98 protein-coding genes, 1 tRNA gene and 2 pseudogenes are annotated in these 104,874 nt (G+C 67.8%); 48 read left to right on the top strand and 53 right to left on the bottom strand.

Annotated features, from left to right (window positions below):
* Positions 1 to 67: 67 nt before the first annotated feature.
* Positions 68 to 307, bottom strand: coding sequence for a hypothetical protein (locus B1790_RS24270; protein ID WP_079925834.1), 240 nt, complete (start codon positions 305 to 307; stop codon positions 68 to 70).
* Between the two features lie 141 nt (positions 308 to 448).
* Positions 449 to 1,279, bottom strand: a complete 831-nt coding sequence (locus tag B1790_RS24265; protein ID WP_079925833.1) for a family 16 glycosylhydrolase — start codon at positions 1,277 to 1,279, stop codon at positions 449 to 451.
* A gap of 88 nt (positions 1,280 to 1,367) precedes the next feature.
* Here B1790_RS24265 and B1790_RS24260 point away from each other — a divergent pair, with 88 nt between their 5' ends.
* Positions 1,368 to 1,748 carry a hypothetical protein gene (locus B1790_RS24260; protein WP_079925832.1) on the top strand — a complete coding sequence of 127 codons (381 nt, stop codon included), beginning with the start codon at positions 1,368 to 1,370 and terminating at the stop codon, positions 1,746 to 1,748.
* Here B1790_RS24260 and B1790_RS24255 read toward each other — a convergent pair.
* Entirely contained in the window at positions 1,706 to 2,710 is a 1,005-nt protein-coding gene (locus tag B1790_RS24255; protein ID WP_079925831.1) for an amidohydrolase family protein, read from the bottom strand. The two genes, B1790_RS24260 and B1790_RS24255, sit on opposite strands and share 43 nt — an antisense overlap.
* A 58-nt stretch (positions 2,711 to 2,768) precedes the next feature.
* On the opposite strand from B1790_RS24255, the gene B1790_RS24250 reads away from it, so the two are divergent.
* Entirely contained in the window at positions 2,769 to 4,259 is a 1,491-nt protein-coding gene (locus B1790_RS24250; protein ID WP_079925830.1) for an NAD(P)/FAD-dependent oxidoreductase, read from the top strand.
* Here B1790_RS24250 and B1790_RS24245 read toward each other — a convergent pair whose 3' ends face one another.
* A complete protein-coding gene (locus B1790_RS24245; protein ID WP_079925829.1) occupies positions 4,260 to 4,748 on the bottom strand; it encodes a Dps family protein in 489 nt (162 codons plus the stop codon).
* Positions 4,749 to 4,856: 108 nt separating this feature from the next.
* Between B1790_RS24245 and B1790_RS24240 the strand changes: the two genes are divergently transcribed.
* Together B1790_RS24240 and hutH are read left to right on the top strand one after the other, a co-directional pair.
* Positions 4,857 to 5,306: a Fur family transcriptional regulator gene (locus tag B1790_RS24240; protein ID WP_079925828.1), complete on the top strand. Its 450-nt coding sequence runs from the start codon at positions 4,857 to 4,859 to the stop codon at positions 5,304 to 5,306.
* A gap of 331 nt (positions 5,307 to 5,637) precedes the next feature.
* Positions 5,638 to 7,173 carry a histidine ammonia-lyase gene (gene hutH / locus B1790_RS24235; RefSeq protein WP_079925827.1) on the top strand — a complete coding sequence of 512 codons (1,536 nt, stop codon included), beginning with the start codon at positions 5,638 to 5,640 and terminating at the stop codon, positions 7,171 to 7,173.
* A gap of 6 nt (positions 7,174 to 7,179) precedes the next feature.
* On the opposite strand, the gene B1790_RS24230 is transcribed toward hutH, so the two are convergent.
* Positions 7,180 to 8,523: a serine/threonine-protein kinase gene (locus tag B1790_RS24230; protein WP_079925826.1), complete on the bottom strand. Its 1,344-nt coding sequence runs from the start codon at positions 8,521 to 8,523 to the stop codon at positions 7,180 to 7,182.
* Positions 8,524 to 8,575: 52 nt separating this feature from the next.
* Entirely contained in the window at positions 8,576 to 10,489 is a 1,914-nt protein-coding gene (locus B1790_RS24225) for a glycosyltransferase family 39 protein (protein ID WP_233165295.1), read from the bottom strand.
* A 145-nt stretch (positions 10,490 to 10,634) separates the two neighbouring features.
* Between B1790_RS24225 and aceA the strand changes: the two genes are divergently transcribed.
* Both aceA and B1790_RS34790 read left to right on the top strand, forming a co-directional pair.
* Positions 10,635 to 12,923, top strand: coding sequence for an isocitrate lyase ICL2 (gene aceA, locus B1790_RS24220; RefSeq protein WP_079925845.1), 2,289 nt, complete (start codon positions 10,635 to 10,637; stop codon positions 12,921 to 12,923).
* A 71-nt stretch (positions 12,924 to 12,994) separates the two neighbouring features.
* A complete protein-coding gene (locus B1790_RS34790) occupies positions 12,995 to 13,135 on the top strand; it encodes a hypothetical protein (protein WP_158083876.1) in 141 nt (46 codons plus the stop codon).
* Between the two features lies 1 nt (position 13,136).
* Here the strand turns inward: B1790_RS34790 and B1790_RS24215 are convergent, their stop codons facing one another.
* Entirely contained in the window at positions 13,137 to 13,904 is a 768-nt protein-coding gene (locus B1790_RS24215; RefSeq protein ID WP_079925824.1) for a class II aldolase/adducin family protein, read from the bottom strand.
* A 137-nt stretch (positions 13,905 to 14,041) separates the two neighbouring features.
* On the opposite strand from B1790_RS24215, the gene B1790_RS24210 reads away from it, so the two are divergent.
* The 3 genes from B1790_RS24210 to B1790_RS24200 all read left to right on the top strand — a co-directional run bounded on the left by B1790_RS24210 (position 14,042) and on the right by B1790_RS24200 (position 17,338).
* Positions 14,042 to 15,172: a GGDEF domain-containing protein gene (locus B1790_RS24210; protein ID WP_079925823.1), complete on the top strand. Its 1,131-nt coding sequence runs from the start codon at positions 14,042 to 14,044 to the stop codon at positions 15,170 to 15,172.
* A gap of 314 nt (positions 15,173 to 15,486) precedes the next feature.
* On the top strand, positions 15,487 to 16,560 hold the full coding sequence (locus B1790_RS24205) for a 3-deoxy-7-phosphoheptulonate synthase (RefSeq protein ID WP_079925822.1): 1,074 nt from the start codon (positions 15,487 to 15,489) through the stop codon (positions 16,558 to 16,560).
* A 7-nt stretch (positions 16,561 to 16,567) separates the two neighbouring features.
* The gene (locus tag B1790_RS24200; RefSeq protein WP_079925821.1) at positions 16,568 to 17,338 is read left to right on the top strand and encodes a DUF6498-containing protein; all 771 of its coding nucleotides are present in this window, start codon (positions 16,568 to 16,570) and stop codon (positions 17,336 to 17,338) included.
* On the opposite strand, the gene B1790_RS24195 is transcribed toward B1790_RS24200, so the two are convergent.
* Positions 17,328 to 17,801: a MarR family transcriptional regulator gene (locus tag B1790_RS24195; RefSeq protein ID WP_079925820.1), complete on the bottom strand. Its 474-nt coding sequence runs from the start codon at positions 17,799 to 17,801 to the stop codon at positions 17,328 to 17,330. The genes B1790_RS24200 and B1790_RS24195 overlap by 11 nt on opposite strands.
* A 198-nt stretch (positions 17,802 to 17,999) precedes the next feature.
* Between B1790_RS24195 and B1790_RS24190 the strand changes: the two genes are divergently transcribed.
* From B1790_RS24190 to B1790_RS24180, 3 genes are read left to right on the top strand one after another with little or no spacing between them, the layout of a single operon-like run.
* Complete coding sequence (locus B1790_RS24190) at positions 18,000 to 18,443, top strand: MmpS family transport accessory protein (protein WP_079925819.1); 444 nt, start codon at positions 18,000 to 18,002, stop codon at positions 18,441 to 18,443.
* On the top strand, positions 18,440 to 21,274 hold the full coding sequence (locus B1790_RS24185) for an RND family transporter (protein WP_369832417.1): 2,835 nt from the start codon (positions 18,440 to 18,442) through the stop codon (positions 21,272 to 21,274). Before B1790_RS24190 ends, B1790_RS24185 begins: the two co-directional genes overlap by 4 nt.
* Entirely contained in the window at positions 21,271 to 21,774 is a 504-nt protein-coding gene (locus B1790_RS24180) for a hypothetical protein (RefSeq protein WP_233165294.1), read from the top strand. The genes B1790_RS24185 and B1790_RS24180 overlap by 4 nt, the downstream gene beginning before the upstream one ends.
* Here B1790_RS24180 and B1790_RS24175 read toward each other — a convergent pair.
* The 3 genes from B1790_RS24175 to B1790_RS24165 form a co-directional block, all read right to left on the bottom strand.
* A complete protein-coding gene (locus B1790_RS24175; RefSeq protein ID WP_079925818.1) occupies positions 21,736 to 22,932 on the bottom strand; it encodes an acyl-CoA dehydrogenase family protein in 1,197 nt (398 codons plus the stop codon). The genes B1790_RS24180 and B1790_RS24175 overlap by 39 nt on opposite strands.
* 65 nt (positions 22,933 to 22,997) lie before the next feature.
* Positions 22,998 to 23,339 (bottom strand): hypothetical protein, encoded by a 342-nt coding sequence (locus B1790_RS24170; RefSeq protein ID WP_079925843.1) that lies wholly within the window; start codon positions 23,337 to 23,339, stop codon positions 22,998 to 23,000.
* Positions 23,340 to 23,542: 203 nt separating this feature from the next.
* On the bottom strand, positions 23,543 to 24,157 hold the full coding sequence (locus B1790_RS24165; protein WP_079925817.1) for a class I SAM-dependent methyltransferase: 615 nt from the start codon (positions 24,155 to 24,157) through the stop codon (positions 23,543 to 23,545).
* 87 nt (positions 24,158 to 24,244) lie between these two features.
* On the opposite strand from B1790_RS24165, the gene B1790_RS24160 reads away from it, so the two are divergent.
* Together B1790_RS24160 and B1790_RS24155 are read left to right on the top strand one after the other, a co-directional pair.
* Complete coding sequence (locus B1790_RS24160) at positions 24,245 to 24,760, top strand: GNAT family N-acetyltransferase (RefSeq protein WP_079925816.1); 516 nt, start codon at positions 24,245 to 24,247, stop codon at positions 24,758 to 24,760.
* The gene (locus B1790_RS24155) at positions 24,757 to 25,287 is read left to right on the top strand and encodes an HAD family hydrolase (RefSeq protein WP_198952106.1); all 531 of its coding nucleotides are present in this window, start codon (positions 24,757 to 24,759) and stop codon (positions 25,285 to 25,287) included. Before B1790_RS24160 ends, B1790_RS24155 begins: the two co-directional genes overlap by 4 nt.
* Here B1790_RS24155 and B1790_RS35085 read toward each other — a convergent pair.
* The 6 genes from B1790_RS35085 to B1790_RS24125 form a co-directional block, all read right to left on the bottom strand.
* Complete coding sequence (locus B1790_RS35085; RefSeq protein WP_198952105.1) at positions 25,284 to 25,481, bottom strand: PaaI family thioesterase; 198 nt, start codon at positions 25,479 to 25,481, stop codon at positions 25,284 to 25,286. The two genes, B1790_RS24155 and B1790_RS35085, sit on opposite strands and share 4 nt — an antisense overlap.
* A 229-nt stretch (positions 25,482 to 25,710) precedes the next feature.
* Positions 25,711 to 25,783: transfer RNA gene (locus tag B1790_RS24145), tRNA-Ala, on the bottom strand.
* 49 nt (positions 25,784 to 25,832) lie between these two features.
* Complete coding sequence (gene glpR, locus B1790_RS24140) at positions 25,833 to 26,918, bottom strand: gephyrin-like molybdotransferase receptor GlpR (RefSeq protein ID WP_079925813.1); 1,086 nt, start codon at positions 26,916 to 26,918, stop codon at positions 25,833 to 25,835.
* Between the two features lie 132 nt (positions 26,919 to 27,050).
* Complete coding sequence (locus B1790_RS24135; RefSeq protein WP_079925812.1) at positions 27,051 to 27,704, bottom strand: GNAT family N-acetyltransferase; 654 nt, start codon at positions 27,702 to 27,704, stop codon at positions 27,051 to 27,053.
* 11 nt (positions 27,705 to 27,715) lie between these two features.
* Positions 27,716 to 28,969 (bottom strand): gephyrin-like molybdotransferase Glp, encoded by a 1,254-nt coding sequence (gene glp, locus B1790_RS24130; protein WP_079925811.1) that lies wholly within the window; start codon positions 28,967 to 28,969, stop codon positions 27,716 to 27,718.
* A 38-nt stretch (positions 28,970 to 29,007) separates the two neighbouring features.
* Positions 29,008 to 29,922, bottom strand: coding sequence for a UTP--glucose-1-phosphate uridylyltransferase (locus tag B1790_RS24125; protein ID WP_079925810.1), 915 nt, complete (start codon positions 29,920 to 29,922; stop codon positions 29,008 to 29,010).
* A gap of 73 nt (positions 29,923 to 29,995) precedes the next feature.
* On the opposite strand from B1790_RS24125, the gene B1790_RS24120 reads away from it, so the two are divergent.
* The 4 genes from B1790_RS24120 (at position 29,996) to mscL (ending at position 32,333) form a co-directional block, all read left to right on the top strand.
* Positions 29,996 to 30,574, top strand: a complete 579-nt coding sequence (locus B1790_RS24120) for a 5-formyltetrahydrofolate cyclo-ligase (protein WP_079925842.1) — start codon at positions 29,996 to 29,998, stop codon at positions 30,572 to 30,574.
* A gap of 114 nt (positions 30,575 to 30,688) precedes the next feature.
* Positions 30,689 to 31,069 carry an FmdB family zinc ribbon protein gene (locus B1790_RS24115; protein ID WP_079925809.1) on the top strand — a complete coding sequence of 127 codons (381 nt, stop codon included), beginning with the start codon at positions 30,689 to 30,691 and terminating at the stop codon, positions 31,067 to 31,069.
* Between the two features lie 82 nt (positions 31,070 to 31,151).
* Positions 31,152 to 31,808 carry an SAF domain-containing protein gene (locus B1790_RS24110; protein WP_079925808.1) on the top strand — a complete coding sequence of 219 codons (657 nt, stop codon included), beginning with the start codon at positions 31,152 to 31,154 and terminating at the stop codon, positions 31,806 to 31,808.
* Positions 31,809 to 31,886: 78 nt separating this feature from the next.
* Positions 31,887 to 32,333, top strand: a complete 447-nt coding sequence (mscL, locus tag B1790_RS24105) for a large-conductance mechanosensitive channel protein MscL (protein WP_079925807.1) — start codon at positions 31,887 to 31,889, stop codon at positions 32,331 to 32,333.
* A 60-nt stretch (positions 32,334 to 32,393) separates the two neighbouring features.
* Here the strand turns inward: mscL and B1790_RS24100 are convergent, their stop codons facing one another.
* From B1790_RS24100 to rpmF, 6 genes are all read right to left on the bottom strand, one after another.
* The gene (locus B1790_RS24100; protein ID WP_079925806.1) at positions 32,394 to 33,017 is read right to left on the bottom strand and encodes an MspA family porin; all 624 of its coding nucleotides are present in this window, start codon (positions 33,015 to 33,017) and stop codon (positions 32,394 to 32,396) included.
* A gap of 696 nt (positions 33,018 to 33,713) precedes the next feature.
* Complete coding sequence (locus tag B1790_RS24095; protein WP_056559925.1) at positions 33,714 to 34,211, bottom strand: molybdenum cofactor biosynthesis protein B; 498 nt, start codon at positions 34,209 to 34,211, stop codon at positions 33,714 to 33,716.
* A 71-nt stretch (positions 34,212 to 34,282) separates the two neighbouring features.
* A complete protein-coding gene (locus B1790_RS24090) occupies positions 34,283 to 35,623 on the bottom strand; it encodes a S1C family serine protease (RefSeq protein WP_079925805.1) in 1,341 nt (446 codons plus the stop codon).
* Between the two features lie 150 nt (positions 35,624 to 35,773).
* On the bottom strand, positions 35,774 to 37,183 hold the full coding sequence (locus B1790_RS24085; protein WP_079925841.1) for a HAMP domain-containing sensor histidine kinase: 1,410 nt from the start codon (positions 37,181 to 37,183) through the stop codon (positions 35,774 to 35,776).
* A 121-nt stretch (positions 37,184 to 37,304) separates the two neighbouring features.
* Positions 37,305 to 37,991 carry a response regulator transcription factor gene (locus tag B1790_RS24080; protein ID WP_079925804.1) on the bottom strand — a complete coding sequence of 229 codons (687 nt, stop codon included), beginning with the start codon at positions 37,989 to 37,991 and terminating at the stop codon, positions 37,305 to 37,307.
* Positions 37,992 to 38,059: 68 nt separating this feature from the next.
* On the bottom strand, positions 38,060 to 38,233 hold the full coding sequence (gene rpmF, locus B1790_RS24075) for a 50S ribosomal protein L32 (RefSeq protein WP_056558563.1): 174 nt from the start codon (positions 38,231 to 38,233) through the stop codon (positions 38,060 to 38,062).
* A 211-nt stretch (positions 38,234 to 38,444) separates the two neighbouring features.
* Between rpmF and B1790_RS24070 the strand changes: the two genes are divergently transcribed.
* The 7 genes from B1790_RS24070 (at position 38,445) to B1790_RS24040 (ending at position 47,543) form a co-directional block, all read left to right on the top strand.
* Positions 38,445 to 40,157, top strand: a complete 1,713-nt coding sequence (locus B1790_RS24070) for an acyclic terpene utilization AtuA family protein (RefSeq protein WP_255407301.1) — start codon at positions 38,445 to 38,447, stop codon at positions 40,155 to 40,157.
* Positions 40,154 to 41,302 (top strand): acyl-CoA dehydrogenase family protein, encoded by a 1,149-nt coding sequence (locus tag B1790_RS24065; protein WP_079925803.1) that lies wholly within the window; start codon positions 40,154 to 40,156, stop codon positions 41,300 to 41,302. The genes B1790_RS24070 and B1790_RS24065 overlap by 4 nt, the downstream gene beginning before the upstream one ends.
* Before the next feature lie 59 nt (positions 41,303 to 41,361).
* The gene (locus tag B1790_RS24060) at positions 41,362 to 42,894 is read left to right on the top strand and encodes an acyl-CoA carboxylase subunit beta (protein ID WP_198952108.1); all 1,533 of its coding nucleotides are present in this window, start codon (positions 41,362 to 41,364) and stop codon (positions 42,892 to 42,894) included.
* Positions 42,895 to 42,982: 88 nt separating this feature from the next.
* Positions 42,983 to 44,965 (top strand): biotin carboxylase N-terminal domain-containing protein, encoded by a 1,983-nt coding sequence (locus B1790_RS24055; RefSeq protein WP_079925801.1) that lies wholly within the window; start codon positions 42,983 to 42,985, stop codon positions 44,963 to 44,965.
* Positions 44,962 to 46,119, top strand: coding sequence for an acyl-CoA dehydrogenase family protein (locus B1790_RS24050; RefSeq protein ID WP_079925800.1), 1,158 nt, complete (start codon positions 44,962 to 44,964; stop codon positions 46,117 to 46,119). Before B1790_RS24055 ends, B1790_RS24050 begins: the two co-directional genes overlap by 4 nt.
* Positions 46,119 to 46,904: an enoyl-CoA hydratase family protein gene (locus B1790_RS24045; protein WP_079925799.1), complete on the top strand. Its 786-nt coding sequence runs from the start codon at positions 46,119 to 46,121 to the stop codon at positions 46,902 to 46,904. Before B1790_RS24050 ends, B1790_RS24045 begins: the two co-directional genes overlap by 1 nt.
* Before the next feature lie 57 nt (positions 46,905 to 46,961).
* Positions 46,962 to 47,543 (top strand): DUF1707 domain-containing protein, encoded by a 582-nt coding sequence (locus B1790_RS24040; protein ID WP_079925798.1) that lies wholly within the window; start codon positions 46,962 to 46,964, stop codon positions 47,541 to 47,543.
* Positions 47,544 to 47,545: 2 nt separating this feature from the next.
* Here the strand turns inward: B1790_RS24040 and B1790_RS24035 are convergent, their stop codons facing one another.
* From B1790_RS24035 to B1790_RS23995, 9 genes are all read right to left on the bottom strand, one after another.
* The gene (locus B1790_RS24035) at positions 47,546 to 49,519 is read right to left on the bottom strand and encodes a VWA domain-containing protein (RefSeq protein ID WP_079925797.1); all 1,974 of its coding nucleotides are present in this window, start codon (positions 49,517 to 49,519) and stop codon (positions 47,546 to 47,548) included.
* A complete protein-coding gene (locus B1790_RS24030) occupies positions 49,512 to 50,894 on the bottom strand; it encodes a sigma 54-interacting transcriptional regulator (RefSeq protein WP_079925796.1) in 1,383 nt (460 codons plus the stop codon). The genes B1790_RS24035 and B1790_RS24030 overlap by 8 nt, the downstream gene beginning before the upstream one ends.
* Positions 50,895 to 50,972: 78 nt before the next feature.
* Entirely contained in the window at positions 50,973 to 52,544 is a 1,572-nt protein-coding gene (gene purH, locus B1790_RS24025) for a bifunctional phosphoribosylaminoimidazolecarboxamide formyltransferase/IMP cyclohydrolase (protein ID WP_198952107.1), read from the bottom strand.
* A gap of 8 nt (positions 52,545 to 52,552) precedes the next feature.
* Entirely contained in the window at positions 52,553 to 53,182 is a 630-nt protein-coding gene (purN, locus tag B1790_RS24020) for a phosphoribosylglycinamide formyltransferase (protein ID WP_079925794.1), read from the bottom strand.
* A gap of 10 nt (positions 53,183 to 53,192) precedes the next feature.
* Positions 53,193 to 54,647, bottom strand: coding sequence for a DUF6350 family protein (locus tag B1790_RS24015; protein WP_079925793.1), 1,455 nt, complete (start codon positions 54,645 to 54,647; stop codon positions 53,193 to 53,195).
* A gap of 61 nt (positions 54,648 to 54,708) precedes the next feature.
* Positions 54,709 to 55,614, bottom strand: a complete 906-nt coding sequence (locus B1790_RS24010) for a DUF5336 domain-containing protein (RefSeq protein WP_079925792.1) — start codon at positions 55,612 to 55,614, stop codon at positions 54,709 to 54,711.
* A 91-nt stretch (positions 55,615 to 55,705) separates the two neighbouring features.
* The gene (gene sfnG, locus B1790_RS24005; RefSeq protein WP_079925839.1) at positions 55,706 to 56,836 is read right to left on the bottom strand and encodes a dimethylsulfone monooxygenase SfnG; all 1,131 of its coding nucleotides are present in this window, start codon (positions 56,834 to 56,836) and stop codon (positions 55,706 to 55,708) included.
* Between the two features lie 56 nt (positions 56,837 to 56,892).
* Positions 56,893 to 58,065 carry a type III PLP-dependent enzyme gene (locus tag B1790_RS24000; protein WP_079925791.1) on the bottom strand — a complete coding sequence of 391 codons (1,173 nt, stop codon included), beginning with the start codon at positions 58,063 to 58,065 and terminating at the stop codon, positions 56,893 to 56,895.
* Positions 58,034 to 58,555 carry a hypothetical protein gene (locus B1790_RS23995; RefSeq protein WP_079925790.1) on the bottom strand — a complete coding sequence of 174 codons (522 nt, stop codon included), beginning with the start codon at positions 58,553 to 58,555 and terminating at the stop codon, positions 58,034 to 58,036. The genes B1790_RS24000 and B1790_RS23995 overlap by 32 nt, the downstream gene beginning before the upstream one ends.
* 121 nt (positions 58,556 to 58,676) lie before the next feature.
* Here B1790_RS23995 and B1790_RS23990 point away from each other — a divergent pair, with 121 nt between their 5' ends.
* Genes B1790_RS23990 through B1790_RS23965 form a run of 6 tightly spaced genes read left to right on the top strand, consistent with a single transcriptional unit; the run spans position 58,677 to position 63,135 of the window.
* Positions 58,677 to 59,525: an LLM class F420-dependent oxidoreductase gene (locus tag B1790_RS23990; RefSeq protein WP_079925789.1), complete on the top strand. Its 849-nt coding sequence runs from the start codon at positions 58,677 to 58,679 to the stop codon at positions 59,523 to 59,525.
* 44 nt (positions 59,526 to 59,569) lie between these two features.
* Entirely contained in the window at positions 59,570 to 59,866 is a 297-nt protein-coding gene (locus B1790_RS23985) for a hypothetical protein (protein ID WP_142271478.1), read from the top strand.
* 2 nt (positions 59,867 to 59,868) lie between these two features.
* Positions 59,869 to 61,290, top strand: a complete 1,422-nt coding sequence (locus B1790_RS23980; RefSeq protein WP_079925787.1) for a hypothetical protein — start codon at positions 59,869 to 59,871, stop codon at positions 61,288 to 61,290.
* A gap of 45 nt (positions 61,291 to 61,335) precedes the next feature.
* Positions 61,336 to 61,815 (top strand): hypothetical protein, encoded by a 480-nt coding sequence (locus B1790_RS23975; RefSeq protein WP_142271477.1) that lies wholly within the window; start codon positions 61,336 to 61,338, stop codon positions 61,813 to 61,815.
* The gene (locus B1790_RS23970; protein WP_079925785.1) at positions 61,815 to 62,303 is read left to right on the top strand and encodes a hypothetical protein; all 489 of its coding nucleotides are present in this window, start codon (positions 61,815 to 61,817) and stop codon (positions 62,301 to 62,303) included. The genes B1790_RS23975 and B1790_RS23970 overlap by 1 nt, the downstream gene beginning before the upstream one ends.
* Before the next feature lie 55 nt (positions 62,304 to 62,358).
* Positions 62,359 to 63,135, top strand: a complete 777-nt coding sequence (locus tag B1790_RS23965) for a class I SAM-dependent methyltransferase (RefSeq protein WP_079925784.1) — start codon at positions 62,359 to 62,361, stop codon at positions 63,133 to 63,135.
* Here the strand turns inward: B1790_RS23965 and B1790_RS23960 are convergent.
* The 3 genes from B1790_RS23960 to sucC all read right to left on the bottom strand — a co-directional run bounded on the left by B1790_RS23960 (position 63,113) and on the right by sucC (position 66,858).
* Positions 63,113 to 64,648 (bottom strand): acetyl-CoA acetyltransferase, encoded by a 1,536-nt coding sequence (locus B1790_RS23960; protein ID WP_079925783.1) that lies wholly within the window; start codon positions 64,646 to 64,648, stop codon positions 63,113 to 63,115. The genes B1790_RS23965 and B1790_RS23960 overlap by 23 nt on opposite strands.
* Before the next feature lie 131 nt (positions 64,649 to 64,779).
* Positions 64,780 to 65,682: a succinate--CoA ligase subunit alpha gene (gene sucD / locus B1790_RS23955; RefSeq protein WP_079925782.1), complete on the bottom strand. Its 903-nt coding sequence runs from the start codon at positions 65,680 to 65,682 to the stop codon at positions 64,780 to 64,782.
* Between the two features lie 12 nt (positions 65,683 to 65,694).
* Complete coding sequence (sucC, locus tag B1790_RS23950) at positions 65,695 to 66,858, bottom strand: ADP-forming succinate--CoA ligase subunit beta (protein WP_079925781.1); 1,164 nt, start codon at positions 66,856 to 66,858, stop codon at positions 65,695 to 65,697.
* Positions 66,859 to 67,119: 261 nt separating this feature from the next.
* Here sucC and B1790_RS23945 point away from each other — a divergent pair, with 261 nt between their 5' ends.
* Entirely contained in the window at positions 67,120 to 68,169 is a 1,050-nt protein-coding gene (locus B1790_RS23945; RefSeq protein WP_079925780.1) for a M23 family metallopeptidase, read from the top strand.
* A 3-nt stretch (positions 68,170 to 68,172) separates the two neighbouring features.
* Entirely contained in the window at positions 68,173 to 68,751 is a 579-nt protein-coding gene (locus B1790_RS23940; protein ID WP_079925779.1) for a hypothetical protein, read from the top strand.
* Positions 68,752 to 68,756: 5 nt separating this feature from the next.
* Here B1790_RS23940 and pcrA read toward each other — a convergent pair whose 3' ends face one another.
* Positions 68,757 to 71,075 carry a DNA helicase PcrA gene (pcrA, locus tag B1790_RS23935; RefSeq protein ID WP_142271476.1) on the bottom strand — a complete coding sequence of 773 codons (2,319 nt, stop codon included), beginning with the start codon at positions 71,073 to 71,075 and terminating at the stop codon, positions 68,757 to 68,759.
* A 219-nt stretch (positions 71,076 to 71,294) separates the two neighbouring features.
* Here pcrA and B1790_RS23930 point away from each other — a divergent pair, with 219 nt between their 5' ends.
* The gene (locus B1790_RS23930; RefSeq protein WP_079925778.1) at positions 71,295 to 71,606 is read left to right on the top strand and encodes a chorismate mutase; all 312 of its coding nucleotides are present in this window, start codon (positions 71,295 to 71,297) and stop codon (positions 71,604 to 71,606) included.
* A 71-nt stretch (positions 71,607 to 71,677) separates the two neighbouring features.
* On the opposite strand, the gene B1790_RS23925 is transcribed toward B1790_RS23930, so the two are convergent.
* A complete protein-coding gene (locus tag B1790_RS23925; RefSeq protein WP_079925777.1) occupies positions 71,678 to 73,126 on the bottom strand; it encodes an NAD-dependent succinate-semialdehyde dehydrogenase in 1,449 nt (482 codons plus the stop codon).
* Between the two features lie 49 nt (positions 73,127 to 73,175).
* Here B1790_RS23925 and pgi point away from each other — a divergent pair, with 49 nt between their 5' ends.
* The gene (gene pgi / locus B1790_RS23920; protein ID WP_079925776.1) at positions 73,176 to 74,843 is read left to right on the top strand and encodes a glucose-6-phosphate isomerase; all 1,668 of its coding nucleotides are present in this window, start codon (positions 73,176 to 73,178) and stop codon (positions 74,841 to 74,843) included.
* Between the two features lie 12 nt (positions 74,844 to 74,855).
* Here the strand turns inward: pgi and B1790_RS23915 are convergent, their stop codons facing one another.
* From B1790_RS23915 to B1790_RS23880, 9 genes and pseudogenes are all read right to left on the bottom strand, one after another.
* Positions 74,856 to 76,145, bottom strand: coding sequence for an NtaA/DmoA family FMN-dependent monooxygenase (locus B1790_RS23915; protein ID WP_079925775.1), 1,290 nt, complete (start codon positions 76,143 to 76,145; stop codon positions 74,856 to 74,858).
* 75 nt (positions 76,146 to 76,220) lie between these two features.
* Positions 76,221 to 76,970 carry an SDR family oxidoreductase gene (locus B1790_RS23910; protein ID WP_079925774.1) on the bottom strand — a complete coding sequence of 250 codons (750 nt, stop codon included), beginning with the start codon at positions 76,968 to 76,970 and terminating at the stop codon, positions 76,221 to 76,223.
* Between the two features lie 106 nt (positions 76,971 to 77,076).
* On the bottom strand, positions 77,077 to 77,550 hold the full coding sequence (locus B1790_RS35425) for a hypothetical protein (protein ID WP_233165296.1): 474 nt from the start codon (positions 77,548 to 77,550) through the stop codon (positions 77,077 to 77,079).
* A 141-nt stretch (positions 77,551 to 77,691) separates the two neighbouring features.
* A pseudogene (locus B1790_RS35420) lies at positions 77,692 to 77,934 on the bottom strand (DNA-formamidopyrimidine glycosylase family protein); the annotation flags it as partial.
* 9 nt (positions 77,935 to 77,943) lie between these two features.
* Positions 77,944 to 80,112 carry a xanthine dehydrogenase family protein molybdopterin-binding subunit gene (locus B1790_RS23900; protein WP_369832416.1) on the bottom strand — a complete coding sequence of 723 codons (2,169 nt, stop codon included), beginning with the start codon at positions 80,110 to 80,112 and terminating at the stop codon, positions 77,944 to 77,946.
* Complete coding sequence (locus B1790_RS23895; RefSeq protein ID WP_079925772.1) at positions 80,109 to 81,086, bottom strand: xanthine dehydrogenase family protein subunit M; 978 nt, start codon at positions 81,084 to 81,086, stop codon at positions 80,109 to 80,111. The genes B1790_RS23900 and B1790_RS23895 overlap by 4 nt, the downstream gene beginning before the upstream one ends.
* Positions 81,087 to 81,091: 5 nt before the next feature.
* Positions 81,092 to 81,661 (bottom strand): (2Fe-2S)-binding protein, encoded by a 570-nt coding sequence (locus B1790_RS23890; protein WP_079925771.1) that lies wholly within the window; start codon positions 81,659 to 81,661, stop codon positions 81,092 to 81,094.
* Positions 81,662 to 81,720: 59 nt separating this feature from the next.
* Positions 81,721 to 82,101 (bottom strand): phage holin family protein, encoded by a 381-nt coding sequence (locus B1790_RS23885; protein WP_079925770.1) that lies wholly within the window; start codon positions 82,099 to 82,101, stop codon positions 81,721 to 81,723.
* 27 nt (positions 82,102 to 82,128) lie between these two features.
* A pseudogene (locus B1790_RS23880) lies at positions 82,129 to 82,651 on the bottom strand (hypothetical protein).
* Positions 82,652 to 82,767: 116 nt separating this feature from the next.
* Here B1790_RS23880 and B1790_RS23875 point away from each other — a divergent pair.
* Entirely contained in the window at positions 82,768 to 83,985 is a 1,218-nt protein-coding gene (locus B1790_RS23875; protein WP_079925836.1) for a diiron oxygenase, read from the top strand.
* 57 nt (positions 83,986 to 84,042) lie between these two features.
* Complete coding sequence (locus B1790_RS23870; protein WP_079925769.1) at positions 84,043 to 84,921, top strand: LLM class flavin-dependent oxidoreductase; 879 nt, start codon at positions 84,043 to 84,045, stop codon at positions 84,919 to 84,921.
* Here B1790_RS23870 and B1790_RS23865 read toward each other — a convergent pair.
* Positions 84,918 to 86,075 (bottom strand): ROK family transcriptional regulator, encoded by a 1,158-nt coding sequence (locus B1790_RS23865; protein ID WP_079925768.1) that lies wholly within the window; start codon positions 86,073 to 86,075, stop codon positions 84,918 to 84,920. The genes B1790_RS23870 and B1790_RS23865 overlap by 4 nt on opposite strands.
* 100 nt (positions 86,076 to 86,175) lie before the next feature.
* Between B1790_RS23865 and B1790_RS23860 the strand changes: the two genes are divergently transcribed.
* A complete protein-coding gene (locus B1790_RS23860) occupies positions 86,176 to 87,402 on the top strand; it encodes an MFS transporter (RefSeq protein ID WP_079925767.1) in 1,227 nt (408 codons plus the stop codon).
* A 91-nt stretch (positions 87,403 to 87,493) separates the two neighbouring features.
* On the opposite strand, the gene B1790_RS23855 is transcribed toward B1790_RS23860, so the two are convergent.
* A complete protein-coding gene (locus tag B1790_RS23855; RefSeq protein ID WP_079925766.1) occupies positions 87,494 to 87,883 on the bottom strand; it encodes a DUF5709 domain-containing protein in 390 nt (129 codons plus the stop codon).
* A 50-nt stretch (positions 87,884 to 87,933) separates the two neighbouring features.
* On the opposite strand from B1790_RS23855, the gene B1790_RS23850 reads away from it, so the two are divergent.
* From B1790_RS23850 to B1790_RS23835, 4 genes are all read left to right on the top strand, one after another.
* The gene (locus B1790_RS23850; protein WP_079925765.1) at positions 87,934 to 88,611 is read left to right on the top strand and encodes a cutinase family protein; all 678 of its coding nucleotides are present in this window, start codon (positions 87,934 to 87,936) and stop codon (positions 88,609 to 88,611) included.
* 10 nt (positions 88,612 to 88,621) lie between these two features.
* The gene (locus tag B1790_RS23845; protein ID WP_079925764.1) at positions 88,622 to 89,254 is read left to right on the top strand and encodes a VOC family protein; all 633 of its coding nucleotides are present in this window, start codon (positions 88,622 to 88,624) and stop codon (positions 89,252 to 89,254) included.
* On the top strand, positions 89,251 to 89,709 hold the full coding sequence (gene rnhA / locus B1790_RS23840; RefSeq protein WP_079925763.1) for a ribonuclease HI: 459 nt from the start codon (positions 89,251 to 89,253) through the stop codon (positions 89,707 to 89,709). Before B1790_RS23845 ends, rnhA begins: the two co-directional genes overlap by 4 nt.
* A 74-nt stretch (positions 89,710 to 89,783) precedes the next feature.
* Positions 89,784 to 90,215, top strand: a complete 432-nt coding sequence (locus tag B1790_RS23835; protein ID WP_079925762.1) for a VOC family protein — start codon at positions 89,784 to 89,786, stop codon at positions 90,213 to 90,215.
* Positions 90,216 to 90,224: 9 nt separating this feature from the next.
* On the opposite strand, the gene B1790_RS23830 is transcribed toward B1790_RS23835, so the two are convergent.
* Together B1790_RS23830 and B1790_RS23825 are read right to left on the bottom strand one after the other, a co-directional pair.
* Positions 90,225 to 91,856: an NAD(P)/FAD-dependent oxidoreductase gene (locus B1790_RS23830; protein WP_079925761.1), complete on the bottom strand. Its 1,632-nt coding sequence runs from the start codon at positions 91,854 to 91,856 to the stop codon at positions 90,225 to 90,227.
* Positions 91,857 to 91,874: 18 nt separating this feature from the next.
* Entirely contained in the window at positions 91,875 to 92,819 is a 945-nt protein-coding gene (locus tag B1790_RS23825) for an alpha/beta hydrolase (RefSeq protein ID WP_079925760.1), read from the bottom strand.
* 191 nt (positions 92,820 to 93,010) lie between these two features.
* Between B1790_RS23825 and B1790_RS23820 the strand changes: the two genes are divergently transcribed.
* Positions 93,011 to 93,742: an SDR family NAD(P)-dependent oxidoreductase gene (locus B1790_RS23820; protein ID WP_079925759.1), complete on the top strand. Its 732-nt coding sequence runs from the start codon at positions 93,011 to 93,013 to the stop codon at positions 93,740 to 93,742.
* Between the two features lies 1 nt (position 93,743).
* On the opposite strand, the gene B1790_RS23815 is transcribed toward B1790_RS23820, so the two are convergent.
* Positions 93,744 to 95,474 carry a sigma-54-dependent Fis family transcriptional regulator gene (locus tag B1790_RS23815; protein ID WP_142271475.1) on the bottom strand — a complete coding sequence of 577 codons (1,731 nt, stop codon included), beginning with the start codon at positions 95,472 to 95,474 and terminating at the stop codon, positions 93,744 to 93,746.
* Positions 95,475 to 95,632: 158 nt separating this feature from the next.
* Between B1790_RS23815 and B1790_RS23810 the strand changes: the two genes are divergently transcribed.
* The 3 genes from B1790_RS23810 to B1790_RS23800 are packed head-to-tail and all read left to right on the top strand — an operon-like array spanning position 95,633 to position 99,389.
* A complete protein-coding gene (locus tag B1790_RS23810; protein WP_079925758.1) occupies positions 95,633 to 97,153 on the top strand; it encodes an NAD-dependent succinate-semialdehyde dehydrogenase in 1,521 nt (506 codons plus the stop codon).
* A complete protein-coding gene (locus B1790_RS23805; RefSeq protein ID WP_079925757.1) occupies positions 97,150 to 98,415 on the top strand; it encodes an iron-containing alcohol dehydrogenase in 1,266 nt (421 codons plus the stop codon). Before B1790_RS23810 ends, B1790_RS23805 begins: the two co-directional genes overlap by 4 nt.
* Positions 98,412 to 99,389 carry a 3-hydroxyacyl-CoA dehydrogenase gene (locus B1790_RS23800; protein ID WP_233165293.1) on the top strand — a complete coding sequence of 326 codons (978 nt, stop codon included), beginning with the start codon at positions 98,412 to 98,414 and terminating at the stop codon, positions 99,387 to 99,389. Before B1790_RS23805 ends, B1790_RS23800 begins: the two co-directional genes overlap by 4 nt.
* 220 nt (positions 99,390 to 99,609) lie before the next feature.
* Here the strand turns inward: B1790_RS23800 and B1790_RS23795 are convergent, their stop codons facing one another.
* Positions 99,610 to 100,230 (bottom strand): TetR/AcrR family transcriptional regulator, encoded by a 621-nt coding sequence (locus B1790_RS23795; protein WP_079925755.1) that lies wholly within the window; start codon positions 100,228 to 100,230, stop codon positions 99,610 to 99,612.
* 95 nt (positions 100,231 to 100,325) lie between these two features.
* Here B1790_RS23795 and B1790_RS23790 point away from each other — a divergent pair, with 95 nt between their 5' ends.
* The gene (locus B1790_RS23790) at positions 100,326 to 101,549 is read left to right on the top strand and encodes a S9 family peptidase (RefSeq protein WP_079925754.1); all 1,224 of its coding nucleotides are present in this window, start codon (positions 100,326 to 100,328) and stop codon (positions 101,547 to 101,549) included.
* Positions 101,550 to 101,757: 208 nt separating this feature from the next.
* Positions 101,758 to 102,399, top strand: coding sequence for a hypothetical protein (locus B1790_RS23785; RefSeq protein WP_079925753.1), 642 nt, complete (start codon positions 101,758 to 101,760; stop codon positions 102,397 to 102,399).
* 18 nt (positions 102,400 to 102,417) lie between these two features.
* Here the strand turns inward: B1790_RS23785 and B1790_RS23780 are convergent, their stop codons facing one another.
* Positions 102,418 to 104,685 carry an ATP-dependent DNA ligase gene (locus B1790_RS23780; RefSeq protein WP_079925752.1) on the bottom strand — a complete coding sequence of 756 codons (2,268 nt, stop codon included), beginning with the start codon at positions 104,683 to 104,685 and terminating at the stop codon, positions 102,418 to 102,420.
* Positions 104,686 to 104,874: the final 189 nt, after the last annotated feature.

Raw genomic sequence — 104,874 nt, 5'->3', positions numbered from 1 at the left:
GCGATGAATGACGACGGCCCCGGCGTACCACCGCCAGGGCCGTCGACCTACCTCGAATGCCGACAACTCAGCCGGGCAGGCCCTGCTCTTCGATCGGCAGGGGCGCGGGGCCCTTGATGCTGGGCTGTGCCATCGGGATTGGCGGCGTTCCCGGTGCGGTCGTGACGGTGCTGGTGGTGCCCGTCGACATCTCGGAGTCGGCTACTGCGCCCGGCGCGGCCTGCGCGATGGTCGCGCCGACGATGCCGAGGGTGACCATGGCGCCACCGGCGATTGCCGCGAACGTCCTTGTGCTACTGGAACTCATGGGACTGCTCCTTCTTCCAAACGTTCATTAGTCCTTCGACATAACTGACGAATGGAAGCGGGTTTTTATTCCACCACGAGCCGAACTAGCCGGGGTGACGGTGCTCACGAGGCAGTGCTTGGGAGACGCGCTGCGGGCACGTCACCAGACGCGGACCCAGTCGACGAGCATGTCCGCCGGATACGTGCCGCCGGCGGGATCTCCGCCCCCTGAGCCGGCGACCGCCAGATTCAGCATCGGGGACAGCTGGTAGCCCGGGTCGTTGAACGGCCAATCGTCCAGCGAGTTGGCCGGAACGGTGAAGTACGGCTCCATGCCCGGTGCGTAGTCGCGCCAAAAGTACATCCCGGCGTCGGTCCACGTGCAGCGCCAGACGTGCCACGCGCTGTCCACGTCGAACGGCTGGGTGGCGAACGACGTCCCGTCCAGCCGGGCGTGAACCGTCGACCCCGACGGCCAGCTGCCGTTGCCGTACCACTCGACGACGTCGATCTCACCGCCGCGAACGGGATCGTTGTTGAGCAGCCACCACGCGGGCCAGCAGCCCAGAGTCAGGCAGTCGAACTTCACCCTGGCTTCCCACGTGAGCCCGATGCCGCCGCGCCACGTGCCGGTGAGCTTGCCGCTGAAGTACTTTCCGTTCTCCTTCGTCGCGCGGATGACGAGGTTGGAGTTGCCGTCGAGGAAGACGTTGCGGCGGTCGTTGCGGTACTGCCCCATGTTCTCGGGGCGGTCCCAGAACACCGGGTTCTTGATGGTCTCGCGGGCGGTGGCGACGGTCCACTTCGACGGGTCGGGGGCCGAGCCAGCTGGTCCGTCGAACTCGTCGTGGAAGAGGAAGGCGGGGGTGGCCGTCTCCGGCGGTCCGGGTACCGGTCCTGGTACCGGCGGCGCGGCACCTGCGGTGGGTAACGGGATTGCTGCGGCCAGCAGGCCCAGCCCCGACATGAACAGAAGGTTTCGACGATCCATCTCCGGCACAGCGACACGATAGAGCCCAACTGCCCCATCGCGCGCGATCCGCGCGGGTGATTAATTCGATCGCCACCGGCAACGGTCCGTGGCACTCTCGTCCCCGACGCGCCAATCGCAGGTCTACCAGCGCCTTCTCGACGGCTCGCTGCGAGAGCAGCGCGAGCTCGCGCTCACCCTGTTCGGTCCGCGCGGCGCGCACCTGGTGGGCGACTGGCTGGACGACGAGTTCGCGAAGCTCGACGATCCGACCTGCGTCCGCCTGTTCACCGACCGCGTCGTCCAGACGTCACGCGGCGTCCTCCTCGGCGGGACCGCTTCTACGGACGCGACGTCACCAGGCCCTTCGTCGAGGTGGTCGGGCACGACTTCGACGACCTCGACGCACTCCGGGACTGCGTCCAGCGTGAATGGTCGGCGTTCCTGCTACTCCCCTGACATCCCGAGCAGCGCCTCCGCGTTTCCGTGAGCGATTGCGCCGCGCTGCTCGTCGGTGAGATCGGCCTGCTCCAGGAACTCGGAGACGTTGTCCCGCACCACGTATGGGTAGTCCTCAGAGTGGATGATCCGGTCGGCACCGATCTCGGCAACGAAGAAGTTCAGCTGGTTCTGGCTGAACATCCCGGACGGCGTCGCCCACACCTGCTCGCGGTAGTACTCACTCGGTATGCGGTCCAGGTGGTCGGTCCACCCGACGACCTCGTCGAGGCGGTCGAGCCAGCCCGCAACCAGCTCACCCCAATGTCCGCTCAGGAGCTTGAGATTGGGGTGTCTGTCCAGTGCGCCAGACAGAATGAGCCGCAGGACGTGGATGCCCGCCTCGGCGTGCCAGCCGAACGCCGGACCCGCGAACAGGAAGTGCACCGCCGCAGGCCAAGTGCCTGCGTAATACGGCGTCGAGACGGCCTTTTCGGGCATGCCGGGGTGGACGTAGATCGGCAGGTTCACGGTCTCTGCCGTCGCGAGAACCGGGTCGAATCTCGGGTCGTCGAGGAAGGCTCCCGCAATGCTTCCGTGGGTGAGCGCCCCCACGAAGCCCAGCTCCTCGACGCACCGCCGCAACTCGTCGGCCGCCTTGGCAGGATCGTAGAGCGGCAGCGTCGCGAACCCCCGGAACCGGGCCGGATGCTCCGATATCTGTTGCGCCAGAGCGTCGTTCACCGTCCGGCACAGCTCAACGGCATCCGGAAGCGCCAGGTTCCCCGGGCTGTTCGCACCATGGGAGACCACCTGGACGTCGATGCCGACGGCGTCCATGTGGGCGAGGCGTTTGCCGGCGAGCCGTTCGGCCGATTCGCGGTCGGGCATGAAGGTGCCGAGGAACTCGCCGAACCCGGCGTCTGGCGTGATCGGCCCCAACCCCGACAATTCGAGTACTCGCGCCACCGACTCCGGGTGGTGGAAGTGCTCTTCGACGGTGATGATGCGCATCGTTCCTTCTTACGCCCCGAAGCTCGTGACGGACCTGCGAGAGTGCGATGGTGTAACGATGACCGGAGACGTGGCCGTAATTGGAGCAGGCCCGGGCGGCCTCGTCGCGGCGCGGTGGCTCGCGTCGCAGGGATTCGAACCGACGATCTTGGAAAAGAACGCGGAGCTCGGCGGCCAGTGGGCGGGCCTGGCGGGCGCGAGCGGTGTGTGGCCAGGCATGCACACCAACACCAGCCGCATCCTGACCGCCTTCAGCGACCTGGAACCGCTCGGTCGCGACGTCTTCCCGGCCGGGACGGAAATCCTCGACTACCTGCAGCGGTACGCGGACGCGTTCGGCCTGTTGCCGAGGATCCGGTTCGACACCGCCGTCGACCACCTCGGTCGCGACGGCGACGGCTGGCTTCTGCGGCACGGCGGGGACGAAAGCCGATTCGACCGCGTGGTGGTGGCCAGCGGCCGGTTCCACGCCACCGCGGTTCCGCCGGTGCCGGGCCTCGGCACCTTCACCGGCGCTGCGGGCACCTCGACCACGTATCAGTACCGAGGATCGAAGTCCCTGCGCGGCAAGCGAATCTTGATCGCCGGATGCGCCGTAAGCGCACTCGAGGTGGCCGCCGAGCTCGCCCAACAGGGTGCCGCCAAGGTCGTCGTCACCCAACGGCGTCAGCGATACGTCCTGCCGAAGTACGCGGCGGGCGTACCGTCGGACCACCGAATCTTCACCCGCTACGGCGTACTCGCGAGTGAGACGCTGCCCCCCGCCGAGGTGGACCGCCAGCTCAGGGAGATCGTCGTGGAAGCGGGCGGCAGCCCGGAGCAGTACGGTGCTCCCGCCCCCGACCCGTCGCTCTTCGCCGCCGGGGTCACGCTCAGTCAGCAGTACCTTCCACTGGTCGCCGAGGGTCGAATCACGGTGCGGCCCTGGATGACGTCCGTCGCGGGCACCACGGTCACCTTCGCCGACGGATGCTCCGAGGAGTTCGACGGGATCGTGTTCGGCACCGGGTTCGATCTCAGCCTGCCGTTCCTGAGCGAAGAGATCCAGAAGCTTGTCGGCCTCGATGCTGTACACCTCGACGCCGACCGGCACACGTTCCATCCCGACCTTCCCGGTTTGGCGTTCCTGGGAATGTGGGACCAATCGGGCGGATATTTCGTGCCAATGGAGTTGCAGGCCAGGTGGATCGCGTACGCGTGGGGTGGCACCATACCGGCGCCGACAGAAGCGGACCAGCGTCGCGCGGTCCAGCTCTGCCAGTCGAGGCGCGGCCTGCCTCAGAAGAGCCGAATGAACGTGGCTGCGTTGGGTTTTGCCAGGGCGGCCGGGGTTGAGCCACGGGTGGACGACTGGCCGGAGCTGCGTCGCGCGCTGCTGTTCGGCCCACTCGCCCCCAGTCAGTTCCGGTTACACGGCCCCGACGCCCTGCCCGACGCCGCGGAGCGGTTCGCGCGCGACGCCGCCGCGTTCGGCGCCATCACCTCGAACGAGGACACCGAACGCGAACGTGCCTACTGGTCGCTGGTGCGGGCGGCGTCCGTCACCTGATCAGGAGACGTGGCGCAACTGGGCGGTGAACATCCACCGCTGCTTCTCCAACCCCTCGAGGATCGTGTGCAAGATGTCGGCGCTCGTCGGGTCCTGGTCGTCGACCTCGTCGTGGAGTGCACGAATGACGTTGACCACGCCGAGGATTCGATCGGCGATGACCGCGACCGCCCGTTCGACGCCGACCTCGCCGGCGGGAAAGGCCTCCAGCGAGGTGGTCGTGGCGACGGTGCCCGTGCGTCCGTCGGGGACGGACTCGAGGGCGCGCATGCGCTCGGCCACCGAATCGGCGTAGTCGCGGGCGGCGTCGACGAGCTCGTCGAGTTCCAGATGGGTGGACCGGAAGTTGGGGCCGACCAGCGTCCAGTGCGCCTGCTTGGCCTGGTTCTGCAACTCCAGGAGTCCGACGAGGACGGTCTGCAGGTCGGCGGCGAGTGCCGGCGAGGCGACGAATTCTCCGGCGAGAACGTCGTGGTTGGTGATGGTCATCGTTCCTCCTCCTAGGTGATCGAGCTGTCACCACCCTACGCCTTGTTTTGAGTTAATCAATACAGTGAATGACTCATCGACTTGGTTAGGTCATGCTAAGCTGGCTTCATGGACGCCACCGACGCGAACAACCGGTACAAGCAGGAGCTGCGCGGCGCGGCACTGCGGGCGACCTCGGGCCGGATGGCCGTGCTGCGCGCGCTGGAGTCCTCCCCGCACGCCACGGCGGAGACGGTGTTCGCGCTCATCTCCGGCGACCTGCCAGGTACGTCCCCGCAGGCCGTCTACATGGTGCTCAACGACCTCACCCGGGTCGGCCTCATCCGGAGGTTCGAACCGGCGGGTTCGGCAGCATTGTACGAGCGGCGCATCGGCGACAACCATCATCACCTGGTCTGCGACTCGTGCGGCATGGTGCAGGACGTCGACTGCGCGCTCGGCCAGGCACCATGCCTGACCCCCAGCGGCGACGACGGGTTCCGGGTGCGCGAGGCCGAAGTCACCTTCTGGGGTCTCTGCGAGCGTTGTCAGGCAAGCCCGGCCGACGTCACGACCTGATCGCGAGCGTGGCGACGCGGCCGTGGTCGGTGAAGGTGAAAAGAAACGTCAGAACCGCTGGGCGGCAGGGGAACTCGCCGGAGATCTCGGCACGCGCGACATGCTCGTCATGCAACACCGTCGACGCTCCCCTCGGGGGAGAGAATCACCCGAGGCATGCAGGGACGCTTGAGCATCGGCGCGTCTGGGGCCGGGTCCAACCACTCGCCATCCCGCCGACCGAGCTGGCAGTCACCGTGCACCGCGGGCCGATCGCATCGACCCCGTCAGCGAGTGCGGCTACGGTGGGCTAGCCAGACCCGTGTCCCCCGCAGAAGGAGAGTCGCCACCCATGACCGTGACCGTCGGGATAGGACCGGTCAGCTTCGGCGACGTGGTGGCAGTCGCCCGCGAGGACGCCCAGGTGGTGCTCTCCGAGGAGTCGGCCGCCGCCATCGACGCCAGCCGCGAGACGATCGAGGCGCTGGCCAACGACCCGACCCCGGTGTACGGCGTCTCGACCGGCTTCGGCGCCCTGGCGACGCGACACATTCCCAAGGAGAGCCGTACCCAGCTGCAGCGCAGCCTGATCCGCTCGCACGCAGCGGGATCCGGCCCCGAGGTCGAGCGCGAAGTCATCCGCGCCATGATGCTGCTGCGACTGTCGACGCTGGCAACTGGACGCACCGGGGTCCGCCGCGACACCGCCCAGGCCTACGCGGATCTGATCTCGACCGGGCTGACGCCGGTGGTGCACGAGTACGGCAGCCTCGGTTGCTCCGGTGACCTGGCACCGCTTGCCCACGTGGCACTTTCGGTGATGGGCGAGGGTTACGTGCGCACCCGATCCGGGGAGATCAAGCCGTCGGCGCACGCCCTGGCCGAACACGGCCTGTCCCCCGTCACCCTGGCCGAGAAGGAGGGCCTCGCCCTCATCAACGGCACCGACGGCATGCTCGGTCAACTGGTCCTGGCACTGGCCGACCTCGAACACCTGCTGCGGCTGGCCGACGTCGCGGCCGCGATGAGCGTCGAGGGCCAGCTCGGCACCGACCGCGTCTTCGCCGCCGACCTTCAGCAGCTGCGGCCCCACCCTGGCCAGGGGGCGGCCGCGGCCAACATGACCCGGCTGCTCGCGGGCTCCGGGGTCGTCGCCAGCCACCAGACCCCCGACTGCACGCGGGTCCAGGACGCCTACTCGCTGCGCTGCGCACCGCAGGTGGCGGGCGCGGCCCGAGACACCGCCGCGCATGCGCGCATGGTCGCCGAGCGTGAACTCGCCAGCGTCATCGACAATCCCGTCGTCACCCTCGACGGTCGGGTCGAGTCCAACGGCAACTTCCACGGTGCGCCCGTGGCCTACGTGCTCGACTTCCTGGCGATCGTGGTGGCCGACGTAGCCAGCATCAGCGAGCGACGCACCGACCGCTTCCTCGACGTCAACCGCAGCCACGGCCTCAACCCGTTCCTCGCCCACGACCCAGGCGTCGACAGCGGCCACATGATCGCGCAGTACACCCAGGCCGGGATCGTCTCCGAACTCAAACGACTGGCGAACCCCGCCAGCGCCGACTCGATCCCGTCGTCGGCCATGCAGGAGGACCACGTCTCCATGGGCTGGTCGGCCGCCCGCAAGTTGCGCCGCGCCGTCGACGGGCTCACCACCGTGCTGGCGATCGAAGTGCTCACCGCCGCAAGGGGTCTGGACATGCGCCGACCGTTGGCGCCGTCACCCGCCACGGGCGCGGTGATCGCCGCGTTGCGGGAACGGGTCGAAGGCCCCGGTCCGGATCGCTTCCTCGCACCGGAGATCGCCGCGGCGGTCGGGCTGGCCCGATCAGGCGCCCTGGTCCGCGCCGCCGAAGGCGTCGTCGGCCCCCTGGCCTGATACTGCTCAGGCCGGCCCGTAGAGGTTGCCGCGGCGGATGTCTTCGCGGCACTCCACGCGTGACTGACCGGTCTGCTGCACGCAGACGCGCACCTGCTCCTCGATGCCCTCCGGGTAGACCTCGTCATTGGGTCCTGGGGTGACGGTCGGGGACGGCACGACACCGGAGACGAGTGACCACATGATGGTGTTAGCCGGCGGCAGCCGGGCACAGTAGGCCTTCTGGCCCGTGTCGGAAATGCCTGCGGCACCGAGTATTTGACAGTCCGCGCCGACGAGCACCACCGGCATTGCGGGTGCCGACGCCGACGGCTGCGCGACCTTCGAACTCTGGTCGCGCGCGATGAAGATGCCCGCGACGACGCCCCCGATCAGCAGCAATCCGACGGCCACCACGGCCGCGACGCCCAGCCACCACAACCGGCCCCGCGCGCTCTTCGCGGAGGAACCCGCCGACCCGAGCCGACTGGCCAGCACCGTGTCGTCTACTCCGGAGGTGTCACCGTGCCCGTCGAGGTGCCGAGCCAACGCCTGGGCAAACTCGGTGCAGCTGTCGTAGCGGTCGGCAGGTGACTTCGCCAGCGCCTTCGACAGCACCGGCCCCAGCTCGGAGAGCTCGGGCTTGCGTTCGGCGATCGCCGGCGGCGGCGCGCTAACGTGTCGGCTGATGACCACGGCGGGATTGCGATCCAGGTACATGTGCGAACCCGTCAGCAACTCGAATGCCGTTGCGGCGAGCGAATATTGGTCGGCCCGACCGTCGAGCGTCTGGCCCATCAACTGTTCCGGCGCGGCGTAGGCCACCGTGCCGACGGCCATGTTCGTCTCGGTCAGTCCGCTCGCGTCGTCCACCCGGCGCGCAATCCCGAAGTCCGCCAGCAGTGCCCGCCAGCGGTCGGAGTCCATGTTGGCAAGGAGGATGTTCGCGGGTTTGACGTCACGGTGCAGCAGTTGGCGTTGGTGCGCGTAGTCCAGCGCGTCGGCCACCGCGCCGATGATGCGCACGACGTCGGCAGGCGGCAACCCGCTGCGGTAGTCCTTCTCCTTCAGCAGCTGCCCGGCGTCGGTGCCCTCGACGTAGTCCATAGCGATCCACAGCCGGCCCTCGTCCTCGCCGCGATCGTGGACGGCGACGACGTTCTGGTGCCACAGCGCGGCGACGTTCTGGGCCTCGCGGTTGAACCGCTCGCGGTACTCGTCGTCGCTGGAGACGGCCAACGCCATCACCTTCAACGCATCCTGACGCGGCAACCGGGGATGTTGGGCCAGGTAGACCTCGCCCATTGCGCCGGCACCCAGCAGTCGCACGATGGCGTAACCGGCGAACGTCGACCCGTCGGCGAGTGGCATGCGAGGCATCCTACTGAGGCGGCCCCGCCCCGCTACCGCAAACCGGGGTGCGTCACTCCTTGGGGGTTGAGAGGTCGTACACCGTGACGGTCCCGACGGTCGTCGGAGTGAAGTTGGCGGCCACCCAGTTGGCGATGTCGGCGTGCGCCGACCGACCGCCGAAACCACCGGGCCGGTGGTCGGCCGTGTGGGCGACGTAGTAGCCGATCCGGTGGTTGGCGACGTCCTGCTGGAACTGACCCAGGGTCGGAGTCGGGTCGCTGCCGCCGAAGCCGCCGATCGCCATCACCGCGGTGTCGGTGGCCAGCTCGAGGCTCGCCGCGGCCGACGATCGGTCGACGGCCGCCGAGAAGTCGGTGTTGGTCGCGCGCAGCATGGCGTCCAGTTGCGCGTCGTCGTCGTCTTGATCCCATCCACCGTGACGTTGCCCGTCCGCGGCGGCGGGTCCGACCATGGGCATGCCTCCGGTGTGCGGCTGGCCGAGGGTGGCGACCGAATAGGCGCCGGTCCCCAGCACGGCGCCGAGTAACCCGACTGCCAGCGCGGCGACGGCGAGGTGTCGCCCCACCCGAGGCCTGAGCGAGACGACGAGGCCGACGGCCGCGATCGCGCTCACCGCGAGGATCGTCCACCGCAGCGCGGGCAACCACTCGGCGTTGCGCCCGAGCAGCCACCAACTCCAGACCCCGGTGCCGAGGACCATTGCGACCAGTCCGCTGCGTCCAAGCCAGGAGTCACGTCGGCCCCACGCCTCACCGACGCCGAGCGCGACCATGCCGCCGACCGCTGGCACGAAGGACAGGCAGTAGTACGGGTGGACCATGCTCTTCATGTAGCTGAGCACCAGCCCGTCGACCAGCATCCAGACCCCGAACACGACGGCGCCCGCGCGGGTGAGGTCGGTGCGCGGGGCGCGCCACCGCGAGACGAGCACCAGCACCAGCGCCACCAGCGCCGCGGGCAGCAGCCAGCCGATCTCGAAACCGAACTCTCCGGTGAACAGGCGGGTCAGTCCCGGGGAGTTGGCGCCAAGCCCACCGAAGCCGCCGTGATGGCCGTGGTTGACCTCGAACGGGGTGTCCGCCGCGGCGCCCACCACCGGGTTGAGGTGAAAGCCGCTGTTGCCGTTGCCGAGAACGCGGGCGAACCCGTTGTACCCGAGGACCAGGTTCATGAAGTTGTCGTCGGTCGACCCGGCGATGTAGGGCCGTGACGACGCGGGCCACAGCAGGGTGAGGACGACGAACCACCCCGCCGAGACCAGGAAGGCTACGAGCGCGCCCAGGAGGTGCAACACCCGCCTGCCGAAGGTGGTCGGCGCGGCGATCAGGTACATCAGACCGATCGCAGGCATCACCATGATGCCTTCGAGCATCTTGGCGAGGAACGCGAATCCGAGTGCGACGCCGGCCAACGCGATCCACGTCGCACTGGCGCGCTCGAGTGCCCGCACCGCGCAGTAGACCGCGGCCGTCATCAGCAACACCATGACCGCGTCGGGGTTGTTGAAACGGAACATCAGCGCCGCTACGGGAGTCAGGGCGAAGGCGAACCCGGCGAGCAGTGCCGCGTTCGGCCCGCCGACCCGCCGGACCGCCGCGTACAACAGGGCCACCGTGGCGACGGCCATCAACGCCTCGGGGATCAACATGCTGGCGCTGCTGAAGCCGAAGATCTGCCCGGACAGGCCCATCACCCACTGCGACACCGGCGGCTTGTCGACGGTGATGAAGTTCTGGGCGTCCAGCGACCCGAACAGCAGTGCCTCCCAGTTCTTCGATCCGGCCTGCGCGGCGGCGGCGTAGAACTGGTTGCCCATCCCGTTGACGGTGATGTTCCACAGGTAGGCGACGGCGGTGAACGACAGCAGAACGCCGAAGCCGACACGGTCCCGACGTTCCCGCGGCGGCGCCGCTCCTGGCCATTCGTCACTCGCCGAGACGGGCAATTCCAATGTCGTTGTCACACTGACAGTTAGACAGGCTGACCGTCGGTGAGCCTGTGAGGTGCACCCGAAATCGCTGAGATGGGTGAATCGAAACGCCCCGCGTGGCAAGCGCCATACACTCGCACCATCACCGGCAAACATGCTCGACGAGGAGCTTGAACACATGACGATGACCGAATCGGACGTCCAGGCCAGCACATCCTTCGACGACGACCTCGCCGCGACGCAACGGTACTTCGACAGTCCACGCTTCGAGGGGATAGTCCGTCTGTACACCGCACGGCAGGTCGCCGAGCAGCGCGGCACCATCCCTACCGACTACCCGGTGGCCCGCGAGGCGGCAGGCGCGTTCTACGCCCGCCTCCGCGAACTCGCCGCCCAGCAGAAGAGCATCACCACCTTTGGCCCCTACTCGCCAGGGCAGGCCGTGACGATCAAGCGGATGGGCATCGAGGGCATCTACCTTGGCGGCTGGGCGACGTCGGCGAAGGGCTCCATCAGCGAGGACCCGGGGCCCGACCTCGCCAGCTACCCCCTGAGCCAGGTGCCCGACGAAGCCGCCGGCTTGGTGCGGGCGCTGCTCACGGCGGACCGCAACCAGCAGTACCTGCGCCTCAAGATGACCCCCCAGCAGCGGGCGGCCACGCCTGCGGTCGACTACCGGCCGTTCATCATCGCCGACGCCGACACCGGCCACGGCGGAGACCCGCACGTGCGCAATCTGATTCGTCGCTTCGTCGAGTCCGGTGTTCCCGGCTACCACATCGAAGATCAACGACCCGGCACCAAGAAGTGCGGCCACCAGGGCGGCAAGGTCCTGGTGCCGTCCGACGAGCAGATCAAGCGCCTCAACACCGCGCGCTTCCAACTCGACATCATGCGGGTGCCCGGCATCATCGTGGCGCGGACCGACGCCGAGGCGGCGAACCTGATCGACAGTCGCGCCGACGAGCGCGACCAGCCGTTCCTGCTCGGCGCCACCAACCTCAAGGTCCCGCCATACAAGGCCTGCTTCCTGGCCCTTATGCGCAGCTTCCACGCCAAGGGCGTCACCGACCTGCGCGGTCACCTGCTCTACGCACTGCCCGACGGGGAGTACGCGGCCGCCGACGCCTGGCTCGAACGCCAGGGCGTCGCCAAGCTCGTCACCGATGCGGCGGCGTCGTGGAAGAGGGGCGACGAGACCTCGGTCGACGACCTCTTCGACACCGTCGAGTCGCATTTCGTCGATGCGTGGCAAGCCGACGCGGGCCTCGAGACCTACGGCGAGGCCGTGGCCGAGATGGTGGCCTTCCGCGAGCGCGAGGGCGAGCCGGTGGCACTGACCCCCGCACAGTGGCGTGAGTTCGCCAAGACTGCGTCGCTCTACGCCGCGCGCGAGAAGGCCAGGGAACTAGGCGTCGACGTGCCGTGGGACTGCGAACGGGCCAAGACCCCGGAGGGCTACTACCAGGTGCGCGGCGGCATCCCGTACGCGATCGCAAAGTCGCTGGCGGCCGCGCCGTTCGCCGACATCCTGTGGATGGAGACCAAGACCGCCGACCTGGCCGACGCCAGGGAATTCGCCCGCGCGATCCGCGCCGTCTACCCCGACAAGATGATGGCCTACAACCTGTCTCCTTCGTTCAACTGGGACACCACCGGCATGACCGACGACGAGATGCGCGCCTTCCCCGAGGAGATCGGGAAGATGGGATTCGTCTTCAACTTCATGACCTACGGCGGCCACCAGATCGACGGCGTCGCCGCCGAGGAGTTCGCCACCGCCCTGCGGCAGGACGGGATGCTGGCGCTGGCGCGCCTGCAACGGAAGATGCGGCTCGTCGAGTCGCCGTACCGCACCCCGCAGACGCTGGTCGGCGGCCCGCGCAGCGATGCCGCGCTGGCCGCGTCGTCGGGGCGCACCGCCACCACCAAGTCGATGGGCAAGGGCTCCACGCAGCACCAACACCTGGTCCAGACCGAGGTGCCGAAGAAACTGCTGGAGGACTGGCTGGCGCTGTGGGGTGAGCACTACCAGCTCGGCGAGACGCTGCGCGTGCAGTTCCGACCGCTACGCGCGGGTGGCGAAGTGCTCGAATTGGGCATCTACGGCGACGGCGAGGACAAGCTCGCGAACGTGCTCGTCGACCCCATCAAGGATCGCAACGGCCGCAGCATCCTGACGGTGCGCGACCAGAACACCTTCGCCGAGCACCTGCGCCAGAAGCGGCTCATGACCCTGGTGCACCTTTGGCTGATCAACAGGTTCAAGGCGGACGCGGTGTACTACGTGACGCCGACGGAGGACAACGTCTACCAAACGGAGAAGATGAAGTCGCACGGCATCTTCTCGGGCGTCCACGAGGACGTCGGCGAGATCGTGGTTGCCGACGTCAACCAGCCGCGCATCGACGAGCTGTTGGCGCCGGACCGCGAGGCGCTGATGCGGTTGGTTCGCAAGGAGGACTAACTCGCCTGTTTCAAAGGGAGTTCACAGGCGGCGCTTCGGCGGTCATTACATTCCGTCGCCACGCTGGGGTCATGATCGCTTCCCTGCTTGCCGTGGTCGCCGGACTCGGCGTGATGGTCCTCGCGGAGCTGAACTGGCAGCGCGCGCTCAACTCCGCCACCGATGCCGGCCTGGTCGCCAGGCCGACCGGAGAGGTGACGCTCGTGCCCTAGGTCAGCCGGCGGGCACGTACGTCCGCTGCGCCCACTGGAATGCCTGCCACCCCGCGACCTCGTCGAACTCCTCGTGAACGCGCCCGGCCATGTCGGCGCTGATCGGGACGGCGTCGCGCGCCTTCACCTGAACCTCGGCGCAGCGCTCCATCAACATGAAGAAGCCCACCGCCGAGTCGACCGTGGCTCCGACGGTCATCAGCCCGTGGTTGCGCAGGATCACTCCGCGCGCCTCGTCGAGAGCGGCCGCGATGCGCTTGCCGCCGTCGAGCGACGCGATGCTGACTTCCTCGTCGTCGAAGATCTCGTGGTCGCCGAAGAACGCGCACGCCTCCTGGGAGATGGGCTCCAGCTTGGTGACCGTCGCCGAGAAGGGCGTGCCGTACGGGGTGTGGAAGTGCGCCGCCGAGACGACGTCGGGACGCGCCTCGTGCACGGGGGCGTGAATGTGGAATGCGGCCACGTTGATGTGCCCGCCTCCCTCGATCACGCCGTCGGGGCGGACCAGCACGAGGTCGTCGGTGGTCATCACGCGGAACGGGACGCCGTACCGGGCCAACCAAAAGCAGTCCGGCCGCTCGGGGTCACGCGCCGAGATGTGGCCGTCGCCGAGTGAGCCCCATCCCATGGCGCCAATCACCCGGTACGCCAGGGCAAGACGCCGCTTGCGGTGTTCGCGAAGTTCGACCGGATCGGCGATGTCCGGCTCGAAGGCGGAAGGGTCGAGGAAGGGGGCGGCGAAGCCGCGTTCTGTCGAAGTTTCCGTCACTCCTCCACGCTATGCCAGGCGCCGAAGACTAACCACTGATCTTGTAGTTCGATTACTGTTCCCCGCGTGCTAACTGGCCGTTCCCGTGAGTATGCCGATGGCGATTTGCCCTTCGGCCCGTCGGCGCGAGGCTGACCGTGCTGTCCGCGGTACTGCGCCGGCTCCACTCCGAGGATCGCTACTACTGGATCACCTCAATGCTGGCGGCGAGGGGCCATCAGCGCGCCACCTGCCGGCTGACCGCCCTCAACATCTTCGGCTGCGGCGCGCTGCCACTGCTGCTGATGCTCGGCGATCACGGCCCGACGGGCGCGCGCGACCGTTCGATCGCCGTCGCGGTGTTCGCGTGCTGCGTCGCCTTGTCCACGATCTGGTTGAGGTCGAGTTGGCCAACGCGCAGGTTGTCCCAGCTGTCCACTCTGATCGTCAGCGTCCTGGTGGGCGTCGCCTGTCTGATCGAACGCGATCCCGCCGTCGGACTGATGGGCGCTACCGCATTCATCGCCGTGTCTGCGTTCGCCGCCGTGTTCCATGCTGGATGGCTGTTGGCCTACACCTGGATCGTCGGGGTCGCGACACTCGTGGTGCAGTCGGTGCGCTTCGCCGGCGTGGCGCCCGAGGTCACCGTGGCGGTGGTGGTCTTGTTCGCTCTCGTCAACGCCTTCGTGGTGTTCTGCTGTCGGAGCGTTGTCCGGTTGGTGGACAACGACGTTCACTACGGCGAGCTCGAACCGTTGACCGGGCTGCTGACGCGGGACGCCTTCTCGGACCGCATCGCGACCATCGTCGCCCGCGACAGGGACGACGACCGCTTCCTGGCCATCGTGGTCGTCAGTCTGGACAGCTTCTCGCTGCTGACCGCGATGGGAGGCGAGGCGGGAGGGAATCAGGCCAGGGTGGCGATCGGCCAGCGGCTACGGGAAACGCTGCGGCGCGACGCGATCCTCGCGCACGTCGGCGATTCGGAGTACCTCGTCGCCGACACGTTCAACAGCACCGACGCCTCGGTGCTCACCGATCGACTGCAACACACCGTGCGTACCGCCCCCTACCGACTCACCGCCAGCATCGGCGCGGTCGTCACGCCGCTTGCCCCAATCGTCGGGCACCCCCCGCACGACGTCGTCGAGGAACTCATCACGGTTGCCACCTCGAACGTCTACCTCGCCCGTCGCAACGGCGGCCAGCGCACCGAGACAACCGCGAACCCCGAGCTCACCTCGCTGAGGAACGCCGACGAGTGGGACGACGACGATCTGACGGCCTAGCCGCCACACACGCCCACTGCAGAGTTCACCCCGGCCGCTTCAGCTGTCTCGACTCTGCGCGTACCGTGACCGCTTCTCGCACTTCGTCGCAGTGACCGCAGAGTCGAGGCAGGCAGGCCGGTCGACGGCCGGGGGAACGACACGGTATGGTTCGTGCCGTGAACATCGGCACGCGCAGCTATTGGCGCTTTATCTTGGCTCCGGGTGGCCCGGAGCCCAGCAGTGACCACATGGTCGCTGCTTTCGTCATTTCAGGGCACCGGATCGTCCACGGGTGAGCCCTGAGAACCACTCACAGGAAGCCCGAACACATCGTGACCATCACCAGCCCCGCCGCAGACGTCGCAGAAGCGCGCACCATCTCCGACCGTCGGATCGTGTCCTTCCGTCCCGTACCGCCGCCCGCGCAGATCCTGGCCGAACTCCCCCTGGACCGCGACGGCGCCGCGGCGGTTCAACGCCATCGCGACGAAATCACCGAGATCCTCGCCGGCCGTGACGACCGACTGCTCGTCGTCGTCGGTCCCTGCTCGGTCCACGACCCGGTGGCCGCGCTGGACTACGCGCACCGGCTGGCACCCTTGGCCGACGCCTACGCCGACCGGCTCAAGATCGTCATGCGGGTCTACTTCGAGAAGCCCCGCACCACCGTCGGATGGAAGGGCCTGATCAACGACCCCGGCATGGACGGCACCTACGACGTCGAACGAGGGTTGCGCACCGCCCGCGCACTGCTGCTCGACATCGGGGCGATCGGGCTCGCGGTGGGCTGCGAGTTCCTCGAGCCGACGAGCCCCCAATACATCGCCGACACCGTGGCGTGGGGGGCGATCGGGGCCAGGACCACCGAGTCCCAGATTCACCGCCAGTTGGCCTCCGGGCTGTCGATGCCCGTCGGATTCAAGAACGGCACCGACGGCAACGTTCAGCCAGCAGTCGACGGCGTGAGAGCCGCTGCAGCGCAACACGTCTTCTTTGGAATCGACGACCTCGGCCGCGGCGCGATCGTCGAGACCGCGGGCAATCCCGACTGCCACCTGATTCTGCGCGGTGGGTCCTCGGGCCCCAACTACGACGCCGGCTCCATCGCCGAGGCAGTCGAGGGCGTGGTCGCCGCGGGGCTACCCGGCAACGTCATGATCGACTGCTCGCACGCCAATTCGGGCAAGGATCACGTGCGCCAGGCCGTCGTCGCCGACGAGATCGCCGCCCGGATCGCCGCCGGCGAACAGGGCATCAGCGGGTTGATGCTGGAGAGCTTCCTGGTGGCCGGCGCCCAGCCCGTCAGCGGGCACCTCGTCTACGGCCAATCGGTCACCGACGCGTGCATGGACTTCACCACCACCGCCGGAGTGCTCGGACGGCTGCACGACGCGAAAGCCCAATAGCTCCACCGTGACTCGCTTCCTGTCACCGCTGATCCTCCTGGCGGTCATCGCCGTCCCGGTCGTCGGCTGGTTCGTCGGCGGCTGGGCGGGCGGTACGACGCTCGTCGTCTATTGGTTCGAGACGGTGGCCGCCTCGGTGTTCATCTGCGCGCGCATCCTCCTGCATCGTCGCTGGACACCCCGCCAGGGCCACTTCAGGTATCAGGCTGGCGGAACGACTCGGTGCGGCACGCAGCGGTCGTCCTTCCTCGCGGGCTTCGCGGTGACCACTTTCGGCTTTTGCGCCGCCCACGCCGTGTTCCTGTGCGCCATCCTGTTTCTGCTCGGCAAGGAGGACAATCGTGCACTCGCCCACGTCGACTGGCGCACAGCGGGTCTCGGCTGCCTTGTCATCCTGGGGTTCCTGACCGCGGACTTCGCGCTGGATCTGCTCAGCCTGAGGCGATGGCCGTTCTGGCGGCTCGAGCAGCTCGCCCACCGAGGATTGAGCCGGGTGGTCGTCGTCCACCTCACGCTGATCTTCGGACTGATCGGGATCGCGCTGACCGATGCCGCCGACGCATTGTTCGGCATCTTCGTCGCCCTCAAGACGCTGGCTGCACTCAGCACCGCACTGCCACAGTGGGAACCCCGGGAGGTACCGAAGTGGTTGAGCGGCATGATGAATCGCTTCCCCCGGGTCCGCCCCGACGAGAAGTTCGAGGACTCCTGGACGAAGGACCGCGAGGCGGAAGTCGCGCGCCGCGAGCGCAACGAGGGCCAGTGGGTCAGCCCGTGACGTAGACGTCGGCGTGCATGTGCAATCCGACGGCCTGCCGCATCTGCCCGAGGACCCGCACCACCACCTGAGCGGCCAGCCACAGCGCCACCTGATCGTCAGGACCGACGTCGGCCAACATGTCGGCGATCCGCTGATGGCGGACGACGGCCCGCCCGTCCCACATCCGCCTGCCTTCCTCGCCGATCGCCACCAGCGACGCGCGGCCGTCCTCGGGGTCGGCGCGTCTCTCCACCAACCCTTGACGCTCCAGGCGCTGGATCAACTGCGTCATCGCCGATTGACTGGCGCCCTCGGCCTCGGCGAGTGCCGTCACCCGCATCGGCCCTTCGCGATTCAGCCGATTCAGCGCCAGGGTGGCGCTGGCACTCAATTCGTCGCGGTCGGCCAGGTATCGCCACATCGTGTCCGCACCCATCTCGACCATCTCGGAGATGACGTCGACCCCACCGGCATGTTTCATGGTCGATTTATATCATCTAGATGATGCAGTGAGTGTTCGGCAACGCACCTGACCGCGGCTTTATTCCTCGGGATGCGAGGCGCCCTCACCAGTGGCGATTGTTTCTGTACGAACGCTGTGCGTCGCGCCGTTCGGATTGATCAATTGATCGTTCATAGGATATAAATCGTCGGTGCCAATGGGCCGAGGGGTGAACGAATGAGCCAACAATCGAAGGCCAGGACCTTCCTGGAAAGAGCCTGGCTGCCATTGGTCGCCGTCATCGCGGTCACCGTGGGCGGGGTGAGCATGTGGAAGGTGCACCAGGCGTCGGCCCCAGGACCGGTGATCACCGTCAACGGCCCGCAGGCCCCTCCGGAGTTCGTCCCCAAACAGCTCACCTACGAACTGGACGGCTCGCTCGGCGGCAGCGGCATGCTCTCCTATCTCGACGTCGACGGCCATCCCCACACGGTCAACCTCGACAGCCTGCCCTGGTCGCACACCGAGACCACCACGCTCACCGTCGTCTCGGGCAGCATCTCCGCCCAGGTCCACGGCGGCGACGTGCACTGCCGGATGTTGGTCAACGGCGTCGTCCGCGACGAACAATCCGCCACCCGCGAGGACGCCGACGTCACCTGCCGGGTGAAGTCCGCGTGAGCGCGCACCGGGCGAAACGTCCGTTCGTCGCGAGAACCGTTCGGCTCCTTGCCATTCCGATCATCGTGTTCTGGGGCCTGATAGCCGTCACGACGAACACCTTCATCCCGAAGGTGGAGGACGTCGCGGCCGAGCTTGCCGGCCCGATGATTCCGACCTACGCACCGTCGCAGGCCGCCATGCTGCACATCGGCGAGAAATTCCAGGAGTCGACCTCCACCAGCCTGACCATGGTCGTGCTCGAAGCGGACCACCCGCTGAACGACGTCGACCATCGGTACTACGACGACCTGATGCTGCGGCTGAAGAACGACCCCCAGCACGTGCAGTACGTCATGGATCTGTGGGGCAAGCCGTTCTCCGCCGCAGGCGCGCAGAGCGTCGACGGCAAGTCCACGTTCGTGCTGCTCCGACTGGCCGGCGACATCGGCCAAATTCAGGCCAACCAGTCCGTCGACGCGGTCCGCGCCATCGTCGCCGACGACACCCCACCGCCGGGTCTGAAGGCCTACGTCAGCGGCGCGGCACCGCTGGCCTCGGACACGCTGGCCATCGCCAACTCCAGTCTCAACAACATCACCATCGTCACCATCTTCCTGATCATCGCGATGCTGCTGCTGGTCTACCGCTCCCCCAGCACGGTGCTGATGCCGCTGGCCACCGTGCTGTTCGAGATGCTCATCGCCAAGGGCGTCGTCTCCACCCTCGGCCATTTCGGCGTCATCCCGCTGTCGTCGTTCGCGGTGAACATCGTGGTGGCCCTGACCCTCGGCGCCGGGACCGACTACGGAATCTTCCTGATGGGCCGCTATCAGGAGGCCCGCCAACTCGGCGAGACTCGGGAGGAGGCGTACTTCACCGCCTACCGCAGCGTGACGCCCATCATCGTCGGCTCGGGGCTGACCATCGCCGGCGCCGGATTTTGCTTGAGCTTCGCCCGCCTCGACTACTTCCACACGATGGGCCCGGCCGTCGCCATCGCCATGCTGGTGACCATTTCGGCGGCGCTGACGCTCGGTCCGGCGATCCTGACCGTCGGCAGCCTGTTTGGACTCTTCGACCCGAAGCGATTGGTCAGAGGACACCTCTACCGGCGGATCGCGGCCAGCGTGGTGCGGTGGCCGGTGCCCATCCTGGCGGCCAGTTGTGCCGTGGTCATGGTCGGGGCGCTCTTCGTGCCGACCTACCGCGTCAGCTACGACGACCGCGCGTACCAACCGACCGACGCGGCCGCCAATCAGGGCTTCGCGGCCTCGGACCGGCACTTTCCCCAGAGCAAGCTGTTCAGCGAAATGCTGATGGTCGAGTCCGACCACGACATGCGCAACTCGGCCGACTTCATCTCGCTGGACCGGGTGGCTGGCGCCCTCATCCGCGTTCCCGGCGTCGCCATGGTGCAGAGCATCACCCGACCCCTGGGCCGGCCACTCGACCGCGCCACCCTGCCCTATCTGTTCACCACCCAGGGCGGCGCGAGCGGACAACAGTTGCCCTTCAACCAACGGTCCAACGCCGACACCGACGAGCAGGCCCGGATTCAGGCGGACACCGTGGCGACGTTGAGCAAGACGATCGATCTCAACCAGAAGCTGGCCGACGATCTGCACGCCACGGTCCTCACCTTCGAGAACCTGCAAGCCGTCACCGAGGAGATCAACGCCGACATCTCCAATCTCGACGACACGTTCCGGCCGCTGAAGAGCTACTTCTACTACGAGCCACACTGTTTCGACATCCCGCTCTGCTACGCGTTCCGGTCGCTGTTCGACGGTTTGGACGGCATCGACAGCCTGCGTGAGCAGATCGGGAACGCCGTCACCGACTTTCAGGCCGTCGACGCGCTGATGCCGCAATTGGTGGCCCAGTTGAAGATTCAACGCGATCAGACGCAGATGCTGCAGTCGGTCATCGTGCAGTCCTACGGTCCGGCACATCTGCAGTCCACGCAGACCGGTCAGACGTTCGACGATCTGATCAACGTGGGCAACGACTTCGACGCGTCCCGAAGCGATTCGTTCTTCTACATGCCAAGGGAGGCCTTCGACAACGACGACGTCAAGGCCGGTATGCAGTTGATGATGTCGCCGGACGGCAAGGCCGCCCGCTTCATCGTCACCCACGAGGGCAACGCCATGGGACCCGAAGGGGTCGAACACGTGGAGAAGTTCCCCGAGGCCATTCAGATCGCGCTCAAGGAAACCTCGCTGGCCGGCGCCAAGATCTACATCGGCGGTGCGGGGTCGAACAACCTGGACATCAAGACCTACGCCGCATCGGATCTGCTGATCGTGGCGATCGCCGCGTTCATCCTGATCTTCCTCATCATGCTGTTGATCACGCGAAGTCTGATGGCCGCGTTGGTGATTCCCGGCACGGTCGCGTTCTCGTTCGCCGGCGCGTTCGGATTGTCCGTGCTGGTGTGGCAGCACCTGATCGGCTTGCACCTGCACTGGCTGGTGCTGCCGATCACGTTCATCATCCTGGTGGCCGTCGGGTCGGACTACAACCTGCTGTTGATCGCTCGCGTGAAGGAGGAGTTGGGGGCGGGATTGCACACCGGGTTGATCAGGGCGCTGGGAAGCACCGGCGGCGTGGTGACCTCGGCCGGCCTGGTGTTCGCGTTCACCATGCTGGCGATGCTGACCAGTGACCTGCGGACCATCGGCCAGGTGGGCACGACGGTCTGCATCGGTCTGCTGCTTGACACGCTGATCGTGCGGTCGTTCATCGTGCCGTGTCTGCTGCGGCTCTTCGGGCCGTGGTTCTGGTGGCCGACGCTGGTCCGGAGACGACCGCTGCGGCAGGTCTCGGATTTCGGAGTGCGGCAATGAGTTCGGTTCCGTGGGCCGTGCTGGCGACGATCGCCTTCGTGGCCGTCGTGGTGTTCGCCGCGGGGGCGTCGGTGGGCGTCGCGCGCCTGGTGCGTCGACCGACACTGCCGTTGAGCGAGCACATCGGCGCAACGCAAACCGCGTTGGCGAAGCTACGCAAGGGCGAGCCGATGACCGACGAGGAAGTGGCCCTGGCCAGACAGGCGACCTCGGATCGCGGGTCATTCCTGGCGCTGTGCATTCCGGCAGCCATCTTCAGCATCGGATGCTTCTACGTCTTCGGCAGCCTCGAGCACCTGCACGGTGCCACCCCGTCGGAGCGGACGTTTCTCGGGGTGATTCCGATGTTCACCTCGACCAACCTCTTCCTGCGAATGGCCAAGAGCGCCAGCCTCAAACGACGACTGAAGAAGCGCACCCCTCCGGCAGTCGCCGGAGGGGCTCCTCCCCTTGCGCAGGGCTCAGACCGTGGGACTGATCCGCTCGGGGAGACCCAGTAGCGCCTTGCCGAGGACCTCATAACCCACGTGGGCGTTCTGTCCCGCGTGTCGGGCAATGACGTTCGCATCGCGCCACACCTGCTGCATCGGGCTGGACTCGGCGAATCCCCCCGCGCCGTACAGGTCGGAGGCGATGTCGACCGCCTCAAGCGCCTGGGTCATGGCGTAGCCGCACTGGGCCCGGATGTGCGCTCTCGCAGCGTAATCGGGCCGAATTCCCCGAGCCGCCGCGGCATCGAGCTCGTCGACCACGTGCTCGGCGTGCAGTCGGGCGGTCTGCAACGCGAGGGTGGCTCTGGCGAGCTGGATCTGGACGCCGACCGAGTCGGCTTGCCGTTCGTAGACGGTGTGGTGCAACGGCTTGGCGTCAGCCTTTTCGGTGGCCAGGGCCAGTGCGGCCCGACCAAGGCCCAACAGGGGGCACAGAATCGACAGTGAGAGAACCGATCCCGTGTGAGGCCGGTCGTCCACCTCACCGGCGCCGTCGGCGGACCCGCCTTCGGCGATCTCGGACAAGCGGATCGTGCGATGAGCGGGAACGAACACGTCCTCGGCGGCCAAGTGATGTGAACCCGTGCCCCGCATGCCGACGGTGCGCCACGTGTCCTCCACGGTGAGCTGCGACATGGGGATCAGACACAGCAGCGCCTCCGGAGTGCCCGCGTCGTCGGGAACCAGCGCGCCCACCGCCGCCCACGTGGCGTGCGGTGAACCGGACGCATAGGGCCAGCGCCCGGTGACGAGCAGCCCACCCTCGACGCGCTCGGCAGGTGTCGGATTGATGCTACCGGCGATCCGCGCGTCGGCGTCCTCGCCGAAGACGTCCTCTCTAGCTCGTTCGGAGGCGAGCCCGACCAACCAGCCCGCCACTGCGCCGAGGCTGACCACCCAGGCAGCCGAGCCGTCGACCTCGCCGAGCGTCTCGGTCACGTTCAGCAGGGTCCGCAGATTCGCCTGCTGACCACCGAACCGTCTGGGAACCAGCAGACCGAACAGTCCCGCCTCGGTCACCGCCGCGATCACCTCGTCGGGTTGGCGGCGATGCAGGTCTCCGTACCCGGCGTGCTTGCGCAGCAGTGGCTGCAAGGCCACCGCCCGGGCCACCAGTTCTTCGGACGTCGCGCCGGGATGTACGTCGACGGAGGTGTGAACGCTCATGACAGGACCTTTCGGTGTGATTCGTGGGGGTGTGTGCTGGATCAAGTTGTGGCGCAGCGACTTCGTCACAGAGGAATGAAGTTGCGGAAGAACCAGAATCCCCAGATGCCACGTCCCCGGTCGAAGAACGGTTCTACGCGTGAGCCGCGGTAGCTGAAGGGGCGGTGATCGCGGCGTCCGTCGTCGAATCCGCGCTGATCCCACCGTCGGTCGTCGAATCTGAACCCACCCCGCCCGTCGTGGCGGCCGTCGCCACCTCGGCCCTGGCAGAAGTGCCCGAAGCACCGGTCCTGATGAAATCCGCCGCTGTCGGCCAGCGCGGTTCCAGCACCTGCCCCCAGCCCGAGGGTGGCCGCGCTCAGCGCGCCTGCGATCGCTACTCGTGCGGTGATCTTCGCCAGTTTCATGCTGCGTTCTCCTTCGACGTCCAACGTGGCCCCGCCGTAGCCGGCGGGTTGCGACGTGTCGACCGCAAGTCGTTGTCGTGCAACGTTTCCTGGTGACCGAATCGCATGAACCCAGCATGTAGGGATCTGGGCCGCGTCACGTGAAGAGAACGTGGAGAACGGATAGAGAACGCCCTCGGCTCAGCCGAGGGCGTCGTCGTGCGTCAGGGCTTGAGCCACCGCCACTGCGCCGTCAGCCAGCCCTGCGCGCCGGGAAGCCGGTCGCGCACCGCGGCGACGACGCCCGGCCACAGCAGGTCGTCGTAGTCGTCGCCCGACAGCCAGCCGCCAGCCTTGACCTTCGGCAACCACGCGTCGACGTCGGCGGCGACGCTGTCGTAGTCGTGTCGGGCGTCGAGGTGCACCCATGCCAGCGAACCGTCGACGAAGAAGTCGGCGGCCTTCGGCGAGGAGCTGATGAAGACGTGGACGTCGTCGGCGAAACCGCAGGCGATCACGTTGCGGTGCAACAGGCCTGCGAACGTCCCACCGCCGTATTCGACCGCCGGACCGTGGGCGTTCTCGTTGGCCAGACCCTCCTCGCCGCTGCCGCGGCAGGTGTCGACGCCGATGACCGTGAAGTCACGCCCCGAGGCGCGCACCACGTCGGCGAGCGAACACAGGCTGCGCCCGAGATAGGAGCCGACCTCGACGAAGGTGCTGCCCTCGCCGAACACCTCGACGGCTTCCTGCTGGCCTTCGCGCCAGTGGAACCAGCCGGGGATGTCCGACCAGTGGTTGACGTCTGCGGCAAATGGGTCCTGCGGTGGGTGGCTCACCGTGAGGCGGTTCCCCGTTCAGTGCGCCGATAACCCCGTCGGCGCTCGGGTACGTTGATCGAAGGCCGCCACGACGGCAGGAGTTCGATGACGAAGTACGCCCCGATGGCGACGTCGCTCGTCACGCACCGCCTCGACTTGCGAGCGCGCGACGAGAGCGACGCGGAGTGGAATCACGAACTGCTTGGTGAACACGACGGCGGCACCGACTTCTCAGTCGACGAGGTGCGCGCGCGGTTGGCCGAGCAACGAGTCATGGCGCTGGACAACGGTATTCGACTACTCACCGTTCGCCGTCGGTCCGACGGCGTACCCATGGGGTACTGCGGGCTCATCGTCGGCAGATGCAGTCACGACGAGCCCGAGATCGTCTACGAACTGTTGACGCGGTTCCACGGTCAGGGCTATGCCACCGAGGCTGCCCGCGCGGTGCTGGACGCGGCATTCGCCACGGGTCGCACCCGGATCTGGTCGACCGTCGGGGCGTGGAACACGCCGTCGCTGCGAGTGCTGGGAAAGATCGGCTTCCGCCGCGACCACGAGACCGTCATCGGCAATCGCGGCGCCGTCGTCTACCTCGTCTGCGACGCCGGGTCGACGTGACCAAACTCGATGCCGTGGTCTTCGACTGGCGCGGCACCTTGGTAACGACCGTGTCCGTCGCAGCGTGGACCGGCGAGGCCCTCGGCCTGCTGGGCCGAGAGCGGGACGCCGACTCGGTAGCGCACGTGCTGACCGCGATCTCGTACGCCGACGGCGAACCGAGCCGGTTGGAAGCCGACGACGTCGCCGAGACACTGCGCTGGGTGGCGGCTCAGGGCTGCGAGGTCGCCATCCTGAGCGACATCCATTTCGACCTCAGACCGGCGTTCGTCGCGGCGGATCTGGACCGCTACGTGGACGAGTACGTGCTGTCGTTCGAATGCGGTGTGCAGAAACCGGATCCGGCCATCTTCCGCGCGGCGCTCGACGCATTGGGTTCGCGCCCTGAGCGGACGTTGATGGTGGGTGATCGCGCATCGCACGACGGCGCTGCGGTCGAACTCGGGATGCCGACGCTGCTCGTCCCGCCGTTGACCCATCCGGCGCAAAGACGGCTCGACTTGGTGCGGAACCTCGTCTGCCGTTAGCCCGCAGGTCTGCTGATGTGCACCATCTGAGTGTTGTGCGCGCACAACTCGTTCGCGTCGTCGTGCACTTCCGTCCTGACCGTGGCGAGGGTTCTGCCGACCTTCAGTGGCGTCGAGGTCGCGGTTGCCGTGCCGCGCACGGGACGCAGGAAGTACGTGGTGGACTCGTGCGTGGTCGACAGGACGGCCTGCACCCGCTCGGGCGTCAGCAGCGGAAAACGAATGCCAGCGTCGCCGCGAATGGTGCGAGTGCGTAGATCTGCTCTTCGGTGATGTCCATCGTCGCGCGAGCCTAGTCGCCGGCGTGGCCGCCGAGTCAGGGACGGGACCGTCCGACGGAATCCGATATCACCGGTGATACTGGATTCGTGGAAGCATCGTGACCTGGCGGCCAGGTCAGCGTCCTGACCTGCTCAAACTGAGTGGAGCTAAGGGGAATCGAACCCCTGACCTTCTCGATGCGAACGAGACGCGCTACCAACTGCGCTATAGCCCCTTGTACCGGTAGCAGGCTACCAGTGCCGGTCCCCCGGCTAGAAATCGAGCTACTGACCCGAGGCTCGGGGCAGGTCGTACTCGCGCGCGAAGGTGGCGTAGTCGAGGTGTTCGAAGATCGGATCCTCGTCGTCGATCTCCAGGACCACCGACCCTGGCCGCCGCAGCCGCGCAGGCACGACGTCGAATTCCTGGTCCTTGGTGTTCTCCACACCGAGGTGCGACCGCATCATCCGCTGCGCCCGCCTGCGTCGCACCTGCTCCTCGATGCGCGTCTGACGCCGCAGGTAACCGAGGTAGAGGATCGTGACGGCCCCGACGGTGCCGCAGAACCACCAGAACGTCGGCGACACCACGTAGGCGGCCACCGCGGTGAGCAGCAGCAGTGCCGACATGGCCATCAACACGCGCTTGCGGAACCGGTACTTCCGCGCGCTGACGGCGGCGGCGGTCTTCGACTCGTAGCTCCGGCGGCGTTCCTGCGACTTTGATCCCGCGGCTTGGGGGGCGGAGTCCGCGGCTGCCTCGACGCCCGAGGAATCGTCGACGTATTCGTAGTCGTGGTTCGGGTCGTCCTCGGACACCGCTTCGAATTCGTCGGTCATGTCGTCGATCGTGTCGTCGGCGACGAGTTCGTCGGCGTTCTGCTCGGGCGCCTCGTCGGCCTCAGGAACACCGTCGACCTCCTGCAGGTCGTCGACCGAGAACACTGCGGTGTTGTCGCCGAAGTCCAGCGGCAGCTCCGGCTCCTCGTCGAACGCCCGTTGCGCGGATGCGCCGAGGGGCAGTGCGCCGGAGTCCTCTTCGACGACGTCGACGTCGAGGTACTCGGATTCGGCCTCCACGGTGGCGGCGGCCATCACGACGACCGCCGTGCGGGGCGCGCCGTCCTCGTCGTCGTACTCGTCGAGGTCGTCGTGCGTCGGACGCCAGTCCGGGTCGCTGTGGTGGCCGGCGGCCGGCTTGCGGCGGCGCAGCAGTCGCGCGCCGTGGCCGGAGTTCAGCACGCGCGTGGCGAGCGCGACGTCGCTGGTGCGACGCACGGTGTCTCGCTTGCTGATCAACATCGGGACCAGCACGAACAGCCAGAGCACGACGAGAGAGATCCAAAGAAGAGACTGAGGGATGCTTGGCATGACGCCTGCTCCTTTCCCCGTGAAGGTAGGTCCGTGACCAGCGCATCCGGGGACGACGCGCCGGGGCTAATTACACACCTGTAATTCACCTCTGACAAGCACATTCGCCCCATTAGCCACAACTGCAACAGATTAGGCCCAATTGGCACGCCCGGCGCGGACCAACGCCGACGTTGCCGAGCCGTTCAACTCCTCGATCGTGATGGCCACCAGCAGATGGTCCCGCCACCCGCCGTCAACCTCCAGATAGCGCTTCAGCAAGCCCTCCTCGCGGAAGTTCGCCTTCGCCAACACGGCCCGGCTCGGCGCATTCTCCGGCCGCACCGTCGCCTCGACCCGGTGCAACCCGACCGGGCCAAAGCCGTGGTCGAGACCCAGCGCCAGCGCCGCCGTCGCCACCCCGCCGCCGTTGCGCGCCTTGGCCACCCAATAGCCGATCCACGCCGAGCGCAACGCGCCGTGCGTCACGTTCCCGATCGTCAGTTGGCCGCACAACTCGCCGTCCAGCTCGATCGCGTACGGCAGCATCCGGCCCCTCCTGGCCTCCGCACGCAGTCCGGAGCAGATCGACGGCCACGACGAAATCGAGTGCCGCGCTTCCCAATCCACCTCGGCGACGGGCTCCCACGGTTCGAGGTGCGCCCGGTCGGCCAGCCGGATGCGGCTCCACACCGCGCCGTCGCGCAGCCGGACCGGACGCAGCCGCACCAGACCGGCGGGCACCCGCAGCGGCCCGACGGACTGCGGCCAGCCCGGGTGCATCGACGGCGACCGCCACAGGTTCATGATCAGGTTTCTCAGCCGCGTTGAGCCAGGAAGGCCACGTCCACGATCTCGCCGGTACGGACCTCCTCGGCCTCACTGGGGACCACGACGAGACAGTTCGCCTCCGCGAGCGTGGCCAGCAGGTGCGACGACGCACCAGGCGCCCCACCGAGCGCCTGGACGAGGTATTCGCCCGTGTCCTGATCACGCATCAACTGGCCGCGAAGGTAGCCCTTGCGGCCCGCGACCGACGTGATCGGCGACAACGTCCTGGCCTGCACGACGCGCCGTAGCGGCTGCCGTTTGCCCAGCGACATGCGGATCAGCGGCCGCACCATCACCTCGAAGACCACCAACGCGCTCACCGGATTGGCCGGCAGCAGGAAGACCGGGACGCCGTCGCGGCCCAGCTGTCCGAAGCCCTGAACCGACCCGGGGTGCATCGCGATGCGCGACACCTCCATGTCGCCGAGCTCCGAGAGCACCGCCCGCACGCTCTCCGCCGCCGTGCCTCCGACAGCGCCGGCGATCACAAGTACCTCGGCGCGGTTGATCTGCCCCTCGACGACGTCGCGCAGCGTCTTCGACTCGGTGTCGACGATGCCGACCCGGTTGACCTCGGCACCCGCGTCGCGGCCTGCCGCGGCCAGCGCATAGGAGTTGACGTCGTAGACCTGTCCGTTTCCGGGGTTGCGCGACACGTCGACCAGTTCGCCGCCGACGCTCATCACCGACAGTCGCGGCCGCGGATGCACCAGCACCCGCTCCCGGCCCACCGCGGCGAGCAACCCCACCTGCGCGGCGCCGATGATCGTTCCGGACCGCACGGCGACGTCACCCGGTTGCACGTCGTCACCGGTGCGGCGCACGTAGGCACCCGACCGGACTCCGCGCAGCACCCGCACGCGCGCGTCGCCGCCGTCGGTCCAGCGCAACGGAAGCACCGCGTCGGCCAACGTCGGCATCGGCGCACCGGTCTGCACCCGCGCGGCTTGGCGCGGCTGCAGCCTGCTCGGCGTCTTGGCGCCGGCCTCGATGAGGCCCATCACCGGGAGGCTGACCTCCCGGTCGCCGTCCTCCTCGTCACCGGCCTCCACGCCGAGAACGTCGACGCTACGTACCGCGTACCCGTCGATTGCGGCCTGATCGAACCCCGGAAGCGGGCGTTCGGTCACGACCTCCTCGGCGCACATCAATCCCTGCGCCTCCGCGATGGCCACCCGTACGGGTCTCGGCGCCACCGCCGCGGCAGCCACCTTTGCCTGCTGCTCCTCCACCGAACGCACTCAAGCGCCTTTCTCCAGTCATGGAGCCCACGCGCAAGTTAGTTGGCGCTCAGGCCCAATCGCTCGACCAACCAGCGCCGAAGCTCCGGTCCGTAGTCGTCACGCTCCAATGCAAAGTCAACCGCAGCCTTGAGGTACCCGCCGGGATTTCCCAGGTCGTGTCGAGAACCGCGGTGGACCACCACGTGAACCGGATGACCCTCGGCGATCAGCAGGGCGATCGCGTCGGTCAGCTGAATCTCGCCACCGACCCCGCGCTCGACCCGCCGCAGCGCGTCGAAGATCGCGCGGTCCAACACGTACCGACCGGCCGCGGCGTACAGCGACGGCGCGTCCTCCTTCTTCGGCTTCTCCACCATGCCCTTGACGCGCAACACGTTCGGGTTCACGGCGTCCGGGACCACCTCGACGTCGAACACGCCGTAGGCACTGATGTCCTCGGCCGGGACCTCGATGGCGCACAGCACCGATCCCCCGCGCTTGGCGCGCACCTTGGACATGATCTCCAACACGCCGGTCGGCAACACCAAGTCGTCAGGCAGCAGTACCGCCACGGCGTCCTCGTCGTCGTCAAGACTCGGCTCGACGCAGCTCACGGCGTGCCCAAGGCCAAGCGGCTCGGCCTGTACCACCGACTCGACCTTGATCAGTCCCGGCGCTCGACGCACCTTCTCCAACATCACGGTCTTGCCGCGGGCCTCGAGGGTGCCCTCGAGAATGAGGTCCTCGACGAAGTGCGCGACGACGCCGTCCTTGCCCGCGGAGGTGACGATGATGAGCCGCTCGGCACCCGCCTCGGCCGCCTCCGCGGCGACGAGTTCGATGCCGGGCGTGTCGACGACGGGCAGCAACTCCTTCGGCACCGTCTTCGTCGCAGGTAGAAAGCGTGTGCCCAAACCAGCAGCCGGAACGATCGCGGTGCGTGGGATCGGCACCAAAGCCCGTGTCGTCATCGTTCACACCATAACGTCATTGGGTCGCCGGCAACCGGGTGAGCCCGCCAGTCTGGCGTGGCATCGTGAACCGGTGTCACCAACGAAGGCCGAGATGCGCACCGCCATCCTGTCGGCCCGCCGCGCGGTCCCCGGCGACGTAAGACGTGCGGAGGCTGAGGAACTGCGTCGACGCCTGGCCGCGCTGCTGCGATCGGGTGACACCGTGTGCGCGTACGTACCCGTCGGTTCCGAGCCCGGTTCGACCGACATCCTCGACTCGCTGGTCGCGGCCGGGGTCCGCGTGCTGCTGCCCGTCGCCCGTGAGGATGACTCGGGCCAGCCACTGGCGCTGACCTGGGGTGACTACCGTGGCGAGTTGGTCGCCGCCCGCTTCGGCCTCCGCGAGCCACCCGCGCCCTACCTTCCGGCCGAGGCAATCGGCACGGCGTCGACGGTCGTCGTCCCCGCCCTGGCGGTCGACCGGGTGGGCAACCGACTCGGGAGGGGCGCCGGCTACTACGACAGGAGCCTGGCGATGGCGGATCCCTCGGCGCGGTTGATCGCGATGGTCCGCGACGACGAGGTGCTCGACCGTCTGGCGGCCGAACCGCACGACGTGCCCATGACGCATGCACTCACCCCGGGTGGCGGCCTCGTCGAACTTCGCTGACCGGCGGCGACTTCCGTCAGCGCCAATGGCGCGGGAATGGCGTGGCCCACGTAGCGGTTCTAGCACTTGGGCAGCTAGAGTGCTAACAGATTTCGTCTTTTTCCGGAGGTTTTGGTGCCGACCTATTCGTACGCTTGTACCGAGTGCGACAACCGTTTCGACGCGGTGCAGGCATTCACAGATGACGCGCTGACCGAGTGCCCGAAGTGCTCCGGCCGGTTGCGCAAGCTCTTCGGCTCGGTGGGCGTGGTGTTCAAGGGCAGCGGCTTCTACCGCAACGACAGCCGCGAAACCTCGAAGAGCACGATCAACGGCTCCAGCGGTGGCAGCGACTCCGCCAGCTCCTCGGAGAAGTCGGCCGACAAGCCTGCCGAGAAGTCGACGACGTCGACCGACAAGTCGTCGAGCTCCTCGAGTTCGGACAAGTCCAGCTCGAGTTCCAGCTCTGCCTCCTCGTCGAGCAAGCCCGCGTCCGCGCCGGCCGCCTCCAGCTAGCCGTCATCCACAGGGCCACACTTATCCACAGGGCAGAGCCCACCCCCTGCCACAACGTGGTTCGGCTGCCTAGCGTGGCCACATGGGGGAATCACTCAACGCGTCACTGACGTCGCGCCTCGTCGCGGGCATGCGACCGGACTGGACGCGCACCGCCACGGCTCGCCGCGTGACCGCGGGTGCCCTCGTCCTGTTGGCCGCCGCCGCCGCGCTGCGCCCAGATCCCACCGACGGCAGGACCGACGTCGTCGTCGCGACCCGCGACTTGGCGCCAGGCGTCGAACTGGTGGCCTCCGACGTGCGCGTCGAGTCACGTTCGGTGGCGACGATTCCCGACGGCGCCACGACCAACGGCACCGACCTGATCGGCGCCACGCTCGCCGGTCCGGCTCGCCGCGGAGAGGTGCTCACCGACGTGCGGGTGCTGGGCTCTCGCCTCGCCGACGCCACCGCTGGGCCGGACGCCCGCATCGTCCCCGTCCACCCGACCGATTCCGCGCTGTTGGATCTGGTGCGCACGGGCGACGTGGTCGACGTACTGGCCGTCTCAGAGGCCACCGACGGCACTGGTGAACAACGCTCGCGGGTGGTGGCCACGAACGCGATCGTGGTGCTGGTCTCGTCGGCGTCCAAGGACAGGGGCCGCGACGGGGTGGTGCTGGTCGCGCTACCGGTCCTGAAGGCGAACGAGGTGGCCGGAGCGTCCCTGATCCAGGCCATCACGCTGACCTTCCATTGAGTGTTCCCAGAATGGGGTTAGCGTTGCCGCACGGGTTGTGGCGTACGGGCCCGACCATTCACAGGAAGGAAGTTCCACGTGCTGAAGGGATTCAAGGAGTTTCTCTCCCGCGGCAACATCGTCGACCTGTCGGTCGCGGTGGTCATCGGTACCGCGTTCGCGGCGCTCGTCAAGACGTTCACCGACGCGATCATCACGCCGCTCACCAGCCGGATCGGGGCGAGTGGCACCGACGTCGGCATCCTGAAGGTCTCGATCGGCGGCGGCCAGGTGATCGACCTGAACCTGATCATCTCGGCGGCCATCAACTTCATCCTGGTCGCGGCGGTCGTCTACTTCCTGGTGGTGGTGCCGTACAACCGGCTCCGCAAGAAGGGTGAGGTCGAGCAGGCCCAGGACACCGAGCTGAGCCTGTTGACCGAGATCCGAAACCTTCTCAAGGACGGCGTCAGCGCCGAGACCGTCACCGGACCCGGCACCGGCCCCAGCCCGGACACCGCGAAGAACACCAGCGGCGACAGGTAGCGCACACACGAAAACAGCCCCCGGCCAGTGGCCGGGGGCTGTTCTCGTTGAACTAGGGAGTTAGTTCATGTTCCACGGTTCGCCGTACGTGGTGACGCTGTCACCCGTCGAGGCGATGAGCCGTGCGAACGGACGCAGGAGCACGCCGCCGGCAGCGCCGGTGACCGTTCCGTGAGCGTTCGAGACCGCGACGCCGCCGGAAGCACCCTTGACGTCGACCGAGAAGGTCGCGACTTCCTGGATGCCGGGGCCGTTGCCCAGGTCGGCGCTGATGGAGACACCCGGGAACAGGTTCGGGGTGATGACCTGGAGCGGGTTCGCAGGCGTCGCATCGTCGAGCAGGATGTTCGGCGTGGTGTAGCTGAAGTTGATGCCAACGCCCAGCGACCAGGGGAAGCCGATCTGGTAGCCCAGCTCCAGCGTGCCCTCGAACTCATCGGCGCCGGGGCCGGCGACGATGAACTTGGCCCGACCCGAGTGGAACCACTCGCGGGTGAGGCGGTTGCGGTCGAGCGGGAAGACACCGTTGAGGAACGTGTCCCACTGCTGAACCGTAAGGGTCCGATCCTGGCCGTCGACCAGGCTCAGCTCGTTGTCCAACCCTGCGTGAGAGGTGCCCGTGCTGGTGAGGAGCGCCGCGAACGCTGCTACCAGAGCGACCAGCACCCGACTGATTGCCTTCATGTTCTCCCTAGCTTGTCGTGACGAACCCCGCGGTCCGCCGTTTCCTGTGAGTGCCCGGCTCTACGGCTAAGCCTGACACCCCGCAAGAGGTTGATGTGAGTGGAATTAGAAATCTCACATGCTGTTCTTACGTAATGCTCATCGTTGACAGCGAGAAACATAACGGCGAGGCCCCCACCCGGCAACGCGTACGCGTCAACAGGCGCCAAAGGAGTAGGCGCCGGGGGATGTTTGCCCAATGGGCATGACCGGAGGCACGGGCTGCGTGGCGACCGGCCGCGGGCGCGGGGAAGCCGCTGACCATCGGCACATCAGAGCGGTTTGGAAGCCTGAATTTGACTACCGTCACATCCCGCGCTCGACGGAAACTGACAGCTCAGCCGTGGTGCGGAGGGACGTTGTCCCGCAACCAGTCGTCGCGTTCCGCATCTCGGCCGGAGGGGGTGTCGTCCCACTCGTCCTTGGTGGTCTCGGGTAGAGAATCACCGAAAATGTCGTTAACTGAGAGCGGCCTGCGCGGTGAATCACTAGTCACAATGACATCCCGGTGTGATGAAGATCACACATGGTCATGGGAAGTAGTTCACATTGCGGCAACACAATCCCGCGACGCCCCACCGGTAACTCCCCACACGCCGAACACCCCGCCGAGCGCTGCTCGCGGGGGTCGGTGTGTGCCAAGGAGGCCAAGGGGGCCTAGATCTCCAGGCTGGACAGCTGGCCGATGATCTGAATCGCCAGCGGTCCCAGCGTCGCCATGCCGTCGCGAACCGCACCGCGAGAACCGGCGATGTTCACGACCAGAGTGCTGCCCGAGATTCCCGCCAGCCCGCGGGAGACACCCGCGTCGACGAGCCCTGCCGACAGCCCGGACGCCCGTAGGGCCTCGGAGATGCCAAGCAACTCGCGGTCGAGGATGGTCGTGGTGGCCTCGGGCGTCACGTCGCGAGGCGTCACACCCGTGCCTCCGACCGACACGACCAGGTCGACGCCACCGATGACGGCAGTGTTGAGCGCGTTGCGAATCTCGATCTCGTCGGCCGACACGACGACGACACCGTCGACGACGAATCCGGCCTCCCCAAGCAGCTCGGTGACCACCGGACCGCTGTGGTCCTCTTCATCTCCGTGCGCAGTCCGATCGTCGACGACGACGACGAGCGCACGACCCACCAACTCACCAGGCTGTTCCATGATGGCAACCGTATATCCCGCCACCGACGCGGGCGAAGCGATCCTGAGCCCCGGGCGACCCGGCGCGACCGTCACTGCTGTGCCTTGCCGAGAGTGACGTCGACGGTCTGCGGCTTCCCCGACGTGTCTATATAGGTCAACGTGACCTTCTCACCGGGGGCTCTCGAACGCACCGCCGCGACCAATGCGTCGGCGCTGCCGATCACCCGGTCGTCGACCTTCGTGACCACCACACCGCTCGGCATGCCCGCGGCCGAGGCCGCGCCACCGGCGGTGACGTCGACGATCTTGGCTCCGTCGACGCCCGCGTCGTTGCCGACCTGGACCCCGAGCGACGCATGGGAGGCGGTGCCGTTCTGGATCAACTCGTCGGCGATGCGCTTGGCCTGGTCGACCGGAATCGCGAAGCCCAGCCCGATCGAGCCGCTCTGCGACTGGCCCGAGTCGCCGCCGAGGGTGGCGATCGCGGAGTTGACGCCGACCAGCTCGCCATTCATGTTCACCAACGCGCCACCGGAGTTGCCGGGGTTGATCGCGGCGTCGGTCTGGATGGCGTCCAGGACCGTGTTCTGGTTCTGGGCGTCGCCGCCGGCAGCCACCGGCCGGTTCAGCGCGCTGACGATGCCGGTGGTGACCGTGCCCTCCAGCCCAAGCGGTGAACCGATGGCCACGACGTCCTGGCCGACCCGAAGGTTCCCCGACGACCCGAGGGTGATCGGAGCCAAGCCCGTGGCGCCGACAGCCTGAACCACCGCGATGTCGCTGCTCGGATCGGTCCCGACGACCTTGAACGTCGTCGTCACGCCATTGGCGAAGGTCACCTTGGTCTGCACGCCGCCCGCGGGTCCACCGGGGCCGCCGTTGGCGGCCGCCACCACGTGGTTGTTGGTCAGGATGAGGCCGTCGGTCGACAGGATGATGCCCGACCCCTCCTCGGACTGCCTGCCCATGTCGGTCTCGAGCTTCACCACGCTGGGGACCACCTTCGCGGCGACCTGCTCGACCGACCCGGCGGGGAGGCTTGCCGCCGGCTCACCCGGCGTCGCTCCCGACGACGTCGAACTCCACGACGGCGTGCCCGGTTGCACCAGGGTGGCGACACCGCCGCCGATACCCGCCGACACGACGGCGATCGCCAACGCACCGACCGTCAACCGGCCTGCCCGGGAACGCCGCTGGGGCGCGGCGGCCGGGATCGGCATCATCCGCGTGGGATCCACGCGGTACGGATCATGCGGCCCCCGATGGGAATGCGTCGCCTGCGGAGGCTGGGTCGCGTAGCGCCAGTCGAACGGCTGCTGCGGGTAGCCACCGGTGCGGTGCTGGCCGGGGTACCCCGGCGCCGCGGCCTCGTGCGCGCCGGGACGATGCCCGGGCGGCGGTGGCGGCGAGTACCTCGGATCGTTTGTCATTGCGGCTGTTGGCTCTTCTTTCGAGTCGTGTGCGTCAGCGATCTGTCGTGATAACGAAAGCCGTCCCCCGACAGTGCCCCCCTGGGCTGAGAATCCACTTAGAGAACTTTCTGGACTTGCCCAGAACTCCCCGGCAGAGCCAATCCCCGATCACCCATTCTCGGGGTTGCCGGCCATCTCGTCCACCGCTCCGCCCTCGCGTGTCGCACCCGCGTTGGCGCCCTCGCCCATCAGGGGCCGGCCCGGCAGGAGCACGTAGATCGAGGTTCCCGGCGGGTCGGCCAGTGGCGTCGCGTAGTCGATGCGAAGTGTCCCACCGTGTTTGACGACGACCTGTTTGACGATCGCCAGACCGAGGCCGGAGCCGGACATCGACCGCGCCGACGTCGACCGGTAGAACCGCTCGAACACCAGCTCGCGCTCGCTCGGGGGGATTCCCGGGCCCTGATCCGACACCACCAACTCGACGTAGTTCGCGTCGACCTGGACCATCCGCACGCCGACCCGGCCACCGGGCGGGCTCCACTTCGCGGCATTGTCGAGCAGGTTGAGCACGGCCCTGGACAGGGTCGCCTCGTCGCCGTAGACCTGCCATCGAACGGTGTTCACGTCGAACTCGATGTCGTTGCGGCGCCGCCGAACTCGTTCGAGACTGCGGTCGACGACCTCGGACAGGTCGACGGGTTCGTGAATCGTGACGCCGGCGTCGTCCCTGCTGAGGTCGACGAGGTCACCCACCAGTGTGGACAGCTCCTCGATCTGGGCGATCACGTCGGTGCGCAGGCCGGCCATCTCGTCCTCGGGGATGCTCGGTGCGCCGGGTGCCATCGACGCCATCAGCAGTTCGACGTTGGTGCGCAACGACGTCAGGGGCGTACGCAGTTCGTGCCCCGCATCGGTGACGAGACGGGCCTGACGTTCCCGCGACTCGGTGAGGGCTCGCAGCATCATGTTGAACGCCTCGGTGAGCCGGGCGAGCTCGTCGCTGCCGTAGACCGGGATCGGTCGCAGGTCGTCGGTTCTCGCGACGCGCTCGGCGGCGTCGGTCAGCCGCGCGACGGGGCGCAGACCGGTTCGGGCGACGGTGCCGCCGGCGATCGCGGCGACCGCCATGCCGAGACCTCCGACGATCAGCAGGATGGTGCCGAGACGTTTGATCACCCCCGCCGTGGGACCCAGGCTCTTCGAAATCAGCAGGGAATCGCCGCTGGGCAGGTGAACGGCCAGCACTCGCTGAAAGTTGACCGTGCGCAACGACATTCGAAGGGTGCCCTGGATGACGTCCTTCTCGGGGTCGCCAAGAGGCAGCGTCTCACCCTCCTGATTGGCCGTGTAGATGCTCCGGCCCGGCATCACGAACATGGCGTTGACGTCGGAGTAGGCCGTGCCCTCGATTGCCTTGCCGGGGTCGACGGCAAGCAGGCCGCTCTCGATGAGTAGCCGCGCGCGGATCTGCAGCTGGTTGTCCATGTCGTCGTACAGGGCCCGAGACACCACCGCGTAGACGGCGAGGGCCATCAGCACCACGACCATCGCCACCATGGACATGGCGAGCAACATCACCCGCCAACGCAGGGACACCGAGCTGGCGCGATGGGTGCCGTACGTCCGCACGTCGGCCGCGCGTCGTTCGCGGGACCGCCACCAAAACGGCGATCGGACCGAACCCATCAGGGCGTCGTCACGGCGGGGTCTCGCGCAGGACGTAGCCGACGCCGCGCACGGTGTGGATGAGCCGCGGCTCCCCGTCGGCCTCGGTCTTGCGACGCAGGTAGCCGACGTAGACCTCGAGGGCGTTGCCGGAGGTCGGGAAGTCGAAGCCCCAGACCTCTTCCAGGATGCGGCTCCGGGTCAGCACCCGACGGGGATTGGCGATCAGCATCTCCAGGAGGGAGAACTCGGTGCGGGTGAGGCTGATCTGACGCTCGCCGCGGGTGACTTCCCGCGTCACCGGATCGAGGCTCAGATCGGAGAACGTCATGGCCGCGGAGTCGCCGTCGTCGGGAAGGACGCGCCGCCGCAGCAGCGCACGCATCCGCGCCAGCAGTTCTTCGAGGGCGAACGGCTTCGGCAGGTAGTCGTCGGCTCCGGCGTCGAGGCCGGCGACCCGCTCGGACACCGAATCCCGGGCCGTGAGGACCAGGATGGGTAGATCGTCGCCGGTGCTTCGGAGCCGACGGCACACTTCGAGGCCGTCGAGCCGGGGCATCATCACGTCGAGTACCAACGCGTCGGGCCGGTCGGTGGCGATCAGGTCCAGAGCTTCGAGACCGTCTTGCGCCAGGTCGACCGAGTATCCGTTGAACGCGAGGGACCGGCGCAGGGATTCGCGCACAGCGCGATCGTCGTCAACCACGAGTATGCGCACAGGCACAGTTTCAACCCAGTGTCTGAGACGGGCCTGAGAGGCGCGCCGTCAGAGCGACGACGGATGGGTCAGCGACGGTCGAGGTCGACCAGGCCCAGGCGCGCGGCCTTGAGCAGGCGACGCGGGACCTTGTGCAGCTGACCTGCAACGTTCACGTTGACCAGGCCGGTAGCCTCGGTCTTCCACTGCGACCGCCGACTACGGGTGTTCGACCGCGACATTCTCCGCTTCGGCACAGCCATGGTGGAACTTCTCCTCTTGAGATTTCTAGCTTTTGATTACGCCGTACACGCCCCAAGTCCGCTGGGGCGTCGGCAATTGCTCCTCAGGATAGCCGGACAGCCGCTCAGCCTCCAAAAACGGCCGCGCACCCCTTGACGCAGTACCGGTGGTACCGGCTAACCTACCGGCCTACCGGTTGGTTGATGCGTCGACGATGACAGGAGCTCTTGGGTGAGTCCGCAGGGCACTAGGGCACTTCGCATCGGAAACTGCTCGGGCTTCTACGGCGACCGCCACGCCGCCATGCAGGAGATGGTGACCGGCGGTGAGCTCGACTACCTCACCGGCGACTACCTCGCCGAGCTGACGATGTTGATCCTGGCCCGCGACCGCGCCAAGTCCCCGGAGCGCGGCTACGCCAAGACCTTCCTCACCCAGCTCGAGGAAAGCCTCGGCACCGCACTGGACAACGGCGTGAAGATCGTCGCCAACGCAGGCGGCCTCAACCCGGCGGGCTTGGCCGCCGCCGTCCGAACCCTCGCGGAGCGGCTCGGCCTCCCGGTGACCGTCGCGCACGTCGAGGGTGACGACCTCGTCGGCCGGCGCGCCGAGTTCGGTTTCGCCGACGACGTGCTGGCCGCCAACGCCTATCTGGGCGCCTGGGGCATCGTCGACTGCCTCAACGGCGGCGCCAACGTCGTCGTCACCGGCCGAGTCACGGACGCCTCGGTGATCGTGGGTCCCGCGGCGGCCCATTTCGGTTGGGCGCCCACCGACTACGACGCGATCGCCGGGGCCGTGGCCGCGGGGCACGTCATCGAGTGCGGCACCCAGGCCACGGGAGGCAACTTCGCCTTCTTCACCGAGGTTCCCGATCTGATGCACCCCGGTTTCCCGATCGCCGAGATCGAGGCCGACGGATCCTCGGTCATCACCAAGCACCCCGGCACCGGCGGCCTGGTCAGCGTCGACACCGTGACCGCCCAGCTGCTCTACGAGATCGGCGGCGAGCGCTACGCCAATCCCGACGCCACGCTGCGGGTCGACAGCCTTCAACTGAGCGACGACGGCCCCGACCGCGTACGGATCAGTGGCGTCCACGGCGAGGAGCCGCCGCCGACGCTCAAGGTGTCGTTGAACGCGGTCGGCGGGTTCCGCAATGCGATGACGTTCGTGTTGACCGGCCTGGACGTCGACGCGAAGGCCGACCTGGTGCGGCGCCAGCTAGAGGCCGGGTTGACGGTGCGGCCTGCCGAGTTGGAGTGGACGCTGGCGCGCACCGACCATCCCGACGCCGACACCGAGGAGTCGGCGAGCGCACTGTTGCGTTGCGTGGTCCGCGACTCCGACCCGAAGGTCGTCGGGCGTCAATTCTCCTCGGCTGCAGTCGAACTGGCACTGGCGAGCTATCCGGGCTTCACCACGACGGCTCCCCCCGGCGACGGTCAGGTGTACGGGGTGTTCACCGCCGGCTACGTCGACGCCGTCGACGTGCCGCACGTCGCGGTGCACGCCGACGGCCACCGCACGTCCATTCCGGTCGCCCCGCAGACCAGGGTCCTGGAACCCGTCGACCCGGCCCCGCTCCCGCCACCGCTGCCCGCCGGCCCGACCCGTCGGGCACCGCTCGGCCTGGTGGCCGGTGCGCGCAGCGGCGACAAGGGCGGCAACGCCAACGTAGGGGTCTGGGTACGAACCCACGAACAGTGGCGCTGGCTGGCGCACGAGCTCACCGTGGACGCCCTGCGCGAACTGCTCCCGGAGACAAGGGATCTGCCCGTCATCCGCCACCTGCTGCCCAACCTGCGTGCCGCCAACTTCGTCATCGAGGGCATCCTCGGCAAGGGGGTGGCCCATCAGGCCCGCTTCGACCCCCAGGCCAAGGGGCTCGGCGAATGGTTGCGCTCCCGCCACGTCGACCTACCGGAGGCATTCCTTTCATGAGCGTGTGGACCACCCCGGAACGCGAACAGCTCCGAAAGACGGTGCGGGCCTTCGCCGAGCGCGAGATCCTGCCCCACGCCGCCGAGTGGGAGCGCACCGGCGACATCCCGCGCCAACTGCACCGCAAGGCGGGTGACGCCGGGCTGCTCGGCGCCAGCCTGCCCGAGTCGGTCGGCGGCGAGGGCGGCGACGGTGCCGACGCGGTCGTCATCTGCGAGGAGCTGCACCAGGCTGGCGTGCCCGGCGGTGTGTTCGCCTCGCTGTTCACCTGTGGGATCGCCGTGCCGCACATGGTGGCCTCTGGCGACCAGCGCCTGATCGACACCTACGTGCGGCCCACACTGCGCGGGGACAAGATCGGCGCGCTGGCGATCACCGAGCCGGGCGGCGGCTCGGACGTCGGCCACCTGACGACGAAGGCCGTCCGCGACGGCGATGACTACGTCCTCAACGGCGCCAAGACCTACATCACCTCCGGTGTACGGGCGGACTACGTCGTGACCGCCGCGCGGACCGGTGGCCCCGGCGCAGGCGGGGTGTCGCTCATCGTCGTCGACAAGGGCACACCAGGATTCGAGGTCAGCCGCAAGCTGGAGAAGATGGGCTGGCGCTCGTCGGACACCGCCGAGCTGTCCTACACCGACGTCCGGGTGCCGGTGGCCAACCTGATCGGCGTCGAGAACACCGGCTTCCTGCAGATCGCGGGCGCGTTCGTCTCGGAGCGGGTCGGGCTGGCCGCGCAGGCGTACTCCAGCGCCCAGCGCTGCCTGGACCTGACCGTTGAGTGGTGCCGCAACCGGGAAACCTTTGGGCGACCGCTGATCTCGCGTCAGTCGGTGCAGAACACGCTCGCCGAGATGGCGCGTCGGGTCGACGTGGCGCGGGTGTACACCAGGGCGTTGGTGGAACGGCAGCTCGCGGGTGACACCAACCTGATCACCGAGGTCTGCTTCGCGAAGAACACGGCCGTCGAATCCGGCGAGTGGGTGGCCAACGCGGCCGTCCAGCTGTTCGGCGGCATGGGTTACATGGCCGAGTCCGAGGTCGAACGGCAATACCGCGACATGCGCATCCTGGGCATTGGCGGCGGGACCACCGAAATCCTCACCGGCTTGGCGGCCAAGACGCTTGGATACCAGTCGTGAGCCCACTCAAGTCACTGGTCGACGTGACGGGCGCCGCGTTCACCGACGCGGCCACCGCCATGACCGCCAAGCTGGCCGAACTCGACACCGAGCACGCCAAGGCCCTGGCCGGCGGCAGTGCCAAGTCCGTCGAGCGCCACCACGCCCGCGGCAAGCTGACACCGCGCGAGCGCGTCGAACTGCTGGTCGACGCCGACTCCCCGTTCCTGGAGCTCAGCCCGCTGGCCGCGTGGGGTAGCGACTTCCACGTCGGCGCCAGTGTGGTGACGGGCATCGGCGTTGTCGAAGGCGTCGAATGTCTGGTCGTCGCGAACGACCCCACCGTCAAGGGCGGCACCAGCAATCCGTGGACGCTGCGAAAGATCTTGCGCGCCAACCAGATCGCCCGCGAAAATCGGCTGCCCGTCATCTCCCTGGTGGAATCGGGCGGCGCTGACCTGCCGACGCAGAAGGAGGTGTTCATCCCCGGCGGCCAGATGTTCCGCGACCTGACCCGGCTGTCGGCCGCGGGCATCCCCACCATCGCGCTGGTGTTCGGCAACTCCACCGCGGGCGGCGCGTACGTCCCCGGCATGTCCGACCACGTGGTGATGATCAAGGAACGGTCGAAGGTGTTTCTCGCCGGGCCTCCCCTGGTGAAGATGGCCACCGGTGAGGAGTCCGACGACGAGTCCCTCGGTGGAGCCGAGATGCACGCCCGCACCTCGGGTTTGGCCGACTACCTGGCCAACGACGAACTCGACGCCATCCGTATCGGCCGCCGCATCGTGGCCAGGCTCAACTGGCACAAGGCCGGACCGCAACCCGGCCCGGTGACCGCGCCGCTGTTCGACGCCGAGGAGTTGATCGGCATCGTCCCCGCCGACCTTCGGGTTCCGTTCGATCCCCGCGACGTGATCGCCCGGATCGTCGACGGTTCGGAGTTCGACGAGTTCAAGCCGCTCTACGGCGGGTCGCTGGTGACGGGCTGGGCGACGCTGCACGGCTATCCGATCGGCATCCTGGCCAACGCCCGAGGGGTGTTGTTCAGCGAGGAGTCACAGAAGGCAACGCAGTTCATCCAGCTCGCCAACCGCTCTGACACACCACTGTTGTTCCTGCACAACACCACCGGCTACATGGTTGGCAAGGCGTATGAGGAAGGCGGCATGATCAAGCACGGTTCGATGATGATCAACGCGGTCTCCAACTCGACGGTGCCGCACATCTCGCTGCTGCTCGGCGCGTCCTACGGCGCAGGCCACTACGGCATGTGCGGGCGGGCCTACGATCCGCGCTTCCTCTTCGCCTGGCCCAGTGCCAAGTCGGCCGTCATGGGTGGCGCGCAGCTGGCCGGCGTCATCTCCATCGTCAGCCGCGCCGCCGCCGAAGCCCGCGGCCAGCAGGTCGACGAGGACGCCGACGCCGCCCTCCGCGCCGCGATCGAGGCGCAGATCGAAGCCGAGTCCCTGCCGATGTTCTTGTCCGGCCGCATGTTCGACGACGGTGTCATCGACCCCAGGGACACCCGCACGGTGTTGGGAATGTGTCTGTCCGCCATCGCCAACGGGCCGATCGAGGGGACGTCGAACTTCGGCGTCTTCCGGATGTGAGCGCCATGACACCCTCCACCCCCGCGATTTCGGCGCGCTCATCCGCGGTGAGCGCGGAAATTCGCGCCCAAATCGCGGGAGGAGAGCGATGATCACGCGAGTTCTGGTCGCCAACCGTGGCGAGATCGCCCGCCGCGTCTTCACCACCTGCCGCCGGCTGGGCATCGGCACGGTCGCGGTGTACACCGAGCCCGACGCCGAATCGCCACACGTCGCCGAGGCTGACGTCCGCGTGCGACTGGACGGCCGCAACGGCTACCTCGACGCCGGCCAGCTGATCGCGGCGGCGCGGGCGGCGGGCGCGGACGCCGTCCATCCCGGCTACGGATTCCTTTCCGAGAACGCCGAATTCGCCGCCGCCGTGCAGGACGCCGGGTTGACGTGGATCGGGCCGCCGGTCGCCGCGGTACGGGCGATGGGTAGCAAGATCGAGGCCAAGAAGATGATGGCCGCCGCGGGCGTTCCGGTGCTCGACGAACTGGATCCCGAGGCAGTGACCGCCGACCAGCTCCCCGTGCTCATCAAGGCCTCCGCCGGTGGTGGTGGCCGTGGCATGCGGGTGGTCCGCGAACTCGACCAGCTCGCGTCGCAGGCCGAGGCCGCCCGCCGGGAGGCGGAGTCCGCGTTCGGCGACGGAGAAGTGTTCTGCGAGCGCTACCTGGCCAGTGGTCACCACGTCGAGGTGCAAATCATGGCCGACGCGCACGGCACCGTGTGGTCGGTCGGCGAGCGGGAGTGCTCGATCCAGCGCCGCCACCAGAAGATCGTCGAGGAGGCCCCGTCGCCGCTCGTCGAACGCACCCCCGGCATGCGGGCCAAGCTGTTCACCGCGGCGCGCCTGGCAGCCGAGGCGATCGGCTACACCGGCGCGGGAACCGTCGAGTTCATGGCCTCCTCAGATGGCCCAGACTCCGGATCCTTTTACTTCCTCGAGATGAACACCCGGCTTCAGGTCGAGCACCCCGTCACCGAGGAGACCACCGGACTCGACCTGGTCGAGCTGCAATTGCTGGTCGCCGGCGGCGGCCGACTAGACGCGGAACCTCCTGGTGCGCGCGGACATTCGATCGAGGCTCGGCTCTACGCCGAGGATCCTGCCAAGGACTGGCAGCCCCAAGCCGGCCCCGTCCACCGGTTCGAGGTGCCGTCGACGGCGGCCGAGTTCACGGTGTTGGGCCGCGCCGGCGTCCGCGTCGACTCCGGCGTGGTCGACGGGTCCGCGGTGTCGGTCTTCTACGACCCCATGCTGGCCAAGGTGATCTCCTACGCCCCGACCCGCGAGCAAGCCGCGGCCATCCTTGCCGACGCGCTGGCCCGCACCCGCCTGCACGGCATCCGCACCAACCGCGACCTGCTGGTCAACGTTCTGCGGCATCCTGCGTTCCTCGACGGAGCGACCGACACCGCGTTCTTCGAGACCCACGGGCTGCCCACCCTGGCCGAACCTCTGGCCGACCCGTCGACCACCGCGCTGTCCGCACTGGCGGCCGCCCTCGCCGACGCCCACGACAATCGAAGGGCCGCAACCGTACTCGGCCGGCTACCCAGCGGGTGGCGCAACCTTGCGTCCGGCTTCCAGACCAAGCGGTATCTCGACGACGCGGGTGACGAGCACGAGGTGCGCTACCGGTTCGGCCGCGCCGGGCTGGAACTCGACGGCGCAGCCGACGCGACCGTGGTGACGGGGTCACCTGGCCGGATCGTGCTGAGCTCCAACGGAGTCGAGCGACCCTTCGACGTGGCGCGCTACGACGAGCACGTCTTCGTCGACGGTCCGCTCGGGCCCGTCCACCTGTTGGCGCTCCCCCGCTTTCCCGACCCCGACTCGGCCGTCGCCAAGGGCTCGCTGCTGGCGCCGATGCCGGGTTCGGTGACCAGAGTGGCCGCAGCCGTCGGCGACGCGGTCACCGCCGGACAGCCGCTGATCTGGCTGGAGGCCATGAAGATGGAACACACCATCGCCGCGCCCGGCGACGGCGTGCTCGCCGAACTGAACGTGACGGCCGGTCAACAAGTCGACGTCGGCGCCGTGCTCGCTCGCATCGAAAACCCCCAAGGAGATCCCGCATGAGCTTCATCGAGACCGACGAACAGCAGCAGCTGCGCAAGGCCGTTGCGGCCATGTCCGCGAGCTACGGGTCGGAGTACTACCTGGAGAAGGCCCGCGCCGGTGAGCACACCACCGAAATGTGGAGCGAAGCAGGCAAACTGGGGTTCATCGGGGTGAACCTGCCGGAAGAATACGGCGGCGGCGGTGCCGGCATGTACGAACTGTCGCTCGTCATGGAGGAGATGTCCGCCGGCGGCTGCGCGCTGCTCATGATGGTCGTCTCCCCCGCCATCAACGGCACGATCATCGCCAAGTACGGCACCGACGAACAGAAGAGGCGCTGGCTCCCCGGCATCGCCGACGGTTCGATCACCATGGCGTTCGCCATCACCGAGCCGGACGCCGGATCCAACTCGCACAGGATCACCACGACGGCCCGCCGCGACGGCGACGACTGGATCCTGTCCGGGCAGAAGGTCTACATCTCCGGCGTGGACCAGGCTCAGGCGGTGCTCGTGGTGAGTCGCACGGCCGAAGCCAAGACGGGCAACCTCAAGCCGGCGCTGTTCGTCGTCCCCACCGACACCCCCGGCATGTCGTGGACCAAGATCGACATGGAGATCGTCAGCCCGGAGAACCAGTTCCAGCTGTTCCTCGACGACGTCCGGCTGCCCGCCGACGCGCTGGTCGGCTCCGAGGACGCCGCGATCGCGCAGTTGTTCGCGGGTCTGAATCCCGAGCGCATCATGGGCGCGGCCAGCGCGGTCGGCATGGGTCGCTTCGCGATCAACAAGGCCACCGACTACGTCAAGACCCGGCAGGTGTGGAAGACGCCGATCGGCGCGCACCAGGGCATCTCACACCCGTTGGCGCAGAACCACATCGAGATCGAGCTGGCCAAGTTGATGATGCAGAAGGCCGCCACGCTCTACGACCTCGGTGACGACGGCGGAGCCGCCGAGGCGGCGAACATGGCCAAGTACGCCGCCGGTGAGGCATCGGTGCGCGCCGTCGACCAGGCCGTGCAGTCCCTCGGCGGCAACGGGTTGACCAAGGAGTACGGCATCGCCTCGGTGCTGACCGCCTCACGCCTGGCCCGCATCGCACCGGTGAGTCGGGAGATGATCCTGAACTTCGTCGCCCAGACGTCGCTCGGCCTGCCCCGGTCGTACTGATGACGACCCTCGTCGCGTACGCGAAGGACGGTGCGGTCGCGCGCCTGACGTTGGACTCACCGCACAACCGCAACACCCTGTCGACGGCCCTGGTTCAGCAGCTGCACGACGGGCTGGCGGATGCGGCGGCGGATCCGGAGGTCCGCTGCGTGGTGCTCGGCCACACCGGCGGCACGTTCTGTGCGGGCGCCGACCTCGGCGAGGCGGCCGGCCGCGACCCCGGTGACCTGGCCACCGACCGGGCCCGCGAGATGGCAGAGCTCCTTCGCGCGTTGGTCGCCTCGCCGATGCCGGTCATCGGAGCGGTGAACGGCCACGTCCGGGCCGGCGGCCTCGGCCTGATCGGCGCGTGCGACATCGTCGTCGCCGGACCGTCGAGCACCTTCGCACTGACCGAGGCGCGCATCGGCGTCGCCCCGTCGATCATCTCGTTGACGTTGCTGCCGAAGATGTCCGCCCGCGCCGCGGGGCGCTACTTCGTCACCGGAGAGAAGTTCGGGCCTGGGGAGGCGCGGGACATCGGTCTGGTCACCGTCGCAACCGACTCCGCGGAGGCCGTCGCCGCCACCGTTGACCAACTGGTGGCCGACGTCACGAAGGGGTCACCGCAGGGTTTGGCGGCGTCGAAGGCGTTGACGACGGCGTCGATCCTCGCAGGCTTCGACGCCAACGCCGCGGCGCTGACCACGCAGTCGGCAACGTTGTTCGTGTCCGAGGAAGCCCGCGAGGGCATGACGGCCTTCTTGGAGAAGCGCCCCCCAAGGTGGGTCGGCGTCACGATTTAGCTGACTTCTTCGCACCGCACCTTGCATGTCTGACCGATCGTCGTAGGCTCGACGTCGATGAGCAACGGAGCGTCGCGATACGGGTCGATGCGTGCTGCCGACACCGATCGCATTCAGGTGGCACAGCTGCTCACCGATGCCGTCGCACAGGGCCGCCTCGAGATGAGCGAGTACGAGGACCGGTTGAAGAAGGCGTACGCGGCCCAGACGTTCGACGAACTGGACCGCCTCAGCTCGGATCTGCCCGGCATCGCCACCACGGCGCCCGCGATCGGACCCGGCCAGCCCGCGCCGTCGACGTTGCTCTTGGCGATCATGAGTGGTTTCGAGCGGCGCGGTAGGTGGAACGTGCCGAAGCGACTGACGTCGGTGACGCTGTTCGGCGGCGGCGTGATCGACCTTCGCTACGCCGACTTCACCGCCGCCGACGTGGAGATCCACTCGTACTCGGTCTTCGGCGGTCAGACCATTCTGCTGCCGCCGGAAGTGAACGTCGTCGTGCGCGGCGTCGGCGTGATGGGCGCATTCGACCACCTCGCCGACGAGGGCTCCCCTGGTGCCCCCCACGTCACGATTCGCGGGTTCTCACTGTGGGGCAGCGTCGGGGTCAAGCGCAAGAAGCGCAAGGCCCAGCAGTAGCGTCAGCGCCTCCGACGCGAGCGTAGGTAGTCGCCGACGACGGCGGCACCCAGCCCGTCGAGATCCGGCTCGACGACGCGCCCCTCCACCCGGCGGGCCACCTGGTCGATGAATCGAGCCAGTCCGGGGTCGCTGCCAAGCCGAAAGATGGTCACCTGCGCGCCAAGTCGCGCGATCTCGTCGAAGCCCTTCACCGTGTGGGCGATGGTGCGCGGGTGGGGCGGGTAGTCGAAGAAGACGGATGCGCCCTCCCCGTCACGGAAGTCCTCGAGGTGCGCCGTCGGTTCGCCGTCGGTGACGATGAGGACCACCGGCTGGGCGTTGGGGTGGCGACGGAGGTGGCGCGACGCCAAGGCCAACGCGTGGTGCAGGTTGGTGCCTTGCTCGTACACGCCTTCCAACCCGGTCAGTTCGGCGGCGCTGACGGTGCGCGCGTACCGGCCGAACGCGATGATCTGCAGATCGTCGGAACGGAACCGGGTGCTGATCAGTTGGTGCAACGCCAGCGCCGTGCGCTTCATGGGCAGCCAGCGGTTCTCCATCACCATCGAGAACGACGTGTCGACGAGAAGGGCGACGGCCGACTGGGTGCGCTGCTCGGTCTCGGAGATCTCGACGTCCTCGACGGTGATCTGCATCGGCAGCTCCGCAACGCCAGTTCCCGCTTGCCGCAGCACGGCATTGGTCAACGTGCGGGTGACGTTCCATGGCTCGGTGTCGCCGAACTGCCACGGCCGGGTGGCCCCGGTCAGTTCACCGGCCGCACCGGCGCGACGGGTGTCGCGTTCACCGTGGCGTCCCGAGAGTTGTTGCGCCACATCGCGAAGAATCATCTGACCTAGCTGACGCATGGCCTTCGGTGACAGGCGCCATTGACCGTCGGCGTCACGGTCGAGGAACCCCTGGTTCATCAGCGCGCGTTCGAGTTCGGACAGTGTCCGGGCGTCGACGGCCGCCTGGTCGCCGAGCTGGCGGGCCAGCATGTCGAGGTCGACGTCGTCCATCTGTGCGCCGGCGTGGCTTTGGCTCAGTTGCTCGGCGAGCTGCTCGAGCTCCCCGATGTCGGCCAGCGCCTGCGCGCCCTCCCCCATGCCCATGGGGTTGTCGCCGTTGAACCGCTCCGACCCCTGCCAGTCCTCGCCGGGCCGCGCATTCTGCAGGTGCTGATCCAGCTTGTCGAGTGCATTCGTCAGCGACGGCGAACCAAAGGCCTGCTGCGCCAAGGCATCCAGCTCGGCACGCTGGTCGGGCGACAGGCTGTTGCGGAACCGCTGCGCGGCGGCCGCCCGCTTGGCCAGTGAGTCGAGGAGCTCGTCGATGTTCTTCGGGTTCTCCGGGAAGAACTCGCCGTGCTTGGCCATGAACTCCTGAAAGTCCTCAGGCGAATCCTGGCCGCTGGCATGCTTGTCCAACAACTCGTTGAGGTCGTCGAGCATGTCGTTGACGCGCTGCCGGTCCTCGTCGGTGGCGTTCTCCAGCGCCTCCTTCATGCCCGCGAAGCGCTGGTCGAGCATCTCGCGGCCCATCAGGTCCTTGATCTGCTCGTACTTCTGCCGCGCCTCGTCGCTGCGCCAGTCGTACTCGGAGAGCTCCTGAACGGCCTTCGCGGGCGACGACGGCAGAGCCTGCAGCTGAAGCTCGTTGAAGCGGGCGTCGTCGTCGAGCGCCCGCGCCAGTTCCTTGCGTTCGGCCAGCACGGCCTCGTCGAGCAGCTTCTTGATGTCCTGCAGCGTTCCGTCGAGATTGTTCTGCTGCAACAGTTTTCGACGCTTGCTATTGGCCTCGGCAGCCAGCCGGTCGGCGCCACGCATGTTTTGCGTGCCCCGCCGCATCAGCTCGGAGAGTGCACGTCGCGGCGAACTGCCCTCCATGACGTCCTGCCCGATCTGTTCCAGCGCCTCGCGCAGGTCGACCGGAGGAGCCAGCGGATCGGGTCCGCCGGAGTAGCGCGAATACCGCGAAATGCGCTTAACCATAGATGGTTTCGCCCTCCCCAGAGACCTTGTCGATGCGCTTGGCCAGGTACAGCGCCTCCAGAGCCAGCTCCAGGGCGGCGGCGCGTTCGCCGTCGGTCTGGGCACCAAGCCGCTCGGCGATGGCGTCGACCACCGGCAGACCCGGGAGCGCGGCGAGCACGTCCTTGGCCGACACGCGCTCACCGGTGGTCACCGGGGCGCCCTCCTCGACGGCGGTCACCAGCGGTCCGACGTCGAGTCCGCCGAGCAGCCGCTGCGCCGTGTCGGCCGTCGCGCGCCGCAGCAGGTGTTCGAGCACCGCCTGCTCGCGGCCCTCCTCGCCGGACTCGAATTCCAGCTTGCCGCGCAGCACGTCGACGATGGTGCTCAGGTCGACGACACGGGCGACGGGGTCCTGCTCGCCGAGGATCGCGGACCGGTGCGTCGCCGCGGCGGCGACGGTCTCGGCGGCGGCGATGGCGAACCGCGCCGACACCCCGGAGCGTTGGTCGATCGACTGCGATTCGCGCAGCGAGCGGGCGAACCGGGCCAGGATCTGCAGTAGGTAGTCGGGCACGGCTGCCGGCAGGTGGGACTCCTGCTTGATGACGCCCACCTCGGCCTCGAGCGCGTGCGGATAGTGGGTGCGGATCTCGGCGCCGAACCGGTCCTTGAGCGGGGTGATGATGCGACCGCGGTTGGTGTAGTCCTCGGGGTTGGCGCTGGCGACGACGAGGACGTCCAGCGGCAGTCGCAGCGTGTAGCCGCGGACCTGGATGTCGCGCTCCTCCATCACGTTGAGCATGGAGACCTGGATGCGCTCGGCGAGGTCCGGCAGCTCGTTGATCGCGACGATGCCGCGGTGCGCCCGCGGGATCAGCCCGAAGGCAATGGTCTCCGGGTCGCCGAGGCTGCGGCCCTCGGCCACCTTGATGGGGTCGATGTCGCCGACGAGGTCGGCGACGCTGGTGTCCGGGGTGGCGAGCTTCTCGGTGTAGCGCTCGCTGCGGTGCAGCCACGTGATGGGCAGGTCGTCGCCGGAGGCCGCCGCACGCCGGATCCACTCGGGTGTGATCGGCGTGTACGGGTGCTCGTGCAGCTCGGATCCCTCGATGACGGGGGTCCACTCGTCGAGCAGGTTGGTCAGCGATCGCAGCAGCCGCGTCTTGCCCTGACCACGTTCGCCGAGCAGCACGACGTCGTGTTCGGCGATCAGCGCACGCTCGAGCTGCGGGATGACGGTGTCCTCGAAGCCGAGGATGCCGGTCCACACGTCGCGGCCCTCGCCGAGCGCCGCCAGCAGGTTCTCGCGGATTTCGGCCTTCACGCCCCGCTCGCGGTGCCCAGACGCGCGCAGCTCGCCGAGGGTGCGGGGGAGATCGTTAGGTGATGTCACTACTCCACGCTACGACGGTTGGCGCCCCGAGGCACCAGGTCCGTGCTCTAAGCGAAATTACGACGCCGTGACGTGGCCCTAGTGCGCGAAGTGGCGCGCGCCGGTGAGGTACAGCGCGATGCCCGCCGAAGCGGCCGCCTCGGTGACGAGGTCGTCGCGCATCGAGCCGCCGGGGTGGACGATCGCCGTCACACCCGCCGCGGTCAGCACCTCGAGCCCGTCAGGGAAGGGGAAGAAGGCGTCCGAGGACGCCACCGCTCCCCGCACCCGGTCGCCGGCCCGTTCGACGGCCAGCCGTGCCGCGTCGACCCGGTTGACCTGGCCCATGCCGACGCCGACCGTCGCGCCGTCCTTGGCGACGACGATCGCGTTCGACTTCACCGCGCGGCAGGCACGCCAGGCGAACACCAGATCCGCGAGGGTGTCGGGATCGGCGGGGGTGCCGGTGGCCAGCGTCCAGGTGGTCGGGTCGTCGCCGGAGGCGTCCAGCGCATCGCGTTGCTGCACCAGCAGACCGCCGCTGACCTGACGGAACTCGGTGCCCCCGACCCGAGGTTCGGAGGCGACCAGCACGCGGACGTTCTTCTTGCGGGCCAGGATCTCGACCGCACCCGGTTCGTAGGCGGGCGCGATGACGACCTCGGTGAAGATGTCGGCGACCGTCTCGGCCATCTCCACGCTGACCGTCGTGTTGGCCGCGATCACACCGCCGAAGGCACTCAACGGGTCGCATTCGTGGGCCTTGCGGTGCGCATCGGCGACCGACACCGACGAGATGGCGATGCCACACGGGTTGGCGTGCTTGATGATTGCCACACACGTCTGCTCGTAGTCGAACGCGGCCCGCCACGCCGCATCGGCATCGGTGTAGTTGTTGTACGACATCTCCTTGCCGTGCAACTGCTCGGCTTGCGCCAGGCCCGGCCACGACGAGTCGTCACGGTAGAGCGCCGCCTGCTGGTGCGGGTTCTCGCCGTAACGAAGCACCGCGGCGCGCTTCCACGTCCCACCGAACCACTCCGGCGGGGTCACGTCGCCCTCCTCGGGCGCCATGATCGAACCCATCCACGTGGCGACGGCGACGTCGTATTCCGCGGTATGCCGAAACGCCAGTGACGCCAAGCGCTTCCGCTCCTCGAGGGTGAAGCCGCCGGCGCGCACCGCGGCGAGTACACCGTCGTAGCCACGCGGCTCGACGACCACTGCGACGCTGGGGTGGTTCTTGGCGGCGGCGCGCACCATCGACGGCCCGCCGATGTCGATCTGCTCGACGCACTCGTCCTCGCTGGCGCCGGACTCGACGGTCTCGGTGAAGGGGTAGAGGTTGACGACGACGAGTTCGAAGGCGGCGACACCGAGTTCGTCGAGCGCGGCGAGGTGCTCGGCCTTGCGGGTGTCGGCCAGCAGCCCGGCGTGCACCCGCGGGTGCAGGGTCTTCACGCGTCCGTCGAGCACCTCGGGGAAGCCCGTGACGTCCTCGACCGGTGTCACCGGGACACCGCTGGCGGCAATGGTTTTCGCCGTGGAGCCGGTCGACACGATGGCGACGCCCGCCTCGTGCAGACCTCGTGCCAGCTCGGCGAGGCCGGTCTTGTCGTACACGCTGATCAACGCGCGTCGAATCGCCCGCCTGCCGTCACCGGTACCCACGTCCACACTCATCCGATCAACGCCTTTCGTCCTGTCCACGTCACACCGCGAGTTGCCATCGCGGCAAGCACTTCCACCAGCAGTCGTCGCTCGACGACCTTGATCCGCTCGTGCAGAGCCGATTCGTCGTCGTCGTCGAGCACGTCGACGGCCTCCTGCGCCAAGATTGGCCCGGTGTCCATCCCCTCGTCGACGAGGTGCACCGTGCATCCGGTGACCCGCACGCCGTACGCCAACGTGTCGGGCACGGCGTGCGCGCCGGGGAACGCGGGCAGCAGCGCGGGATGGGTGTTGACGACCCGACCGGGAAAACGCGAAAGGAACTGCGGACCAAGGATCTTCATGAATCCCGCCGACACCACCAGATCGGGCTGGTGCGCAGCCGCCGCTTCGGTGATCGCGGCGTCCCATGCATCGCGGTCGGCATGGTCGCCGACGCGGGTCGTGAAGCTCGGCAACGAGGCGGCCGCGGCGATCTCGAGGGCGCGGCAGTCCCGATCGGTGCCGACGGCGACCACTCGGGCGGGGTAGTCCCCGACGGCCGCGGCGAGGATCGATTCCAGCAGCGAACCGGTGCCCGACGCCAGGACGATCAGCCGAGCCGGCGCACTGGGGGGCACGATAAGCGGGGGCTGCACGCGATGCAGCCTAATCGGAGGAACGCCGCGGCTCGTCGCTGGTGTGGTCGTCGTCGGCGAAGTAGTGCGCCTCGGGGTCGTCGTCGAAGTCGAAGACGTCCCGGGGCGCGGCCCGAACCGGCCGGGGTTCGGCTGGCTCGGCGGGCTCGGGCAGAGGCACGGGCTCGACCTCTGCCTCGGGTTCCACCTCGAGTTCCGGTTCCGGCTCGAGAACCACCTCCGGCTCGGGGTCGGGTTCCGGCTCGGTCTCCTCGGCAGTCGGCACAGGCAACGTGTCCGGCTCGGCCTCGGGCTCCGGGGCCGGCGCAGGCGCCGCCGGCATGGGCCGGGCCTTGGGTCGACGCCGGAGGCCGCCGCTCATGACGACCGTCAGGCCGCCGATCGCGACGAACCACACGAACACCGCGGGACCGAACGTGGCCTGGTCGACGCCGACGTCGCCGAAGTTGCCGAGCCGACCACCGCCGGCGTACCCGAGCAGGGCCATCACTGCGGCCCCGATGGCTGCCGCGGTCGTCAGCTTGCCCGCAGCTTCTGGCAGCGGCTCGGACCGCCGCGCGCACTGCTGACCGAGGGCCACGGCCGCCGCCGCCGCGGCGATCAGCAGCGCCACCCAGATCGGCCCCAAGGGCGGGCTCGGGACCGCAGCCAGGATGGGCAGGGCGGGCACGTCGCCACCCAGCACCGTGAAGGAGCTGAACGTCGCGAGGCCGACGTGCGCGCTGGAGCCCACGGCGACGGCCGCGGTCCCGACGATGACGTTCGGCGCGTACAGCATCGACAACAACGTCAGGCTGAACTGGCCGAAGGCCGAGTCCGTGATGCCGAACAAGGTGTCCATCGTGCCCCAGTGCACGACCATCGACCCCGCGGTGATCGCACCGGACAGCCCGAACAGCGCCAACACACCCACCGAGGCGGCCCGGAACGCCTCCGGCAGCCAGACGGGTACGTACGGCAACCTCAGCAGCCGGCCGGTCACCCTGGGGCCGACTCCGAGGAGCGCCCCGGCGAGGTGAACGGCGAGCACGCAGCCGAACGCAAGCGATGCACTGGGTGTCTGGAGTTCGATCAGCACGGAGGACGCGTCGTGAATCACGGCGAGGGCGATCGCGGCGATCAACAGCGGGCCGCCAAGCGCCGACGCCACGATCCACCGAATCACGAACCACGACGTCCCTGCCCTGGTCGCGGCTGCCGTGGTGCGGGCGGTCCCCCACACCATCGCCAGCATCGGCAGCAGCGGCATGACGCCGAGTTCTGCGCCGCCGATGGACACCGGCACCCCGTGGACGCCGAGCCACATGCTCGCGATCGCGCCGAATGCACCCGTCATGTCGCTGTTGGCGATCACCAACTGCACCAACACGACGGCCGCGATCACCGCGACTGCGATGGCCGACGGTCCGAACGCAACCCGCAAAAGGTCGCGAGCCTGACGTGTGCCGACTGGCCGGTTGTCCACTAGCTGCGTTGCTCCTCGCACGATCTCCAACGCGCGAAGGGTGTGTGCGCGCCGCTAGAGATTATGACGGTGGCGGGGTGGATTGCGGCGCAGCCTGCTGTTGTGGTTGCTGCGTTTCGAAGGACTGCGTCGGCTGAGAGCCGAGCGATCCCTGCGGTGAGCCGAAGGCGGGGAAACCCGTCGGGGGCGTTGGCGGACCGCTCTGCTGCGACCCGGCCTGCTGGCTCGGCTGGGACGGCGACTGGGCACCAGGCTGGGCGCCGAAGCCACCGGTGGACGGGCTGCTCGGGTAGCCGCCGTACGACTGCTGGGGGTAACCGCCGCGCTGGGGCGGGCCCTGCTGGTGCAGGGGGGCGCCGTGCTGAGGCTGGCCGTAGTACTGCCCGGGCGCGCCGTACTGGCCGTACGGGTTCTGCTCGTACTTCGGCTTCGGCGCGGGCGCGGAGACGACGCCGGACTCCAGCAGCAGTGCGGCCACCGCTGCGATCGCCTGGATCACCGAGAACACGATGATCAGGTACAGCGCCCATCCAAAGGACACACCCGAGGGCAGGCCCACGATCTGCGAGAGCACCAGCAGCAGTGCCAGCACCGAGAGGATGGCGACCCAGGTGTCGGACTTGCCCTGCTTGGGCAGCAGGCTGACCCCGGCAAGCAGAGCCGCGACGAGCGCGACCGCGGTTGCCAGGGTGATGCCGATCGGCGTGGTGCTTACCGAGCCGCCGATCGGGCCGAAGCCGGGAAGGTTCGGGGCGTTGATGGTGAACACCGGGCCGAAGTTGGCCAGGTAGACGAACAAGCCGAGGGCGGCGACGGCAGCGGCGAGGTACTGCGGCAGCCTGCTCGGCCCCGCGGGGGTGGCGGTCTCTTGGGTGTGACCGAACTGCTGGGTGGGCGCGCTGTACTGCCCGGCCGACGGCCCAGACGGGTAACCGGAGTTACCGGGCGGGCCCGATGGATACGACATGTTCCCCTCCTGTGATGGGCGATTCGTTCACCCACGCTAGCGCACCAAGCTATGGACCCGGCCTGGGCGCAGGCCGGGTCGCCTGCCTCGCTCAGGCCGGGAGCAGCACCGATCGGTGGCGCGAATCCTCTTCGGATTGCTCGATTTCACGCACCAACGGCAACACCTTCGCGCCGAAGTACTCGATCTCCTCCTGGAAGTGCAGGAAGCCACCGAGGATCAGATCGACGCCGCGCTTGCGGTAGGCGACGATGCGCTCGGCGACCTGCTCGGGGGTGCCGATCAGTTTCGTCCGGAAGCCGTCGTTGTACTGGACGAGGTCCTCGAAGGACGAGTCCGCCCACATCCCCTTCTTGTCGCCGGTCGAGTTTCCGGCCTGCTGGACGGCGCTGCGGAAGCCCTCGACGGCGGGCTTGTTGGCCTTCTCGACGATCTCTCGGAGGACTTCTCTTGCTTCTCTTTCTGTGTCCCTGGCGATGATGAAGCCGTTCAGGCCGACCTTGACCTCGCGGCCGACGGTGCGGGCGTGGTCGCGCACCTCCACGACCTGCTCGGTGATGCCGTCGAAGTCCTTGCCGTTGGAGAAGTACCAGTCGGAGTAGAGCCCGCCGTTGCGGCGTGCGGCGGTCGAGTTGCCGCCCTGGAAGATCTCCGGGTTGGGCCGCTCCGGGGTGTTGAGTGGCTTCGGCTTCAACGTGAAGTCGTGGATTCGGTAGAAGTCACCACGGAAGTCGACGTCGTCCTCGGTCCAGATCTTCCGGAGGACCTGCAGGAATTCGGCGCTGCGCCGGTAGCGCTCGTCGTGTTCGAGCCACGGCTCCCCCAGGTGGGTGAATTCGTCCTTGAACCACCCTGAGACGACGTTGACGGCGAATCGGCCGTTGCTCAGGTGGTCGGCGGTCGCGCCGAGCTTGGCGAGCACCGCGGGCTGCCACAGGCCGGGGTGCACGGCGGCGATCACCTTCAGCCGCTCGGTGGCCAGCAGCAGGGCCAGGCTGAAACTGGTCGATTCGTGCTGGTACTCGGCCCCGTAGCTGGCCTCGTACCGGACCTGGGACAGCGCGTACTCGAAACCGTTGTTCTCGGCGGTCTGCGCGAGCTTCTTGTTGTACTCGTAGTTCCAGTCCGTGCGCTGCTCGATGTCGCTGGTCACCAGGCCGCCGCTGACGTTGGGCACCCAGTAGGCGAACTTGACGTGGTCGGCGATGCGTTCGGTCGTCATGGTGGCCATCTCAGCCGCTGGCGCCGGCCCGGTCACGGGTAACGATCGGCCAGATTTCAACGCGCGGAGGACACCACGATCGGTGTCTCGGCGATTCCGTTGAACCGCGACGCCGTGACCGACGTGTACGCCCCCATCGTGGGACTCACCACTAAGTCCCCGACGGCCAACCTCGGCATCGGGTAGTCGGCGGCCACCACGTCGGCGCTGTCGCATGTGGGTCCGGCGAGAGTGACGGGTTCGAGCGTCGGCATCGCAACGTCGTCGCCGTCCACTTCGCTCAGCGCGAGGATCGGCGGGTGCACGTCTTCGGTCATCACGTTGGAGTAGCTGCCGTAGAGGCCGTCGTCGAGGTAGTGCCAGGTGCGCCCGGCTCGGGTGGCACTGCCGACCACGCTGCTCAGCAAGGTCATGCAGTCCGCCACGACGAACCGGCCCGGCTCCGCGAGCATCCTGAAGGGGTAGTGGTTCCCGAGCACCTCGTCGATGACGGCGCCGACCGCACCGATGGACGGCATCTCGTCCCGGTAGGAGACCGGAAACCCGCCGCCGATGTCGATGGTCGTCGCCTGCACTCCCAGGGTTCGCTCGACGTGCCTAGTCAACTCGAGCGTCGCGCGGAGGGCATCACGGTAGGGCGTCACCGACGAGCCCTGGCTGCCGACGTGATAGCTGAAGCCCGCGAACCGGACGCCCGCGGCGAGAACGTCCTTGACGAGCAGTTCCGCGTCCGTGGGATCGGTGCCGAATTTGGTCGACAGATCGGACTTGGCCGACGGGTTCGGGAACGCCAGCCGAACCAGGATCTCGATCTCGGGGTCCCTGCCGACGAACTTCTGCGCCTCGATCGGGTTGTCGACGACGAACGTGCGGATGCCTGCGGCATGGGCGTGGTCGATGTCCGCCGGCTTCTTCACGGGATGGGTGTAGATGCAGCGGGCGGCGGGCACCCCCAGACTCCCGAGGAGATCGACCTCGGCGCCGGTCGCCACGTCGAAGCCGCTGCCACTGGCCGCAAGGACCGTCAGTACCGCGGGGTGCGGAAGCGCCTTCACCGCGTAGTGCAGCCGGAAGCCGCGGAGGTGCTCGGTGAGCAGCGAGTACTGCGCGGCCACCCGGTACGGATCGAGGACCAACAGTGGGGTGCCGTACGCCGCGACCAGCTCGCGCCAGTGCCCGGCGCGACCCCGGAGCTCCCTACGCAGCTGCGACCGACGCTGCGGGTTCATGGCGCACCGCCTCGGATCGGCGAACCACCAGCAGTCCGGTGAACCGTTCGTAGCTGAAGATGGCCAGCACGTAGAAGCCGACGTCGGCGACCAGCTTGGCGAAGATCCAGCCTGCGGCCAGGCCGCCGAACAGGATCGGTCCGAAGTAGAACGCCAGCGGCCGGATGATCAGGCTGTCGATGACCTCGGCCGGGCCGAACTCGATTGCGATGCTGCGCAGCGCTCGGCCGTTCGCGACCATCCCGCGCCGAAGTCGGGACGACGACGGCTGTGCTCGGTATGCGGTGCGCACGGCCGTCGAGTACGCCGCGGCGTAGTAGCCGACGGAGGCTCCGACGGTCGCGACGACGGCTGCCGCTGCGACCGACCCGGTGGCAGCGTAGGCGATTGCCGCACCGCCCATTTCGCATGTGGTGCCGGCGATTTCGCAAGGAAGGTAGCGCCGTGCCCATTCTCGTATCTTGGTGGCGATCGAGCGGTTGGAGTTCATGTGAGGAAACTCTTGCGGCGCGCGTCCTCAGGGGCGCGAGTAGGGAACTACCCGAATCGCCGAAGGCCTTCTACGTGAGCCACCTTGCGCTCAGGGACTAGAACACGTTCTAATTCTGCCCATGGACTATGGGCTCGTTCTCTTCACCAGCGATCGCGGGATAGCTCCGGCGGCCGCGGCCAAACTCGCCGACGACCACGGCTTCCACACGTTCTACGTGCCCGAGCACACCCACATCCCGATCAAACGGGAGGCCGCGCACCCCACCACGGGAGACGAGTCGCTGCCCGACGACCGCTACATGCGCACCCTCGACCCGTGGGTCAGCCTGGCCACCGCGGCCGCCGTGACGACGAAGGTGCGGCTGTCGACAGCGGTGGCACTGCCCGTCGAGCACGATTGCATCACCCTCGCCAAGTCCATCGCCACCCTCGACCACCTCTCCGGCGGCCGCGTGAGCCTCGGTGTCGGATTCGGTTGGAACACAGACGAACTCGCCGACCACAACGTGCCGCCGGGACGGCGTCGCACCATGTTGCGCGAATACCTGGAGGCCATGCGGGCCCTGTGGACGCAGGAAGAAGCCGAATTCGACGGTGAGTTCGTCAAGTTCGGCCCGAGTTGGGCCTGGCCCAAGCCCGTTCAGTCGCACATCCCCGTCCTCGTCGGGGCCGCGGGCACCGAGAAGAACTTCAAGTGGATCGCCAAGTCGGCCGACGGCTGGATCACCACGCCACGGGACTTCGACATCGACGCGCCGGTGAAGCTGCTGCAGGACACCTGGGCCGCCGCCGACCGCGACGGTGCGCCGCAGATCGTCGCGCTCGACTTCAAGCCCGACCCCGACAAGTTGGCCCGGTGGGCCGATCTCGGCGTCACCGAAGTGCTCTTCGGGTTGCCGGACAAGTCCGAATCCGAGGTCGCCGGTTACGTGGAGAGGTTGGCTGGCAAGGTCGCTGCGCTGGTCTGATTTGGTGCGCTTCCGGCGGTACCGGGGGCAGTACCGTGGTGACCGTGACGGGTCCGCTGAAGGTCGACACCGCGGCACTGGAAGCCGTTGCGCGTGAACTGAGCGAGTTGAGCGATCAGCTGACCAGCGGCGGCGTCACCCACGAGTGGCAGCCGCCCGTGGCACAACCCAGCGGCCCGGCGGCGGTCGGCGTCACCGCGGCAGCGAACCACGTCGTCGGCGAGGCGTCGGCGAACCTCTTGCTGTTCGCCGACGACGTCGCCCGGGCTGCGCGGTACTACGCCTCGAGGGACGCCGAAGATGCCGATCAGATCGACACGACCATGCAGCCGCCGAGGTAGCGATGGTCGAGACACCCACCCGGTCGCGTGTCGAGGGGTGGTCGAGCGGACATCTTCGACAGGCTGCCATGGGCTGGCAGCGCCAAGCCGACCTCACCGACCAGACGTACACGCGGGCACAACACGCCGTCGACTCCGTGCCGTGGAGCGGTGCGGGTGCCGAGGGGGCCAGGGTCAAGCTCGCCGAGAACCTGGCCAAGGTCCGTGGCGCTCTCGCGCTGCTGGAACGGGCCGGGCGGATCGCCACGGCCGGGGCCGACGTGATCGACGCCGCCAAGCGCGCCGCGGTCGGCGCGATCCAGAACGCCGTCAGCCAGTTCTTCGAGGTCAGCGAGAACCTGTCGGTGACCGACCGCATGCCCGTATTCTTCAGTGCCGCATTGGCATTGGTACGCAAGATCGCCGCGGCACACATGCAGGCCGACATCCGCGCAAAGGCCATGATGCTCGCGCTGGCCGACGAGGACGTCGCCCGCCAACTCGACGCCGTTGCCGAGGCCATGCAGACCTTCGACCTCGAAGGCGGCCAAGGTGGAGCGCCCAAGCCGGGTGACCCGCAGATCCTGGGGGGTCCCACGCCGCTGACGCCCGACGGCACGCAGGGCGACCTGAACTCGACGATTCCCGGCACCGGAATCGAGATCAGCGGCGACGGCCGAACCAACTATCCGACACTGAACGGCGAACGCAATCCGCTCGAGGTTCCTGGTGGTCGGCCACTGCCCACCGGCACCATCGTCGGGCCCGACGGAAAGCAGTACGCGTTGTACGGCGAGGTTCCGTACAAGTTGCCGAATGGCGACCTGAATCCCGACTACGCCACGCCGGACACCACGGTCGTCGACCTGAACGACCCCTCGAAGCGCATCGGTGTCCTGCCGGGGATCTCCCAGGCCAGCGGCGTGTACGACCCGGCGACCAACCGGATGGTCATCGTCGGCAACGACGGACCCAACGACCGCACCAGACGGCTGTACATGTCCGACCCCATCGATCCCAAGAACCCCAACGGCTGGATGCAGACGCTCAAACCCCAGGGTGAGATCAAGGGGTTGCCCGGCGATCGGGAGAGTCAGATCGTCGCACTCAAGGGCGGCGGATTCATGCTCGTCGGCTCGGACAACTTCGACCCCACCGTGCCAGGGGACCAACCCATGGGCGTCGTCACGGCGTCCACGCCGGAGGGCCTGCTGACTGCGAAGGCGACTCCGTTGTTTCCGGGCCCGGGTGCCTGGCCAGGCGGCGCCCCACCATATGGCCCGACCATCGTCGACACCATCTACGACCCGGTAACCGGCAAGGAGACCGTCCAACTGCGAGTCAGCACCTGGGAGCGACCTCCGGGGTGGGTTCCAACACCTGGCCAGCCGGACATGCCGTACAACCCAAAGACCTACCAAACCAACATCACCGTCGCGCATTGACAGACTGGGGCGAACACCTTGAGCAGCAAGATCTTCTGGCCCAGTGTGATGGTCACGCTGGCCACGTTTGGCGTCCTGACGGCCCGCCCGGCCGCCGCCGATCCTCCCGGCTTCCCCGATGTGAGTCAGTTCGCCGAGACCGACCCGGGGCAGTTCGTACGCCCCTTCTCCCATGCCGAACGCTGGACGAACGGCTATCTGTTCTTTCGCACGACCGACGGAATCAGCTGCGCGATCGGCGGATCGTCATGGTGCACGGGCGACTTTCCGGGCCTTTCAGACCGACCCGGGACATGCGACAACGTGCAGAACGGCGGCGGTAATGCGGCGCAGCCGTTCGTATTCCAGTCCGAGGACGGATCGTGCGTTCCAAGTTCCGACCCGGTTCTCGGAGCCGGACAAAAGGTCACCAACGCTGCCTTCGGGATCACCTGCGTCGCGGGACAGGATCGATTGACAGCCTGCGTCGACATGCGCAACCGCCACGGCTTCGTACTGCGGCCGTCCGGCAGCTGGGTCTTCTGATGCGGGTGCACTGGATCGCCGTCGGGGCATTCACGCTCGCCGCGTGCTCGCCAACACCCAAGATCGCTTCCCCACCCTCGAATTTCCCAGATCTCAGCGCGTTCACCGCCGTCGACCCCGGCGATTACGACGACCTCGGGGACACGAATTTCCTGAGCCCGGATCAACAGATCGACTGCGTGCTCGACTGGGGTGCGCACGAATCGGTCATCTGTCACGGCTTTCCTGGCGTGCCCAATTCGATTGGGGGGTCGGGATGCCCGACGGTCCGCAAGGCGGACGAGTCGGGTGGAGACGTGCCGTACGCAATCGTCCGGTCGGCCAGCCGGTGTGTCACCGCGCGGTCGGTCAAACCGATGAACGCGGGCAGCAAGCTCGTGGGCAAGAACGCCACCTGTGTCGCCGGAAGGGACCAACTGGTCGCGTGCATCGACGCCGACCACCGACACGGCTTCGTGCTGCAGCCGTCGGGCAGCTGGGCCTTCTGACGGTCCGCAGCCGCTTGCTCAGAGGCTTCCCAGCCACAGCGGGCATCCTGGTGACATGGCAGAGCCCACCCCCGTCTTCACCGACCGTCGCCGCGCCGAGTCGTTCGGCTCGGTGGCCGACGAGTACGACCGCCATCGCCCGCGGTATCCGCAGGCGTTGATCGAGCGGCTGGTGACGGCGCCCGGCCTGACCGTTCTCGACGTGGGGGCAGGCACCGGCATCCTGTCGGCTCAACTCATGAGCGCCGGGGCCGACGTACTGGCCGTCGAACCGGACGAGCAGATGGCGGCACGGTGCCTCGCGAAGGGAATTCCGTTCGAGCGCAGCACTTTCGAACAGTGGCAGCCCCGTGACCGCACGTTCGACCTCGTCACCTTCGGGCAGTCGTTCCACTGGGTGGACCCCGACGTCGCCCTGCCGAAGCTGGCGTCGCTGCTCACCGCCGGCGGCCGGCTGGCGTTGATGTGGAACCGCATCATGCCGAGCGACTCGACACGGCGCGGACTCGAACGGATCTCCGCCGAGTACGGCGTCACCACGCCCGCGTCGACGTCGGCGAACAACGCCGAGACCGCGCTGCACGCGATGCTGCGCCGAGGCGAGTTCGCGGTCGAGCGCGTCGAGGTCGGCGAAGAGCTGCACTACTCGACCGAAGACTGGCTGAGCCTCGTCTTCACCCACTCCAACCACGTCGTGCTGGCACCGGCCGCGAAGACCGCACTACGCGAACGCCTGCGAGACGTGCTCGGCAACGAGGGGGTCAGTGCGACCAATGACGCACTGGCGCTGATCTGTACGCGATCGGATGTCACGCTAGCGTCGCGCGGTTGACCCCGTCCTCGGTCGAGGTGACGGTGATCGCGGCGCCGAGCGGGTCTCCCCCGGTCATCAACGCCACCAGATCGTCGTCCTCGGTGAGCGCCATGAACCGGCTGCCGTCCGCGGCGAGCCGCCCGATGATGACGCCCGTCGTGACCGGCCAGTCGTAGCGCACCGAGTAGGTCTCGATCGTTCCGAGTCCGTCGGCGGTGCGAGTGACCGGCACCTTCGGCAGCGCCGCGATGTCGCCCTGCAGCGCCTTGCCGCGGTCGGGCTCCCAGTCGGCGGGCGCGGTGGAGTACACCCCGGCCGAATACTTGCTCATGACACCACCATTGGCGCCGACGAGCCCGAACGTTCCCGGCCTCTCGCGCATCTCGGCGACGGTCTCGGCGATGCCGTGCAGCGAGTAGCTGTTTCCCGGCCCGCCGAAGTACGGCAGACCGCCGGTGAGCGTGAGCCCCCGCGGGTCGTCGTCGGCGAGTCCGAACTCGTCGCACACCGCGAACACCGGGAACGGAAAGCAGCTGTAGAGGTCGAACGTCGCCACGTCGTCGATCCCGATGCCGGCACCCCGAAGCGCTTCCGACACAGCTTGTTTCGCCGCGTGGCTGACACCGAGGTCGGCCCGGTCCAGCAGGTCCTGCTCGGTCTGGTCGGCGTGCCCGCGCAGGTAGACCCACTTCTCCTCTGGCACTCCGAGGCGACGGGCGGCGGCCACCGACATCACCAGCGCGGCGGCGCCCTGGTTGACGGTGTCGCGGGCCACCAGCAGTCGCGGATACGGGTCGCAGATCATCCGGTTCTCGTCGGTCACGGTCTCGATCTCGTCGACCGACCGCTCCACCGGGGACGACGAAAACGGTTTCTTGGCAGCGACTTTCGAGAAGGGCGCGAACAGCTCCGCCATCCGGCGGCGGTAATCCCCGACGTCGAGGCCCAACCGGGCACGCCGCGCGTTGTCGAGCAGTCCGTACTGCACGGGCGCGCCGGTCAGCCCGTGTGTGGCGGTGTACTCGCTCGTGTACTGCTCGAAGCCGAAGCCGCGGTCCTCGAGTTGACCGCCGACGGTCTCGCCGTGATCGGGTTTGTGGTCGCGATCGGCGAAGGTCTTCAGCGTCGAGCCGTTCTCCGAGCCGAGGATCAGCACCACCTCGTGGTCACCGGCGGCGATCGCGGCGGCGAACTCCGTCATCAGCTTCTGCGGTCCGTTGCCGCCGATCGGCTCCAGGATGGCCCGCGCCGGATCGGCGCCGACGCGCTGCGCCACCGAACGCACGTAGTTGTCCGATGCGCCAAGGGGCGGGTCGCCGAAGGGTGTGCAGATCTCGAATTGCCGCAACCCGGCGAACACCTCGACCGCCTGCGCGACGGCGGCCACGTCGGCACCGGTGTCGGCGAGGGCCGCCCGTACCGCCTCGGTGGCGAGGTCGACCGACGACATGCCGCGATAGTCGGGGGTGCCGATGCGTTCGGTGAACTGACCGACGCCGACGACGACCGGGGTATGGGGATCTACCTGCATAGTTCGTCAGGCTAACTGAAACTGGAACGTGTTCCAACTCCGCGCGCCTCGACCACCCACCCTCGCGAGCAGACGCTAAGGGCCCTCGATCACGCGGATCGAGGGCCCTTTGCGTCTGTTCGCGGAGGAACTTACAGGCTTTCGAGGATCTCCCTGGCCAGCTTGGCGGTCTCCGACGGCGTCTTGCCGACCTTGACGCCCGCGGCCTCCAGGGCCACCTTCTTGCCGTCGGCGGTACCGGCACCGTCGGAGACGATGGCGCCGGCGTGGCCCATCGTCTTGCCCTCGGGCGCGGTGAAGCCCGCGACGTAGCCGACGACCGGCTTGGAGACGTTGGCCTTGATGTAGTCGGCGGCCTTCTCCTCGGCGTCGCCGCCGATTTCGCCGATCATCACGATGACCTTGGTCTCGGGATCCTTCTCGAACGCCTCGATGGCGTCGATGTGGGTGGTGCCGATGACCGGGTCGCCGCCGATGCCGATGGCCGTCGAGAAGCCGAGATCGCGCAGCTCGTACATCATCTGGTAGGTGAGCGTGCCCGACTTCGACACCAGGCCGATCGGCCCCTTGCCGGTGATGTTGTTCGGCGTGATGCCGACCAACGACTCACCGGGGGTGATGATGCCCGGACAGTTCGGGCCGATGATCCGGGTCTTCTGACCCTTCTCGACGTTGTAGGCCCACGCATAGGCGCTGTCCTGCACCGGGATTCCCTCGGTGATGACGACCAGCAGCGGGATCTCGGCGTCGATCGCCTCGATGATCGCGTCCTTGGAGAAGGCGGGCGGCACGAAGGCGATCGACACGTCCGCGCCGGTCTCCTTCATGGCCTCGGCGACGCTGCCGAACACCGGCAGCTCCAGGTCGTTGCCGTCCTTGTCCTTGTGCGAGACGGTCGTACCGGCCTTGCGCGCGTTCACGCCGCCGACCACCTGCGTGCCCGCCTTCAGCATCAGCGCGGTGTGCTTGGTGCCCTCGCCGCCGGTGATGCCCTGGACGATGACCTTGCTGTCCTTATTCAGAAAAATCGACATATCAAGCGTCCCTTACTTGTTCGCCAGCTCGGCGGCCTTGTCGGCGCCGGCGTCCATCGTGTCGGCCTGGATCACCAGCGGATGGTTCGCCTCGGCCAGAATGCGGCGACCCTCTTCGACGTTGTTGCCGTCGAGACGGACGATCAGCGGCTTGTTGGCCTCGTCGCCGAGCTTCTTCAGCGCACCGACGATGCCGTTGGCCACCGCGTCACACGCGGTGATGCCACCGAAGACGTTGACGAACACGCTCTTGACCTGACTGTCGTTGAGGATCACGTCGAGCCCGTTGGCCATCACCTCTGCCGAGGCGCCACCACCGATGTCGAGGAAGTTGGCGGGCTTCACGCCGCCGTGCTTCTCACCGGCGTACGCGACGACGTCGAGGGTCGACATGACCAGACCCGCGCCGTTGCCGATGATGCCGACCGCACCGTCGAGCTTGACGTAGTTGAGGTCGTTCTCCTTGGCCTTGAGCTCGAGGGGGTCCGTTGCGTCCTTGTCCTCGAACTCCTCGTGGCCCGGCTGACGGAAGTCGGCGTTGGCGTCGAGGGTGACCTTGCCGTCGAGGGCGAGGATCTGATCGTCCGGCGTGCGGACGAGGGGGTTCACCTCGACCAGGGTGGCGTCTTCACCGACGAAGACATCCCACAGCTTCTGGATGGTCACCGCGGCGGCGTCCAGCACCTCGGCGGGCAGGTGGCCCTGCTCGGCGATCGAGCGGGCGAAGGCGAGGTCGACGCCCTTGACGGCGTCAACGGGGACCTTGGCGAGCCGCTCGGGCTTCGTCGCGGCCACTTCCTCGATCTCCACGCCACCTTCTACGGAGCACATGGCGAGGTACGTGCGGTTCGAGCGGTCCAGCAGGAAGGAGATGTAGTACTCCTCCGCGATGTCGCTGGCCTCGGCGACGAGCAGCTTCTTGACGACGTGACCCTTGATGTCCAGGCCGAGGATGTTCTGCGCGTGGGTGAAGGCGTCATCGGGAGTGGCCGCGTACTTGACGCCGCCGGCCTTGCCTCGACCGCCGACCTTGACCTGGGCCTTCACCATCACTGGCTTGCCGATTTCCTCGGCGATCGCCTTGGCGTCCTCAGCCGTGTCGGTTACCCGACCCGGGGTGGTTGGGACGTTGTGCTTGGCGAACAGCTCCTTCGCCTGGTATTCGAAGAGATCCATGGGCTCACCGTCTGTCTGCTTTGACTGATTGGTTGTTTACCTACGTTTCGGCCAGAATGGCTCGGAAGGAACTTTATCCACACACCCCAATGTGATCCGCACCCCGGCCCGCCCATGTGGTACATCTCACCGGGACCCTTGTAGTGATACAAGTCACAATATCCGGCGGAATATGGCCACGGGTTGCCACCAACATTGGATTTTGGTTAACGTGCCTCTGGTCTAAGTCACGGAACGGTCACGGCGCGAAGGACATTTGGGTTGGCTGAGCAAGGTTCATCACGGGCACCTCGTGAGACCTCGACGACCCACTATGACGCCACCACCACCGACATCATCCCGTTCAACGAGTTCGGCGATCTCGACGACTTGGACTTCAGCAACGCTGGCGCATTCGATCGCGAGTCACGGGTGATTCGCGCCCCCGAGCTCGACGACCTACACGACACCGACGACCTGACGCCGCTGCGGCTTGCCGTCCCCGCCCAGTTCCGTCCCCGCTCCGGTGACGAGCGCCGGTCCACCCACGCCTACCGCGACAGCTACACCGATGTCAGCGACGGCATGGAGAACACCGACGTCATCGACATGTCGAGCCGCCGCGGCCTGCACCGCAAGGTCGGCGAAGGCCACGTCAAGGCTCGGCTCGTCGCCGCCGCGATGGCTGCGGGCGCCACCGCCGCTGCCGCCTACTCGGTGGTCAACGCCTCCGACAAGGCCCCCGTCGACCAGATGGTCGCCGCGGGACCCAACGCCTTCGTCGACGGCGCCGCGATCACCGGCTCGTCGGATGGCATGCAGATCGTGACCGTCGCGCCAGTGGCCAGCGAGGCCGTACACAGCCAAGAACTCGCCAACGGTGCCGCCTTCGCCGCCGAGCGCGCCGAGCGCGAGGCGCGGCTCTCCAGGCCCATGTACGTCATGCCTGCCCGCGGGGTGTGGACGTCCGGCTTCGGGTACCGCTGGGGCGTCCTGCACGCAGGCATCGACATCGCCAACTCGATCGGAACGCCCATCGTGGCCGCCGCGGACGGCGTCGTCACCGACGCCGGGCTCACCGCCGGCTACGGCGCCTGGGTCAAGATCCGGCACTCCGACGGCACCGTCACCCTGTACGGCCACGTCAACACCTGGCTCGTCACCCCAGGCGAGCGAGTCATGGCGGGCGACCAGATCGCCACCATCGGCAACCGCGGTCAGTCCACGGGACCGCACCTGCACTTCTCGGTCCTGAAGAACGGCACCGACTTCGTCGACCCCGTGCCGTGGCTCGCCGCGAAGGGTCTGAGCCCCGGCAACTACGTCGGCTGACCGGTGACCTCCGGCGGACCCCCATCCGAGGAAACCCGCATCATCCGGCGGCAGCCAGAGGCTGCCCCACCACCATCTCCTGAGTTCTCAGAGCAGCACACCGGCATCATCCGGAGGAGCCCCACGGGCGCCTTTCCCACAGCCCCCGAGCCACAGACCAGCTTCATCCCGCAGGCCGCGCCGCCACCCCTGCCGCGTCAGCAACCGCCCGTCACCCGTCAGAGCCCTCTCGCGGCGTCTGCCACCGCGACGGTCAGCATCATCAGCGGCTGGGCGACGGCCGTCATCGCCACCTCGCTCATCAGCGGCTGGTGGGGCACCGACGAATTGTTTTGCATCGCAATAGGTTTCCTCACCGCCGTGTCGGCTGCGGCGACCATTGGAGGGCTGATCTCACTGCTGCTGCGCCAACGCATCGGCCGATTGCTGATCGTCGTCGGCTCCGTCGTCGCCCTGATGATCTTCGCAGGCCTCTTCGTCGCAGGCGCCGACCTGCCCCAGCTCGTATACGGCATCCCGATACTTCCCGTCGCCGCGATCACCCTTGCGCTGCTGCCCGCCACGGGCCGCTGGTGCCGCTGAGTCGGTTACAGCTTCTGAATCGGCGCGTGGTTGTGCATCAGCTTTACCCGACCCGCGCTGCCGAAGTCGATGAGCGACATCGCGGACTCACCCATGCCGGAGACCTCTTCCACCCGGCCAAGACCGTACTTGTCGTGCGTGACCCGATCACCGGGCTCCAGCGTGATCGCCGGCCGGTTGCGGGCACCAGACGTGCGGGCGGGCGCGGGCCGCGGCGTGCCGAATCGTCCTGCGCCACTGGCGGGTACGCCGAACGACGACTGCGGCGCCTCGACTCGACGCCAGTCGATGAGCTCCTGTGGAATCTCGCGAAGGAACCGCGATTCGGGGTTGAGCATCGGCTGACCCCATGACGACCGCACCTTCGCGCGGCTCAGGTACAACCGTTGTCTGGCGCGGGTGATGCCGACGTAGGCGAGGCGTCGCTCCTCGGACAGCTCCATCGGATCGCCCAGGGCACGCATGTGCGGGAACATGCCGTCCTCCCAGCCGGTGACGAACACCATTGGGAACTCCAGGCCCTTGGCCGTGTGCAACGTCATCATCGTCACGACGCCTGACCCCTCGTCGGGGATGCCGTCCGCGTCGGCGACCAGCGACACCCGCTCCAGGAATTGAGCCAGCACCCCGGTGTCCGGCACGTCCTCGTCCTGAAGCTCGGGATCCTCTTCGCGCAGCGCGGCGGCGTTGGCCGCGTCGATGCTGTATTCGTGTGCGACGCTGACGAGTTCGTTGAGGTTGTCGAGCCGCGCCTGGTCCTGAGGATCGTTCGACGCCTCGAGCTCGCGGCGATATCCCGTGCGTTCGAGGACGGCCTCGACGAGGTTGCCCAGCTCGTCGTCGAGCAACCCGCGCAGCTCGTCGAGCAATCCGACGAACGCGGCGATCGCCTTCTCCGAGCGCGTGTTCAGCATCGGCACCCGGCCTTCGGCAGCGGCCTGCAGGCTGTCGTTGAACGTGCCGCCGGTGTTCTCCGCGTGAACCGCGACGCACGCCTCGGCGCGGTCGCCGATCCCGCGGCGCGGCGTGTTCAGGATGCGTCGCATGCTCACGGCGTCGCCGGGGTTGTCCAACACGCGGAGGTAGGCGACGATGTCGCGAATTTCCTTACGCTCGTAGAACCGGACGCCGCCGACCACCTTGTAGGGAATGCCGGCCCTGATGAACACGTCCTCGACGGCGCGCGACGAGTTGTTGGTGCGGTAGAACACGGCGACGTCGGAGTAGTTCACGTCACCGCGAGAGGTGAGCGCCTCGACCTCCTCGGCAATGAACCGGGCCTCGTCGTGTTCGTTGTCGGCGACGTAGCCGACGATCAGCTCGCCCTCGCCGGCGTCGGTCCACAACCGCTTCTCCCGGCGTCCCGTGTTCCGGGAGATGACGGAGTTCGCGGCCGACAGGATGTTCTGCGTCGACCGGTAGTTCTGTTCCAGCAGGATCGTCGTCGCGTTCGGGTAGTCGCGCTCGAAGTCCTCGATGTTGCGGATGGTCGCCCCGCGGAAGGCGTAGATCGACTGGTCGGCGTCACCGACGACGCACAGTTCGGCGGGCGGCACGCCGTCGGCGCCCTCCTCCAGATCATGGCCGACCAGCTCGCGCACCAGCGCGTACTGCGCATGGTTGGTGTCCTGGTACTCGTCGACCAGGATGTGCCGGAAGCGTCGCCGGTAGTACTGGGCGATCTGGGGAAACGCCTGAAGTACGGCGACCGTCTCACCGATCAGGTCGTCAAAGTCGAGCGCGTTGGCGGCTCGCAGCCGGCGCTGGTACTCGGCGTAGGCCTGGGCGACGATGCGGGCGAGGTCGTCTTCACCCTCCGTCGCCTCGAAGGCCGCCTTGTCGGGGTCGATCAGTTCGTTCTTCAGGTTGGAGATCGAGTTGGCCAACAATCGCGGCGAGTACCGCTTGGTGTCGAGCCCCATGTCCTTGGCGATCATCATCAGCAGACGGCGCGAGTCGTCGGCGTCGTAGATCGAGAAGTTCGAGTTCAGCCCGGGCAGCAGCGACGCCTGGTTGCGCAGGATCCGCACACAGGTGGAGTGGAACGTCGACACCCACATTGATCTAGCCCGGGCGCCCACCAGTTCGACCACCCGCTCCCGCATCTCGGCGGCGGCCTTGTTGGTGAAGGTGATGGCAAGCACCTGCCCGACCCCCACGTCACGGGCGGCCAGCAGGTAGGCGATGCGGCGCGTGAGCACCGCCGTCTTGCCCGACCCGGCGCCCGCGACGATCAACAGGGGCGAGCCTTCGTGCAGCACTGCCTTGCGCTGCTGGGGGTTGAGCCCGTCCAGCAGCTGATCAGTCTCAGTAGCGATCGTCATGTCGGCACTCAACTTACCGCTGACCAGAGACACCCGGCGGCAACCCGTTCTTTGCGCGGACGTAGCCCTCGGTGGCACACTCGGTGCCGTGCTAAATCAGCGTGGACGATTTACGTACGGGTACCGACCTGCGGTGCCCGTGGTCTAGCTGAATCCCTTCAGCCCCGCGGTCCGCTTCTGCGATCCGGGGCTCGTCTCTTGTGTGAGGCCGGATTGCGGATGAAACCAGAACCCACACGAGACGACGAGAAAGCGGAGTCACCACCGATGAGTACCGAAACCGAACCCACGATCGACATCGACGATCTGCGCCTTGAGATCGACCGGCTCGACGCCGAGATCCTGGCCGCGGTGCAGCGCCGTGCCGAGGTGTCGCAGATGATCGGCAAGGCCAGGATGGCCTCCGGTGGCACCCGCCTCGTGCACAGTCGCGAAATGAAGGTCATCGAGCGATACAGCTCGCTAGGTCCAGAGGGCAAGGATCTGGCCATGATCCTGCTCCGCCTTGGCCGCGGCCGCCTCGGCCACTAGGACCATCCGAATGCGTTGCGGCGCAGCAGGCTTCACCGGGCCGCCCCGAGGTTCGGGGCGGCCCGTAGCCGCTAGTTGGTCAGCGCGATGTACTTGGTCTCGAGGTATTCCTCGATGCCCTCGGAGCCACCTTCGCGGCCGAACCCGGACTGCTTGACGCCACCGAACGGCGCCGCCGGGTCGGAGATGACGCCGCGGTTGACGCCCACCATGCCGGCGTCGATCGCCTCGGCCACCCGCAGCGCGCGATCCAATCCCTGCGTGTAGATGTAGGCCGCCAGCCCGTACTCGGTGTCGTTGGCCGCTGCGATGCCCTCTTCCTCGGTGTCGAAGCCGATGACGGGCGCGACGGGTCCGAAGACCTCCTCCTTGAAGATGCGCGCCTCGGCGGGCACGCCGTCCAGCACCGTCGCCGGGTAGAAGTGGCCGGCCCCTTCTGGCTTGACTCCGCCGACGGCGACGGTGGCGCCCTTGGACACGGCATCGGACACCAGGTCCTCGACCGTCGCGATCTGCTTGGCGCTGATCAGCGGCCCCAGCGTCGAGGACTCGTCCAGCCCGTTGCCCAGCTTGAACTCGCTCATCCGCTTCACCAGCTTCTCGGTGAATTCGGCGCGCACCGCGTTGGCAACGTGGAACCGGTTGGACGCCGTGCAGGCCTCGCCGCCGTTGCGCATCTTGGCCAGCAGCGCACCCTCGACGGCCGCGTCGACGTCGGCGTCGTCGAAGACGATGAACGGCGCGTTGCCGCCCAGCTCCATCGACAGCCGCAGCAGCTTGTCGGCACTCTGCTTGACCAGGGCCTTGCCGACGCCGGTCGAGCCAGTGAACGTCAGCTTGCGCAGCCTGCCGTCGTCGATCAGCGCCGTGGTGAGGTCACCGGGCTTGCTGGTCGGCAGGATCGACAGCACGCCCTTGGGCAGGCCGGCATCGTCCATCAGCTTGGCAAGCAGCAGCATCGTCAGCGGCGTCTCCTGCGCGGGCTTGACGATCATCGTGCAGCCCGCCGCCACTGCGGGGCCGATCTTGCGGGTGGCCATGGCCAGCGGAAAGTTCCACGGCGTGATGGCGAGGCACGGGCCGACGGGCGACTTGGTCACGATGATGCGACCGGTGCCCGCCGGAGCCTTGGTGTAGCGGCCACCAATGCGGACCGCCTCCTCGGAGAACCAGCGGAAGAACTCGCTGCCGTACTTCACCTCGCCCATGCTCTCGGCGAGCACCTTGCCCATCTCCAGCGTCATCAGCGTCGCGAACTCCTCGGCGCGCGCGGTGATCGCCTCGAACACCGCGCGCAGGATTTCGCCGCGCTCCCGGGGCGCCGTGGCGGCCCACTCGCCCTGCACGGCCGCTGCCGCGTCGAGCGCCGCGATGCCGTCCGCCGGGGTGGCGTCGCCGACCGCCGTCAACACCTCGTCGGTCGCCGGGTTGAGCACGTCGAAGGTCGACGATGCCGCACGCTCCTCACCACCGATCCACAGACCGGTGGGTACGGATGACAGCAGCTTTTCGATATCCATACGTCCATCATTTACACCTTCGAAAGCGGCGTCGCACTAGGGTCGAGATATGAGTGCTGAGACCGCCCGGATTCCCGACATCACCGCCACACCGGCGTGGAACGCATTGGTTCGCCATCACCAGGAGGTCGGCGAAAGGCACCTCAGGGACTTCTTCGCCGAGGACCCCGCCCGCGGTCGGGAACTGACGCTCACCGTCGGCGATTTGTACGTCGACTACAGCAAGCACCGGGTGACCAGGGAGACGCTGAGCCTGCTCGTCGACCTGGCCAAGGCGGCCGACCTCGAGGGCAAGCGTGACGCGATGTTCACGGGCGCGCACATCAACACCTCGGAGGACCGCGCGGTGCTGCACACGGCGCTGCGGCTGCCGAAGGACGCCTCGCTGACCGTCGACGGTCAGGACGTGGTCGCCGACGTGCACGAGGTCTTGGACTCGATGGGGGCGTTCACCGACAAGCTCCGCAGCGGTGAGTGGACGGGTGCCACCGGTGAACGCATCACCACCGTCGTCAACATCGGCATCGGCGGCTCGGACCTTGGCCCGGTGATGGTCTACCAGGCACTGCGCCACTACGCCGACGCCGGCATCTCGGCCCGCTTCGTCTCCAACGTCGACCCCGCCGACCTGGTCGCCAAGCTCGACGGACTCGATCCCGCCTCGACGTTGTTCATCGTCGCGTCCAAGACGTTCTCGACGTTGGAGACGTTGACCAACGCGACGGCGGCCCGCCGCTGGCTCACCGATTCGCTTGGCGATGAGGCGGTGTCGAAGCACTTCGTCGCGGTCTCAACCAACGAGAAGTTGGTCGACGAATTCGGCATCGACACGGCCAACATGTTCGGCTTCTGGGACTGGGTGGGTGGCCGCTACTCGGTGGACTCCGCGATCGGACTTTCGGTGATGGCCGTGATCGGCAAGGAGCGTTTCGCCGAGTTCCTCGCCGGCTTCCACGTCGTCGACGAGCACTTCCGCACGACGCCGCTGGAGGCGAATGCGCCTGTGCTGCTTGGCCTCATCGGCCTGTGGTACAACGACTTCTTCGACGCCCAGGCGCGCGCGGTGCTGCCGTACTCGAACGACATGGCGCGCTTCGCGGCGTACCTGCAGCAGTTGACGATGGAGTCCAACGGCAAGTCGGTGCGGGCCGACGGCAGCCCCGTTACCACCTCGACCGGCGAAATCTATTGGGGCGAGCCGGGAACCAACGGTCAGCACGCGTTCTACCAATTGCTGCATCAAGGCACCCGGCTGATCCCCGCCGACTTCATCGGGTTCTCCCAGCCCACCGACGACCTGCCGACCCGGGACGGCACCGGCAGCATGCACGACCTGCTGATGAGCAACTTCTTCGCCCAGACCAAGGTGCTGGCGTTCGGCAAGACCGCCGAGGAGATCGCCGACGAGGGCACCAAGGCCGAGGTGGTCCCCCACAAGGTGATGCCAGGCAACCGGCCGAGCACCTCGATCCTGGCGACCAAGCTGACGCCGTCTGTGGTCGGCCAGCTGGTGGCGCTCTACGAACACCAGGTGTTCACCGAGGGCGTCGTGTGGGGCATCGACTCCTTCGACCAGTGGGGTGTGGAACTAGGTAAGACGCAGGCGAATTCACTGCTTCCGGTTCTCACCGAGGACGCCGCGCCCGCCGAGCAGTCCGACAGTTCGACCGATGCGCTGGTGCGGCACTACCGCCAGGAACGCGGCCGCAGCGCCTGACACCCCTTGCGATTAGAACTCGCGGAGGTGATCCCGCAACATCGTGGTGGTGTACTCCGACCGGGCGAGACCGCGCCGCTGGAGTTCCGGGACCAGCCCGTCCGTGATCTCGGTGACGTAGCGGCGGTTCAACCGCATCACCGGACTGGTGATGAGGAAGCCGTCACCGCCGACATCCGCCATCACGTCGCCCATCTCCTCGGCCACCTCGGCAGGGGTCCCGACGAAGGGGATGTTGCTGGACATCCCACTGCCGGTGACCAATTCGCGCAGCGTCTTGTCCTTCCCGCCCGCCACGAAACTCGCAAGGGCGCCTCGCTCGCCGTTCGTCCACAGCTCGGGCAGGGGTTCGTCCAGGTCGAACTGGGCGAAGTCGATCTCGGTGATCGACGAGATTTCGGCAAGCATGTACTCGACGTAGAGCGGATCGCTGAACCACCGCTCGCGCTTGGCGAGCGCCTCGTCGTGGGTGTCCGCGACGATCGGCGACACCAGGAAGAGCACCTTGCAGTGCGCCGGATCGCGGCCGTTGGCCGCCATCCTGGCGTGGATGTCGTCGCGGTAGGCCTTCATCTCCTCGACGCCGTTGGCGGGGGTGACGATCGTGTCCGCGTGCTTGGCAGCGAGTTCACGGCCCGGCGGCGAGGCGCCGGCCTGCGCGATCGTCGGGCGGTGTTGCGGCGACGGTGCGGTGTTCAGCGGGCCGCGAGACTTGAAGTACTTACCCTCGAAGTCGACCGTGTGGACCTTCTTGTAGTTGGCGTACGTGCCCGTCATGTGGTTGCGCTCGATCGCATCGGGTTCCCACGACTCCCACAGCTTGGTCACCAACTCCAGGTACTCGGCGGCGCGCACGTAGCGCTCGTCGTGCTCCCAGAGCTTGTCCAACCCGAAGTTCTGGGCTGACCGGTCCTCGGCGGAGGTCACCACGTTCCAGCCGAACCGGCCGCGGGCGATGTGGTCGATGGTGCTGGCAAGCCGAGCCAGCAGGAACGGCGGGTAGAAGCTCGTGGACATGGTCGGAACGACGCCGAGTCGCGTGGTGGCGTTGGCCATCAGCACCGCGAGCGGCACGGGGTCGTGTTTGGGATTCACCCCGTGCTTGAGGTCGTACTCCATGGTCCCGCCGTAGGCCGTCGACACCATCAACTTGTCCTCGAGCAGGACGTAGTCGAACTTGGCGCGCTCGAGGTCGCGCGCCACCTCGACGTAGAAGTCGCCGGTGAAGTCCCTGCCACCGTCGCCCCACGTCCCGTTCCACTCGTCGGCGACGAAGTTCAGGAACCAGCCAAGATGAAACATGGCTCAAGACAAGCGGAACCGTGTTTCCCCGTCGTGTCGCACCGGTTACGCCGCCTCGCGAATCGCGAGAGGGGCCTAAGCGAAGAACTTGGTCAGCCTCGGCGGCAACACCTTCATCACCTCGACGAGCGGCCACCACGGCCAGCCCGGCACGACGGCGCGACCCTTCTCCTTCTCGATCGCGTCGACCATGGCCTTGACGCCGGTCTCGTTGTCGACCATCAACGTCGTGGTCTTCGACTTGGCCGTCATCTCGGACTCGATGTAACCGGGCTCGAGCACGGTGATCTTGATGGGTCCCGACGGGTACTCCGCGCGCAGCGATTCACCGAGCGAGCTCACGCCCGCCTTGCTGGCGGCGTAGGCGGCCTTGACCCCTGGCACGCCCTTGTTGCCGAGCACCGACGACACCAGCACCAGGTGCCCCTCGCCAGCCGCGGTGAACATCTCCAGCGCCGTCTCGATTTGCACCAGGGCCGCAACGAGGTTGGTCTCGATGGTGGCCTTGTTGGCCCACAGCTTGCCGCCACCGAGCTGGTGCCCCTTGCCGATGCCCGCGTTGACGATGACGCAGTCGACGCCACCCAGTTCGTCGCTCAGCTCGGCGAACACCTTCGGTATCGCCTCGTGGTCGTTCACGTCGAGGGCGGCGACGGCCACCGTGATGCCGGGATGCCGCGCGGTCAGTTCTGCCTTCAGCTCCTCGAGGTTGTCGGTCCGGCGCGCACACAGCGCGAGGTCACGCCCCCTGGCGGCGAACTGGCGGGCCATCCCGGCGCCGAGGCCCGAACTGGCGCCGGTGATGAGGATCCTTTGGCGAGTCATCCGCGCAGCCTAACCAACCGGTCGGTGGGAAGCATTGCCGAGTTCTGCGCCAGGGTCGTGCTGCGCCCGAATGCGCGACCAAGGCGCAGAAGTCGCGACCACCGACCTACTTGAGCAGCTTCGACATTCGCCGGTCGGCCAGGATCTTGCCGCCGGTCTGACACGTCGGGCAGTACTGAAACGACTTGTCGGTGAACGACACCTCACGCACGGTGTCACCACAAATCGGGCACGGCATACCGGTGCGCGCATGCACGCGCAGCCCAGATCGCTTCTCGCCCTTCAGGGTTGCCGCACCTTGACCGACCGATCGGGCCACCGCGTCGGTGAGCACCGAGATCATCGCGTCGTACAGATGACCGAGTTGGGGCTCGCTGAGCCTGCTCGAGGTGGCGAACGGCGAGATCTTCGCGACGTGCAGTATCTCGTCGCTGTAGGCATTTCCGATGCCTGCGATCGTCCGCTGGTCAGTGATGACGGTCTTGATGCGCCCGCTGTTGCCCTTGAGCAGGGCGGTCAAGCCGTCCAGGCTCAACGACAGCGCGTCGGGGCCAAGGCTGGCGATCTGCGGCACCTTCATCGGGTCGTCGACGAGCCAGACGGCGAGGCGCTTCTGCGTACCGGCCTCGGTGAGGTCGAAGCCGACCCCGTCACCAAGGTGGACGCGCAGCGCGATGGGGCTCTTGCCACCCGGACGCAGCGGGACAGGCGACAGCTTGTCCGACCAGCGCAGCCAGCCGGCCCGCGACAGGTGGGTGATCAGGTGCAGGTCACCGGCCTGCAGGCCCAGATACTTGCCCCACCGGTTGGCGCCGGTGACCGTCAGCCCGTGCAGCGCGGTCGGCGGCGGATCGAAGGTCTTGAGCACGGACAGGGCCGCGACGTCCACGCGCCCCACCGTCAGGCCCGTGGCGTGGCGGCGGAGGTGGTCGGCGAGCGCTTCGACCTCGGGTAGTTCCGGCACGTTTCCAGGCTAGAGCAGATTCTCCAACCGGATGGGCAGGTCGGTGACCCGCTTGCCGGTCGCGTTGAACACCGCGTTGGCGATGGCGGCGGGGACCCCCACGATGACGACCTCGCCGAGACCCTTGACCCCGATGGGGTTGGCGATGGCGTCCTCCGTGGCCAGGAAGGTGGCGTCGAGCGCCGGCACGTCGGCGTTGACCGGCACCAGATAGTCGGACATGTTCGCATTCACGACGCGACCGTCGCGGTGGTCGAGTTCGGTTGCCTCCAGCAGCGCCATGCCGATCCCGCCGACCATGCCGCCGATCGCCTGGCTGTGTGCCAGCTTCGGGTTGACCACGCGGCCCGCGTCGTAGCAGGCGGTGACGCGACGGACGCGGACCACGCCCAGCGAATCGTCAACGGCCACTTCGGCGAACACCGCCCCGTAGGCGTACATCGAGAAGCGTTCGTCGGCGGTGTCGGGCGTCCAGGTGCCGCGCGAGTCGACGCTCGGCCAGCCGCGCCGGGCCAGCAGATCCCGATAGCTCTCGCCGCGCGACGGTTCCCTGACGACGAACATGCGTCCGTCTGAGACCGCGACGTCGGCGGGCTGCATCCCGTTCAACGGCGAACCGGGGTCGACGACGGCAAGGCGAACGATCTTGTCGCGCAACGTGTTGGCCACCGTGAACACCGCCGACCCGACGCTGGCCATGGTCCGCGAACCCGAGTGCGACGGCGCAGGAGGGTAGGCGCTGTCGCCGAGGGCGAACCGGATGCGGGCGACGGGCAGGCCCAGCGCGTCGGCGGCGACCTGCGACATGGACGTGTACGTTCCTGGTCCCATGTCGCTGGTCGCGGTCTGCACGTCGGCCGTGCCGTCGGCGTTGATCCGGGCCATCGCGTCGGATTCGCTGCGGCTGGTGTGATAGCCCGCCGCAGCCATCCCGATGCCGATCAGTTGGGAGCCCTCCCGAATCGCGCCCGGGACGGGATTGCGCCGCGCCCAACCGAATTCGTCGGCACCGCGGCGCAGGCATTCGGTGAGGCGGCGGGTGGAGAACGGCAGCCCGTCGGTCTGGTCACGGTCGGGTTCGTTGCGGATCCGCAGCTCGACGGGGTCGACGCCGATGGTGTTGGCGAGGTCGTCCATCGCCGACTCCAAGGCGAACGTTCCGGTCGTGGCTCCTGGCCCGCGCATGTAGGTCGGCTGGTTGACGTCCATCGGCACCACCCGGTAGGTGGAGCGCATGTTGGGGCTGGTGTACATGAACTTCGGCGACGCGGTCAGGCCGTCCTCGTAGGAGGCGTAGCGCGCCGTCTCCGTCCGGCCCTCGTGGACGATGGCGTCGATGCGCCCCGACCGGTCGGCCCCGATTGCCATGCGCTGCCTGCTTGTCGGGCGGTAGCCGATGCCCGCGTAGGTCTGTTCCCTGGTCAGCACCAACTTGACCGGTCTGCCAAGCTGGCGGGCGGCGAACGAGGCCAGCAGCTGGTGCGGCCAGGTCTGACCCGCACTTCCGAAGGCTCCGCCGACGAACGGGGAGATCACCCGCACGTGGTCGACGGGCACGCCGTGCGCCTCGGCGTGGGCTTCCTGGGCGCCGACGATGGACTGGGTCTTGTCCCAGACCGTCAACCGGTCCCCGTCCCACTTGGCGACGGTGGCTGGCAATTCCATCGGGTTGTGGTTGTTGCGGGCGATGGCGTACTGCCGGTCGGTGACGACGGCGGCGGCCCGCAGAGCCGCCTCGGGCTGGCCGCGGGCATAGTCGGTCTGGCGTTCCCCTGGCTCCGGAATCGCAAGTGGTGCATCGATGTCCGTATTCGACGGGCCCGGCGAGTACCGCACCCGGACCAGCGCGGCACCGTGCGTGGCAGCCTCGAGGGTGTCGCCGACCACGACGGCCACCGGTTGACCGTAGAAGGCGACGCGCCGGATGTCGTAGGGCAGGGTCACGGGACGGAAGTCGGTGAGGACGCGGATGACGCCGGGTGACCGCGGGGCCTCCCCCGCGTCGACGCCCTGCACCGCACCGGATGCGACGGTGCTGCAGACGAGGACGGCGTGGAGGAAGTCCGGCACGGGATTGTCGGCGGCGTAGTGCGCCGCGCCCGTCACCTTGAGCCGTCCGTCCACCCGCGACAGTGGCGCGCCGACCACGGGATCGGTCATCCGCTGGGGGTACGTCACGGAAGACCCGCCACCGTGGCGAGCTGGCGTTCGACGACGCGTCGCACCAGATCGACCTTGAACCCGTTGTCGGACAGCGGCTTTGCGCCGTCGGCGGCGCGGGCCGCCGCGTCGCGCCACAGACCGGGCGAGACCGGGCGTCCGACGAGGGCCCGCTCGACTGCCGGGAGCCGCCAGGGCACGGTGGCGACGCCCCCGACGGCGACCTTGGCGTCGCGCACGGTGCCGCCGGCGACGTCGAGCGCCACCGCCGCGGAGGTCACCGCGAACTCGTAGGACTGCCTGTCGCGGATCTTGAGATAGCCCGACCGGGCGGTGCTCGGACCCGTCGGCACCTCGACGGCCACGATGAGCTCGCCTGGCTTGAGGTCGTGTTCCTGATCCGGTGTCGTACCGGGCTGCCGGAAGAAGTCGGCGACGGGAACGCGTCGGTCCCCGCCCGAGTCGCGGGTCACGACGACCGCGTCGAGTGCCACCAGCGCGACCGCCAGGTCCGAGGGGTGGGTGGCGACGCACTGGTCGCTGGCGCCGAGGATGGCGTGGTTGCGGTTCAGCCCGCCGGTCGCCGCGCACCCACTGCCCGGCGTGCGCCGGTTGCAGTTGGCCGACACGTCACGGAAGTACAGGCATCGCGGGCGTTGCATGAGGTTGCCGCCGATGGACGCCATGTTGCGAAGTTGCGCTGATGCGCTGAGCTCCAACGCCTCCGAGATCACGGGAAACTGGCGACGCACCCGTTGGTCGGCGGCCAGGTCGGCCATCCGCACCAGTGAGCCGATCCGCAGGGCGCGCCCGTCGAGGTCGACGCCGCGGTAGGGCAGCGCGTTGATGTCCACCACGGAGCCGGGACGCTCGACGGTCACCCGCATCAGGTCGACGAGGGTGGTTCCGCCTGCGATGTACCGGGCGCCCGAGCGGCCCGCGGCCAGCGCCGAGGATTCGTCGGCGGCCTTGGTGAAGGTGAAGGGGTACACCGGCGTCAGGCGTTCTTGGCGGCGGTCGCGACGGCGGCGACGATGTTCGTATAGGCGCCACACCGACAGATGTTGCCGCTCATCCACTCTCGAATCTCCGCGTCGGACCCGGTGTGCCCCTCGTCGATGCAGCCGAGGCCAGACATGATCTGTCCGGAGGTGCAGTAGCCGCACTGGAACGCATCGGCGTCGACGAAGGCCTGCTGCAGCGGATGGAGTCGGCCGTTGTCGGCCACGCCCTCGATGGTCTTGACGTCGGCACCGTCGTGCATGACCGCCAGTGTGAGGCAGGAGTTCACCCGCTTGTCGTCGAGCAGCACGGTGCAGGCGCCGCAGGCACCCTGGTCGCACCCCTTCTTGGTGCCGGTGAGCCCGACACGCTCCCTGAGCATGTCGAGCAACGACGTCCGCACGTCGACGTCGACGTCGCGCTCCTCGCCGTTGATTCGCATCGCCACTCTGGTGGTCTGTTGCTCGGCGGGTGGGGCGTCGTCACCGCACCCACTGAGCGCCGACGCGGCGGCAGCGGCACCACCGACGGTGATGGAGGCACCGACGAAGGTTCGGCGGTTCATCTCGGGAGCCACCGAGCCGAGCGTACGCCGTGATCTTGTTCGGTGAAGTGTGGCGGAATTCAGCCCGGAATGACCAGCGAGAGAAGCCAACTGACGACCGACAGCACGATGGCGGCCCAGATGGCCGTCCACCAGAAGTCGTCGATGTAGAGGCCCCAGTGCGTGGTGTTCTCGGTGATACGAGAGGTGATCCACAACATCAGGGCGTTGACGACGACGTGGAACAGCCCGAGGGTGACGATGTACAGCGGTAGCGAAATCAGTTGCACGATCGGCTTGACGAACGCGTTGACGAGGCCGAATATCACCGCCACCACGAAGATGATGCCGACCCTCTGCAGCGTCGAGTCACCGCCGACGAACTCGACGCCCGCGACGAACTTGGTGACGACCCACAGCGCCAGACCGGTGAGCCCGGCGCGCAACAGAAACTGAACCATGCGCGGATCCTGCCACGGCCGTGGTCGTCAGGACCGCAGCAGATAGATGTCCATGATCCAGCCGTGCCGGTTGCGCGCCTCGGCCCGGACCGCCGCAATCCGCTCGCCAACGTCGGCGACGGTGCCCTCGAGCAGCAACTCGTCGGGGGTTCCTAGGTAGGCGCCCCACCAGATCTTAGTCGTCGGCGGGCAGTCGAGGAAGGCGCAGTCGCCGTCGAGCATCACCACCGCGGTGTCGCGCGGTGAGCGCCTGAATCGCGGTGATGCCGGGGATGACGTCGTAGGTGAACTCGACGCGGGCGGCGTGCCAGTCGGCGACGACCTGGCGGTACGCGGCACCGTCGGGAGCTTCCTTGGACCGCTTCGGATCGGGCAACTCGACGAAGCGATAGCCGGGTTTGCGGATGAACCGCTCGCAAATCTCCCGCCGCAGCGACACCAGGTAGTCCTTCACGGCACCCTTGTCGGAGGCGAAGAACACGTCGACGTCGTGGGCAGTCACGTAGCCGGGATCCCCGGCGCCGATGCCGATGACGTGGATCCGGCGCATTACCGGCCCCCTTCCGAAACCTGAAGTATCCGGTACCCGGGGTATTGACATCGTGAGCGCCACGTCATTAGGTTTCCAAGCACATGGGCGCATGGTTCGCTGAAGGGACGTCAACGATGACAGCCTCCGTCAAGGCAAGTGGCGCTCCGACGCGCGAGGAGTTCTCCGAGCGTCTGCTCCGTGGCTCGGTGAAGAAGTACTACGAGCCCGTCGTGGACGTGGACTGGGACGCCCCGCTCGACCCGGACAAGTTCTTCCTGCCGCCGAAGTCGGTCTCCCTGTACGGAACTCCGTTGTGGGACGCCATGACTCGCGAACAGCAAATCGAACTGTCCCGCCAAGAGTTCGTCAACACGCTCTCGGCGGGCATCTGGTTCGAGAACATTCTCAACCAGGCGCTGCTGCGCGACCTGATGCACGCCGACCCGACCGCACGCTCGACGCACTACGCCCTCACCGAGATGGGTGACGAGACCCGTCACATGGTGATGTTCGGCAGGGCCATCGAGAAGGTCGGCGGAAAGCCGATGCGCCCGAAGCGCTACCAGCGCATGATCATCAACCTTCTGCCGCTCACCTTCCGCGGTGCGCTCCTCTGGGTGGCGGCGCTGGTCGGGGAGGAGATCTTCGACTCGCTGCAGCGCAACATGATGGACGATCCCGACTTGCAACCGGTGGTCCAGCGCATCATGCGGATTCACGTCACCGAAGAAGCTCGGCACATCCAGTTCGCCCGCGACGGGGCGCGCAAGCGTGTCGCCGAGATGCCGTGGCTCAGCCGGATGTGGGTGGCCAATCTCAACGGCGTTGGCGGGCTGTTCTTCCGGCACCTGTTCACCAACGCCGCGCAGTATCGACGGGCTGGTCTGGACGGCAAGGAGGCTCGTCGCGTCGCCCGCACCAGCCCCCACCACCACGACGTTCAGGCGCTCGGCTTCGCCCCGCTGGCCGCGTTCCTCACCGACATCGGTTTGATGGGTCCGATCGCGCGCCGGCTGTGGACCCGCACCCACTTCCTCCCGTCCACGCCGTCCGCGCGGCCAACCGACGACGTCGCCACCGCGCAGGAGCGGGAACTGTACGACGGCCCGGCCGTCCTCCGCGTCGGGGACGTCGACCACACCGTCCGGGTCCGCCTGATCGGGCACCTCGAGCCGATCGACGGCCAATACCATTGGCAGGGAGCAATTTTCGGGGAGATCGCGGACGACGTGCTCAAGCGTCCATTGGCCACGCTGACGGTGGACGGCCGGACGGCACGGGCCCGCATCACCGAACGCACGCCGCAGGGCAACTACGGAGTTGTCGGCGTCGGCACCCCGCCGTTCGCGTAGCGGCCGCTTCGGCCAACTCGCCCCGCGTCAACTAGAACGTGTTCTAGTATTCGACTCATGCGGTTCACCTATGCGGAAGCCATGACCGATCCGAAGTACCTGATCCCGTTGGCCAAGGCGGCCGACGAGGCCGGGTACCACGCCATGACCATTCCGGACAGCGTCGCCTACCCCGAGGTGTCGGACTCGAAGTATCCGTACACCGAGGACGGCAACCGCGAGTTCCTGGACGGCAAGCCGTTCGTCGAGTCGTTCGCCCTCATCGGCGCGCTGTCGGCGGTGACCACCAAGCTGCACTTCAACATCTTCGTGCTCAAGCTGCCGATCCGACCGCCTGCCCTGGTGGCCAAGCAGGCCGGCTCGCTGGCCGCGATGTTCGACAACCGCCTCGGCCTCGGCGTCGGCACCAGCCCGTGGCCCGAGGACTACGAGATCATGGGCGTGCCGTATGCCAAGCGCGGTAAGCGCATGGACGAGTGCATCGACGTCATCCGCGGCCTCACCTCCGGTGACTACTTCGAATACCACGGCGAGTTCTACGACTTCCCCGCCTTCAAGATGACGCCAGCGCCGACCAAGCCGGTGCCGATCCTCGTCGGCGGGCACGCCGACGCCGCGCTGCGACGGGCCGCTCGCAACGACGGCTGGATGCACGGCGGCGGCGACCCCGAGGAACTCGACCCGCTGTTGGCCAAGCTCAAGAAGTACCGCGAGGACGAGGAACGGATCGGGCTGGCCGACGAGTTCGCGATCCACGTCATCTCCATCGACGGTTTCACCCTCGACGGCGTGAAGCGATTGGAGGACAAGGGCGTCACCGACGTCATCGTCGGCTTCCGCATCCCCTACATCATGGGCGACGACACCGAGCCGCTCGACGACAAGATCCGCAACCTGGAGTGGTTCGCGGAGAACGTCATCGCGAAGGCCGGTTAGGCCCGGGGCGCTCCCGCCACCAGGGCGTCGACTGCCCGCGCGCCGAGCACCTCGTCGAGCACCATGACGGCGCCGCCGACGGTTCCCGATTGGTTGCCGTACGCGGCGGGAATCACCTCAAGGGTCCGGGTCGCCTGCGCAGTGGCGTTGCCGTACAACGTCTCTCGCAGTCCGGCCACGAAGATCTCGTAGGCACCCGCCATGTCGCCCGCGACGACGACGACGGCCGGGTTCAACAGGTTCACCGCGGCGGCGAGCACCTCGCCGACGTACCGTCCGCTGTCGCGGATCATCCGGCGCGCCTCGGCGTCACCTCCGTGGGCGATTTCGACGACGTCGCGCAAGTTCCGCACCGAGCGGCCCTGCTGCTGAAGGGCGTGCACGAGTGCCCAGCCACCTGCGATGGCCTCGACGCAGCCGGTGTCGCCGCAGCGGCACGGAAGGCCAACTGCCGCAGCGATCTTGGTGTGGCCGAACTCGCCTGCGGCCTGCGCGGCGCCGCGTTGCAGCACCCCGCCCGCGACGATCCCCGCCCCGAGACCGCTCGACGCCTTGATCACGAGGACGTCGTCATGGCCACGCCCCTCGACGACGGCGATCGCGTTGGAGTCGTTGTCCAAGACCACGGGGGCATTCGACAGGCTGGGCAGCTCCGCGAAGTACGGCCGCAGCTCGACGCCGTCCCAGCCGCGAAGGATCGGTGAATCGCGGCTACACCCGCGGGCGCGGTCCACCGTGCCCGGCAGGCTCAGCCCGACTCCGTACACCGGGACGCCCGGGTAGTCCTGCAACATCACGTCGAGGCGCTTGACGACGTCGGGCATCAGGTCGTCGGGGCCGAGCGCGACCTCCTGGTCGATGTCGGTGATCGCCAACACCTCACCGGCCAGGTCGCACACCGCCAGCCGGGTGCGGCTGATGCCGATGGCCGCCGACAGCACGATGCCCGCGGCGACGTCGAAGGAGAGCAGCGTCGGGGGCCTGCCACCCGTCGAGGGTGCCTGTTCCCGTTCGCGGACCAGGCCGAGAGCGCTCAGGGCCGCGATTCGCGCGGCGACCGCCGTTCGCGACAACCCGGTGACCTGGCCGATTTCCGTGCGGGTGATGTCTCTGCGATCCCTGATCAGTGCGAAGACATCGCCCACGGTGGCCATCACCCGATTTAACCCCAGAGGCGTAAGCTGCGCCACTTTTGTGTCTTGAAATACAAAAGTCGGTTTGATGAAAGGCATAAGTGCGGCTACCGTTGGCCGGGTGACACGTTCTCTCGACCGACCGTCCGTACCCATGTCCGTGGTGTCACCGCCACCGTCGGTGCGCTGGCTTGCCGTGATGGCGCTTGCCATCGGCAGCTTCGCCATCGGAACCACCGAGTTCGTGGCCATGGGCCTGCTGCCCGACATCGCCTCGAGCCTCGGCATCACCGAGCCCATCGCGGGCCACGTCATCTCCGCCTACGCCCTCGGCGTCGTCGTCGGCGCCCCGGTCATCGCGTCCCTCACGGCGCATCTGCCCCGCAAGCTCCTGCTTCTCGGCCTGATTGCGCTGTTCACCGTCGGCAACCTGGCCAGCGTGCTGGCGCCGAGTTATGAGACCTTGATGGCCGCCCGGTTCGTCTCCGGCATTCCGCACGGCGCCTTCTTCGGCGTCGCCGCCCTGGTGGCAGCCCACCTGATGGGCCCGAAGAACCGCGCCAAGGCCGTCGCGCACGTGATGAGCGGCCTAACCGTCGCCACGGTGCTCGGTGTGCCGCTGGCATCCTTCCTCGGCCAGCACTTCGGCTGGCGCAGCGCATTCGGCTTGGTCGTACTGATCGGCATCGCGACCCTCGTCGCCATCTGGCATTGGCTGCCCGACCTCAAGTCGATGCACGTCACCAGCGCGCTCACCGAGCTCAGCGCCCTCCGTCGGCCCCAGGTGTGGCTGGCCCTGGTGCTCGGCATGGTCGGCTTCGGCGGCATGTTCGCCGTCTACACCTACGTGGCCACGACGCTGACCGACGTGTCAGGCCTGTCCCGCGGACTGGTTCCGCTTGGCCTGATGACGTTCGGCATCGGCATGGTCGTCGGCAACCTGGTCGGCGGCAAGATCGCCGACATCTCGGTGGTCAAGGCGCTGTACGCCTCGCTGATCTCCCTCGGCGCGATGCTGGCCCTGTTCGTCTGGCTCGTCCACAACCCGTGGACGGCACTGCTCGGCCTGTTCCTCATCGGGGCCTCCGGCTCGGCCATCGGCCCGGCGCTGCAGACCCGCCTGATGGACGTCGCCCACGGTGCACAGACGCTGGCGGCGGCGCTGAACCACTCCGCGCTCAACATCGCCAACGCCGCGGGCGCCTGGATCGGCGGCCTGGTCATCGCGGCGGGGTACGGCTACACCGCACCCGCGGGCGCAGGCGCCCTGCTTGCCGTCGCCGGCCTCGTCGTGCTGACCATTTCGGTACTACTGCAACGCTGGACGGAGCGCTCCCATGTCAGGTAATCGCGGATGGCACGTCGACGTTCACGTGCTCGGTCTTCGGCTCACCTTCACGGTGCGGCCGTGGCGCGGGCTCGTCGGCGCGGCGCGCTAACTAGTCGTCTTCGTCGATCTGGTCGTCTTCGTCGATGACGTGGATCGCCGCCTCCTCGGCAGACGCGGCACCCCCGTCGATTCCGACCTCGCGACCGAGTAGATCGGACTCGGTGTCGGCACCGAAGCCCTCGTCGGGCGCGACCAGCCGGCCCGCGCGCCGATCGCCCACCTCGTCGTCGCCGGCCTGCTCGTCGGGGTCGTCGAGCTGCATGGCCGGATCCGGTTCCTCCTCGGACAGGTGTTCGTCGAGCGTCTCGTTGTCCCTGGGCTCCTTCCACCGGTCCGGTGGTGAGTAGCCCTCGTCGAGCAGATCGTCGACTCCCCTGTCGACCAGGGTGTCCTCCTCGGTCAGCTGGTCGCCGTCGGCATCGGTGTAGTCACTGCTCATGGCACAACGATGTCACAGAAGGCAATCCCGATCTGTGTCAGTCTGGATTCATGACTGCACGCCACCTCGCTGGGCTGACCGGCGCCACGTTCGCCCTTGCCGCCAGCTTCCTCGTCGTCCCCACGGGCGGTGCTCCGACGGCGTCGGCCGCCCCATGCCCCGACGTCGAGGTGGTGTTCGCACGCGGCACATTCGCACCGCAGGGCCTCGGCGGCATCGGGCAGGAGTTCGTCGACGCCGTCCGCGCCAAGGTCGGCGCCAAGTCGGTCGGCGTCTACGCCGTCGTCTATCCGGCGAGCACCAACTTCCCGACCGCGGTTGACGGCATCCGCGACGCGGCGAACCACATCGAGGGCATGGCGGCAACGTGCCCCAACACCAAGATGGTGCTCGGCGGTTACTCGCAGGGCGCGGCGGTGGTCGGTTTCGTCACCGCGAACGCGGTGCCCGGTGGCGTCGACCCGGCCGACGTGCCACAGCCAATGCCCGCCAGCGTCGCCGACCACGTCGCGGCCGTGGCGCTGCTCGGCACGCCGGACACCCGGTTCATGGACATGATCGGCCAGCCCCCGGTGACCGTCGGTCCGCTCTACGCGGGCAAGACGATTCAGCTGTGCGCGCCGGGCGACCCCATCTGTTCCGACGGCGACGACGGCTCAGCGCACACCAGTTACACGAGGATCGGCTTGACCGACGAGGCCGCCGCCTTCGTCGCGAGCAAGGTCTGAGCGCGCCGTCCTGGTCACCGTCGCCGAGTTCCACGTCGCCGATCCGCCGGAGTCCTGGACCCGGGCCGGCTTCACCGTCGACGCCGATGCCGTGTGCCGGGTCGGTGGCGTCGGCATCCGCTTGGTCGGACGCGAACGCGGCACCGGCATCGTGGGGTGGTCGCTGCGCGGCGTGCCGGCGGACGTTCACGACCTCGACGGCGTACCGACCACGGCGTCGGACGCGTCCCCGGTCACGCCCGCGTCGCACCCGAACGGCGTCATCTCCGTGGACCACGTCGTGCTGCTGTCCCCGGATCTGGCGCGCACGGTCGCCGCGCTGGCCGACCTCGGGGTGCGACCCCGCCGCGAACGCGACGGCGAACTGGGCGGGCAGGCCATCCGCCAGATCTTCTTCCGCCTCGGGGAGGTGATCGTCGAGGTCGTGGGTGCGCCACACATTGCGGGCGACGGACCGTCGGGCCTGTGGGGGATGACGTACGTCGTCGACGACGTCGAGGCGACGGCCAAGTCGTTCGGCGACCACACCTCACCGGTCAAGGCCGCCGTCCAACCGGGTCGCCGAATTACCACGCTCCGACATCGCGAATTCGGAATGTCGGTACGGACGGCGCTGATCTCGCCGCATATCCTCGGCGGATGACCGAGACCGCGGACCCCGTCGTGATCCACACCGACGGCGGCTGCCGACCAAACCCCGGTCCCGGCGGCTGGGGGGCCGTGCTGCGCCACCGCGGGCACGTCCGCGAGATGTTCGGCGGCGAGCCGACCGACACCAGCAACAACCGGATGGAGCTGACGGCGCCGATCATGGCACTCGAGGCGCTCACCCGACCCGTCCTCGTGCACCTGTACACCGACAGCACCTACGTCCGCAGCGGCATCACCAAGTGGGTCCTCGGCTGGGAGCGCAACGGCTGGCTGACCTCGGCCAAGCAGCCGGTCAAGAACGTCGACCTGTGGAAGCGGCTGCAGGCCGCCTGCGCGGTGCACGAGGTCGAATGGTTCTGGGTGAAGGGACATTCCGGGGTGGCCGACAACGAGTTGGCCGACGTGCTCGCCACCAGGGGCCTGCAGCAGGCCACCGCCACGACCTAGCGCCGGTTATGACCAAAGCCTTACCCCGGCACCCCTGCCGCCGGCCCCGCCCTCGGAGCGGGTAACACTGTGTAATGGCACTCGTCGACAGCTCCGGCTTCCACCACGTTCGGCTCACCGTCACCGACATCGGACGGTCCAAGAAGTTCTACGACGAGGTGTTCGGCTGGCCGACGGCCGTCGACGCGTCCGACTCGGTCGACGAACCCGGTGTGACGGAGTCGCCGGAAAAGTTCTACGGCGGCGTCGTCTACCAGACCCCGCAGGGCACCCTCTTCGGGCTGCGGCCGGTCGGTGACTGCGAATTCGATTCCACGCGAACCGGTCTGGACCACGTGGGCTTCGCCGTGGCGGACCGCGCCGCACTCGAAGCCGCCAAGACCGCACTGCGGGACGCGGGCGTCACGCACGGAGAGATCGTCGACCTGACCGACGCTGGCATCGCCATCCTGTCGTTCCAGGATCCGGACGACATCAACGTCGAGCTGACCGCGCCGCTGTCGTAGCCGGCCCGCTCAGATCACCGGCTCGGCGACCCGACTCGGCGCCCGCAGCGCTTCGTAGCCCGACTCCTCCAGTTCGCGGCAATGCTGCTGGTACACCTGACCGCCGCCCATGTAGACGAGGAAGGCCTCGGGCTTGCCCGGCACGTTCTCACCGAGGAACCACGCCTTGGCCTTCTTGCCCTCGGTGTACATCACCGTCGCCTTGCCGGTGCGCTCGGTCTCCCCGGCCCACCAATCCTCGGACTCCTGCGTGGCTTCGAAGACGTCGACGTCGTTGTCCCTGGCCCAGCGCAGCGCACGCTGCAGCCATTGGGCGCCAAGCTGAATCGGCACCACCAGGTTCGAGTACGGCGTCTGCGGCCCAAGCGACATGAAGAAGTTCGGGAAGCCGTGCACACCGATGCCGAGGTTGGACTTCAGACCGTCCCGGTTCCACCTGTCCCGCAGGGTGATTCCGTCACGGCCGACGATGTCGATGTTGGTGAGCGTTCCGGTCATCGCGTCGAAGCCGGTGGCGAAGATCAGCACGTCGAGCTCGTACTCGGTGTCGCCGACGCGCACGCCCGTCGGGGTGATCGCGGTGATCGGGGTGGACGCGGTGTCGACCAGACGGACGTGGTCCAGGTTGAACGCGTGGTAGTAGCCGTGGCCGGTGGGAACGCGCTTGCCGTTGAACGAGTACGTCTTCGGGCTCAACAGGTCGGCGGTGGCCGGGTCCTTGACGATCTCGCGAATCTTGGACCGGATGAATTCGGAGGCCAACTCGCTGGCGGCGTGGTTGGTCGCGAGGTCGTTGAAGCACTCGTTCGCGAAGTGAAAGCCGCCCTCGTTCCACTTGCTCTCGAAGATGCTGCGGCGCTGCTCATCCGAGACTTCGAGGGCGCTGAACCGGGCGGGCTCCATCGCGACGCCGAACGGATGGTTGGCGGCCTTGTCGTAGATCGCGTCGTAGTTGTCCCGAAGCCACGCCATGTCGTCGGCGGTGACGGCGTCGTTCGTGGTCTCCACCACGAAGTTGGGCGTGCGCTGGAAGACGACGAATTCGTCGACCAGCGGGGCGATCTCGGGCACGATCTGGATTCCCGAAGCACCGAGCCCGATCAGGCCGACGCGCTTGCCGGCCAGGTCGACACCGTCCCGGGGCCAGTACGCGGTGTGGTACTTCTCGCCCGCGAAGGTGTCGACGCCTGCGATGTCGGGAAAGATTGGTTGCGACAGCACTCCCATGCCGCTGATCAGATACTTGGCCACCACGGGTGCGCCGCCCTCGATCTCCACCGTCCACGTGTTGTCGACCTCGTCGTAGCGGGCGGACCGAACGCGGGTGTTGAGCCTGATGTCACGGCGCAGGTCGAGGCGGTCGGCGACGAAGTTGAGGTAGGACAACACTTCTCGTCCCGCGGGGTAGCGCTGCGACCACGACCACTCGTCGCGCACCTCCTTGGAGAACGAGAAGGAGTAGTAGCTGTATTCACTGTCGGTCCGCACGCCGGGGTAGCGGTTGGCCAACCACGTTCCACCGACGCCGTCCTGGGCGTCCAGAACCAGGGTGTCCAGGCCGATCTCGCGGAGATGGTGCAGGATCGCCAGGCCGGAGAAGCCGGCCCCGATCACGATGGCGTCATGCGTTTCGATGCTCATGGTCGTCGTTCCTTCGGTTCAGACGGCGGCGGATGGGGTGAGGTGCTGATGGGCGTTGGCGGTACGGCGTGCGCGGTACCAGTCGGCGATGGCGGCGACACCCGCGTCGGCGGACGCCAGATTGCCTGCCTGCAGGGGAAATACGTGCTGCTCCCCGTGCGCGACGTCGAACGTGACGTCCACGCCCGCCGTCCTTGCCAAGGCCTCCAGCCGGGTGGCGTCGGAGAAGAGCGATTCGACGTCGGAGGCGGTGACGTACAGCGGCGGGAATCCGGCGAAGTCCGCGTAGAGCGGGTTCACCAGCGGATCGGTCGGGTCGGCACCACCGGAGAGGTAGCGGTCGATGTTGCCCTGCAGTCCTTCTCGCGTGATCAGGAAGTCGGTGGCGTCGTTGGTCACCAGGGTCTCCCCCGTGTTCTCCATGTCCAGCCACGGCGAGACGGTCACGACGAGTCCCGGGGTGCGCCTGCCGTCACGCAGCATGCGCAGCGTGGTGGCGATGGCGATGCTGGCGCCGGCGCTGTCCCCGACGAACGTGATGTCGGCCGGGTCGGTGCCACCGTCGACCAGCGCGTCGAACACCGAGGTCGCGTCGTCGAGCTGCGCGGGGAAGGGATGTTCGGGGGCGCGCCGGAAGTCGGCGACGAAGGCGTGGGTGCCGCAGGCCTTGGCGACGTGGCCGGCCAGCTTGCGGTGACTGGCCGACGAGCCAAGCGCGAAGCCGCCGCCGTGCAGGAACACCAGCACCTGGCCGGGGTCGGCCGTCAGCGGCGTCACCAGGACTCCTGGCACACCGCCCAATTCGGTGGTCTCGTAGGTGACGTCGGACGGCTCGGTGGTGACGCGCTGCCAGTCCTCGAACAGCCACCGCATGAGCCGCAGTGACATGTCCGGATTGGCGATGAACTCCTCTGTCCACTCGGCGTACATCCGGCCCAGCGGATCGGTCGGTTGGATGGTCATTCGGCTCTCCTGATCTGGTCCACCGCGACTGTGACCTGCGGCACTGCAGCCAGTGTGGGTCGGTGCCGGGCGCCGACCGGGGGGTGTCGCAAATTGACGCAGTGCTGTCTCACCGTGACGCACGTCACCTCGCCGTCCGGGCGTCACGTCAGGCTTCAGCCACCACGAACCACCGACGAGGAGATGCACCGATGAACCGTTTGGACGGCAAGATTGCACTGGTCACCGGCTCGTGCCGGGGCATTGGGCACGCCATCGCCGAGGCATTCGCCAGGGAGGGCGCCACCACCATCGCCACCGGTCGGTCCAAGACCGACGAGTCGTTCGGGCCGCGTTCGGCGGGCATCGACTACCGCCAGCTGGACGTGTCCCAGGAAGACGACTGGGCAACGGTGGTCGACGACGTCGTCGACCGCTACGGACGCGTCGACGTCCTGGCCAACAACGCGGGCATCATCGCCTACCAGGCGCTGCACGAACTCAGCGTCGCCGAGTGGGAACGCGTCATCGCCACCAATCAGACCGGCACGTTCCTTGGCATGCGCTCGGTGATCCCCCACATGGTGGGCCGACGCAGCGGTTCGATCGTCAACGTGTCGTCGATCTGGGGCAACGCCGCCGTGCCAGGCGCACACGCGTATCACGCCACCAAGGGCGCGGTGCGCAACATGTCGAAGAGCGCCGCGATCAGCTACGCGAAGGACAACGTGCGGGTGAACTCGGTGCACCCCGGGTTCGTCAAGACGCCGCTGACCGACGCGCAGGAGGTCGAGATCAACGACTTCGTCGTGGCGCAGACTCCGATGGGCCGGCCGGGGCTGCCCGAGGAGATCGCCAACGGCGTGGTGTTCCTCGCCTCCGACGAGGCCAGCTTCGTCACCGGTTCGGAACTGGTGATCGACGGCGGCTATCTGGCGCAGTAGCTCAGCCAGAAAGGTTGTACGTCTTGAGCTTTCGGTGGATCGTCGCGCGCGAGACACCGAGCAGCTCGGCCGCCTTGGACCGGTTGCCGCCCGCCTCCTGGAGGGCCCGGCGGATGGTCTCCATCTCGGTGCGCTCGATCATCGACCAGGAGCGGTGCGCCCGCAACGAGTCGGGCAGCTGGTCGAGTTGCACCACGCCGCGGGACCCCTCGGCCACCATCTGGGCGACCAGCGTCCGGAGTTCGGCGAGGTTGCCAGGCCATCCGGCGGCCTCCAGCGCGCGGCGCGCGTCGTCGCCGAGCGCCAGGCGCAATCCCGGAGAGCGTTGGGCAGCAAAGGCATTCCACAACGCGGGGATGTCCGAAGACCGCTCCCGCAGCGGCGGCACCCAGACCATCGCCACCCCAAGCCGGGTGGCCATGGCAGCGGCCTCTGACTGCGTGGCAGCCGTCGCCGTGACGAGCACCGAGCCCAGACCAGTGTTGGCCTCGATCAACGACCTCAGAGCGGCGAGCGCCCGAGGGTCGAGGTGCTCCACCGCGCGGACGACCACCCGCGTCGGGCCTTCGACCGCGTCGACGAGCTCCTGCAGCCACGCCTGGTCGCCGATGATCTGGCGCTGTGCGGTGTGCACCACCGCGACGTCGGGCTGTACCGAGCCCGGCCGGTACGGGCGACCAAGCGCCAGCGAGGTCTTGCCGCTGCCCGGTTCGCCCGCGACGAGAAGTGCCGTGCGCGCGGAGATGTGCCTGCTGACGTGGTGGGCCACCCCCAGCCACGACTTGGTCTGTCCCACCAGCCCATCCGAGGCGGGCCTGCCGTGCCCGACCGTCACCCGCGGCGCGGGCCGCAGGGCCGCCACCACACCAGCACCGGCGTCGAGCACCGTGGCGTCGACGGCCGTCGTGCCGGTCGACAGCTCCGCGGTGAGGCGGGCTTCGTGCCGCAGCCCGGCACACAGGTGGCCGATCAGGTCGACGTCGGTCTGGGTCAGTTCCCCGGCCCGCCGGCTCCGCATCGTCAGCCCGTCGGGACCGAACGCCACCACGGGCCCGTCGTGGCGCGCTGACGCGTCGAGGAAGGCCGCCAGCATGGCGCGCGACCCCGGCTGCGCGGCGTCGAGGACGTGCTGTTGCAGTTGCGCGGCAAGCGAATTGGTCAGCGGCAGCAGCAGGCCGCTGCGTTCGTCGATCTTGGTCGACATGGTGACCGCGGCCAACAGCTTGCCGGTGATGGGATGCCACACCGGCGCACCGGTGCACAGCGCGTCGTGATAGACGTCGGCAAAATGCTCGGCGCCGGAGATCTGCACGCTCCTGCCCGATGCGATCGCCGTTCCAACGCCGTTGGTGCCGACGGCGTCCTCGGCGAGCACGGCACCGCGTACCGTCCCGAGCCGGTCCAGCTGGTTCATCGCCGACGAGTCCAGCGACCACCGCTGCACGATGCGACCGTGAGCGTCGGCGAGCAACAGACCCATGCCCGAGCCGGCCAGGTCCTCCGCGGCGCGGGCCATCGGGGCCTGGAACATCTCGAGCAAGTGGTTGTCGATCAGGTCCTCGTCGACCCGGGGAACGTCGCGGACGTTACCCGGCGCACCCAGCGCGTTCTTCGAGCGCAGCCACGATTCGAGAAGCCCTGCAGGCACCGCGCGGTCCGGGTCCGTGGCAGTCAGAATCTCCGCCCGCAGCTCCTCGAGCCTCGAACCCCTTGGCCGTTCAGACACGGGCATCTCCTCACCTCACGCCTTCGGGAGGCCAATCGGCTAAATGCGATCTGGATCACAAATCCTAGACCCGATCTTGCGGGCCAAAGCCGGTCCCGCGTGCGACTGTCTCAAAAAGACGCAGTCGTATCCGGGGTCACATTCGAGTCCTAGCGTGATGAACCATGACGACGACGCTGGCTGGACTCTCCACCACCTCCATCGGCCCCGAGGCCGACATTGCGGTCGTGCACGGCCGACGTGTTCCGACGGGATTGTTCATCGGAGGTGAATGGCGCACTGCCGAAGGGACATTCGCAGTCCTCGACCCGGCCACCGGCAACGAGATAGCCCAGATGTCCGACGGCGGCCCGGCCGACGCGATCGCCGCCCTCGATGCGGCCGCCGACGCGCAGTCCCGGTGGCGGCACGTCGCGCCGCGCGATCGCGCCGACCTGTTCACCCGCGCCCACGGCCTCCTGCTGTCGCGCGCCGCCGAGTTCGCCGACGTGATGACCGCCGAGAGCGGCAAGCCCCTTACCGAGTCGCGCGCCGAGTTCGCGCTGTCGGCGGAGTTCTTCCTCTGGTACACCGAGCAGATCGCCCATCTGCACGGCACGTGGGCGCCGGCGTCTCATGGCGGCTACCGCGTGATCACCACGCATCAGCCCGTCGGGCCGGCCCTGCTGATCACGCCGTGGAACTTCCCCATGTTGATGATCGCCCGCAAGGCGGGGGCAGCCCTGGCCGCAGGCTGCCCGGTCATCGTGAAGTCCGCCAAGGAAACGCCGCTCACGTGTGCGCTGTTCGTCGAAACCCTGCGCGAGGCAGGGTTTCCCAGCGGCGCGGTCAACCTCGTCCACACCACCGATTCGGGCCCGGTGTCGGCAGCCCTTATGGCCGACGAACGCCTGCGCAAGGTGAGCTTCACCGGGTCGACCGGCGTGGGCGCCACCCTGCTGGAACAGGCCGCGCCCGGCATCGTCAACACCTCGATGGAACTGGGCGGGGACGGGCCGTTCATCGTGCTCGACGACGCCGACGTCGAGCTGGCCGCCCAGCAGGCCGTCGTCTCGAAGTTCCGCAACGCGGGACAGGCGTGCGTCGCGGCCAACCGCATCATCGTGCACACCGACGTAATCGAGCAGTTCACCGAACGATTCGTCGAACTCACCAAACAGCTCGTGGTCGGCAACGGCTTCGAGGCGGGCGTCGACGTCGGGCCGATCATCTCCGAGCGCCAACGCGACACCGTCGTCGGCCTGGTCGAGACGCTGCGCGCGGCCGGTGCCGAACTGTTGGTCGGCGGGTCCGCCCACGACGGCGCGGGCTACTTCTTCGAGCCGACGGTGTTCCGCGTGCACGACCGGCCACAAGAGCTGTGCAGCCGAGAACTGTTCGCCCCCATCGCCACCGTGTACGAAGTCGGGTCGACGGCCGAGGCGATCGCCTTCGCCAACGACACCAAGTACGGGCTGGCCGCGTACGTGTTCACCAGGGACCTGTCCAGGGCGGTCGCCGTGAGTGAGCGGCTCGACTTCGGCATGGTCGGCGTCAACCGCGGCATCATGGCCGACCCTGCGGCGGCCTTCGGCGGCGTGAAGGCCTCCGGCCTCGGACGCGAAGGCGGACACGACGCCATCCACGACTACCTGGAGCCGAAGTACCTCGCGCTCACCGTCAACGAGGAAGAAGGTCTGTCATGACCAGCACGATCGCGTCGCCGATGCACACTGTCAACGATCTGGGCCTCGGGCTGCTACGTCAGCCGTCGATGGTGCTTTTCGGGCCGGGGCAGCGCAGGCAGATCGCACGGGTGGTGCAGGGGATCGCCGATCGCGTGCTGATGATCACCGACTCCCGGATGGCGGCCAGCGCGGAATTCGTCCAGATCGTCGACGCCATTCAGCAGCAGGGCGTTTCGGTGTCGGTGTACGACGGGACAGAGCCGGACCTGCCGCGCCGCAACGTCGTCGACGTGGTCGAGCGCTTCGGGGGCAGCTCCATCGGCGCGATCGTCGGCATCGGTGGCGGATCCTGCATGGACCTGGCCAAGGTCGCCTCGGCGGTGCTCACGCACGGCGGCGACGTCCGCGACTACTACGGTCAGTTCCTGGTCCCAGGGCCAGGAATCCCGGTGATCACCGTGCCCACCACCGGCGGCACCGGTGCCGAAGTCACCTGCATCTCGGTGGTCTTGGACGAGGAGCAGGGTATGAAGGTCGGGGTCGCCAGTCCGTTCCTGGAGGCGTACGCGGCGATCGTCGACCCGGAGCTCACGCTGACCTGCCCGCCGGGGCTGACGGCGGCGTCGGGGGCCGATGCCCTCTCACATCTGATCGAGGCGTTCACCGGTCGTGCGAAGAACCCCGATGCCGACCAGCTGGCCACCACGCTGTACGCGGGCAAGAACCTCCTCGCCGACGTCTACGCCCGCAACGGCCTTGCGCTGCTGAACGACTCGTTGCCCGCCGTGGCCGCCGATCCGACGAACCTCGACGCGAGGTCGAACACGCTGTTCGGTGCGTACTGCGCGGGCATGGCGATCAACACCGCGGGAACCGCTGGCGCACATGCGATTCAGTCCCCCATCGGCAACCTCACCCACACCCCGCACGGCTTCGGCATCAGCGCCCTGCTGCCCTACGTCATGCGCTACAACTTGCCGACCCGGGTTCCGGAGTTCGCCGAGATCGGCCGCATCCTCGGGGTGGCAGGCGCGTCGGATCCCGAAGAGACGCAGGCGCGAGCGGCCATCGAACGCATCGAGGCCATCCTCGAGACGCTGGGCGCGCCGTTGGATCTCCGCACGCTCGGGCTGCAGCCGGCGAACTTCGGCTTCGTCGCCAAGCAGGCGATGCTCGCCACCCGGCTGACTGCCAACAACCCCCGCGAGTTGACCGTGGAATCGGTGACGTCGATCCTCGAGCGCGGCTACGACGGCGACCGGAGCTGGTGGCAGCTGTGAGCACGCCGCCCGTGGCCGTCCTCGGCGCGGGGTCCATCGGGGTGTCGTTTGCGATCCTGTTCGCGTGCAACGGTTTCGACGTCTCGGTATACGATCCGTTCGACGACGCCCTCCCCCGGGCCGGGGCGGACCTTCGGGAACGGCTGCGGCAGTTCACCGGCACTGACGACGCCGCGGCGCGGGTCCGGTTCACCTCCGATCTCGACGTCGCGGTCACGGGTTCCGGTTTCGTCCAGGAGTGTGCGCCCGAGCGGGTCGAACTGAAGCGAGAGTTGTTGCAGCAGGCCGCCACCCGGACCGGTGCCGACGTGCCGTTGGCCAGCTCGAGCTCGGCGATCGTGGCGAGCCGGATCGCCGACGGGCTCGACGATGCCGTCGCCGAGCGCATCCTGGTCGGCCATCCGGGAAACCCGCCCTACCTACTGCCCGTCGTCGAGGTGGTGCCGTCCCCCGTGACCTCCGAGGCCATCACCGAGCGGACGACCGAGGTGTACCGCGCCGCCGGGCTTCGGCCAGTGCTGGTGCGCCGCGAGGTAGAGGGCTTCCTGTTCAACCGTCTTCAGGGCGCACTGCTGCGGGAGGCGTACTGCCTGGTCCGCGACGGTGTCGCGAGCGTGGACGACGTCGACGAGGTGGTGCGCAGCGGGTTGGGCCGCCGCTGGGCCGTGATCGGCCCGTTCGAGACGTCCGACCTGAACACCCGCGGCGGCATCGAGTCCCACGCCGTGAAGATGGGCCCGGCGTACGAGCGCATGGGTGCCGAACGCGGACAACACGATCCGTGGGCGCCCGAGTTGGTGGCCGAGGTGACCGCGCAGCGCCGGGCGCTGCTGGACCTCGACGACTGGGATGAGCGGGTCCGGTGGCGCGACGCTCAACTCATCCGAATGCGCGACGCGCTCGGCGCCGACCATCGGGGTGATCAGACGAGGGTGCGACCGCCGTCGAGGGCCAGCACCGAACCGGTGGCATAGGACAAGTCCGCAGACGTCAACACCAGGACCGCGTGCCACCTCTCCGACGATCTCGAAGGCCAGCCAAGCTGCCGACCGAACGTGTCGTGCTGCGGTAGCAGGCCGGTTGCGTCGACGTCCACGAGTCGTCGCGGAACGCGATCTCGCAGCCAGGGCTGCCGGCTATGCGGCGCGGCAAGCGAAGGAGATTCGAGTTACGCACTCCTGCAAGGGTTGACGCCTAGGGCGCTTCGGGCTCGCGCGGGGAGATGGCAGCGACGATGGCCGCGGCGAGTTGTTCGCAGTAGGCGTCATCGACGGGCATCTGCATCACCGCCTGACGCCAATACAGCGGGCCGGCAATCAGATCCATTGCCACGGTGAGATCGGTGTGAGGTGGCAACTCACCTCGGCGGACGGCCCGCTCGAACAGTTCCGCGGCCTTGGCGCGCCGTGGGTCGCGAACGTGTTCGGCCAACACCGCGGCCAGCTCCGGATTTCGAGTCGCTTCGGCGATCATGTCCGGAATGATGAGGCGCGCCAGCGGGTGCGACAACGCCGCGCGACCGTTGTCCAAGTACGACCTGACATCGCCGAGCAGATTTCCGGTGTCCGGCACGTCGATTGCCGCCAGCGCGAACCCGGCGACGAGCGTCACCGTGACGTCGAGCTTGGAGCGCCAGCGTCGGTAGATCGCGGCTTTCCCGACCCCGGCGCGCTTGGCTACAGCGTCCAGAGACAGTCGACCGTAGCCCACTCGCGCCAGCTCTTCGAAGAACGCAGACGTTATCGCATCGGTCACGTCTGCCTGTAGCACTGGACCGCCTGACGTGCGCTTCTTGGGAAATCGACCATCCGCCATGCCCACATCGTAACCGCAGGCGGAACAGTTGCGTTCCGTTTAGAGTTCATGTAGACAGGCGAGACGCAACCGTTCCGTTTCGTTAAGGAGAAGCCATGAAATTTCTGTTCCAAGACGAGTCATTTTCGTTCGAGACCTTGCGAGCCACTGGCTTTGCCAACTACGGCGGCGCCGATCTCGGCGAGGTCATCATGACTGCAGGCGCCATTCCCGAAGGAGACGAAGATGCGTGGCATCGCGAATGGAAGGCGACGGCCGCCCGGGTTCACGCTCTTGGCCTCGAATCAGCGGCCGGTGGACATCACGTCAGCGCACGTGAGGCACTTCTTCGAGCCTCCAATTACTACCGCACCGCCGAGTTCTTCCGCCGCGATGCTCCGACCGAAGACCCCGAAGTGCTCGATCTCTCGCGCCGCTCGCGCGACACCTTCGTCACGGCCATGGAACTGTTCGACTTCGGGTTCGAGGCCATCCGCATCCCCTACGAGGACACGACACTACCTGGCTACCTCTATCTGGTCGACGACTCCGGAAATCCGCGTCCCACAATCATTTACACCAGCGGCTACGACTCCACACTGGAGGAGTCGTACTTTGCCATTGCCGCGGCGGCGCTGGCCCGCGGCTTCAACGTCCTGGCCGTCGACGGCCCGGGCCAGGGCGCTGCCCTACGCGAGCAACGCCTGGTGATGCGACCGGACTGGGAGGCCGTGATCACCCCGGTGATCGACTTCGCCCTGACTCGGCCCGAAATCGCGCCCACACAGATCACCCTGTTCGGGTACAGCCTCGGCGGATACTTGGTGGCGCGAGCGGCGGCCTTTGACGACCGTGTGGCCGCCGTGGTGCTTGACGACGGCATCTACGACTTCCACGCCGCGATCGTCAACGCGCTCCCGCCGTTCGTCCGGGCCTGGATCGACGAGGGCAACGACGCGGCGGCGATTCCCGTTCTGTCCATGTTGATGATGCACAACACCCAACTGCGCTGGGCGTTGCGCAACGGACTCTGGGTCATGGGACGCACCTCGCTGACCGACGTGCCACGCGCCTTCCGGGACTACACCCTTGCCGGCGTCGCCGAGCAGATCACCGCTGCCGTGTTGGTGCTCGACGCCGAACACGACCAGTTCCTCTCGGGCGAACCGCTGCGTGCGGCGAACGCCATGACAGCCGCCGATGTCACCCTGGTCACCCTGACCGAAGCCGAGGGGGCGGGCGAGCACAGCCACATGGGTGCCATGTCGCGAGCACATCAGACCATCTTTGATTGGCTCGACACCGCACTTGAACAGCGTCTTTCGAATTCATCCTGCTAGCGCACCACCCACCACGAGAAGGACGACGCGGCGACCGGTTGTGAAACCTTGACGCCCGGCGGCCCAGTGCGTGGTGGCGGTGCCTTCGTCATCCGGAACGCCGTGTGGCTCTCACACTGACTGGCGGAGTTGAATTTTCGAGTGTAAGCCGAGCCGATGCCGCGAAGGCCTCGGCACTGGGCTGCGCCGTGGCATTCTGGTAACCACGATGTCGGCAGAAACAGACTGGACCATACATCCCCTCGAGGGGTTGGGCCGGCTCGAGTTCGGCATGTCTCCGGCACAGGTGGATTCACTGTCGGCGACGTACGGCACCGTCACCGGTCGCGGTGCTGATCGCGTCGCCGACGACATGCTGCGCGAGACGCTGGCGATGTTCGGCGACGCGATGAGCGACGACGAGAAGCAGGCCTTCATCGCCGAGTACGCGGACAACGGCCCACCCGCAGACAGCGTGACCGAAACACGGGGTGACCTCGTGCTGCGGTATGAGGCCGACCGCCTCTGCGAAATCATGCCCGCCGGCCCACGACACCCGCTGTTCCTCGACGGCAGGAACGTCTTCGCACTACGCGGTCTCGAGCCACTGGAGTTGTTGGAGCGGCTGAACGAAGGCCCCGGGCGCTATGCAGACACCGAAGCGGCGTTCGACGACATCGCCATCTCGGTGACCGGGTTCAGCGTCAGCGATTCGGCGACCGGTGTGCTGGCGCTGGATGACTCCGACGAGCGTTTCCAGGAACGCACGGCGACCTTGCGGGACGTCCCCTATCTCCCCGAGCACGAGATGCACCGCTATGTCCTGCATTCGTTGCGGACAGTCACCGATCGGCCACCCCGGCCCAACTGACATCCCGCGCCGGCTGCTTTACTCTTCCCAGACCACCTCGTCCGGACTCTTGTCCGGTCGCATACCGCGCCAACTGGGGTGTCGGAGCCGGCCGTCGGACGTGCGCTCGCTATACCGCACCTCCCCAACCAGCGTGGGTTCGACGAACGTCACACCCCTGGCGTCGATCCCGGAAAGCCTTGTGTTGAATGGTGATTCATCGGTGCGCAACGGCGCGAGCGTCTTCTTCAGCGCCGCAAGGTCCTTGTCGGTGAACCCGGTGCCGACCCGGCCCGCGAACGCCAGGCCCTCACCCTCGGGCACGCCGATCATCAGTGCGCCGATCCCGCTGGTGCGGCCGCCCTCCCCCGCACGCCAGCCGCCGATCACCACCTCTTGCGTGAGCCACAGCTTGTCCTTGATCCACGACTGCGACCGCCTGCCTGGCTGATACGTGGAATCCCGCTTCTTCGCGACGACGCCCTCCCACCGCTTGGCACGCGCGTGCTCGAGCGCCTCGGGGCCGTCACCGCTCAGCTGTTCGGGCACGATCAGACCGCCGCCCTTGGCCAGCGTCTCGAGCAGCTTGCGCCGGTCGGAGTACTTGGCGCGCAACAGCGATCGACCGTCGAGCTGCAGGATGTCGAAGGCCCAGAACTCGATTCGCGTCGACCGGGCCCGGTTCTGCATCAGACCGAAGTTCGGCACGCCCGCGTCATCGAGCGCGACGACCTCGCCGTCCAGCGTGACGTGATGATCGGCCAGGTCGGCCGCCAGCGCCTTCAGTTGCGGGTACTCACCGGTGACGTCGCGGCCGCTGCGCGAATGCAACTTCAGCGCGCCGTGGTCGGCGTCCACCAGCAGCCGGTAGCCGTCCCACTTGCCCTCGAACGCCCATACCACCTTCGTGAGCCGCGACACCGAACCGTGCGTGGCGAGCATGGGTTTGACGTCCTCGGGGGTGGGCTGCGGCTGCTCCTTCATCCGGTGCGCCAGCCAGTTCTTGCCACCCGTCTGGATCAGCGCGTACCGCCCCGAGACCTTGCTGCCGTGCAGCGTGACGATCACCTCCCCTCCCTTCTCGGGCCCGTCGGGTGGGTTGTCGCGGAACTTCTCGGCCTCGTAGGTGCCGGAATCCCAGACGATGACCTCACCACCGCCGTACTCGCCCTTGGGAATCGAGCCCTCGAAGGTGGCGTACTCCAGCGGATGGTCTTCGGTGTGCACCGCAAGGTGGTTGACCGAGGTCTTCTCGGGCAGGTTCTTGGGCACCGCCCACGACACCAGCACGCCGTTGCGTTCGAGCCGGAAGTCGTAGTGCAGCCGTCGCGCGTGATGTTCCTGGATCACGAAGGTGTCGTCGTTGCCGACGGTCGGCGACGTTTGCGGCACCGGTTCTCGCGTCTTGCCCGCGTCACGCATGCTGCGGTAGGTCGTCAGCTTGTCTGGCAGCGGGACCAGGTCGTCGAGCGGTTCGAGCAGATCGCCTTGGGCGGCAACGCGTTCCAGCACTTCTTCGAAACGGAGGTGCCGCAGGTCGGGGTCTTCGATTTCGTCCCACGCGCGAGGCGCGGCGACGGTGGGCTCGTCCCTGCCCCGCATCGAGTACGGCGCGATCGTGGTCTTGGCGGCGCTGTTCTGACTCCAGTCGACGAACACCTTGCCGGCGCGCAGGCTCTTGGTCATCGTCGCAGTGACCTGTTTGGGCATCGTCTTCTCGAGCTGCTGGGCGATGCGCTTGGCCAGCGTCGACGCACCGGAGCTGCTGATCGGTTCCTGCAGCGGCACATACAGGTGCAGGCCCTTGCTGCCGCTGGTCAACGGGAAGGTGGTCAGACCGATGTCGGTGATCAGTCCCCGGACCTCTTGGGCGACTTCGCAGAGTTGACGAAAGGTCACGTCGTCACCGGGGTCGAGGTCGAACACGATCCGCGTCGCCGGTCCGGGCTCGGTTCCCACGAACCGCCACTGCGGGACGTGCACTTCCAGGGACGCTTGCTGCGCGAGCCAGGCCAGCCCCTCGCGGGTGTCGACGATCGGGTAGGTGGTGCTGCCCGACTTGTGTACGACGGTGCCGCGCTCTAGCCACTCCGGGGCCGACGACGCCAATTGCTTCTCGAAGAACTCCGACTCCCCCACGCCATTGGGCCAACGCTTGCGGGTGACGGGCCGACCCGCGATGTGCGGCACCATGACGTCGGCGATCGCGACGTAGTACTCGAAGATCTCCGCCTTCGTCGTGCCCGTGGCCGGATACAGCACCTTGTCGGGGTTGGTCAGCTTCACCCGCCCACAGCGCTCCACCACGTGACCGTATTACCCGCGACTTCCCGCGGGTGAACTTCCGGCCGGCTAGGCCGCGTTGGGCTCGGGGCCTCCGGGTCTGAGGTCGTCTTCGGCCGACGGTGCGTCCGGCTCGGCATCCGGTGGCCGGTACAGCCGTTCTGGGCGGTGGTAGTCGTTGACCCGGACCTGGCCGGTGTCCAACGCCGGGGG

The organism is Mycobacterium sp. AT1 (genome assembly GCF_002043095.1).
GTDB lineage: Bacteria > Actinomycetota > Actinomycetes > Mycobacteriales > Mycobacteriaceae > Mycobacterium.
Note: the sequence above shows the minus strand (reverse complement) of the source record. Positions and strands in the feature narration are given on the sequence as shown.

Coding starts and splice junctions, on each gene's coding strand:
- hutH (WP_079925827.1), top strand. CDS start 5,638: ATGACCGTGACCGTCGGGATAGGACCGGTCAGCTTCGGCGACGTGGTG.
- B1790_RS23805 (WP_079925757.1), top strand. CDS start 97,150: ATGACCAGCACGATCGCGTCGCCGATGCACACTGTCAACGATCTGGGC.
- B1790_RS23915 (WP_079925775.1), bottom strand. CDS start 76,145: ATGTTTCATCTTGGCTGGTTCCTGAACTTCGTCGCCGACGAGTGGAAC.
- B1790_RS24125 (WP_079925810.1), bottom strand. CDS start 29,922: ATGACGACACGGGCTTTGGTGCCGATCCCACGCACCGCGATCGTTCCG.
- B1790_RS23785 (WP_079925753.1), top strand. CDS start 101,758: ATGTCGGCAGAAACAGACTGGACCATACATCCCCTCGAGGGGTTGGGC.
- B1790_RS24010 (WP_079925792.1), bottom strand. CDS start 55,614: ATGTCGTATCCATCGGGCCCGCCCGGTAACTCCGGTTACCCGTCTGGG.
- B1790_RS23960 (WP_079925783.1), bottom strand. CDS start 64,648: ATGCAGGTAGATCCCCATACCCCGGTCGTCGTCGGCGTCGGTCAGTTC.
- sucD (WP_079925782.1), bottom strand. CDS start 65,682: ATGTCGATTTTTCTGAATAAGGACAGCAAGGTCATCGTCCAGGGCATC.
- B1790_RS24160 (WP_079925816.1), top strand. CDS start 24,245: ATGACGAAGTACGCCCCGATGGCGACGTCGCTCGTCACGCACCGCCTC.
- aceA (WP_079925845.1), top strand. CDS start 10,635: ATGACGATGACCGAATCGGACGTCCAGGCCAGCACATCCTTCGACGAC.
- B1790_RS24230 (WP_079925826.1), bottom strand. CDS start 8,523: ATGCCACTCGCCGACGGGTCGACGTTCGCCGGTTACGCCATCGTGCGA.
- B1790_RS23795 (WP_079925755.1), bottom strand. CDS start 100,230: ATGGCGGATGGTCGATTTCCCAAGAAGCGCACGTCAGGCGGTCCAGTG.
- B1790_RS24240 (WP_079925828.1), top strand. CDS start 4,857: ATGGACGCCACCGACGCGAACAACCGGTACAAGCAGGAGCTGCGCGGC.
- B1790_RS23865 (WP_079925768.1), bottom strand. CDS start 86,075: ATGGCCACCGTGGGCGATGTCTTCGCACTGATCAGGGATCGCAGAGAC.
- sfnG (WP_079925839.1), bottom strand. CDS start 56,836: ATGACGACCGAACGCATCGCCGACCACGTCAAGTTCGCCTACTGGGTG.
- glpR (WP_079925813.1), bottom strand. CDS start 26,918: ATGCCAAGCATCCCTCAGTCTCTTCTTTGGATCTCTCTCGTCGTGCTC.
- pgi (WP_079925776.1), top strand. CDS start 73,176: ATGAGTGCTGAGACCGCCCGGATTCCCGACATCACCGCCACACCGGCG.
- B1790_RS23790 (WP_079925754.1), top strand. CDS start 100,326: ATGAAATTTCTGTTCCAAGACGAGTCATTTTCGTTCGAGACCTTGCGA.
- B1790_RS24050 (WP_079925800.1), top strand. CDS start 44,962: ATGAGCTTCATCGAGACCGACGAACAGCAGCAGCTGCGCAAGGCCGTT.
- rpmF (WP_056558563.1), bottom strand. CDS start 38,233: ATGGCTGTGCCGAAGCGGAGAATGTCGCGGTCGAACACCCGTAGTCGG.
- B1790_RS23965 (WP_079925784.1), top strand. CDS start 62,359: ATGGCAGAGCCCACCCCCGTCTTCACCGACCGTCGCCGCGCCGAGTCG.
- B1790_RS24065 (WP_079925803.1), top strand. CDS start 40,154: ATGAGCGTGTGGACCACCCCGGAACGCGAACAGCTCCGAAAGACGGTG.
- B1790_RS24045 (WP_079925799.1), top strand. CDS start 46,119: ATGACGACCCTCGTCGCGTACGCGAAGGACGGTGCGGTCGCGCGCCTG.
- B1790_RS24245 (WP_079925829.1), bottom strand. CDS start 4,748: ATGACCATCACCAACCACGACGTTCTCGCCGGAGAATTCGTCGCCTCG.
- B1790_RS24270 (WP_079925834.1), bottom strand. CDS start 307: ATGAGTTCCAGTAGCACAAGGACGTTCGCGGCAATCGCCGGTGGCGCC.
- B1790_RS24000 (WP_079925791.1), bottom strand. CDS start 58,065: ATGAACCCGCAGCGTCGGTCGCAGCTGCGTAGGGAGCTCCGGGGTCGC.
- B1790_RS23995 (WP_079925790.1), bottom strand. CDS start 58,555: ATGAACTCCAACCGCTCGATCGCCACCAAGATACGAGAATGGGCACGG.
- B1790_RS34790 (WP_158083876.1), top strand. CDS start 12,995: ATGATCGCTTCCCTGCTTGCCGTGGTCGCCGGACTCGGCGTGATGGTC.
- B1790_RS23855 (WP_079925766.1), bottom strand. CDS start 87,883: ATGAGCAGTGACTACACCGATGCCGACGGCGACCAGCTGACCGAGGAG.
- B1790_RS23890 (WP_079925771.1), bottom strand. CDS start 81,661: ATGAACCGCCGAACCTTCGTCGGTGCCTCCATCACCGTCGGTGGTGCC.
- B1790_RS24035 (WP_079925797.1), bottom strand. CDS start 49,519: ATGGTTAAGCGCATTTCGCGGTATTCGCGCTACTCCGGCGGACCCGAT.
- B1790_RS24090 (WP_079925805.1), bottom strand. CDS start 35,623: ATGACAAACGATCCGAGGTACTCGCCGCCACCGCCGCCCGGGCATCGT.
- B1790_RS23835 (WP_079925762.1), top strand. CDS start 89,784: ATGGCACTCGTCGACAGCTCCGGCTTCCACCACGTTCGGCTCACCGTC.
- B1790_RS24100 (WP_079925806.1), bottom strand. CDS start 33,017: ATGAAGGCAATCAGTCGGGTGCTGGTCGCTCTGGTAGCAGCGTTCGCG.
- pcrA (WP_142271476.1), bottom strand. CDS start 71,075: ATGACGATCGCTACTGAGACTGATCAGCTGCTGGACGGGCTCAACCCC.
- B1790_RS23870 (WP_079925769.1), top strand. CDS start 84,043: ATGCGGTTCACCTATGCGGAAGCCATGACCGATCCGAAGTACCTGATC.
- B1790_RS24055 (WP_079925801.1), top strand. CDS start 42,983: ATGATCACGCGAGTTCTGGTCGCCAACCGTGGCGAGATCGCCCGCCGC.
- B1790_RS23850 (WP_079925765.1), top strand. CDS start 87,934: ATGACTGCACGCCACCTCGCTGGGCTGACCGGCGCCACGTTCGCCCTT.
- B1790_RS24085 (WP_079925841.1), bottom strand. CDS start 37,183: ATGTTGCTCGCCATGTCCATGGTGGCGATGGTCGTGGTGCTGATGGCC.
- B1790_RS23970 (WP_079925785.1), top strand. CDS start 61,815: ATGCGGGTGCACTGGATCGCCGTCGGGGCATTCACGCTCGCCGCGTGC.
- B1790_RS24095 (WP_056559925.1), bottom strand. CDS start 34,211: ATGGAACAGCCTGGTGAGTTGGTGGGTCGTGCGCTCGTCGTCGTCGTC.
- B1790_RS24190 (WP_079925819.1), top strand. CDS start 18,000: ATGAGCCAACAATCGAAGGCCAGGACCTTCCTGGAAAGAGCCTGGCTG.
- B1790_RS23980 (WP_079925787.1), top strand. CDS start 59,869: ATGGTCGAGACACCCACCCGGTCGCGTGTCGAGGGGTGGTCGAGCGGA.
- B1790_RS23815 (WP_142271475.1), bottom strand. CDS start 95,474: ATGCCCGTGTCTGAACGGCCAAGGGGTTCGAGGCTCGAGGAGCTGCGG.
- B1790_RS23990 (WP_079925789.1), top strand. CDS start 58,677: ATGGACTATGGGCTCGTTCTCTTCACCAGCGATCGCGGGATAGCTCCG.
- B1790_RS24195 (WP_079925820.1), bottom strand. CDS start 17,801: ATGAAACATGCCGGTGGGGTCGACGTCATCTCCGAGATGGTCGAGATG.
- B1790_RS23875 (WP_079925836.1), top strand. CDS start 82,768: ATGACAGCCTCCGTCAAGGCAAGTGGCGCTCCGACGCGCGAGGAGTTC.
- B1790_RS23830 (WP_079925761.1), bottom strand. CDS start 91,856: ATGAGCATCGAAACGCATGACGCCATCGTGATCGGGGCCGGCTTCTCC.
- B1790_RS24180 (WP_233165294.1), top strand. CDS start 21,271: ATGAGTTCGGTTCCGTGGGCCGTGCTGGCGACGATCGCCTTCGTGGCC.
- B1790_RS24175 (WP_079925818.1), bottom strand. CDS start 22,932: ATGAGCGTTCACACCTCCGTCGACGTACATCCCGGCGCGACGTCCGAA.
- rnhA (WP_079925763.1), top strand. CDS start 89,251: ATGACCGAGACCGCGGACCCCGTCGTGATCCACACCGACGGCGGCTGC.
- B1790_RS24060 (WP_198952108.1), top strand. CDS start 41,362: ATGACCGCCAAGCTGGCCGAACTCGACACCGAGCACGCCAAGGCCCTG.
- B1790_RS24265 (WP_079925833.1), bottom strand. CDS start 1,279: ATGGATCGTCGAAACCTTCTGTTCATGTCGGGGCTGGGCCTGCTGGCC.
- B1790_RS35425 (WP_233165296.1), bottom strand. CDS start 77,550: ATGAAGGTGCCGCAGATCGCCAGCCTTGGCCCCGACGCGCTGTCGTTG.
- B1790_RS23910 (WP_079925774.1), bottom strand. CDS start 76,970: ATGACTCGCCAAAGGATCCTCATCACCGGCGCCAGTTCGGGCCTCGGC.
- B1790_RS23820 (WP_079925759.1), top strand. CDS start 93,011: ATGAACCGTTTGGACGGCAAGATTGCACTGGTCACCGGCTCGTGCCGG.
- B1790_RS24135 (WP_079925812.1), bottom strand. CDS start 27,704: ATGAACCTGTGGCGGTCGCCGTCGATGCACCCGGGCTGGCCGCAGTCC.
- B1790_RS24040 (WP_079925798.1), top strand. CDS start 46,962: ATGAGCAACGGAGCGTCGCGATACGGGTCGATGCGTGCTGCCGACACC.
- B1790_RS24170 (WP_079925843.1), bottom strand. CDS start 23,339: ATGAAACTGGCGAAGATCACCGCACGAGTAGCGATCGCAGGCGCGCTG.
- sucC (WP_079925781.1), bottom strand. CDS start 66,858: ATGGATCTCTTCGAATACCAGGCGAAGGAGCTGTTCGCCAAGCACAAC.
- B1790_RS24110 (WP_079925808.1), top strand. CDS start 31,152: ATGGGGGAATCACTCAACGCGTCACTGACGTCGCGCCTCGTCGCGGGC.
- B1790_RS23810 (WP_079925758.1), top strand. CDS start 95,633: ATGACGACGACGCTGGCTGGACTCTCCACCACCTCCATCGGCCCCGAG.
- B1790_RS23825 (WP_079925760.1), bottom strand. CDS start 92,819: ATGACCATCCAACCGACCGATCCGCTGGGCCGGATGTACGCCGAGTGG.
- B1790_RS23925 (WP_079925777.1), bottom strand. CDS start 73,126: ATGGATATCGAAAAGCTGCTGTCATCCGTACCCACCGGTCTGTGGATC.
- B1790_RS24250 (WP_079925830.1), top strand. CDS start 2,769: ATGACCGGAGACGTGGCCGTAATTGGAGCAGGCCCGGGCGGCCTCGTC.
- B1790_RS23885 (WP_079925770.1), bottom strand. CDS start 82,101: ATGGTTCAGTTTCTGTTGCGCGCCGGGCTCACCGGTCTGGCGCTGTGG.
- B1790_RS23930 (WP_079925778.1), top strand. CDS start 71,295: ATGAAACCAGAACCCACACGAGACGACGAGAAAGCGGAGTCACCACCG.
- B1790_RS24255 (WP_079925831.1), bottom strand. CDS start 2,710: ATGCGCATCATCACCGTCGAAGAGCACTTCCACCACCCGGAGTCGGTG.